This is a genomic window from Pseudomonas paeninsulae, assembly GCF_035621475.1.
GTDB lineage: Bacteria > Pseudomonadota > Gammaproteobacteria > Pseudomonadales > Pseudomonadaceae > Aquipseudomonas > Aquipseudomonas paeninsulae.
This window is the reverse complement of the sequence record NZ_CP141799.1, coordinates 280,001-395,343: the sequence shown is the minus strand read 5'-3', so window position 1 is coordinate 395,343 and position 115,343 is coordinate 280,001. Positions and strand designations below refer to the sequence as shown.

Genomic DNA, 115,343 nt, shown 5'->3' with positions numbered 1-115,343 from the left:
CAAGGCCGCCCTGTTCGAACCGCTGCGCCAACTCGATGTGGAAGAGCGGCGCCTGGCCCTGGCCAAGCAGAACGGTCGGGTGGTGGCGGCACTGAATGCCGCCAAGGAAATCATCCTGCACCGCGTCGGCGGTGCTCGGCCAGGCAGCAAGGTCAGTCGCTACCTCAAGCTGTACTTCCTCGCCCAGGACATCCACGAGCGCGCCAGTTCCTCGCATTACCCCTACAACGAACTGGCCGAAGCCTTCTTTCACAGCGATGTGCTGTTCCGTTGCCAGCGCCTGCTGCGCCTGCATGGCGAGGCCTGTCAGCGCCTGGCCCAGGCCATCGAACTGCGCCAGCCGTTCGAGTACAGCGAGCAGTGCAGTCAGGCGCTGGACGACCTGCATGCCTCATTGCAGCACCTGGGACTGCAGAGCAACCCGGCCTGGCGCCAGCTGCTGCGCTCGCTAGCCGCCCTGGCCGGCAACCTCGCCGCCCTCGACCAACTGCTCGGCCACGCCAGCAACCCCGATGCCCTGGCCGAGCAACAGGACAGCAGCCTGCTGGATCGCGAGCCGCACTCGCTCAAGGAGGTCGCGGATCGTTTGCGCCAGCAACTGACCCCGACCTCGCTGCTGTTTCGCCACGCCCTGCGCCTGGCCATCGCCCTGGCCGCCGGCTATGGCGTGCTGCACTGGATTCACCCAACCCAGGGTTACTGGATCCTGCTGACCACGGTGTTCGTCTGCCAGCCAAACTACGGCGCCACCCGGCGCAAACTGGTGCAAAGGATCGCCGGCACGGTACTCGGCCTGGTGCTCGGCTGGGCGTTGTTCGACCTGTTCCCCAACCCACTGATTCAAGCCTTCTTCGCCGTGGCCGCCGGGGTGGCCTTCTTCGCCACCCGCAGCAACCGCTACACCCTGGCCACCGCGGCAATCACCCTGCTGGTGCTGTTCTGTTTCAACCAGGTCGGCGACGGTTACGGTTTGATCCTGCCGCGCCTGTTCGACACCCTGATCGGCAGCCTGATCGCCGGGCTGGCGGTGTTCCTGATCCTGCCGGACTGGCAGGGGCGCCGGCTCAACCGCATGCTGGCCAACACCCTCAGCTGCAACAGCACCTACCTGCGCCAGATCATCCAGCAGTATGTCAGCGGCAAGCGCGACGACCTGGCCTACCGCCTGGCCCGGCGTAATGCGCACAACGCCGAAGCCGCGCTGTCCACCACCCTCGGCAACATGCTCATGGAACCCGGGCATTTTCGTAAGGAGGCGGACACCGGCTTTCGCTTCCTGGTGCTGTCGCACACCCTGCTCAGCTACCTATCAGGCCTCGGCGCGCATCGCGGCGAAATTGTCCTCGGCGACCAGCAGAGTCCGCTGCCGGCGAGCGCCGCACGCCTGGCCGCCAGCCTCGAGGAAATCGCCAAGAGCCTTGCCGAGGAACATGCGGTGGCGATTCAGAGCGATGCCGAAGAGCAACTGGCCGCCGAACTGGAGCAGCACGCGGATGCACAGGACGACCAGCAGCGACTGGTGCAGACCCAGCTGGCGCTGATCTGCCGGCAACTGGGGCCATTGCGCACCCTCGCCGCGCACCTGCTCAAGGACCGCAGCAAGCCCTAGGCGGCGCGGCCCGCGGCGAATGCTGCCCGCAGGGCAGGTTGTAGTGTCGGTGCAGGACCCACCGAGGCCGGCGAATTTGAGTTAACCCGCTAACCGTAGAGGCCACTAGCCAAGCGCTATGCAGCGGGCTGTCGAGCCGTTAGCGCAGCACTGCGGCCATCTCATGGATTACGTCCCAATGCTGGCTGACCAGAGCCAGGCTGCCGTCCGCCGCCACTTCATTGTGTAAGCTATCGAGCTTGGCGTAGGCGGCCAGACTGATCAGCGCCGGCAACTGCGCTTCGCCGTTGGTGTCATGCATGGTGTGGAACAGGCTCAGGTTGACCAGATCGAGCAACTCGATCTGCCGCTGGCGCTGCAGCGTCCAGTTGCCCGCCTCGCGCACGATGTCCACGTAGGCCTCATCCACTGCCCATTTTTTCAGCAGCATCACCCCCAGCGATTTGCTGTAGACCTGGCACAGGCTGTGGTAACGCGCCGGTGTCGGCACCAGATCAGCGCTCTTGAATGCCGAGAGCACCGCGAGCGAGCCCACCTCGCTGAGCAGGCTGGCGAGCACCGCATGATCGGCCTGCACCTTGCCCACCTTGCGCGCGAGAAAGCCGCAGATGCTCGCCTTCAGGGTCAGCCGCTGCCAGGCGCCCATGAACAGCAATTTATGGCTGGGGCTGTGCAGAACGAACAGGCTCTTGACGCTGTGCAGCATCACCACCCGATCCACCTGCTGTATGCCGAGCACGCGCAACACGTCCTGTAGGGTTTTCGGTGCCAAGCGGGTGCGCAGCAAGGCGCTGGAGGCGTACTTCATCAGCAACGCACTGAGCGCCGGATCCTTGCTGATCAGGCTGATCAGCAGGGTCATGCTGACCTCAGGCCTGGCCAGCGCCCGGCGGATTTCCAGGGTCAACATCGGCAGGCTGGGCAGTTGCTCCTGGTCATTCATCAGTTGAGTGACTACCTGCCGATAAATCGAGTAGTCCGACTGTGTCGTCTCCATCATGGCCTCCCGCCGCAGATGGAGCGCAGTGTAGCCAAGGCCGTGATCTATTGCGCCAATTTGATGGCAGACTGCCGTCCGAGCAATCAGGCGATGCTCGCCTGGCTGGCCTGAGCGCGACGACGAATGGTCAGATCGACCTTGAGGCAGATCGCCGCCAGCAGCATGAAGCCGGCTCCGAGGTTGCCCCGGCTGATTTGCACACCGAACAGCCCGCTCAACCATTCGGCAATCGGCCCCGGGTAGTTGGCCAGCAAGGCGCCCAGCGGCACCAGCAGAAACAGGAAGAAAAACCCCATCGACCGCATCATGTTCATTCCCACACCCTCACTTTTAGTAGCAACCCGTGCACAATGCCGCCTTCGGTAGCCATGGCGACACTAGACTTTGGTGCATAGACCGAGATTTTTCCTGCCGACCCTGCGAGTGACCGTTGAACAAAGCTCTGCTCCAGCAACTGATTCTCGACAAGCTGCACACCGACCTGGCACTGGCCCGGCAAGCGGCGTTGACTGCCTATGAAACGGCCACCCATGAAGAGAATATTGCCGAGAACAAGTACGACACCCTGGGCCTGGAGGCCTCTTATCTGGCCGCCGGGCAGGCGCGCCGGGTCGAGGAGATTCGCCAGGCCCTGAGCGCCTGGGAAAAACTTCGGCTGCGGCCCTTCGATGCGCAACTGGGCATTCAGCTCAGCGCCTTGGTGTGGCTGGCCGATGTCCAGGGCGCTGAGCAGTGCCTGTTCCTCGGCCCGGACGGTGCCGGCCTGAAGCTGCTGCTGGAAGGTCAGGAGGTACGGGTGATCAGCCCACGGGCACCGCTTGGACAACGCCTGATCGGCTGCGGTGCAGGCGATCGGGTGGAGTTGCGCATGGGCAGCAGCAGCCAGCGATTCGAGGTGCTGCGGGTCTGCTGAACGCCCGCACTCAGCGGGTTTCAGCCCACCAGCATTAAATTGAGCCGTTGCTGGCCGGCCCCACGCTCACCCTCAGAAAATAATTGCTACATAGCCTTCTCATGGAATATCTACCTGCCACTGGGCCGCCAGCCGGGCTAGTTGCCCACGCTCGACCAACTGCCGAAAGCCCTCGTCGAAATCCTCGCGCAGACGTGCATGGCTGCGCTGCAGAGGGAAGGCGAAGTAACCGTCCTGGAGATCGATAGGGGGTTCGAGCTGGCTGATTTCATCACCCAAGCCCAGCGCCTGCAACACCGGCTGGGTGTTGCGCTGATTGCTGACGAGCAACTCGAGGCGTCCGACGCTGAGCATTTTCAGGCCGTTGTCGACCCCCTCCACGGTGACCAGGTCTAGCCCCTCGCGTACGGTATCGAAACGCTCCCCGTAGGCCCAGGCACGCACCACGCCAATGCGCTGACCGGCCAGTTGGCGGAAATCGCCGAACCAATCAAACGGCTTGTCGCTGCGGCGATAAAAGACGATCCGGTCGCGATAGAAAGCCGGCCCGACAAACGCGAAACGCGCCTCGCGCGCAGGACTGCGATAGGGGCCGATAAGGATGTCGGCTTGACCCAACTCGACCATGCGCTGCGCGCGGGCCCAGGGGTAAGACGCGAAGCGCAGGCTGTAGCCACGCGGTTCAAGCACCTGGCGCAGGGCGTCAGGGCCGAGCCCCCGGTATTCGCCCGCCGCCGTGCGCTCGAAAACCCGCGAAAAATCGCTGCCGACCGCCAACAACTCGCGCGCCAGCGCCAACGGAGGAAGCAGCAGCGCAAGGCTGGCCACCACCGCGAACAACCTGCGCGAAAACCCTGAAGGCATGCTGCCACCTCGAGCCCCTGAAAAACCTGCCTGCATGCAGGCCTTGGCGGTCTGCATCCTGCGGCCGGTATTTGTCGATATACGCTAGGCTGTATGGGCGAGTCCACTCTCCAGAGGAGCACATCATGGAAAGCCCTACCCACGGTCTCTCGGCGCTGTTTAAGCAGCTCGGTTTGCCTGCCGAACAAGCCAGCATCGAGCGCTTCATCACCACCCATTCGCCGCTGCCGGAAACCTGCAAACTGGCTGATGCGCCCTTCTGGAGCGCCGCCCAGGCCAGCTTTCTGCGCGAGGAGATCCTCGAGGACGCCGACTGGGCGGAAGTCGTCGATCAGCTCAATCTGCTGCTGCGCGGCTGACAAACAACTCGGTGACTGACCCCCGAGCATTGATTGCCGCCCGCGAACTCAGGCCGGGCTACGCCCCTGCAGCTCGCGCCAGGTCAGGTACACACGCAGATCGAACTCCACCTGATGATAGTCGGGCAGCATGTATTCGCAGAGTTTGTAGAACGCCTTGTTGTGCTCGGCCTCTTTCAGGTGGGCCAGTTCGTGTACCACGATCATCTGCAGAAACTCCGGCGCGGCCTCCTTGAACAGTGCGGCCACGCGAATCTCCTTCTTCGCCTTGAGCTTGCCACCCTGCACCCGGGAAATCGCAGTGTGCAGGCCGAGGGCGCGATGGGTCAGGTCGAGGCGGTTGTCGAACAGCACCTTGTCGATCGCCGGCGCATTGCGCAAATGCTCCTGTTTCAACGCCACGATGTAGGCGTACAGCGCCTTGTCGCTCTGCACGCCGTGCTTGCCGCTGTAGCGCTGGGCCAGGTAGTCGCCCAGGCGCTGCTCGGCGATCAGCTGGCGGATCTGCTCTTGCAGCTGGAGCGGGTAGCCCTGGAGGAATTTCAGTGGGGTCATGGACAGTACCGGGCGATTCTCGTGGGCCTGGGTTGCGCAGTATGCCGCAACCCGGCGATCGGGCAACCTGCTGCCGCCAGTCTGTGGAAGCTCGGGGGGTCTGTCCCCAGCCGCAGGAAAACCCGGCGCTAGCCCCGGCGGCGCACCAGACCAGCGCCCCTCGCCGGCAATCCCCTCAGGACCAATATCGCCATCTGGAGCATCCAGACATCGCGCTCGGCTGCCACGCGGAGCAGATACGGCGCAGGGCCTGCTCAATCAATATCTTGACGTCAATAAATAGACTAACTGCCATCATCTTTCCGAGCCGCCTGCCGCTATAACGACGACCGCATCCCGCGGCCAATGGCAGCCCCTGCCCCAACCTCCTCCAGTTCGCGTGTGTCACCCGCAGGAATGCCAAGTAAGCCGTTACTGACTCAAGGATGAGATGTGCCCCTCGACTGCAGTCATTTCTCTTCTAGGAGAATCAGTCATGATCGATCTTGCCACCTGGAATCTGAGCATTCCCGTCGGTATCCCCGCCACCACCATCGACACCCCCCTGCTAGCCGGCGGCTATCAGGATCACTACTTCCAGTCGAAAGACGGCGCGATCTTCTTCTGGGCCCCGGTCAACGGCAGCACCACCAAGAATGCCAAGTACCCGCGCAGCGAGCTGCGTGAAACCGCCGCCGACGGTAAGCGGCACAACTGGACCTACCCCAGCGCCGACAATTTCCTGCGCGCCGCCCTGAAAATCAGCCAGGTGCCCTCGACCGGCAAGCTGGTGATCGGCCAGATCCACGCCCACCAGAGCAGCGCACCGCTGCTCAAGCTGGAGTACCAATACAAGGAGTATTTGGCCGGCGGCAATATCGTGGCCAAGGTGCGCCTCAAGCCCGACGCCCCGATTCAGGTCATCACTATCGCCAGCCACATCGAACTGAATCAGCGCTTCACCTACAGCATCCACCTGACCCCGAACGGCACGCTGTCGATCAACCTCAATAACAACAACTGGAATACCCGGCTCGATTCGGCTTGGGCGGCGAAATCCTTGTACTTCAAGGCCGGGGCCTACCCCCAGGACAACCGTGGCTACGAGACCGAAGCCGGCGCCGCGGTCTTCTTCAAGCTGGATATCGAGCATCGGCCGCTGATCAGCTCTACGCCATAACGCAAAAAAGCGCTCGAGGCAGGCGGTGTGAAAACGTAGCGAGCAAAGGTCAGGCAAGGCAAAAACAGGCGAGAAAGCGCAGTTCACGAGCTGTAAATGAGCATTTTGTCGGGGACGCTAGTCGGGGCTCGCATACGCGCCTGTTTTTACCGCAGCATGCTGCCGAACGGCTTCAGCTCAATAACCCCTCGAGGCGTGCATGACCTCGCAGCGGGTCGACGAACCAGCCCCCACAGGGAGTGGTCTAACCAAACGCAGGGATCGTAACCGTGAGCGGAACAATGCTGTTTAGGTGCAGGTATGTTCAATCGCTCCCTGATGGTGCGAGCCCATGCCAGGGCAAGGCCTCTGGTTCGCCGCAAGCGCCTTGGCGGCTTCGCTTTTGCGTCTGCTTCGAAGCAACCGATCTCGTATCGCCTTCCTTGCGCTGCACTCAACATCATGAGGAGATTAACCGATGGTTACTCACTACAAGGTCGCGGGTCATCTCGCCTGCGGCAGCCACGGCAGCAGCCTTGCCTCCAGCAGCAAACTTAATCAGGTGAAATGCCATAACTGTCGCAATACGGACGTGTACAAGGAGGCTCGGAAGGCCGAACGAAATGCGGCGCGCAGAGCAGCGCGAAGATCCAAGGCCGCTCATGTGTCGAGTGACTGGCGCGCCGCGTGGCGGGAGAAACTCTCCGACATGCCGGGGCGGCAGCGACTCCCGAGAGGGTTTGGTGGCCAACCCTACGTCTAACGCTGAGCGAATAGCCGGCTATTCAGACGATATATCGGCGATTGCAGCCACTCGCGTTGAGCCTGTGCGCAAGAGCCGTCTCATCATGCTGGAGTGTCTGGGTAAAAAACCGGCGGGCGGAGAGCCTGCCGGTTAAGCCGTTCGCGATTCGATCAAAGCGCGCGTTTCAGCTCAAGCTCCGGGAAGCGCTCACGGAACAGTCGCTCACTGTCCTGAATAAGCTTTTGGCCATCGGCAATTTTGCCGTTGCCTTGAGTAACTTGTGCACGCCCACCTTCTAGATCGCTTTCGGCGGCCTTCAGATCCGTTTCCGCAGCACTAATCTTCTTTTCGCCTTTTTTTACCTGCTTCTCGCCGGCGCGAATCAAAGCGGAACCGAGATCCCAATCATCGGCGAAGTGCTGGCGAAGATCAGCTCTGGCCTGGGCCTGCTTAGCATGAACCCGCATCATGTCAGCCGTGCTTGGCTCGCCACTGGCACAGCCTACAAGGGTGGTTACAGCCATTCCAACAGCGATATACAGAGCTAATTTTTTCATTGATAACCTCGAGTCATGTCGAACAGCCAGTTGCGCACTTTGTAAGGTATTACCCGAACCAACCATCCTCTAGACTCATGTATCCATGAAAATCGCGGCATCAAATGCCGCTCTCCTGGCCATGCTGTCGAGCAGTCTAATCAGCACTGCAAATAGACGACATAAGCAAAAGAAAATCACATCGCCATCAGCTCTAAAGCTAACGCGCACAAACTGAGCCCTGTGTAGCGCAAGAATCCTGCGCTGTGCGCGCGCATGCCTGCCCCCGCACTGCGCCCGGTCATTTCACGACCTGCAGCAAAACACAGGAAGTGGCCAGCCGAACAGGCGCTACAGTCGACAAAAAGCCCGCTAATTAGCGGGCTTTTTCGTTGCAGCCGAGGCTTAGTTGACCTTGGCGGCCAGCTCACCCTTGGCATACCGCTGGAACATGGCTTCCAGGTTCATCGGCTTGATCTTCGAGGCATTACCGGCAGTGCCGAAGGCTTCGTAGCGGGCGATGCAGATGTCGCGCATCGCAGTTACGGTGGCACCGAAGAATTTACGCGGGTCGAACTCACTCGGGTTCTCAGCCATCAAGCGGCGCATAGCACCCGTAGAGGCCAGGCGCAGGTCGGTATCGATGTTGACCTTGCGCACGCCGTACTTGATGCCTTCAACAATTTCTTCGACTGGCACGCCGTAGGTTTCTTTGATGTCACCGCCGTACTGGTTGATGATCGCCAGCCACTCTTGTGGCACCGAAGAAGAACCGTGCATCACCAGGTGGGTGTTGGGGATGCGCGCGTGGATTGCCTTGATCCGGTCGATGGCGAGGATGTCACCGGTCGGCGGCTTGGTGAACTTGTAGGCGCCGTGGCTGGTGCCGATGGCAATGGCCAGGGCATCGACCTGGGTGCGCTTAACGAAGTCGGCGGCTTCTTCCGGGTCGGTGAGCATCTGACTGTGGTCGAGCACGCCTTCGGCGCCAACGCCGTCTTCTTCGCCGGCCATGCCGGTTTCCAGGCTGCCCAGGCAACCCAGCTCACCTTCCACCGACACGCCACAGGCGTGGGCGAAGGCGACGGTTTGCTGGGTCACGGCGACGTTGTAGTCGTAGTCGGCCGGAGTCTTGCCGTCTTCTTTCAGCGAGCCGTCCATCATCACCGAGCTGAAGCCCAGCTGGATCGAGCGCTGGCACACGTCCGGGCTGGTGCCGTGGTCCTGGTGCATGCACACCGGGATATGCGGGAATTCTTCGATTGCCGCCAGGATCAGGTGCCGCAGGAACGGCGCACCGGCATATTTGCGCGCACCGGCGGAGGCCTGGACGATCACCGGGGAATCGGTCTTGTCGGCCGCTTCCATGATCGCGCGCATCTGCTCGAGATTGTTGACGTTGAAAGCCGGCACGCCGTAGCCGAATTCGGCGGCGTGGTCGAGCATCTGGCGCATGCTGATAAGTGCCATGGTGTTCTTTCTCCCGGAGGGACTCGTTAATCGTGCAAGCCTGCCGCAGGGGCAGGCGCTATTCAAGTATTCAGGGACAAGGGGTCAGCTCGTCCGCCCCTGGCGCACCAGAGGATGAAATTCGTCGCCCGGAGTGCATCCCGACGATTCAGCCAAGGTGGCCGGGCAAATCATCGGTGCCGGCCCAATAGACCAGCCCTTCTTCGCCCTTGCGCTGGAAGGATAGCCGGCCCACGCCGCGAGCATGGTAATCGACAACCCACAGGGAGCCTGGTTCAACCTCGCGGCGGCCTTCCCGACCAACAAGGGCTAGCCCTTGGCGCGCTGCTCCAGCACTTTCACGGCCGGCAGCACCTTGCCCTCGACGAACTCGAGGAAGGCGCCGCCGCCGGTGGAGATATAGGAAATCTTGTCCGCCACGGCGTATTTGTCGATGGCCGCCAGGGTGTCGCCACCACCGGCAATCGAGAACGCCGGGCTGGCGGCGATGGCTTCGGCCAGCACCTTGGTACCGTTGCCGAACTGGTCGAACTCGAACACCCCGACCGGACCGTTCCACAGAATGGTCTGCGACGACTGCAGCAGCTCGGCGAATTGCCGCGCGGTCTGCGGGCCGATATCGAGGATCATGTCGTCATCGGCCACATCGGCGACCAGCTTGACGGTGGCGGTGGCGGATTCGGCGAACTCCTTGGCCACCACCACGTCCACCGGCAGCGGCACGCTGACCTTGGCGGCGATGGCTTTGGCGGTATCCAGCAGATCGGCCTCGTACAGCGACTTGCCGACCGGAAAACCGGCGGCAGCGAGGAAGGTGTTGGCAATCCCGCCGCCGACGATCAGCTGGTCGCAGATCTGGCTCAGGCTGGTCAGGACATCGAGCTTGGTCGACACCTTGGAGCCGGCGACGATGGCCGCCATCGGTTTGGCCGGATTGCCCAGCGCCTTGCCCAGGGCATCCAGCTCAGCCGCCAGCAGCGGGCCGGCGCAGGCCACCTTGGCAAACTTGGCCACACCATGGGTCGAGCCCTGGGCGCGGTGGGCGGTGCCGAAGGCGTCCATGACGAACACGTCACAGAGCGCGGCATATTGCCGGGCCAGTTCGTCGCTGTTGTTCTTCTCGCCCGGATTGAAGCGGACGTTTTCCAGCAACAGCAGTTGGCCGGGCTGGATGTCGAGGCCGTCGAGGTAATCGCGCACCAGCGACACTTCACGGCCGAGCGCCTGGCTCAGGTAATCGGCGACCGGCTTGAGGCTGTTTTCTGCGGAGTATTCACCTTCGTTCGGGCGACCCAGGTGCGAGCAGACCATGACCGCCGCACCCTTTTCCAGGGCCAGCTTGATGGTCGGCAGCGCGGCGAGGATGCGCGCGGCGCTCGTCACCGCGCCGTCTTTTACCGGCACGTTGAGGTCTTCGCGGATCAACACGCGTTTACCTTGGAGGTCGAGGTCGGTCATCTTCAGAACGGTCATGGAATCAGTCCTTCACGGGGGCTGGTTGAATGGGAACAGGAGACACGGCGAGAAAGTGTTCGGCCACGTCGAGCATGCGATTGGCAAACCCCCACTCGTTGTCGAACCAGGCCAGCAGATTGACCAGGCGCGGCCCGGAAACCCGGGTCTGACTGCCATCGACGATGGCCGAGTGCGGATCGTGGTTGAAATCGCAACTGGCATGGGGCAACTCGGTGTAGGCGATCAACCCCTGCAGCGGGCCACTTTCGGCGGCCTGACGCAGCACCTGATTGATTTCTTCCGCGCTGGTGTCACGCGCGGTCTGCAAGGTGATGTCCAGGCAGGACACGTTTACCGTCGGCACGCGTATGGCTTTGGCCTGAATCCGCCCGCTTAGTTCCGGTAGCAGCCGTTCGATACCCCGCGCCAGGCCGGTGGACACCGGAATCACCGACTGAAAGGCCGAGCGCGTGCGGCGCAGGTCTTCATGGTGGTAGGCATCGATCACCGGCTGATCGTTCATCGCCGAGTGGATGGTGGTGATGGAGACGTACTCCAGGCCCACCGCCTCGTTGAGCAACTTGAGCAGCGGCACCCCGCAATTGGTGGTGCAGGAAGCGTTGGACACCAGGCGTTCGTCACCGGTCAGACAGTGTTGATTGACCCCGAAGACGATGGTGGCATCGATATCCGTTTCGCTGGCCATCGGCTGGGAGAACAGCACCCGCGGCGCACCGGCCGCGAGGAAACGCTGGCCGTCGGCGCGAGTGTGATAAGCGCCGGAGCACTCCAGCAACAGGTCGATATCCAGCGCCGCCCAGTCGATGTCTTCCGGCGTCGCCTGGCGCAGCACCTGCACGCAGTCGCCATTGATATGCAGGCAGTCGCCATCGACCTTCACCTCGCCGGGAAAGCGCCCGTGGGTGGAGTCGAAACGGGTCAGGTATTCGATGCTGGCCTGGTCGGCCAAATCATTCAGCGCGACTATTTCCAGGCGCGCCCCGGCACCGCGCTCATGCAGCGCGCGCAGCACGCAGCGACCGATGCGGCCGTAGCCGTTGAGGGCGATTCTGTAGGGGCGATTGGACATAGGGACTCGAACGTAGGTTGGGTTGAGGAGCGCAGCGACGATACCCAACAACCTGGGCAGCGCCACTGCAAAAACGATGGGTATCGCTTCGCTCAACCTGCGCGGCTCGACCCATCCTACGGTTCTCCTGACCTCAGTCTTCCAGCAGTTCGGCGGCGGTTTCCAGCAGGTTCTCGACGGTGAAGCCGAAGTGCTCGAACAGCGCCGGAGCGGGGGCGGACTCACCGAAGGTGGTCATGCCGATGACGCGACCTTCCAGACCGACATACTTGTACCAGTAGTCGGCGTGGGACGCCTCGATGGCAATCCGCGCGCCAACCTGCAGCGGCAATACCGCCTGCTTGTAGCCGGCATCCTGCGCATCGAACACGCTGGTCGACGGCATGGACACCACGCGCACCTTGCGGCCCTGCTCGCTCAACTGCTCGTAAGCGGCGACAGCCAGGCCGATTTCCGAGCCGGTGGCGATCAGGATCAGCTCAGGCTCGCCGGCGCAGTCTTTCAGCACGTAGCCGCCGCGAGCGATGTCGGCCAACTGCTGGGCATCGCGGCCCTGGTGCGGCAGGTTCTGCCGGCTGAAGATCAGGGCGCTGGGGCCATCGTTGCGCTCGATCGCGTACTTCCAGGCCACCGCCGATTCCACCGCATCGCAGGGACGCCAGGTGTCGAGGTTGGGCGTGCAGCGCAGGCTGGCCAACTGCTCGATCGGCTGGTGGGTCGGACCGTCTTCGCCGAGACCGATGGAGTCGTGGGTGAACACGTAGAGCACGCGCTTTTTCATCAGCGCCGACATGCGCACGGCATTGCGCGCGTATTCCATGAATATCAGGAAGGTCGCGCCGTACGGCACGAAGCCGCCATGCAAGGCGACGCCGTTCATGATCGCGCTCATGCCGAACTCGCGCACACCGTAGAACATATAGTTGCCGGAAGCGTCTTCAGCCGAGACGCCCTGGCAGCCTTTCCACAGGGTCAGGTTGGAGCCGGCCAGGTCGGCCGAGCCGCCGAGAAATTCCGGCAGCAGCGGGCCAAAGGCGTTCAGCGCGTTCTGGCTGGCCTTGCGGCTGGCGATGGTTTCGCCTTTTAGCGCGACTTCCTGGATATAGGCGGCAGCCTTCTCGGCGAAATCGGCCGGCAGTTCGCCACTGATGCGACGCTTGAACTCGGCGGCCAGTTCCGGGTAGGCGGCGGTGTAGGCGGCGAAGCGCTGATCCCACTCGGCTTCGGCGACGGCACCGGCCTCTTTGGCGTCCCACTCGGCGTAGATGTCGGCCGGGATCTCGAACGGACCGTGGTTCCAGCCCAGGGCGGCGCGGGTCAGGGCGATCTCGTCAACGCCCAGCGGTGCGCCGTGGCAGTCTTCCTTGCCCTGCTTGTTCGGCGAACCGAAGCCGATGGTGGTCTTGCAGCAGATCAGGGTCGGCTGCTCGCTCTTGCGCGCGGTGTCGATGGCGATCTTGATTTCTTCGGCGTCATGGCCGTCGACATTGCGGATCACCTGCCAGCCGTAGGCCTCGAAGCGCTTCGGCGTATCGTCGGTGAACCAGCCTTCGACTTCGCCGTCGATGGAAATGCCGTTGTCGTCGTAGAAGGCGATCAGTTTGCCCAGGCCCAGGGTACCGGCCAGCGAGCTGACCTCATGGCTGATGCCTTCCATCATGCAACCGTCGCCGAGGAAGGCGTAGGTGAAGTGGTCGACGATCTGGTGGCCATCGCGGTTGAACTGGGCGCCCAGCACCTTCTCGGCGAGGGCGAAACCCACGGCATTGGCCAGGCCCTGGCCGAGCGGGCCGGTGGTGGTCTCGACGCCCGGGGTGTAGCCGTATTCCGGGTGACCGGGGGTACGGCTGCCCATCTGGCGGAATTGCTTGAGGTCTTCGATGCCCAGGTCGTAGCCGGTCAGGTGCAGCAGCGAATAGACCAGCATCGAGCCATGGCCGTTGGACAGCACGAAGCGGTCGCGGTCGGCGAACTCCGGGTTGCTCGGGTTGTGCTTGAGGTAGTCGCGCCAGAGGACTTCGGCGATGTCCGCCATGCCCATAGGGGCACCGGGGTGGCCGCTGTTGGCTTTCTGCACGGCATCCATGCTCAGGGCACGAATGGCATTGGCACGCTCACGACGGCTGGGCATCACTGAATCTCCTGCGAGGGCTGCTTTACAACAGCGGGTCGAAAAAAGGGGGCCATTTTCGCCCAGCGGAGCCCACCGGGGCAATGACAGATAGTCGCAGAGCCAATGTTTTCTGGCTTCTTCGCCAGCAATACCAATATCAAAACTTTTTGATATTGGTATTGCTGGATGAAAAATGACCGACTAAACTGCTCGACCTATGAATATGCGCGCCTCACTTCTGGCCTTCCAACCCGTCGACGCCCTCGCTGCCCTGTGCAAGGCCAGCGGTGATCCGTTGCGCCTGAACGTGCTGCGCGCCCTGACCAACGACTCCTTCGGCGTACTGGAACTGGCGCAGATCTTCGCCATTGGCCAGTCGGGCATCAGCCACCACTTGAAGGTACTGGCCCAGGCCGGCCTGGTGGCCACCCGCCGCGAAGGCAACGCGATCTTCTACCGGCGCGCCCTGGCCCATGGCGAACAGCTGGGCGGCACCCTGCACGCGGCGCTGCTCGATGAAGTGGATAGCCTGCAGTTGCCCGCCGAAGTGCAGGGTCGAATTGCCGAGGTCCACAGCCAGCGCGCCGCCGCCAGCCAGGATTTTTTCGCCCGTACCGCGGCCAGCTTCCAGGCCCAGCAGGATCTGATCGCCGGCTTGCCGCAATACCGCGACAGCCTGCTGGCGCTGCTCGATGCCCTGGGTTTTACCGGCGCGGCGACGGCCCTGGAAATCGGCCCCGGCGACGGTGCTTTTTTGCCCGAACTGGCGCGCCGCTTCAGGCAGGTCACGGCGCTGGACAACAGCCCGGCGATGCTCGAACTGGCCCGCACGCGCTGTACAGCAGAAGGCTTGGGCAACGTCGAGCTGCAACTCGCCGATGCCCTGAACGATGACTACCCGGCCGCCGACTGCGTGGTGCTGAACATGGTCCTGCACCATTTCGCCGCACCCGCCGAGGCGCTGAAACAGCTGGCCCGGCAGGTGAACAGCGGCGGCAGCCTGCTGATCACCGAGCTGTGCAGCCACAACCAGAGTTGGGCCAGGCAGGCCTGCGGCGATCTCTGGCTGGGCTTTGAACAGGATGACCTGGCCCGCTGGGCAGTCGCCGCCGGACTCACACCGGGCGAAAGCCTGTACGTGGGTTTGCGCAATGGTTTCCAGATTCAGCTGCGGCATTTTGCCAAGCCAGATCAACACAACGGCCCAAGCGCGGGCTCACGCACATGAACGGGCTCACGAGGCCCCTCTCACCCACCGGTAAACAATAGGAAAACCGATCGATGAGCGAATACTCCCTCTTCACCTCCGAGTCCGTCTCCGAAGGCCATCCAGACAAGATCGCCGACCAGATCTCCGATGCGGTGCTCGACGCCATCATCGCCCAGGACAAACACGCCCGCGTGGCCTGTGAAACCCTGGTCAAGACCGGTGTGGCTATCGTCGCCGGTGAAGTCACCACCAGCGCCTGGGTCGACCTCGAGCAGATCGTCCGCGACGTCATCTGCGACATCGGCTACACCAGCTCCGACGTCGGTTTCGACGGCGCCACCTGCGGCGTGCTCAACATCATTGGCAAGCAATCCCCGGACATCAACCAGGGTGTCGACCGGGTCAAGCCGGAAGACCAGGGCGCCGGCGACCAGGGCCTGATGTTCGGCTACGCCAGCAACGAAACCGACGTACTGATGCCCGCGCCTATCGTGTTCAGCCACCGCCTGGTCGAGCGCCAGGCCGAAGCGCGCAAGTCCGGCCTGCTGCCGTGGTTGCGCCCGGACGCCAAATCCCAGGTCACCTGCCGCTATGAAGACGGCAAGGTGGTCGGCATCGACGCGGTGGTGCTGTCGACCCAGCACAACCCGGAAATCAGCCAGGCCGACCTGCAGGAAGCGGTCATGGAACTGATCGTCAAGCACTCCCTGCCAGCCGAATTGCTGCACAAGGGCACCCAGTACCATATCAACCCGACCGGCAAGTTCGTCATCGGCGGCCCGGTGGGCGACTGCGGCCTGACCGGACGCAAAATCATCGTCGACACCTACGGCGGCATGGCCCGTCACGGCGGCGGCGCCTTCTCCGGTAAGGATCCATCCAAGGTCGACCGTTCGGCGGCTTACGCCGGTCGTTACGTGGCGAAGAACATCGTCGCCGCGGGCCTCGCCGAGCGTTGCGAGATCCAGGTGTCCTACGCCATCGGCGTAGCCCAACCGACCTCGATTTCGCTCAACACCTTCGGCAGCGGCAAGATCAGCGACGACAAGATCATCCAGCTGGTGCGCGAGCACTTCGACCTGCGCCCGTACGCGATCACCAAGATGCTCGACCTGCTGCACCCGATGTACCAGGCGACCGCGGCCTACGGCCACTTCGGTCGTACCCCGGTCGAGATGACTGTTGGCGACGATAGCTTCACCACCTTCACCTGGGAAAAAACCGACAAGGCCGCCGAGCTGCGCGCGGCCGGCGGCTTGTAAGCCCCTCGGGAAAAACCTAAAGCCCCGCCTGGTGCGGGGCTTTTTGTTGTGCGGAGAAAACCGACTAGGCTGTAAAGCCTAGTCTCCGAGCAAGGATGCTCATGATGAAAACCCGCCTCGCGCCTCTACTCATCACTCTTCTCGCCCTCGATGCCTGGGCCGGCCCTTGCCCCGATTGGCCTATAGCGCAGGCCGAGCGTGAAGTCAGCGCACTCGGCGAGCAGATCGCCACCTGGGACGATGCCTACCACCGCCAGGGCGTGTCCCTGGTGGCCGACGAACTCTACGATCAGGCGCGCGCCCAGCTGGAACAGTGGCACCGTTGCTTTACCGAGATCGGCACCGCGCCGCCCGACCCGTTGGCCGGCAGCGCCGGGCGTATTACCCATCCGGTGGCGCACACCGGGTTGCGCAAGCTGGCGGATAACGCGGCGGTGCGCGACTGGATCGCGAGCCGCGAAGACCTGTGGATCCAGCCCAAGGTCGATGGCGTGGCGATCACCCTGGTCTACCGTGGCGGGCATTTGCAGCAGGCCATCAGCCGGGGTGACGGCCACAGCGGCCAGGATTGGACGGCCCAAGCGCAGCGCCTGCCGGCGATTCCGCAACGCCTGCCGACGCCGCGTGACCTGACCCTGCAGGGCGAACTCTATTGGCGCCTGCCCCGGCATGTGCAAGCCAACGCCGGTGGCCGCGGTGCGCGCGGCCGGATCGCCGGACTGCTGGCGCGACAGAGCCTCGACGATGAAGACGCCGCCGGCATCGGCTTGTTCGTCTGGGACTGGCCGGACGGCCCGAGCGAGATGCGCGAACGTCTGCAGCGCCTCGACGCCATGGGCTTTGCCGACAGCCGGCGCCTCAGTCAGCCGATCGTCGACTTCAACCAGGCCAGCCACTGGCGCGAGCACTGGTACCGCAGCACGCTGCCTTTTGCCAGCGACGGCGTGGTGCTGCGCCAGGGCACCCGACCGCCAGCGCAGCGCTGGCAAGCCGAACCACCGCATTGGGCGGCGGCCTGGAAATACCCGCTGAGTCAGGCGCTCGCGGTGGTGCAGGCGGTGGATTTCCGGATTGGTCGCAGCGGACGCATCACCCCGGTGCTGCGTTTGCAGCCGATCAAACTGGACGAGCGCAAGATCGAATATGTCAGCCTCGGTTCGTTACAGCGCTGGCAAACCCTGGACATAGGTCCAGGCGATCAAGTCGCGATCCAGCTGGCCGGGCTGACCATTCCCAAACTGGACAGCGTGGTCTGGCGCAGCCAGCAACGTCCCGGGGTCAAGGCTCCGCAACCCGGCGACTACCATCCGCTGAGCTGCTGGCGGGCGACGCCGGCCTGCACCAGCCAATTCCGCGCACGCCTGGCCTGGCTCAGTGGCAAACAGGGTTTGGCGCTACCTGGGGTCGGCCCCGGCACCTGGGACAAGCTGCTGCAGACGCAGCAACTCGACGGTCTGCTCGACTGGCTGACCCTCTCCGCCGCGCAATTGGCCAAAGTCCCCGGTCTAGGCCCGCGCAGCGCCAGCAAGCTCGAACAGAGTTTTACCCTGGCCCGGCAACGCCCCTTTGCCGATTGGCTGCACGCGCTCGGCCTGCCGCCCAGCGGCGCGGCGCCGCTGGCGGACGACTGGGATGAACTGGCGCAACGCAGCCGCGCGCAGTGGCAGCGCCAGCCGGGCATCGGCCCGACCCGCGCGGCGCAGCTGCAGGCCTTCTTTCAACATCCTGAAGTGCGCGTATTGCGCGAACAACTGCGTGCAGCGCGGGTCGAGGGCTTTTAAGCGGGCACGCTGACCAGCGCAATCAGGCTGCGCCGCGCGCACCTCGTAAATACCGCGACCTGATCTGCCGTTATGCCGCGAGACAACCGGCTAGCAGGCCGTTGAAAAATGTAGGCGAGGCCGCCGAGACAAGGCAAAAACAGGCGAGGAAGCGGAGTTTACGAGCTGTAAATGAGCATTCCGAGCCTGTTTTTAACGCCGTATCGGCAACGTAGGTAGTTTTTCAACGGCCTGCTAGAACGCGCGAAACTCCTCATGGCAGGCCTTGCAGCTGTCCTCGACGCGTTGCACGGGCGCGCCCAGATCGGCACTTTTCAGCGGCAGGGCTGCGCTCGCGACAACCAGCGCGGCCGTGCTTGCTTCCAATTCGCGCGCCAGTTGCTGAAAACGCTCCTGGCGTTGCCATACGTCATCCTTGGCGCGGGTCTCACCGCCCTCTTCCTTGACCTGGGGAAAGTGCTGCCAAGGCGTACGGACCAGCTGATCGAGTTCGGCCGCACCGCTGACGAAACGCTGCTCCTTGAAGGCAATCCGCCCACGCAACATACCGCCGAGGTCTTCACTGACCTTGAGCATCTGTTTGAAGATGCCCTGGCGCAGGCCCTGCGGTGAATTCGGATCGACACCCCCACAAGCAGTCAGGGTCAGGGCAAGCACAACGAGGAACAGGCTTTTCAACTTCATAACACCTTCACGACAAACAGCTTGGGCTAAAGGAACGGCCGACAGTATCGCCATCCATTGCCAGCGGGCCAAGCGTGGTGTTTTGCCGCAGCGATCAACGGCTCACGCCGAGACCACAAACAGGCTGATGATCAGACCCATACCGACGAACCACACCAGCGAGCGAACAGGCGCCCAATCGGCCAGGTAGCAGAGCCAATACAGCACACGACTGACCACAAAGGCGATGGCCAACTGATCGAGCAAGCCCTGCTCGGCGCCGCCGGCCAGGTGGGCGATGATCACTGCCGCGGCGAACGCCGGGGTGACCTCGAAGCTGTTGAGTTGGGCATTGTTGGCGCGGCGGCCGAGGCCTTCGAGACTGGCGAGCAAGGCGCGCGGGTCATGGTTGTGCCTGGGACTGAAGCCACCGCCGACGATCTTGGCTGTAACAGTGGATAGGTAAGGCAGAAACAGCGCGACCAGCACGCACCAGTAGGCAGTTGTCATGGGCACTCCATAGCTTGGGGACAGCGGGCCCCAAGCTTGGACTGCCGACCGGCGGTCGTCCATGACCCAACCGTCGCTCTTCGATGGCGAATCGGCCAATCAGTCCGCCAGTTTGCCTGTGCCGATGGCCGCCGACGCGGCCAGCATCGCGCGCAGCAGCACCGCGCAACCTGCGGCCAGATCGGTCGGGGCGGCGTTCTCGATCTCGTTGTGGCTGATGCCACCCTCGCAGGGCACGAAGATCATCCCGGCCGGGCCCAGTTCGGCGAGGAAGATTGCGTCATGCCCGGCGCCACTGACGATATCCATATGGGTCAGCCCCAGACTCTGCGCCGCGCCGCGAACCGCCTCGACACAGTTTTGGTCGAAATACAGCGGCGGGAAGTCGGCGGTGGGGGTCAGCTCGAAACTCAAGCCATGCTTGGCACAGGTCGCGTCGATCACGCCGCGCACCTCTTTGATCATCGAATCCAGGCGCGCCGGCTCAAGGTGACGAAAATCCAGGGTCATGCGCACCTCGCCGGGGATCACGTTGCGCGAACCGGGATAGGCCTGCAGGCAGCCGACCGTGCCGCAGGCGTGCGGCTGGTGCTCCAGGGCCACCCGATTGACTGCCGCTACGATTGCGGCGGCACCGACCAGGGCGTCCTTGCGCAGGTGCATCGGGGTCGGTCCGGCATGCGCCTCGACACCCTTGAGGTTGAGGTCGAACCACTTCTGCCCGAGCGCACCGAGCACCACGCCGATGGTCTTGTGTTGATCCTCGAGGATCGGTCCCTGCTCGATATGCGCCTCGAAATAGGCGCCCACCGCATGCCCGCTGACCTCACGGCTGCCGGCATAGCCGATGGCATTCAACGCCTCGCCCACCGTGACGCCCTCGGCATCGCGCTTGGCCAGGGTTTCAGCCAGGGTGAATTTCTCGGCGAACACCCCGGAGCCCATCATGCACGGGGCGAAGCGCGAACCTTCCTCGTTGGTCCAGACCACCACCTCCAGCGGCGCCTCGGTCTGTAAGCCCAGGTCATTCAGGGTGCGCAGCACCTCGACCCCGGCCAGCACGCCAAAGCAGCCGTCGAACTTGCCGCCGGTGGGCTGGGTGTCGATATGGCTACCGGTCATCACCGGCGGCAGCGCGGGGTTACGCCCGGGGCGGCGCGCGAAGATATTGCCCAGCGCATCGACCGTCACGCTGCAGCCGGCCTCTTCGCACCAGCGTACGAACAGGTCGCGGGCCTGGCGATCGAGGTCGGTCAGGGCCAGACGGCAGACCCCGCCCTTGGCCGTGGCGCCGAGCTGGGCCAACTCCATGAGCGACTGCCACAGGCGTTCGCTGTTGATATGCGGCTGGCTGGACTGCAGAACGTCGACGGCAGCATTCATGATGATCTCCTCGGGCTTTCTGGTTGTCTGAGCGAACCCGTCCCGTGGGGCGCAGGGTTCGCGGTAGGTCTGTTGGATCGCCTCATAGCGGCGCCTTGGCCACCAGCGGTTGTGCGTTGCGCAGGCTACACAAGCCAAAATAGATCAGCCCACCGAGGAACGAACCGGTGAACCAGCCATAGTCGTAGAACCAACTAAAGGCACTGCTGCCCAGCGACAGCAGAGTCAGCGCCACCGGTACGCCAAAGGCGACAAAGCCGATCCAGTTCCACGCCGGGTAGACGTCGTCGCGGTACAGCCCGGCCAGGTCGAGTTGCTGTTTCTTGATCAGGAAGTAGTCCACCACCATGATCCCGGCGATCGGCCCGAGCAGGCTCGAATAGCCCAGCAGCCAGTTGGAATAGACGCTTTCCAGGCTCAGGTCCGAGACCAGCAGGCCGAGCTTCTTCAGCAGTTCGTGGGCCATCAGGCCGAGACCGACGAAACCGGTGAGCCATACCGCCTTGGTCCGGTTGATCAGCTTGGGCGCGATGTTCTGGAAGTCGTTGGTTGGCGAGACGATGTTCGCCGCGGTGTTGGTCGACAGGGTCGCGACTATGATCAACGCCATGGCCAGGGCGACCCAGCCGGGGCTCTGGATGTGGCCGATCAGACTGACCGGGTCGGACACGGTTTCACCGACCAGCGAGGCGGATGCTGCGGTCAGCACCACCCCGAGGGAGGCGAACAGGAACATGGTCAGCGGCAGACCGATGATCTGCCCGATGATCTGATCCTTCTGGCTCTTGGCGTAGCGGCTGAAGTCCGGGATGTTCAGCGACAGGGTGGCCCAGAAGCCGACCATGGCGGTCAGGCCGGCAAAAAAGTAGCCCGTCACGCTGGCGCCTTCCGGCCGAGTAGGCGGCTGCGCCAGCAATTCGCTCATCGACACGTTGGGCATCGCCCACACCAACAGGCCGGCGCCGACCAGCACCAGCAGCGGTGCGGAGAGGGTTTCCAGCCACTTGATCGACTCGGCGCCACGCAGCACCACCCACAGGTTGAGGGTCCAGAAGATCATGAAGCCGATCACCTCACCGGTGCCACCAAGCTCCTTCCAGCCCTCGAAGATCGAGCCGAGAAACAGGTGGATGGCCAGGCCGCCGAACATGGTCTGGATGCCGAACCAGCCACAGGCCACCACCGCCCGGATCAGGCAGGGCACGTTGGAGCCGATCACGCCGAAGGAGGAACGCAGCAGCACCGGGAAGGGAATGCCGTACTTGGTGCCGGGAAAGGCATTCAGGGTCAGCGGCACCAGCACCAGGATATTGGCCAGCAGGATCGCCAGCAGCGCCTCGCCGACCGACAGGCCGAAGTAGGCGGTCAGCACCCCGCCGAGGGTGTAGGTCGGCACGCAAATCGACATGCCGACCCAGAGCGCGGTGATGTGCCACTTGTTCCAGGTGCGCTCATGCACCTTGGTCGGGGCGATGTCGTGGTTGTAGCGCGGGCTGTCGAGTACGTCGGGGCCAGCGGCCAGTTCGTACAAGCCATCGCGCTCGGTCACTTGCGATCTGCTCTGTTGCATGGGGCCTCTCCAGGAATTGTTCTGATTGTTCGCTCATCGGGATGAGCCGATGGCCGGAGTATTTTTGTGCCTCAGCGCCGGCCAACTCGGTAGCGGCAACACTCAATAAGCGTGCCGAAACTCTCACCAGCCTTGCTGAAACTAGCTAACCATATGATCTGTAAAACCCTTACCGAACTGTTTGCACTCCTCGCGGGGTTATTCCCCGTTCCTCGGCAGCCATCCACGCATGCCTGTCCACATAGTCAGGATTCAAACTGGTGCAGGCAAACTTTTTTGCACCGTCGCGTACCAGTCACGAACCCGACTCAAACGCTTGAATTTCCACTGCAAATCTCGACCATATTTCAATCTTGTCAAGCTCGTCAAAATGCTTAGTCATCTCCACATTTTGCTGATTTATATATTTAATCGTTATATTTCAATAACTTAATTAATAAATTAATAGCTGTAAAAATAATCTTGCTCAATCGCAAGGCTAGTACTAGATTAATTCCTGTCACACCTGACAGGAATAATGCTTCCGTCAGGCTGACACGCCATAACATCAAGAACCGGCACACACCGGTCAGCCTGTGAGGAACTCGGCATGTCTCTGTTGATCCGCGGCGCCACCCTGGTCACCCATGAAGAAAGTTACTGCGCCGACCTACTCTGCGCAGACGGCCTGATCCAGGCCATCGGTCATAACCTGGATGCGCCGGCCGGCTGCGAGCTGCTCGACGGCAGCGGCCAGTACCTGATGCCCGGCGGCATCGACCCGCACACCCACATGCAACTGCCCTTCATGGGCACGGTGGCCAGCGAGGACTTCTTCAGCGGCACCGCCGCGGGCCTGGCCGGTGGCACCACCTCGATCATCGACTTCGTCATCCCCAACCCGCAGCAGTCGCTGCTCGAAGCCTTCCACACCTGGCGCGGCTGGGCGGAGAAATCCGCAGCCGACTATGGCTTCCACGTCGCCATCACCTGGTGGAGCGAGCAGGTCGCCGCCGAAATGGGCGAGTTGGTGGCTAAGTTCGGCGTCAACAGCTTCAAGCACTTCATGGCCTACAAGAACGCCATCATGGCTGCCGACGACACCCTGGTGGCCAGCTTCGAGCGCTGCCTGCAACTGGGCGCGGTGCCCACGGTGCATGCGGAAAACGGCGAGTTGGTCTATCACCTGCAGAACAAACTGCTCGCCCAGGGCATGACCGGACCCGAGGCGCATCCGCTGTCGCGCCCCTCCCAGGTCGAGGGCGAGGCCGCCAGCCGCGCCATTCGCATCGCCGAAACCTTGGGTACGCCGCTGTACCTGGTGCACGTCTCGACCCAGGAAGCCCTGGATGAGATCACCTACGCCCGGGCCAAGGGCCAGCCGGTGTACGGCGAGGTGCTGGCCGGCCACCTGCTGCTCGACGACAGCGTCTACCGCCACCCGGACTGGCAGACCGCCGCCGGTTATGTAATGAGCCCGCCGTTCCGCCCGCGCGGCCATCAGGACGCACTCTGGCGCGGCCTGCAGTCGGGCAACCTGCACACCACCGCCACCGACCACTGTTGCTTTTGCGCCGACCAGAAAGCCGCCGGCCGCGACGACTTCAGCAAGATCCCCAACGGCACCGCCGGCATCGAAGACCGCATGGCCGTGCTCTGGGACGAAGGGGTCAACAGCGGCCGCCTGTCGATGAATGACTTCGTCGCCCTGACCAGCACCAACGCCGCGAAGATCTTCAACCTGTTCCCGCGCAAGGGTGCACTGCGCGTCGGCGCCGATGCCGACCTGGTGCTCTGGGACCCGCAGGGCACCCGGACGATCTCGGCCAAGACCCACCACCAGCAGGTCGACTTCAACATCTTCGAGGGCAAGACCGTGCGCGGCGTGCCCAGCCACACCATCAGCCAAGGCAAGCTGGTCTGGGTCGACGGCGAGCTGCGCGCCGAGCGCGGGGCCGGGCGCTACGTCGAGCGCCCCGCCTACCCGGCGGTGTTCGACCTGCTGAGCAAACGCGCCGAGCTGAACCGGCCGACGCCGGTAAACCGCTAACCCACAACCCTTTGCCAGAACCGGCCCACAGAGGCCGGACGGCCGCTTATTCGCTGTTCACTGCCCAATAAAAGCCACAAAACCGGGAGGCAACAACCGTGATAGACACCCTCAGCCACCTGCCGCGGCCGAATGCCGGCGCGGCCGAATTGGCCGATCGCTTCGCCGATCTGGCCCCGCCGCTCACCGACCGCCAGGCCGCCCTGGAAAGCGCGCGCTGCCTGTATTGCTACGATGCGCCCTGCGTCAACGCCTGCCCGAGCGAGATCGACATCCCCTCGTTCATCCGCAATATCAGCCACGAAAACGTCCAGGGCGCGGCCGAGAAAATTCTCTCGGCGAATATCCTCGGCGGCAGTTGCGCCCGCGTCTGCCCCACCGAAATCCTCTGCCAGCAGGCCTGCGTGCGCAACAACGCGCAGGAATGCGCGCCGGTACTGATCGGCCTGTTGCAGCGCTACGCCATCGATAACGCCCAGTTCAGTGAACACCCGTTCCAGCGCGCCCCAGACAGCGGCAAACGCATCGCGGTGGTCGGCGCCGGCCCGGCGGGCCTGTCCTGTGCCCATCGGCTGGCCATGCACGGTCACGAGGTGGTGATCTTCGAGGCCCGCGAGAAAGCCGGCGGCCTCAACGAATACGGCATCGCCAAGTACAAGCTGGTGGACGACTTCGCCCAGCGCGAACTGGAGTTCCTCCTGCAGATCGGCGGCATCGAGATCCGCAACGGTCACACGCTGGGCGACGACCTCAGCCTGGCCGAACTGCACCAGCAGTTCGATGCGGTATTTCTCGGCATCGGCCTGGCTGCCAGCAAGCGCCTCGGCCTGGCCGACGACGCCGCGCCGGGCCTGCTCGCCGCCACCGACTACATCCGTGAACTGCGCCAGACCGACGATCTCAGCCAATTGCCGCTGGCCAAGCGCTGCATCGTCCTCGGCGCCGGCAACACCGCCATCGATATGGCGGTGCAGATGAGCAAGCTCGGCGCCGACGACGTTAACCTGGTGTACCGCCGCGGCCTCAGCGAGATGGGCGCCACCGAGCACGAGCAGGCCATCGCCAAGGACAACCAGGTACGCCTGCTGACCTGGGCACAACCCGAGCAGGTGCTGCTCGACGCTCAGGGTCAGGTGCGCGGCATGCGCTTCGCCCGCACCCGCCTGGACAACGGCCGCCTGCAGTCCACCGGCGAGACCTTCGAACTGGCCGCCGACGCCATTTTCAGCGCCATCGGCCAGGCCTTCGACGGTGAAGCCCTGGCCGATCCGCTGGCCCATGAACTGAAGCGCGAGGGCGAACGCATCTGGGTCGACGCGCAGCTGCAAACCAGCCTCCCCGGCATCTATGCCGGCGGCGACTGCACGGCGCTGGGCCAGGACCTCACCGTCCAGGCCGTACAGCACGGCAAGCTGGCCGCCGAGGCCATCCACTCCCACCTCATGCTCACCGTGGAGGCCGCATAAATGGCTGATCTATCCATCGAATTCGCCGGCATCAAAGCACCCAACCCGTTCTGGCTGGCCAGCGCGCCGCCCACCGACAAGGCCTACAACGTGGTCCGCGCCTTCGAGGCCGGCTGGGGCGGGGTGGTCTGGAAGACCCTCGGCGAAGACCCGGCGGCGGTCAACGTGTCGTCGCGCTATTCGGCGCACTACGGCGCCAACCGCGAGGTGCTCGGCTTCAACAATATCGAGCTGATCACCGACCGCTCTCTGGAGATCAACCTGCGCGAAATCACCCAGGTGAAGAAGGACTGGCCGGACCGCGCAATGATCGTCTCGCTGATGGTGCCCTGCGTCGAGCAATCCTGGAAGGCTATCCTGCCGCTGGTGGAGGCTACCGGCTGCGACGGCATCGAACTGAACTTCGGCTGCCCCCACGGCATGCCCGAGCGCGGTATGGGCGCGGCGGTCGGCCAGGTACCGGAATATGTCGAACGGGTCACCCGCTGGTGCAAGACCTACTGCTCACTGCCGGTGATCGTCAAACTCACGCCGAACATCACCGACGTGCGCCTGGCCGCCCGCGCCGCCTATCGCGCCGGCGCCGATGCGGTGTCGCTGATTAACACCATCAACTCGATCACCAGCGTCGACCTGGAGCGCATGGTTGCCAACCCCATCGTCGGCAGCCAGAGCACCCACGGCGGCTACTGTGGTTCGGCGGTCAAGCCAATCGCCCTGAACATGGTCGCCGAGATCGCCCGCGACCCCGAGACCCGCGGCCTGCCGATCTGCGGCATTGGCGGCATCGGCAGCTGGCGTGACGCGGCCGAGTTCGTGGCGCTCGGCTGCGGCGCGGTACAGGTGTGCACCGCCGCCATGCTGCATGGCTTTCGCATCGTCGAGGAGATGCAGGACGGCCTGTCGCGCTGGATGGACAGCCAGGGCTATGCCAGCCTCAAGGATTTCTCCGGCCGCGCGGTCGGCAACACCACCGACTGGAAGTACCTGGACATCAACTACCAGGTGATCGCCAAGATCGACCAGGACGCCTGCATCGGCTGCGGCCGCTGCCACATCGCCTGCGAAGACACCGCGCACCAGGCCATCGCCAGCCTCAAGCAGGCCGACGGCACTCACAAATACGAGGTGATCGACGACGAATGCGTGGGCTGCAATCTGTGTCAGATCACCTGCCCGGTCGAGGACTGCATCGAGATGGTGGCGCAGGACACCGGCAAGCCATTCCTCGACTGGCTGCACGATCCGCGCAATCCGTATCGCGAGGCCTCGTAGCCGTCGTGCAGAGGGCGAGGATTTTATCCGCATGCGGCTATAATTCGCGCCTTCGAACTCCACGCAGGCGCAGAGACCGTGATGAACCAGGATCAACTCAAGCAAGCAGTCGCCCAGGCTGCCGTCGACTTCATCCTCCCCAAGCTCGACGCCAAGAGCGTCGTCGGGATCGGCACTGGCTCCACGGCCAACTGCTTTATCGATGCATTGGCCCAACACAAGGCCGAGTTCGACGGCGCCGTGGCCAGCTCCGAAGCCACCGCTGCACGCCTGAAAGGCCATGGCATTCCGGTCTATGAACTGAATGTCGTTAGCGATCTGGAGTTCTATGTCGATGGCGCCGATGAAAGCGACGAGCACCTCAACCTGATCAAGGGCGGCGGCGCCGCCCTGACCCGCGAGAAAATTGTCGCCGCCGTGGCCAAGACCTTTATCTGCATCGCCGACGCCAGCAAGCTGGTGCCGGTACTGGGCGCCTTCCCACTGCCGGTGGAAGTGATTCCGATGGCGCGCAGCCATGTCGCCCGCGAGCTGGTCAAACTCGGTGGCGACCCGGTGTATCGCGAGGGCGTGAGTACCGACAATGGCAACCAGATCCTCGACGTCTACAACCTGTCCATCGTCAACCCGCGCGAGCTGGAAGCGCAGATCAACAACATCGTCGGCGTGGTCACCAATGGCCTGTTCGCCGCCCGTCCGGCGGACTTGTTGCTACTGGGCACGGCCGACGGGGTGCAAACCCTGACCCGCTGAACACTCGGCGATCTGGCCGGATACGTAAGGGGAGCTAGATTTGCGCCGCACCGATCAACCTCGGTGCACTGCCTGCGGCGAGTGCACCCTACGGATTGCGGGTTGCTCGAAATCCGGCGATACGTCCGGGGACCGTAGGGCGGCTTCGGAGCGCAGCGACAACCCGCCAGGATTTGCGCCGCACCGATCAACCTCGGTGCACTGCCTGCGGCGAGTACACCCTACGGATTGCGGATTGTTCGAAGGCGTCGGAACGCTTAATCGATCTGCCTGGGCAGCACCACCGGCGCGTCCTTGCTGAACACATAGAGCAGGTTGGGTTCGCCGACGATGTAGATATTGCCCGCCGCATCCATGGTCACCCCTTCGGCCTGCTTGATGCTCTGGTGCAGACCGTTGAGACCGCCGATCAGGCTGATGAAGCTGACTGGCTGGCCATGGCTATCCAGCTCCAGCAGCAGACGCGACTCGTCGGAAAGCACCAAGGTGTGACCGCTGCGCGCATCGAAACTCAACGAAGAAATATCGCGCACGAACGCGCGCTTCGAGGGCAACGCCTGCAGCGTCCCGGCGGCACCGTCTTCGCCGGCTAACGACAAGCTGAACACTCCCAGCGGACCGCGCTCCTTGCCGAGCAGCACGCGCTGATTGAGCGAGTCCCAGGCAATCCCCTCGAAGCCCTTGTTGCCGGCATCGGCAAAGCCCAGGTCGAACGATGGATAATCCCCGGCATCGAGGCTTAGCGTGTCGTCGTCGAGAGTGAACGCCGTCATGCTGCGCCGGCGCTCATCGATGATTGCCAAGCGGCCACCGGAGATGACCTCGACACCTTCGGGGTCGGAAAAACCGCTGAGCGGGATACGCCGCAGCACCTCGCCGTCCAGCGACAATTCGACCAGTTGCGGGTGCTTGCCGGTCACGGTAAACAGCGTGTCGCTGGCGGGGTTGTAGGTCAGCCCTGAGGTTTCATCCCGTTCCAGGCCGGCCAGCGACTTGCCCTGCACGACGGCCCGATAGCCCGGCAGCCAGATGCTCGCCTGCTGCTCGGCAACACTCAGGCGGCCTTCCTCGAGCCAGAACCAGGCGCGCTCATCCAGCCGCAGGAAATTGATCAGCCACGCCGTGACGACAACCAGCAACAGCAGCAGCAACCGGCGCGGGCGCATGAAACGAAAGAACGGGGCAGGCATTGGGCACGACTCGAGATAAGCATGACCATCAGACTAGCGAGCAAGGCTTGAGGTTCGATTACCATAGGGGCGCCTCCAGGCGCCCCTTATATACATAGTCCGTTACAGCACGCGACTGGCAAAGCGCGCGTGACCGACCAGCTCGAGCACCAGCTCGTCGCCCTTGTGCAACGGGCCGACTCCGACCGGCGTACCGGTGAGGATCACGTCGCCCGGCTGCAGGCTGAAGTGACCGGCGATGTGCTGGATCATCGGCAGAATCGGGTTGAGCATATCGCGACTGTTGCCGTCCTGACGCACTTCGCCGTTGATGCTCAGGCGGATACCGATGTCGCTCAGGTCTTCCACGGCATCGCCCGGCACGAAGGGCGCCAGCACGCAGGCACCGTCGAAGGATTTGGCGATTTCCCAGGGGTAGCCCTGCTCCTTGAGCTTGGCCTGCAAGTCGCGCAGGGTCAGGTCGAGGGCCGGGGCGAAGCCGGATATGGCGTCCAGCACTTCTTCGGCATTCGGCGTGCGCGACAACGGCTTGCCGATCAGCACGGCAATTTCCGCCTCGTAATGCACCGCGCCGCGCTCGTCGGCAATGACAAATCCCTCATCCAGCGGCACCACGCAGCTGCCGGCCTTGATGAACAGCAAGGGCTCGCTCGGCAGCGGGTTGTTCAGTTCCTTGGCGTGTTCGGCGTAGTTGCGGCCGATGCACACCACCTTGCCCATGGGGAAATGGATATGGGTGCCGTCGACGTACTGGTGCTGGTAACTCATGGGCGACTCCTTATGGGAATGCGGTGCGCGGCTCTTTGTGGGAGCGTGCGTGTAGGGCGGGTGCAACCCGCCCTACGCTCGTGTCCGTTTAAGCGCGGCGGTGTATCCGGAAAACAGCAGAGCTGGCTGCTGCCAATGAGCATTTTTCCGGGCACGCCAACGCGGCATGGCCAAGCGCAGTAACGGTCAGACCGGGAAGATCTTGCCAGGATTCATGATGCCGTTGGGATCGAATACCGCCTTGATCGCCTTCATGTAACCGATCTCCGCCTCGGAGCGGCTGTAGTGCAGGTAGTCGCGCTTGGTCATGCCGACGCCGTGTTCGGCGCTGATCGAGCCGTTGTACTTCTGCACGGTCTCGAACACCCACTTGTTCACCGTCGCACACTTGGCGAAGAACTCGTCCTTGGACAGATTCTCCGGTTTGAGGATATTCAGGTGCAGATTGCCGTCGCCGATGTGGCCGAACCAGACGATCTCAAAGTCCGGGTAGTGCTCAGCGACGATGGCATCGATCTCATGCAGGAAGGCCGGCACTTTCGACACGGTGACCGAGATGTCGTTCTTGTACGGGGTCCAGTGGCTGATGGTCTCGGAGATGTATTCGCGCAGCTTCCACAGGTTTTGCAGTTGCTGCTCACTCTGGCTCATCACCCCGTCGAGCACCCAGCCCTGCTCGACGCAATGCTCGAAGGTGGCGAGAGCGGCATCGGCCACTTCCTCGCTGCTGGCTTCGAACTCCAGCAGCGCATAGAACGGACAGTCGGTCTCGAACGGCACCGGCACATCGCCGCGGCCCATGACCTTGGCCAGGGCCTTGTCGGAGAAGAACTCGAAGGCGGTCAGGTCCAGTTTGTTCTGGAAGGCGTGCAGCACCGGCATGATCGAGTCGAAGTCGGCCGCGCCGAAGACCATGGCGGTGAGGTTCTGCGGCGTACGATCGAGGCGCATGGTGGCCTCGACCACGAAGCCCAGGGTGCCTTCGGCGCCGATAAACAGCTGGCGCAGGTCGTAGCCAGTGGCGTTCTTGATCAGGTCCTTGTTCAGCTCCAGCAGCTCGCCGGTACCGGTGACCACCTTCAGGCCGGCCACCCAGTTGCGGGTCATGCCGTAGCGAATTACCTTGATCCCACCGGCATTGGTGCCGATATTGCCGCCCAGCTGGCTCGAACCGCTGGAGGCGAAATCGACCGGGTAGTACAGCCCCTGCTCTTCGGCGAACAGCTGCAACTGCTTGGTCACCACGCCCGGCTGACAGACCACGCTGCGGTCGAATTCGTTGAAAGCGAGAATCTGGTTCATATAGTCGAAGGCCACCACCACTTCGCCGTTGGCCGCGACGGCAGCGGCCGACAGCCCGGTGCGGCCACCCGACGGCACCAGAGCGACCTTGTGCTGGTTGGCCCAACGGACGATGGCCTGCACCTGCTCGATGCTCTTGGGAAATACGATGGCACAGGGAGCCGGGGCGAAGTGCTTGGTCCAATCCTTGCCGTAGGCGTTGAGGGAATCGGCGTCGGTCAGCACCTTGCCAGGCTCAACCAGGGTCTTCAGCTCTTCGATCAGCGCAGGGTTGGTCATCTACGGAACTCTCAAACGATTCATGGTCACCCTGAGCACGCTTCATCTGCCAGGGGTGGGTGTTTCGCGGGGCTCGTATGCTAGCATACGCCCCCCGTGAATCGTGCTCCTGCGCCGATCTACGAGCTGCGACCGGCTGCGCCCGGCCTCTTTCCCTGACACCATTATGTGGGACAACAGGTACTCCGATGAGCAAGACCTCTCTCGACAAGAGCAAGATCAAGTTCCTTCTTCTCGAAGGCGTCCACCAGAATGCGGTGGATACCCTGAAGGCTGCCGGCTACACCAACATCGAGTACCACAAGGGCGCACTGTCAGACGACGAGCTGAAAGAAAAGATCGCCGACGCGCACTTCATCGGCATTCGCTCGCGCACCCAGCTGACCGCCGATGTCTTCGATTGCGCCAGTCGCCTGGTGGCTGTTGGCTGCTTCTGCATCGGCACCAACCAGGTCAATCTCGACGCCGCCCGTGAACGCGGTATCGCGGTATTCAACGCGCCCTACTCGAACACCCGTTCGGTGGCCGAACTGGTGTTGGCCCAGGCCATCCTGCTGCTGCGCGGCATCCCGGAAAAGAACGCCTCCTGCCACCGTGGCGGCTGGATCAAATCGGCAGCCAACTCCTTCGAGATCCGCGGCAAGAAGCTCGGCATCGTCGGCTACGGCTCGATCGGCACCCAGCTCTCGGTCCTGGCCGAAGCCCTCGGCATGCAGGTGTTCTTCTACGACACCGTGACCAAGCTGCCGCTGGGCAACGCCACCCAGATTGCCAAGCTGCACGACCTGCTGGGCATGTGCGACATCATTTCCCTGCACGTGCCGGAGCTGCCATCTACTCAGTGGATGATCGGCGAGCGGGAAATCCGCGCCATGAAGAAGGGCGGCATCCTGATCAACGCCGCTCGCGGCACCGTGGTTAAGCTGGATCACCTGGCCGCCGCGATCCGGGACGAGCACCTGATCGGCGCCGCCATCGACGTGTTCCCGGTCGAGCCGAAATCCAACGACGAAGAGTTCGAGAGCCCGCTGCGCGGCCTCGATCGGGTGATCCTGACCCCGCACATCGGCGGCTCCACCGCCGAGGCCCAGGCCAACATCGGCCTGGAAGTGGCGGAGAAACTGGTCAAGTACAGTGACAACGGTACCTCGGTGTCCTCGGTCAACTTCCCCGAAGTCGCCCTGCCGGCGCATCCGGGCAAGCACCGTCTGCTGCACATTCACCAGAACGTGCCGGGCGTGATGAGCGAGATCAACAAGGTGTTCGCCGAAAACGGCATCAACATCTCCGGTCAGTTCCTGCAGACCAACGCCAAGGTTGGCTATGTGGTGATCGACGTCGACGCCGACTACTCCGACCTGGCGCTGGAGAAGCTGCAACACGTCAACGGCACCATCCGTAGCCGCGTGTTGTTCTAAGCGCCGCCGGGTAACGAAAAAGGGAGGCCATTTGGCCTCCCTTTTTCATGCTCGCGATGCTACTGCACGGTCACCGTGATTTTCTTCGAGATCACCGGCGGGACCAGCGGCACATGGTTGTTGTCGCCCACCAGCAATTGCAAGGTGTGTGTCCCTGGCGGCAGGCTGAGTTCGGTCTCGGTCTGGCCCTTGCCAAAATGACGCAGGCTGTCGGTCATCGCCAGCGGCTGGTTCATCGCCGGGGCGTCCTCCAGGTCGATCAGCAGGTGATGGTGCCCAGTGGCCGGCGCGTCAATACCTGCCGGCGCCACACCCATGCCCTTGAGGCCGAACTTGACGGTGAATGTTTGGCCGACCGTAGCGCCGTCGGCAAGCTCGATAAAGTACACCGCCGCTCCGCTGGGCGCCGCAGTATGTGGCACGGCCGCCAGGGCTAAGCCCGAGGCGCTTAGCAGCGCCGCGGCAAGTCCGAAACCAGTGCGTAATGTTTTCATAGTAGATCCCTCAGGTAACAAGTCCCTGAAGTCGACCCTAGCCTGACTCGATCGTTCCACTGTCAGTATCTTCCAGCCTCGCCAGGGCCAACGCCGCTGCGGGCAACTGCTCCTCGCTGAACACCTGCACGCCCGAACGCTTGAGCAGGGCCGCCGTGACGCCTTCGCCTGCAACCTTGCGGCCGCTGAAACTGCCGTCGTAGTTTTCCAGGTTGCCGCACGACGGGCTGCGCGCCTTGAGCAACGCCAGGCGGATGCCGTGCTGCTGGACCAGCGCCAGCGCCTGTTCGGCGCCGGCGACAAAGGCCGCCGTGACGTTCCCGCCATCGATGGTCAGTACCGGCAGCAGGCCGTCGAGCACCTGCGCGCCTTGGCCTGAGGGGATTTCCGCCGCGGGTCGAGGCGTCGGCAAACCGCCGGCGACCTCCGGGCAGAGCGCGACCACCCGGCCCTCGGCCTGCCAGCGCTGGAGCAGATCGAAGGGGCCGTGGGCGCCACCGTCATAACGCACGCGGTGGCCAAGCAGACAGCGACTGACCAGAATCTTCTGCATACATCCTCCCGGGGGCGGTGCTTGAAAGGCGCAAGCCAGCCATCACTGGAGCTACAGCGGGTCGTCGCCGCGGCGACGGAACCAGCCGGTCAGCGACAAGCGCTCGCGGGTCGCCGGCAACACTTCATGGGGCATGTCGGCGGAAAGGAACACCAGCAGACTGCCGGCCTCTGGCGGCACATCGCGCGTCGTCGCATCAGGTAGGTACAGCCGCAAGGCACCTCCCTGCTCGGGCTGCCAATCCGGGTTGAGATAGAACACCGCCGACACCGCACGGCGGTCGTCACTGCGGAAGCGATCGAGATGTTTCTGATAGAAGGCGCCAGGCGGGTACGAGGCGAAGTGGCACTCGTAATCTTCCAGGCCCAGATATAGCTCACGGTTGAGCGCCTGACGCAGTCCGTCCATCAGTGCCAGATAATGGTCGCAAGCCGACGACAAGCCGGCATCCAGCCATTGAATACGATCGCCGCGCACCCCTTCGCGTATCTCCTGGCCAGTGCCACGGCCAATGCTGGCGGGGGTCAAATCACCCCGTGCAGCACGTTTGCGGCACTCATCGGCCAGTTCAAGGGTCAGAGACTGAGGAGCGAAAATGGGTTGTAACGACCAGCCTTGTTCGGCCAGATCGTCAACGATGCGCGCTAACAGCGCAGAATGAGTTGAAATAGACATGCCGGCGAGTCTATCAGTCTGCCGGCTATGCCTCGACAAGCACCGCCAAGCCATCGAAAATAGCTGCCCGCTAGACAGGAGTCTGTATGCGCGTCCTATCCATAGTTTTACTGTTGTTCCTCAGCCTCCCCAGCCTGGCAGATGCGCAAGTTCAGCTCTACCAGGCAGCCGGCTGGCCGCAGCAACGCGTGCATTTCAACGATGCCCTGAGTGCCGCGCAGGCGCGCTATCGCAGCAGCCTGCCGCCGGCGGTCTATGAGGCACTGGTGAACAACAGCAATCAGCGCTTTGCCCCGCTGGCGATCGATCAACGTGCGCAGCAGAGCCTGGGGCAAAACCTCGCCGATCCGCTGCCTGCCCTGCGGTTTTTCCAGTCGGAACTGGGTCGCAAGGTGGTCGCCGCCGAACAACTCGCCACCCGCCGTGACCAGCTGGCACTGTATGCCGAGGGTTTGCCGCGCATTGAGGCCAGCGCCACCCGGCGCCTGCTGATCCGCCACCTGGCCCAGGCGCTGCCGGCCAAGGAGGCTGGCGCCGAAGTCAGCCTGGCCCTGGCCGGGGTCGCGGCCGACAGCCTCAGCCAGATGCTCCCCGGCCTGTTCGGCGGCGATAGTGCACAGTCCTTGCTCAACACCCAGCGCCAGCGCCTGATGGAACAGATTGGCGCGGATCTGGACAACACCCTGTTGCACGTCTATAGCGAACTGTCCGATCCGGAGCTGGAAGAATTCGTCAGCTTCGCCCAATCGACAGAAGGCCAGGCGTACTACCAGGCTGCCTTGGCGGCAATCCGCGCCGGCCTGGCGGTAGGCCAGAGCAGCTCCAACCTGGCACCGCCGCCGCAGGGGATCTGACGAAGGGCGCGGCTGATGAGCTTGCGTTGGGTTACGCGACGTTCACTAGCTGCGGCGCCTGCCAAACAGATGCATGCGCCGCTAACCCAACCTACGGTGCTCCGCCCTGCCGATCAGACCAGCCGCTCACGCAGAAAATTGAAATAGTGCTGACGCAGAGCCACTGATTCGTTGGCCAGGTGATGGCGCGCCTCGGCCAGGCGCAAAATCTCCGGCGCGGCGAACTTGTCCTGCAATAGCTTCAGGTTGTGCTGCCAGTCCACGGTCCTGTCCGCTTCGCCCTGGATGATCAGCGGACTGCGCGTGCTGCGTGGCGCCCCCTCGATCCGTGGCACCCATTGGCTCAAGGCGCCGACCCAGGCGGTTGGCAGGCTGCGCGGCTGCAACGGATCGCGGTTGTGCACGAAGTCGATAAACTCGGGGTCGCTCGAGTTGTCGCTGAAGCGCCGTGGAATCTCGCGGATGAAGGGCTTCAGCAGGCGATAGCTCAACTGCGACCAGGCCCAGGCCCGCGGCCGCACCAGCGGCGCCAGCAGAATCGTTTCGCCCACCTCTGGCCTGGGTTTGCCGGTCAACAGATAGTCGATCAGGATCGCGCCGCCGGTACTTTGCCCGCACAGGTGCCAGGGCTGCGGCAGGTCAAGGGCGGCGGCCTGCTCCAGCGCACCCTGCAGCACCAGCTGATACTCGGCGAAGTCGCCGATGCTGGCGCGCGCACCGCTGGACAGGCCGTGCCCCGGCAGGTCGATCGCCAGCACGGCAAAGCCCAGGCCAAGCGCCCACTCGATCACATGGCGATACAGACCGCTGTGATCGTAATAGCCATGGATTAACAGCAAGGTGGCGCGCGGAGCCTGCGGCAACCAGACCTGAGCGGCAATCCGGTAGGCGCCGACCTGAAAATAGCCGAGCAGGCTGCCTTCGGTCGGTAACTGCTCGAAACCGTAGAAACGCCGGTACGCCTGCTCATGCGGCAAAGCCATGGTCGCGGCGGCCAAGGGGCGCAAATTGGCGACCAGGTCTGCGGGCTGAAAACGTTCTGGCATAAAGCTTTCCATCAAATCAGGCGGTCTAGCCGCGGGACATATGCAGCAGGCTGTGGGAAAACGCGGGGTTCGCGTAGGCCGTACTCGCGAAGCGGTACGCCGTCTTCCAGCAAGCGGCAGACTGTTAAAGATACTCTGCTGCCCGGCAGGCCATGGCAAGCTATGCGTCCTTTCACCTGCCGATCGTGCCATGTCCCGCCCCAGCCGCAAGACCCTGCTCGCCAGCCTCATCGCACTGCTCTGGATAGCCGCCATGCTTGCCGCATTCTGGTGGTTCGAGGCGCGCTATGTGCGTCCGTTCGACCAGCAGACCGCACTGTTCGCCGGCGCCGAACTGCGCCTGCCCGCGGAACTGGCCGGCCCCGGGCCGATTCGCCTGGTGCACTTCTGGGACCCGGCCTGCCCGTGCAATGTCGGCAACCAGCAACACTTGGGCGAACTGATCGAGCACTTCGGCCCCCTGGGCGTGAGCTTCCATGCCGTGCAAAAGCCTGGCAGCAAGGGCCAGTTACCGGCCACCTTGAGCGCAATGCAAGCCCTTGCCCCGCTCCCCGGCAGCGCCGGCATACCGGCCAGCCCGGCGGTGGCGATCTGGGACAAGCAGGGCCAGCTGGCCTATTTCGGCCCCTACAGCGAAGGCCTCACCTGCAATTCGAGCAACAGCTTTATCGAGCCGATCCTCGAGGCCCTGGCCGCCGGCCGTCCGGTCAACGCCAGCAACACCATGGCGGTCGGTTGCTTCTGCCAGTGGCCGACGGAAACCGTCGACTGACTCAAAGCCGCGCAGCAACGACTTGGCGCCACCCGCTCTGCAGTGGTCAAGGGGCAACGCCTCAGTGGGGTTTAAGATCAAAGGCAACCGATTCAAAGCAACACGGCCTGGATGTACCAGCGCAAAGACGCGGCCCAAGTTGAACTGCGGGGTAGTGCAGGCTTTAATCGAACTGAAGTCGGGGTTGCCAGCAGGAACACTATTACGGCCTGTCCCGAGTATTTCGTATTCCGAGCAGGGCCGCCGCGCCAGCAAGGAGCATCCATGCACGACCTCAAGTGGTCCGCAGCCGAGAAGAAACTCGCGCACCGCGTGTTCGAGGCGGCGCTCACTGCCGAGTTGGCCGAAATCATGGCTGACTTCAAAGCAAGAGCCATCGCCGTAACGGTGCCGCACGAGATGTGGCCGATCGAGGAGTACCTGGCGCGCAAACGCCGCGAGATCGACCGCAAATACGACTATCGCTACTCGCAGTTGCTCCTGGTGTTCGCTCGACTGCTGCGCGAAGGACGCATCCAGGAGGCCCAGCTGACGGGCCTGTCGGAAGAGAAGCTGGCGCACATTCGGCGCAGCGCATCGCGCTGAGGAGAAGGCAATGCACGCGTTCTCACAGCCTGAATTAAGCCGCGCCGCAAAGCGACGGCGGCTTGACTTGTTAGGCCGGCGTAGCCATTTTCAGGCCAATAATGCCTGCAAGAATGAGCGCGAGACTCACTAGCCGGCCTGCGTTCGCGGGCTCGCCAAGCAAGACAATCCCCAGTAGCGCTGTGCCGACCGCACCGACGCCAACCCATATTGCATAGGCGGTGCCCACGGGGAGCGACTTCATGGCAATACCTAGTAGCCCAAGGCTAATCACCATCGCGAGTACGGTGCCAACCGTTGGCCAAAGGCGCGTAAAGCCATCGGTGTATTTAAGTCCTATAGCCCAACCGATTTCAAACAACCCAGCAAGAATAAGAATGAGCCAGTTCATGGCGATACCTTATCGAAGTACGGGTCGTCCCGGAGGTGAAATACGAAATGAGGTCGTCCTCAGATCGCAAGAGGCCTAACTGTAATTAGACGGACTTCCGTATTCTCGCATATTAATGAATTCTAGGTAACGCCACTCCAACGGCTTTGTAACTTCTAAAAAACCAACAAAATCAACAGCTTTCTAGCACCTCCATCACCCCGCCCGGTAATCGCGGGCCTGCTCAATTTGGCTCAACCTGCGGGACGTCGAAAGACAATAGGGAACAAACCATGGCTGGTGTTTTGAACAGCGACTTCAATTAGTTGTGGCCTGTTCGCCGCGGCCTATTACCCGCTCACTCCCGCCCAACCGGCTTGCCACCCCGCTTACTCCCTACCGTCGCCTTGCGCTTGCCGGTCTTGCGTTTGCCCTTCCAGGGCGTAGCAGCAGCCGGGCTGGCGGGGCCGCTGATGGTCAGGCGCAGGCCGGCGCAGCGTTGCACCTGCTTGCTCATCCAGGCCGACTGTTTGGCGACGAATTCGTCCAGGCTCATCTCGCCGCTCTGCACCATGTCCAGCGCCTGCTCCCAGATTGCCGTGGTGCCGGGGTCGGCGATGGCGCGGGGCACGGCGTCGATCAGGCTGAAGGCGGCCGGGGTAGCGGCCAGGGCCTTGCCCTGTTTGAGCAGGTAGCCGCGATCGAGCAGGCCCTGGATGATGCCGGCGCGGGTCGCTTCGGTGCCGATGCCGGTGGTGTCCTTGAGTTTTTGTTTGAGCCGTGGGTCGTCGACCAGTTTGGCGACGTTTTTCATCGCCTTGATCAGATCGCCCTCGGTGAAGGGCTTCGGCGGCTGGGTCCAGAGGTCCTTGAGGGTCACGTCCACCACCGCGCAGTCCTGCCCTTCGCGCAGGGCCGGCAGTGCTTGTGCGGGGGGCGCTTCGCGGCCCTTGGCCGGCGTCAGGGCTTCGGGCAATGCACGGCGCCAGCCGGACTCGACGATCACCTTGCCGACCGCGCGCAGGGCTTGGCCGGCGCAGTCGAAATCGGCCTGGGTGCGATCGTATTCGTGGTTGGGCAGGAACTGCGCCAGGTAGCGCGCGCGAATCAGGGTATAGACCGCCCGTTGCTTGCCGGCCAGGCGTTCCAGGTTCTGCGCGGCGGCGGTCGGGATGATGCCGTGGTGGGCGCTGACCTTGGCGTCGTTCCAGGCCCGCGAGCGGCGCTGCGGGTCCAAGTGTGCGAGCAGGCCGGCCAGACCTGGATCGGCCCGGCCCAGCGCGACGAGGATAGCCGACGCCTCGGCGTGCTGGCTGAGCGGCAGGTAGCCGCAATCGCTGCGCGGGTAAGTGATGAGCTTGTGGGTTTCGTAGAGCGCCTGGGCGATATCCAGGGTTTCCTGAGCGCCGAGGCCGAGCTTCTTGGAGCAGACTTCCTGCAGGGTGCCCAGATCGAACAGCAGCGGCGGCGCTTCGCGATTGCGCTCGGTGCGCAGTTTCACCACCCGCGCGCTGCCAGCATTACCCATGGCGATCGCCGCCTCCTGCGCCAGCACCTGATTGAGGCAACGGCCCTGCTCGTCGCAGACATCCGCCGCGGCGCGCCACTGGGCGCTGAACGCGGTGCCGTCGGCCAGCAGCGGCACCTCGATAGCCCAGTACGGTAGCGGCACGAAAGCGCCGATGCTGCGGTCGCGATCGACCACCAGGCGCAGGGTCGGGGTCTGCACCCGGCCCACCGGCAGCACGCCCTGATAACCGGACTGCTGGCCGAGCAGGGTGAACAGCCGGCTCATGTTCATGCCGATCAGCCAGTCGGCGCGCGAGCGGCCCAGCGCCGAATGGTAGAGGCTGAAGGTCTCGGCGCCGGGCTTGAGCGCGGCCAGGGCCTTGCGGATCGAGGCATCGTCCAGGGCCGACAGCCACAGGCGCTGGATCGGCCCACGATAGCGGCAATGTTCGACCAGCTCGCGGGCGATCATCTCGCCCTCGCGGTCGGCGTCGGTGGCGATCACCAGCTCGTCGGCTTCGCCGAGCAGGCGCTTGACCGCCTTGAACTGGCCGGCAGTCTTGGGCTTTACCAGCATCTTCCAGCGCTCGGGGATGATCGGCAGGTCACTCAGCACCCAGCGTTTGTAGCGTGCGTCGTAGGCGTCCGGTGGCGCGGTTTCCAGCAGGTGGCCAATGCACCAGGTCACCGTCAGGTTGCTGCCCAGCCAGCAGCCATCGCCACGCCGGGTGGCCCCGAGCACCTTGGCGATGTCTTTGGCCTGGGAAGGTTTTTCACAGAGGAAGAGCCGCATGGCCGCCATCATTGATTCCTTGTCGCGATGACGCACAGCATGCGCAGTGGCGCGGGTTCAGGCAACCTTAATCTGTATGGATGTACAGTTAATGTCGTTGCACGCCGAACACAGTGTCGCCAGGGCGAAATCGGCGAGGTACACATAGGCCGCTACTCGCCGCAGGCAGTGCGCCGAGGTTGGGCGGTGCGGCGCAACCTGGCGGCCTGGCGCTGCGCTCCGAACGGATCGCCGCCCGAGCCGCCCGACACCCGGGTCGTCCGGACAATCCCCTACAAACAAGGGTCACCGCAGTGACCCTTGTTTGTTTACCCATACAACTGCCTAGGCGGGCGCTTGCACCTGCGACGGATCGCGGCGGCTGTCCGGGCCCTGCTGCTCGCGGATGCCCGTGGTTTCGTCCATGGCTTGCTGTACGGCCTTCTTGCGCCTGACCTCGGCCCGGCGGGCGAAGAACCAGATAATGAAAGTCATCAGCGACACCGACAACAGGATCAGGCTGGCGATCGCGTTGATCTCCGGCTTCACGCCCAGTCGCACGGCGGAGAACACCTCCATCGGCAGGGTGGTGGAACCGGGACCGGAAACGAAGCTGGCCAGCACCAGGTCGTCCAGCGACAGGGCGAAGGACATCATGCCGCCGGCCGCCAAGGACGGCGCGATCATCGGAATGGTGATCAGGAAGAACACCTTAAACGGCTTGGCGCCCAGGTCCATGGCCGCCTCCTCGATGGACAGGTCCAGTTCACGCAGACGCGAGGACACCACCACCGACACGTAGGCGGTGCAAAAGGTGGTGTGGGCGATCCAGATGGTCAGGATGCCGCGCTCGGCCGGCCAGCCGATCAACTGGGCCATGGCCACGAACAGCAGCAACAGCGACAGACCGGTGATCACTTCCGGCATCACCAACGGCGCCGTGACCAGCCCGCCGAACACGGTGCGACCCTTGAAGCGGGTCACCCGGGTCAGGACGAAGGCGGCCATGGTGCCGAGGATAACCGCGGCAATCGCGGTGTAGCAGGCGATTTCCAGGGAGCGCATTACCGCGTTCATCAGCTGGGTGTTGTCGAGCAGGCCGACGTACCACTTGATCGACCAACCGCCCCAGACCGTGACCAGACGGGAGCTGTTGAACGAGTAGATCACCAGGATCAGCATCGGCAGGTAGATGAACGCGAAGCCCGCCCACAACATGAAGCGGGAGAAACTGAAACCTTTCATGCGCGGCCCTCCATTTCCTTAGCCAGCTGTTGCTTATGCAGAGGGGTGAACAGAATGGTCGGCACAAGCCGAGGGAACGTCATCATGCTCTGCCCTCCATTTCTTTGGCCTGGCTACGGTTGAACAGAATGATCGGGATGATCAGCACCGCCAGCATCACCACCGCCAAGGCGGAAGCCACCGGCCAGTCACGATTATTGAAGAACTCTTGCCAGAGTATCTTGCCGATCATCAGCGTCTCCGGGCCACCGAGCAGTTCAGGAATCACAAACTCGCCGACCACCGGAATGAACACCAGCATGCAGCCGGCGATGATGCCGTTCTTCGACAGCGGCACGGTGATTTTCCAGAAGCTGTTGTAGGTGCTCGAGCCCAGGTCCGAAGCGGCCTCCAGCAGGCTCTGATCGTGCTTGACCAGGTTGGCGTAGAGCGGCAACACCATAAACGGCAGGTACGAATAGACGATACCGATATACACCGCGATGTTGGTGTTGAGGATGCGGATCGGATCGTCGATCAGACCCAGGCTCAGCAGCAGGCTGTTGAGCAGGCCGTTGCTGCTGAGGATGCCCATCCAGGCATACACGCGGATCAGGATCGCCGTCCAGGTCGGCATCATGATCAGCAGCAGGAACACCATCTGCATGTCCTTATCGGCACGGGCAATGGCATAGGCCATCGGATAACCGATCAGCACACACAGCAGGGTGCTGAAGAAGGCCATCTGCAACGAGCCGAGGTAGGCGGCCAGATACAGGTCGTCTTCGCTGAGGAAGATGTAGTTGCTCAGGTTGATGACAATCGACAGCTGCTGTTCCGCCCAGGCGTAGATCTCGGTATAGGGTGGAATGGCCACGTCGGCTTCGGCAAAGCTGATCTTCAACACGATGATGAAGGGCAGCAGGAAGAACATGAACAGCCAAAGGAACGGCACACCGATGACGAAGTGCCGGCCTTTGGGCATCCGGCGACTGATGCTTCGGGAAATGTTCATGAGCGCAATGCCACCCCGCTGTCATCCTCCCACCAGACATAGACTTCATCATCCCAGGTCGGCCGCGCGCCGCGGCGTTCGGCATTGGCGACGAAGGACTGGACAATTTTGCCGCTCGGCAACTCGACATGGAACACCGAGTGACCACCCAGGTAGGCAATGTCGTGCACGGTGCCGCGCGACCAGTTGTACTCACAGTCGGGCTTTTGCGTGGTGACCAGCAACTTCTCCGGGCGAATCGCGTAGGTGATGCTCTTGTCCTGCACCGAGGTGCTGACGCCGTGACCGACGAAGATATTGCGCTCCAGGTCCGGGCTGTCGATCAGCGCGTGACCTTCGGCGTCTTCCACCACCTGGCCTTCGAACAGGTTGACGTTGCCGACGAACTCGCAGACCAGGCGGCTGGTCGGGGTCTCGTAGATATCCACCGGGCTGCCGATCTGGGCGATCCAGCCCTGATGCATGATGGCCACGCGCTGGGCCATGGTCATGGCCTCTTCCTGATCGTGGGTCACCATCACGCAGGTCACACCAACTCGCTCGATGATCTCCACCAGTTCCAACTGCATCTGCGAGCGCAGCTTCTTGTCCAGCGCCCCCATCGGCTCGTCGAGCAGCAGCAGTTTCGGGCTCTTGGCCAGCGAACGGGCCAGGGCCACGCGCTGACGCTGGCCACCGGACAGCTGGTGCGGTTTGCGCCTGGCGTACTCGCTCATCTGTACCAGCTTGAGCATTTCCTCGACCCGGGCATCGATCTCGGCCCTGGACTTTTTGTCCTGCTTGAGGCCGAAGGCGATGTTGTCGGCCACGCTCATATGCGGGAACAGCGCATAGGACTGGAACATCATGTTGATCGGCCGCTCGTACGGCGGCATATCGGTGATGTCTTCGCCATCGAGGTAGATGCGCCCGTCGGTCGGCCGCTCGAAGCCGGCGAGCATGCGCAGCAGGGTGGATTTACCCGAGCCAGAGCCGCCGAGCAGGGCGAAAATTTCGCCTTTGTTGATGGTCAGAGAAACATCATCGACGGCGACCGCCTCGTCGAACTTCTTCGTCACACGATCGATTTTGACCAACACCTCTTTGGGTTGCTGATCGCCCTCGAGAACCTTTTTATAGGCACTAGAAGCAACTGCCATTACCAAAACTCCTGGAAAAATTGCGCCCGACCCCGGCGGTCAGACGTTTTAAATTACCGGCCTGATTTGACCTTGGTCCAACTGCGGGTCATCCGCCGCTGCACTTTTTTCGGCAACTCCGCCGAGATGTATAACTTGTCCAAAACTGCTTGCGGCGGGTACACCGCCTCGTCGTTGCGCACGTCCTGATCCATCAACTCACCGGCCTTGGGGTTGGGATTGGCATAGCCGACGTAATCGCTGATCCCGGCGATTACTGCCGGTTCCAGCAGGTAGTTGATGAAGGCGTGGGCCTCCTTGACGTTCGCCGCATCGACCGGAATGGCCAGCATGTCGAACCACAGGTTGGCGCCCTCTTGAGGAATCGCATAAGCGATCTCGATGCCCTTGCCAGCCTCTTCGGCGCGGCCGGCGGCCTGCAGCATGTCGCCGGAGAAGCCAACGGCTACGCAGATATTGCCGTTGGCCAGGTCGCCGATGTACTTGGAGGAGTGGAAGTAGGTGACATAGGGTCGCACGGCCAGCAACTTGGCTTCGGCCTGCTTGTAGTCATCCGGGTTGCGGCTGTTGGGATCGAGGCCCAGGTAGTTGAGCACCGCCGGGATCATCTCGTCGGCCGAGTCGAGGAAGCTCACGCCACAGCTGGCAAGCTTCTGCATATTTTCCGGCTCGAAGACCGTAGCCCAGGAGTCGATCTTGTCGACCCCGAGCGCAGCCTTGACCTTCTCGGCGTTGTAGCCGATGCCATTGGTGCCCCACAGGTAAGGCACCGAATACTGGTTGCCCGGATCGTTAGCCTGCAGCTGCTTGAGCAGCGCCGGATCAAGGTTCTGCCAATTCGGCAGCTGGCCGCGGTCAAGCTTCTGAAAGGCACCGGCCTTGATCTGTTTGCCGAGGAAATGGTTGGAAGGTACCACCACGTCATAGCCGGAACGCCCGGCGAGCAGTTTGCCTTCAAGGGTTTCGTTGGAGTCGAAGACGTCGTAGAGCGGTTTGATGCCCGTCGCCTGCTGGAATTCGGTGAGGGTGTTTTCACCGATGTAATCGCTCCAGTTGTAAATATGTACGGTCGACTCAGCCTGGGCAGTGGCCGCCAAACCAAGCGCCAGGGCGCTGGCTGTCAGGGTTGTCGCGAAGGGAGTACGCATGCGGGAATCCTCTTTTATCGGGCAGCCCCGGAGGGCCAGCTCTCTATCGGAAAAGTCTTTTTCTGCTCAGCGTGCCGCTACCGGCCACCCTGGGCGGCACGGCAGGCCCGCGCTCCGCAGCCATAGTGCAGATGGTCGTGACTCGCGAAGAGGCACGCACGCGGAGGCGGCCAGAAAAGGTGTGAAACGCATGCAAGCTTCCTTCTTATTGTTAGGGTTTCTGGCGGGCATCCCGCCAGAAACTGGGTGCTACCTATGGCTTAACGTCCCGATTTCACCTTGGTCCAGCTACGCGTCATCGCGCGCTGCACTTTCGGGCTCAGTAGGCTGAAGGCATACAGCTTCTTCATCACGTCTTCGGACGGGTAAATACCCGGGTTGTTGCGAATGTCCTCCGACACCAACGGTTTGGCGGCGCTGTTGGCGTTGGGGTAGGCCACGTAGTCGGAGATCGGGGCGATCACTTCCGGGGTGAGGATGTAGTTGAGGAAGGTATAGGCCTCCTCGGAGTTCTTGGCATCGGCCGGAATGGCCATCATGTCGAAGAAGGTGGCGGCGCCTTCTTTCGGAATCGCATAGGCCACCGGTACGCCGTTCTTCGCTTCCTCGGCGCGGGCCTGGGCCTGGAACACGTCGCCGGACCAGCCAACCGCCACGCAGGTGTTGCCGTTGGCCAGGTCGGAGATGTACTTGGAGGAATGGAAGTAGGTGATGTACGGACGGACTGTCAGCAGCAATTCTTCAGCCGCCTTCACATCTGCCGGGCTTTTCGCGATCGGATCCTTGCCCAGGTAGTGCAGCGCGGCGGCGTAAATCTCCTCCGGCGCATCAAGCATGGAGACGCCACACTCCTTGAGCTTCGCCATGTTCTCCGGTTTGAACACCGCGTCCCAGGAGTCGATCTTGTCGACACCCAGTGCAGCCTTGACCTTGGCCGGGTTGTAACCGATGCCGGTGGTGCCCCACAAATAGGGGAAAGCGTACTGGTTACCCGGGTCAGACTTTTGCAGAGCGTTTAGCAGGTCCGGGTTGAGGTTTTTCCAGTTCGGCAACTTGGACCTGTCGAGCTTCTGGAACACGCCAGCCTTGATCTGCTTGGCGAGGAACTGGTTGGACGGCACCACCACGTCGTAGCCCGAGCGGCCGGAAAGCAGCTTGGCTTCCAGGGTTTCGTTGCTGTCGAAGACGTCGTAGACCACCTTGATGCCGGTTTCCTTCTCGAAGTTGGCGATGGTGTCTTCGGCGATGTAATCCGACCAGTTGTAGACGTGCAGTACTTTGTCCTCGGCCTGCGCGGCACCCGCCACCGCCCCGGCGAGGGACAACGCGAGAAGGGTTTTGCCGAATATATTCATGCGTACAGCTCCTGTTGTTGTAAAAATTTTCCGGAACATGCGCAGCCTGGCTGCACCACCTTCCGGTGAGCCGAACCAACGCACTAGCCCAGTCTGGCAAGGTCGCGACCCGCTTTACAACGTTCAGCGTAGCCCGCTGAACGTGATAAAGAGCGACGTGTTTCAGCCCGCAAGTTGCGCGGCGGTCAAGTCGAGACACTGACGCGCCTTGTCTACCAGTTCGTCGATCTCGGCCTTGCTGATGACCAGCGGTGGCGACATGATCATGGTGTCGCCCACGGCACGCATGATCAGCCCGCTGTCGAAGCAGTGACCGCGACAGATCATCCCTGCCCCCAGCTCGCTCGGATAGCGCTCACGGGTGACCTTGTTCTTCACCAGTTCGATCGCCCCGAGCATGCCGACACCGCGCACTTCACCCACCAACGGATGGTTGGCCAGTTCACGTAGACGCTTTTGCAAATAGGGTGCCGTTTCTGCCTTGACCCGCTCGATGATTTTTTCTTCGCGCAGGATGCGGATGTTTTCCAGCGCCACCGCCGCCGCCACCGGATGCCCGGAGTAGGTGAAACCGTGGTTGAAATCGCCGCCCTGGTTGAGCACTTCGACGATTTCGTCGCGCACGATCAGGCCGCCCATGGGGATGTAACCGGAGGTCAGGCCCTTGGCGATGGTCATCATGTCCGGCTTGAGGCCGTAGAAGTCGCTGCCGAACCATTCGCCGGTGCGACCGAACCCGCAGATCACCTCGTCGGCGACGAACAGAATGTCGTACTTGGCGAGAATCTCGCGGATGCGCGGCCAGTAGCTGTCCGGCGGGATGATCACCCCGCCAGCGCCCTGGATTGGCTCGGCGATAAAGGCGGCGACATTGTCCTCGCCGACTTCGAGAATCTTCTTCTCCAGTTGGTCGGCAGCCCAGATACCGAACTCGTCCGGACTCATATCGCCGCCTTCGCCGAACCAGTAGGGCTGGGCAATGTGCTCAATACCCGGAATCGGCAGGTCGCCCTGCTCATGCATGAACTTCATGCCGCCGAGGCTGGCGCCGGCCACGGTCGAGCCGTGATAGCCGTTGATGCGGCTGATGATCACCTTCTTCGCCGGCTGGCCCTTGATCGCCCAGTAATGGCGCACCATGCGCAGCATGGTGTCGTTGCCTTCGGAACCGGAGCCGGTGAAGAACACATGGTTCATGCCGGCGGGGGCGATCTCGGCGAGGGTCTTGGCCAACTCCAGCACTGGCGGGTGAGCGGTCTGGAAGAACAGGTTATAGAAGGGCAGCTCTTTCATCTGCTTGCTGGCGGCATCGGCCAGCTCGTCACGGCCATAACCGATGGCCACGCACCAGAGACCGGCCATGCCGTCGAGGATCTTGTTGCCTTCGCTGTCCCACAGGTAGACGCCATCGGCCTTGGTGATGATGCGCGGGCCGCTCTCCGCCAGCTGCTTGAAGTCGCTGAACGGCGCCAGGTGGTGGTCACGGCTCATGGCCTGCCACTCAAGGGTTTGCGGGTTGCTTGCTTGCTTCGTCATATCCACCTCAAAAATGTATGCCATCAGCGGGTGCCGCGGGCCTCGCGCCCTGGCCCCCGTTCGCTCAAACCGAGAGCAGCAGGAACTCGCGCTCCCAGGAACTGATCACTCGCTTGAAGTTTTCGTGCTCGGCACGCTTGACCGCCACGTAACCACGGATGAATTTTTCGCCCAGGTATTCTTCCGCCGCCTTGCAGGCCTCCATCCGCTCCAGTGCGTGCTCGATGGTGATCGGCAGGCGCAGATTGCGCCGCTCGTAACCCCGGCCCTGGACCGGCGCACCCGGTTCAAGCTGTTCCACCATGCCCATGTAACCGCACAGCAGCGAGGCGGCCAGCACCAGATAGGGGTTGGCATCGGCGCCGGCCAGACGGTTTTCCACTCGCCGGTTCTGCGGCGTGGCTTCCGGTACGCGCAGGCCGACCGTGCGGTTCTCTTCGCCCCACTCGACGTTCACCGGCGCCGAGGTATCCGGCAGGAAGCGGCGGAAGGAATTGACGTTGGGGGCGAACAGCGGCAGCAGTTCGGGGATGTATTTCTGCAAGCCGCCAATGTGCTGCATAAACAGTTCGCTCATGCTGCCATCGGCATTGGAAAACAGGTTTTGCCCGGTTTTGATATCCACCACACTCTGGTGAATATGCATGGCGCTGCCCGGCTGGTCGGTGATCGGCTTGGCCATGAAGGTCGCCGCCACGTCATGCTTGAGCGCCGCCTCGCGCATGGTGCGCTTGAACACGGTGATCTGGTCGGCCAGGTGCAAGGCCTCGCCATGGCGGAAGTTGATTTCCATCTGCGCCGGGCCGTCTTCGTGGATCAGGGTATCGAGATCCAGCCCCTGGATTTCACACCAGTCATAAACATCTTCAAACAGCGGGTCGAATTCGTTGGCCGCATCGATGGAGAACGACTGGCGACCGACTTCCGGACGACCGGAGCGGCCCATCGGCGCTTCCAGCGGGAAGTCCGGGTCGCTGCAACGCTTGGTCAGGTAGAACTCCATCTCCGGCGCAACGATGGGCTTCCAGCCTTGGTCGGCATACAGCTTGAGCACATTCTTGAGAATGTTGCGCGGCGACAACTCGATCGGATTGCCCTGCTTGTCGAACGTATCGTGGATCACCATGGCGGTCGGCTCGATGGCCCACGGCACCAGAAACACGGCATCGGCATCGGGACGGCAGAACATGTCGATGTCCGCTTCGTCGAGCAGGTCGTAATAGATGTCGTCCTCGACGTAGTCGCCGGTGACGGTCTGCAGCAGCACACTCTCTGGGAGGCGCATGCCCTTCTCGTCGAGGAACTTGTTGGTCGGCGAAATCTTGCCCCGGGCAATGCCGGTGAGATCGCTGATCATGCATTCAACTTCGGTGATTTTGCGTTCTTTAAGCCAGCTCGAAAGCTGGTCCAATTTGCTGCTCATAGAGACCTCGGGGTTGGTTAGAGCCGGCTTATATATAGTCGGCTCAGCACAGTCCCGCCCTCTTCCTGCAAGCCTCACCAAAGGCCTGGAAGATGGCGAGATAATTCGGGTTGGATTGCACCTGCCACTCGGGATGCCATTGCACCCCCAAGGCGAAGCTTGGCGAACCTTCGACGGAGAAGGACTCGATCAACCCGTCAGGCGCCAGTGCTTCGACTCGAAGGCCCGGCGCCAGACGCTCAACGCCCTGACCATGAATGGAGTTGACGGCAATTTCGCTCGGCAAGCCAAGCCCCGCGAGAATGCCACCCGGCTGCACCCGCAACAGGTGGCGTGGGGTATATTGCACATCGAGGGGCTCATCTGGCAGCTCGCGGTGATCGAGCATGCCTGCCACTTCATGCACCTTTTGCTGCAAGGTGCCGCCGAAGGCTACGTTCATCTCCTGAAAGCCGCGACAGATGCCGAGCACAGGGACGCCTGCCTCGATGGCCTTGCGAATCAGTGGCAACGTGGTGCGGTCGCGTTCGGGATCGTGCGCAGTACCGGCCTCGCTGGCCGAGCCGCTATAATGATGCGGCTCGATATTCGACGGTGAGCCGGTGAACAGCAGACCGTGCAGATTTTCCAGCAGGGTCGGCTGATCAATCAGTTCGCCCAGCGCCGGAATAATCAGCGGCAAGCCGCCAGCTCCGATCGCTATGGCACGAACGTATTTGTCACCTGTTATATGGTGAAGATGCAGACCCACCTGCTTGGAGCAGGCGGTAACGCCGATCAACGGCAGGCGCGACATGAGACACCCGTTTTATTGCTGTTAGTGGGTTGAAACGGAGCTTAGCCTTGTTCATTTTTTTACACAATAGCCATGTAAAAAATTGTACACACCCCAATGAGCACCGCGCCAGCCATGGCTCCGAGGGAGGTGACACTGCCCTGAAACGCCCTAAAAACGGCCTCAATGCGCTTTTTTAGAGCAAAACAAACCACCCTTGACAGAGCTCTAGGTTTAAGATTGACTCAGCTCATCGCAGTTCAATGATTGATATTTTTAACAATAAAGGTGTTGCATCATGTCGGTACCCCCGCGTGCCGTTCAGCTTAACGAAGCGAACGCGTTCCTTAAGAAACATCCTGAGGTCCTGTTCGTCGACCTTCTCATTGCAGATATGAATGGAGTGGTGCGCGGCAAGCGCATCGAGCGTGCGAGCCTGCACAAGGTTTACGAACGCGGCATCAACCTCCCGGCGTCTTTGTTCGCTCTGGATATCAATGGCTCGACAGTGGAAAGCACTGGCCTGGGCCTGGATATCGGCGATGCCGACCGTGTCTGCTACCCCATCCCCAACACCCTGTGCAATGAACCCTGGCAGAAGCGCCCTACCGCGCAACTGTTGATGACCATGCACGAAATGGAAGGCGAGCCGTTCTTTGCCGACCCACGGGAAGTGTTGCGTCAGGTGGTTGCGAAGTTCGACGAACTGGGCCTCACTATTTGTGCCGCTTTCGAACTTGAGTTCTACCTGATCGATCAGGCCAATGTGAACGGTCGACCGCAGCCGCCGCTCTCGCCGCTGTCAGGCAAGCGGCCGCACTCGACCCAGGTCTACCTGATCGACGACCTCGACGAATACGCCGAATGCCTGCAAGACATTCTCGAAGGCGCTAAAGAGCAAGGCATCCCGGCCGACGCCATCGTCAAGGAAAGTGCCCCGGCGCAGTTCGAGGTCAACCTGCACCACGTCGCCGACCCGATCAAGGCCTGCGACTATGCGCTGCTGCTCAAGCGCCTGGTGAAGAACATCGCCTACGACCATGAGATGGACACCACCTTCATGGCCAAGCCGTACCCGAACCAGGCGGGTAACGGTCTGCATGTGCACATCTCGATTCTCGACAAGGACGGCAAGAATATTTTTGCCTGCGAAGAGCCCGAACAGAACGATGCACTGCGTCACGCCATTGGCGGCGTGCTGGAAACCATGCCGGCTTCGATGGCCTTCCTCTGCCCGAACGTCAACTCGTACCGCCGTTTCGGCGCTCAGTACTACGTGCCCAACTCGCCATGCTGGGGTATCGATAACCGCACCGTCGCCCTGCGCGTGCCGAATGACACCGCCGATGCCGTGCGCATTGAACACCGGGTCGCGGGCGCGGATGCCAACCCCTACCTGCTGCTGGCGGCAGTACTGGCGGGTGTGCACCACGGCCTGACCAACAAGGTCGAGCCAACGGCGCCGGTGGAAGGCAACTCCTACGAGCAGAACGAGCAAAGCCTGCCGAACAACCTGCGTGATGCCCTGCGCGAGCTGGACGACAGCGAGATCCTGGCGCGTTATATCGACCCGAAATACATCGATATCTTCGTCGCCTGCAAGGAAAGCGAGCTGGCCGAGTTCGAGAACTCGATCTCCGACCTCGAGTACAACTGGTACCTGCACACCGTGTAAGCACTACCCGACGCCGGCCTTGAGCCGGCGTCGTTTTATCCAGCTGTAACTGCCAACGACCCTATCATCCGCGCGTGCAAGCCTGCGGCGGGATAGTGCTGCGCAGAATTCAGCTGAGGACGCTCGCCGCACTCATCCAACGGCCGCGCCAGCTGGCGTGGACGCACCGTCAAGGAGAAACCCATGCTGCGCCTCTATACTGCGCTACTGCTCGCCCTACTGCCGATACTGGCCCACTCCGCGCCAGCGGACCCGCTGGAGAAGGCCGAGGACAGCCTGCGCGTATACAACTGGAACGACTACATCGCCCCGCAAGTGCTGAAAGACTTCGAGGCCAAAACCGCTATCCACGTCGAATACCACACCTTCAGCAGTGCCGAGGAAATGCATGCGGCGCTCAATGGGAGCGAGGCCATCGACATCATCGTGCCCTCGCACAATGACCTGCCACGCCTGATCAAGGGCGGCCAACTGCAACCCCTGGATTTCAGCCTGCTGCCCAACCGTAAGCACCTGGACAAACAACTGCTGAGCAAGCTCGCGGCGGTCGACCCGGGCAATCGTTACGCGGTGCCTTACTTGTGGGGCGCAGTTGGCCTGGCCATCAACACCCCGCAGGCCGAAGCCGCGTTCGGCGGCCCGCTACCCGATAGCTGGAGCCTGTTGTTCGACGCCGAACAGAGCACGCGCCTGGCCAGTTGTGGCATCAGCGTGCTGGATGCGCCGGACGAAACCCTGTCGTTGTTACTCAACTATCAAGGTCGCCGCCTGACTCGCAGCGCACCGAGCCGCATCGAGCGCGCCAGCCGTGTGCTCGACGGCCTGCGCCCCAACCTGCGTTACGTCGACAGCGAGCGTTATATCGATGACCTCAACAATGGTCGCCTGTGCGTTGCCATGGCCTGGGTCGGCGACGCTCTGGCTGCCGCCGATACCGGCCAGCCGGTGCGTTTTCTGGTCCCGGATGAGGGTTCGGTACTGTTCATCGACAACCTGGTGATCCCGCGCAACGCCCGCCGCGCCGACCTGGCCCATCGTTTCATCGACTACCTGATGCAGCCTGAGGTCGCTGCGCTGATCACCACGGAAACCCTCTACCCCAGTGGCAACGCCGACTCCAAGGCGTTCCTCGACGTGGCGCTGCGCACCCAGCCCGGTCTCTACCCGAATGCCGAGACCAAGCGCCGCCTGCATGCCCAGGAGGCGTTACCAAAAAAGCACAGGCAGGCCCGCGATCGGGTGTGGCCGCGCTTTCGCGACGGCGCCCCGTCGCTGTAGGGCCGGCCGGCGCATCGCTGCAGCCCACCGCGGGAAGTGCTGGGCTGAAGCGGAACGCCGCCCGGCCCAGCCTACGCGGCGGCCGTATGCGACGCAGCCGACTTGCCTGCACACCACCGGCTGGCGTCCAATAGCGCGTTCCTTGCCGAGATGATCGCCATGCAGCGTAGCGCCACCGCCCGCAAACCCCGCGCCAGCAGCCAGGCACGAATTACCGTGATCCTCGCCGCCGCCCGCGCGCTGCTCGCCGAGCAGGGCGCGGCCAATCTGTCGATCTACAGCGTGGCCGAGCGCGCGGCCATTCCCGCGTCCTCGGTCTACCATTTCTTCGCCAGTGTGCCGGCGCTGCTCGAAGGCCTGACCGCCGACATCCACGCCGCCTTTCGCGCCAGCCTGCAGGCACCCATCGCGCATGCAGAACTGCGCGACTGGCGCGATCTGTCACGCATCGTCGAGCAGCGCATGCTGGCGATCTACGCCGCCGATCCCGCGGCGCGGCAACTGATCCTCGCCCAGCACGGCCTGAGCGAGGTGACTCAGGCCGACCGCCAGCACGACATCGAACTGGGCCGGTTGATGCAAGTGCTGTTCGAACGGCACTTCGCCCTGCCCACCCTGCCCGACGATGTCGATGTGTTCGCCCTGGCCATGGAACTGGGCGACCGCGTCTATGCCCGCTCGGTGCAACTGCACGGCAGCATCACCCCGCGCCTGGCCGAAGAAGGCATGCGCGTGTTCGACGCCTACCTGGGCCTGTACCTGCCGCCTTATCTGCCGAAACGCGGGGCAGCGTTGTAGCCGAAGCCTATTAGCCGATATTTATCCGCTATATAATCGATACAAATCACCAAAAACACAAAATACACTTTTAAAACGGATTTTTATCGATTATAAAGTCACTCAATCGCCCACCGACACGGCGTCGTCATCGGTCGTCTGCTAGCGTGTAACGACCACCGTTCATTGCCCCTACGAGGTGTTTCCATGTCCCGCATCGTCACCGTCGCCGCGACCCAGATGGCTTGTTCCTGGGATCGCGCCGCCAACATCGCCAACGCCGAGAAGCTGGTGCGCCAAGCCGCCGCCCAAGGCGCGCAGATCATCCTGATCCAGGAACTGTTCGAAACTCCGTACTTCTGCCAGAAGCCCAACCCGGACTACCTGCAACTGGCGACCACGGTGGCAGCCAACGAAGCCATTGCCCACTTCCAGAAGATCGCCAAGGAACTGCAGGTGGTGCTGCCGATCAGCTTCTTCGAGCTGGCCGGGCGCGCGCGGTTCAACAGCATCGTGATCATCGACGCCGATGGCAGCAACCTGGGGACTTATCGCAAAAGCCACATCCCGGATGGCCCTGGCTACCACGAGAAGTACTACTTCAACCCGGGCGACACCGGCTTCAAGGTGTGGAACACCCGCTACGCCAAGATCGGCGTGGGCATCTGCTGGGACCAGTGGTTCCCCGAGTGCGCGCGCAGCATGGCTTTGCTCGGCGCCGAGATTCTGTTCTACCCGACCGCTATCGGCACCGAGCCGCATGACCCGACCATCACCTCGCGCGAGCACTGGCAGCGCGTGCAGCAGGGCCATGCCGGCGCCAACCTGATGCCGCTGGTGGCGAGCAACCGCATCGGCCGCGAAGACCAGGGCGATTACCACATCAACTTCTATGGCTCCTCGTTCATCGCCGACCAGTTCGGTGCCAAGGTCGAAGAGCTGAACCAGACCGAGGAAGGTGTGCTGGTGCACAGCTTCGACCTCGATCAACTGGAGCACACACGCAGCGCCTGGGGCAGCTTCCGCGACCGCCGGCCGAACCTCTATGGGTCGATCAAGACCCTGGACGGCGACATGCCGTCGGCATAATTTGCTGCCGCGTAGGATGGGTTGAGGCGCGTAGCGCCGATACCCATCGATGGGTATCGCTACGCTCATCCCATCCTACGGCCTGTGCGTAGCCCGGATGCAATCCGGGAGTCCTCTGGAACGATCACCCCGGATTGCATCCGGGCTACAGGTGAATCATGACCATCCTCAACAGCACCCCGCGCGCCGACGGCTTCCGCATGCCGGCCGAGTGGGAAGCCCACAGCCAGACCTGGATGGTCTGGCCCGAGCGTTCGGACAACTGGCGCCTCGGCGGCAAGCCGGCGCAGACCGCCTTTACCGCAGTGGCCAAGGCCATCGCCGAGTTCGAGCCGGTGACCATCTGCGTCTCGGCGGGGCAGTACGAAAACGCCCGCGCCCGCCTCGACCACGGCAACATTCGCGTGCTGGAAGTCAGCAGCGACGATGCCTGGGTGCGCGACACCGGGCCGACCTTCGTCACCGACCAGCAGGGTGAAATCCGCGGCGTCGACTGGAGTTTCAATGCCTGGGGCGGTTTCGATGGCGGCCTGTACGCGCCATGGCAGCGCGACGACCAGGTGGCCAGCAAGATCCTCGAGATCGAGCGCTGCGCGCGCTACCGCACCGAAGGCTTCGTCCTCGAGGGCGGTTCGATCCACGTCGACGGCGAAGGCACCCTGATCACCACCGAGGAATGCCTGCTCAACCGCAACCGCAACCCGCACCTGGATCGCGCACAGATCGAAGCGGTGCTGCGCGAACACCTGAGCATCGACACGGTGATCTGGCTGCCGGACGGCTTGTTCAACGACGAGACCGACGGCCACGTCGACAACTTCTGCTGCTACGTGCGCCCCGGCGAAGTGCTGCTGGCCTGGACCGACGACGCCAGCGACCCCAACTACCCGCGCTGCCAGGCCGCCATGCGCGTGCTGGAACAGGCGCGTGATGCCAAGGGCCGCCAACTGATCGTGCACAAGATGCCGATCCCCGGCCCGCTGCATGCCACGGCCGCAGAGTGCGCCGGGGTCGATCTGGTCGCCGGCAGCCAGGAGCGCAGCCCCGCCGTGCGACTGGCCGGCTCCTACGTCAATTTCCTGATCGTCAACGGCGGCATCGTCGCGCCCAGCTTCGACGACAGCAAGGACGAGCAAGCCCGCGCCATTCTCGAACGGCTGTTCCCCGAGCACCGGGTGGTGCTGGTGCCGGGCCGCGAGATCCTGCTCGGCGGCGGCAACATCCACTGCATCACCCAGCAGCAGCCGGCGCCGCAACGCGCTTGAGCGAATCCGGGCAGGCGAGGGCTCCCCGCCCTCGCCTGCCCGGGCACCAGCCGAGGATTTGCCATCCGGCAGTCCTGGCTCCGGTGTTACTCTGGCGGCCATGAATCCGAACAAGCCGGCTCCACATCTCAGTGACGAGAACCACACGCTGACTGACAGCGAACATATAATTCAGGCCCTCAGCGCCGGAAGAAACAAACGTGCGCGGAAGTATCTCAGCCGCATGCATCCGGCCAAGATCGCCGCCATGCTTGAGAGGCTTGAAGCCGAGCAGCGCATGGCGCTGTGGCAACAGATCGATCCCGCACTCGAAGGGCGCATCCTGCCCCACCTGAGTATCGAGTTGATCAGCCAGCTGGTCGGCGACTCGACGGACACGACTCACGCCAGGCCAGAACAGGAACACGCACACGGCAGCGCCAACCACCTGGAAGCCGTGCGCGATGCGCTGAACCAGAAGAAGCTCAAGCGGGTCGGCAAGATTCTGCAGCGCATGCACCCGGCCAAGATCGCCGGGCTACTCGAGTCGCTGCCGCCGGTAGAACGCCGTAGCGTATGGAGCATGGTCGACACCGACCGGGCCGGTAAAGTCCTGACCTTCCTGCACGATGAAATACTCGTCGCCCTGGCACTCGAGCTTGACCTTGAGGACCTGATCGCCTCGGCCGAGTACCTCGAACTCGATGACCGGGTCGACCTGATCCAAACCTTGCCTGGTGAGTTGGGCAATAAACTGTTGTACGCCAGCAGCGTCAGCCAGCGTAAGCAGCTTGAGTCGATGCTGTCCTATCCCGAGGACTCCGCCGGCGGCTTGATGAACGCCGACGCCATCCAGATCCGCGCCGATGTCCAAGTCAGCACGGTGCTGCGCTATCTGCGTCTGCTGGAAAAGCTGCCACCCCAGACCGACATGCTGATGGTGGTCGACCGCAAAGGCCATTACCAGGGTGGCCTGCGCCTGAGCAGCCTGGTCACAGCTGATCTGGAGCGCCCGGTAGCCGAGTTGATGAACCGCGATATCGGCGGTATCGCGGTGACCCGCAAAGGTAACGAAGTTGCCCAGCTGTTCCAGGACTTGGACCTGCTGTCCGCGCCGGTGGTCGATGAGCACAACCGGGTGCTCGGCCGGATCACCGTCGACGACGTGGTCGATTTGATTCGCGAAGATTCGGACCGTGCCTTGATGCAAATGGCAGGTCTCGATGACGAAGCCGACATGTTCGCACCGGTGCTGGTCAGTTCACGCCGGCGTGCAGTGTGGCTGGGCATCAACCTGGTCACCGCATTCAGCGCCGCCTGGGTGATCGGCCTGTTTCAGGCGACCCTGGAGCAACTGGTGGCGCTCGCCGTACTGATGCCCATAGTGGCGAGCATGGGCGGTATCGCCGGTAGCCAGACCCTAACTCTGGTGATTCGTGGCCTGGCCCTTGGCCAACTGCAGAAAGGCAATATTCGCATCCTGCTCAATCGCGAGCTGGGCATCTCCATCCTCAACGGCCTGCTCTGGTCGGTGGTGATCGCCCTGCTCGCGGTGTTGTGGTTCGGCGACTGGGGAATAGGCGCCGTGCTCGGCGTCGCCATCTTGGTCAACCTGCTGTGCGCGGCACTGGCTGGCTGGGGCATCCCGCTGATTCTCGAGCGCATGGGCATCGACCCGGCGCTGGCCGGCAGCGTGATTCTGACCACGGTGACCGATGTCGTCGGCTTTTTCGCCTTCCTCGGCCTGGCCACGCTGTTTTTGCTGTAACTGACTGAGCGCAGAGCTTGCGCAACGTCACAGCAGGCGCTTTTGCTGGCGGGCTGTCGCTGCGCTCCGAGGCCGCCCTACCCGCAGGCGGTGCATCGTGATTTATCGCCGCGGCACCAATCTTGGCGGCTTGTCGCTGCGCTCCAAACTGAACGCCGCCCGAGCCGCCCTGCGAGTTTGAGGCGGCAGCAGCAGGCGAGCGCTTTTTCACAAGCGCTCAGCGCTACCCTCGCGTCAGGGCGCGCCGTGTGCTCAGCGGATCGAGTGCGCACAGTGCCTGGTACTGGCTGACGAACACCTGCCCACCGAAGCGCTCGAGGAAATCCGAGCGGCGTAGCTGATCCATCACCGGCCCCTTCACTTCCGACAGGTGCAGCTGCACCCCAGCCGCATGCAGCCGTTCGACGCTGGCTTCCAGGCTTTCCAAGGCGCTGGCATCGATCAGGTTGACCCCCGGGCACATCAGCACCAGATGGCGGACCTGCGGGCGCGCCGCGATCAGCTCGCCGATGCGCTCTTCGAGAAAGCGGGCGTTGGGAAAATACAGGCTCTCATCGACCCGCAGCGACAGTACGCTGGGGCTCTGCACCACGTCGAAACGCTCGATATTGCGAAAGTGCTCGCTGCCCGGCAGTTGACCAACCACCGCCACATGCGGACGGCTGGTGCGCCAGAGGAACAGCAGCAGCGACAAGCCGACGCCCATCAGGATGCCCGTCTCCACGCCGAGCAGCAGCACCCCGCCGAGAGTCACCGCATGCGCCGCGCCGTCCTGGCGGGAATAGCGCCAGGTGCGGGTCAGCGCCTTGAGGTCGACCAGGCTGAGCACCGCGACGATGATGGTCGCGGCCAGCACCGCCTGCGGCAGGTTGTGCAACAGTGGGGTCAACAGCAGCACGCTGAGGGCGATACCGCCAGCGGTCAGCACGCCGGCCATGGGCGTCTGCGCCCCGGCATCGAAGTTGACCACCGAGCGGGAAAAACCGCCGGTGACCGGGAAGCCACCGCTGAAGGCCGCCGCCAGGTTGGCGCCGCCCAGGCCGAGCAGCTCGCTGTCCGGATCGATGCGCTGACGGCGTTTAGCCGCCAGGGTCTGCGCCACCGACACCGACTCGACGAAGCCGACCAGGCTGATCAACAGCGCCGCCGGCAACAACTGCAGGGCCAGGCGGTAGTCCAGGGTCGGCAGGGTCAGCCCGGCCAAGCCCTGCGGCACTGCGCCGACGACCTTGACTCCGGCCTGCTCCAACTGCAACAGGCCGACCACCAGGATCGATACGATGATTGCCAGCACCGGACCGGTCTTGGCCAGGTTACCGGCCAGGTTCGCCCCCAGGCCCAGGCGCATCAGGAGAGGCTTGAGCTGGCCGCGCACCCACCAGAGAAACAGCAGGCTGCAGACACCGACCAACAGGGTCGGCCCGTGCACCGCCGACAGGTTGTGCAGCAGCGCTGGCAGCAGCTGCTGGAGGGTCTCGCCGGCGGCGGAAATACCGAGGATATGCTTGAGCTGGCCGACCGCGATGAGAATCCCGGAGGCGCTGATAAAGCCGGAAATCACTGGATGACTAAGGAAGTTGGCGACGAAGCCCAGACGCAGCAGGGCCATGCCGGCGAGCAACAGTCCAGACAGCAGCGCCAGCAGCATGGCGGCGCCGACATACTCGGCGCCGCCGGCGGGGAATAACGGCCCCAGGGCGGCAGCGGTCATCAGCGACACCACCGCCACCGGGCCGACCGCCAGGGTGCGGCTGGAACCGAACAGGGCATAGGCCAGCAGCGGCAGGATGCTGGCATACAACCCGGTCACCGGCGGCAGGCCGGCGAGCATGGCGTAGGCCAGGCTCTGCGGAATCAGCATCAGGGTGACGATCAGCGCCGCCAGGCCATCCTGCGCGGCGGTGGCGCGGTTGTAACGCCGCCCCCAGTCGAGGCAGGGCAGCCAGCGACGCAGGCTCATCTGGCTGGCTCCCGGTCGATACAGCCTGCGCTCGGCGCATTCATGGCCAAAGGATCGCGCGACAGGCCAGCTGGCGAGACCAGCCGCATCGCCTCAAAGCACATCAAGAGGAATTTTCAGGTAGCGGGTGCCATTGTCCTCAGGCGGCGGTAGCTGCCCGGCCCGCATGTTCACCTGCACCGCCGGCAGAATCAGGGCCGGCATGCCCAGGGTCGCGTCACGCGCGCGGCGCATGGCGACGAACTCATCCTCGCTGACCCCCTCGCGTACATGCACATTGTGCGCACGCTGCTCGGCCAGCGTGGTTTCGTTGAGGAACTCCTCGCGCCCTGGCGCCTTGTAGTCATGGCACATGAACAAACGGGTCTGCTTCGGCAAGTCGAACAGCTTGCGAATCGAGCGGAACAGCACCCGGGCGTCGCCACCGGGGAAATCGCAGCGAGCGGTGCCGTAATCGGGCATGAACAGGGTATCGCCGACGAAGGCCGCATCGCCGACCACATAGGTCAGGCAGGCGGGGGTATGCCCGGGCGTATGGATGACCCGCGCGGCGAGGCTGCCAATCTGGAAGCACTCACCGTCGCTGAACAGGCGGTCGAACTGACGGCCATCGGTGGCGAACTCGCTGCCGGCATTGAACAGCTTGCCGAAGGTGTCCTGCACCACGGTGATCTGCGCGCCGATGGCCAGCTGGCCGCCCAGCTCACGCTTGAGGTAAAGCGCGGCAGACAGGTGGTCGGCATGCACATGGGTTTCCAGCAACCAGTCGACGCTCAACCCCTGTTTGCGTACATAGGCAATCAGGCGGTCGGCATTCTCGAACGAGGTGCGCCCGGCCGCCGGGTCATAGTCGAGCACCGAGTCGACGATGGCGCAGCGCCGGGTCGCAGGATCGCTGACCACGTAGCTGTAGGTGAAGCTGGCAGGATCAAAAAAAGCTTCGATGTGCGCTTGCATACTGACGGCCCTCCTTCGCATACCTCAGGGGTGTTGAGTTGGGCGCCGCAAAGCGCCCGGCATGACCGCATCGGCCAACAGGCTCAGGAACGTTTGCAGGTTTTGATGCCCAGCAACGAATACGCCGGGCATGTACGCAGCAGGCCGGTAGCCAGTGGCACGACGCCGATCCAGCCCCACAGGCCGATAGCGCCACTCACGCTCAGGCCGATCAGTATCAAGCCGGCGGCGATGCGCAGGCTGCGGTCGATGGTGCCAACATTGGTGTTCATGATGAGCTCCAGAGTTAAAGGCCGCGCCGGCGTTGCAGCGCGGTGAACAACAACATCCCGGCCAGCATGGCCGGAACGAAAACGATGATTTGCCAATGGCCGCTGAACAAAATGGCCAGCGCCGGTCCCGGACAGATCCCGGCAATCCCCCAACCGATGCCGAACAGCAGACTGCCGCCGATCAGGCGCGGATCCAGCTCGCGCTTGGACGGTATTTGCATCGGCGCGCCCAGCAACGATTGCGCACGCCCCTTGGCCCAGGCCAGCGGCCCCGCGGCGACCGCGATGGCGCCAATCATCACCAGCGCCAACGATGGATCCCAGGCACCGGCCAGATCGAGAAAGCCCAGCACCTTGGCCGGATTGGCCATGCCGGCCAGCAGCAGGCCAATCCCGAACAGCACACCGGCCAGCAACGCACTCAGCTTGCGCATGTTCAACCTCCCAACAGATGACGTAGGACAAAGACTGTGGCGAACCCGGCGGCCATGAAGCCGAGCGTCGCCACCAGCGAACGCGGCGATAGCCGGGAAACGCCACAGACGCCATGACCGCTGGTACAACCGGAGCCGTAGCGGGTACCCACACCGACCAGCAGGCCGGCCACCAACAAGCTTAGCCAACCACTCTGAAACTCGATCGTCGGCAGCACGCTGAACAGGCCCCAGAGCAGCGGCGCCAGCAGCAGGCCGAGGAGGAACATACCCTTCTCCGCCCGACCCTCGCCCCCTTCCAGCACCGAGCCCAGCAAACCGCTGATACCCGCGATGCGGCCGTTGCACAGGACAAACAAACTGGCTGCCAGGCCGATCAACGCACCGCCCGCGAGAGAGCTCCAGGGCGTGAAATTCAACCAGTCGATAGTGAGCCCACCGACAGCGATGCCATCGATACTCATGCGGTTTCTCCTGCGCAGAACAACTGATACAGCGTATTGATCACCGCCAAGGCGGCCGGGCTGCTGATCCGGTAGTGGATCTGCTTACCTTCGCGACGGGTTTCCACCAACCCTTCACGCCGCAATACCGCCAACTGCTGCGACAGCGTCGGCTGCTGGATACCGAGCAGGCTTTCCAGCTCGCTGACATTGCGCTCGCCTTGCGATAGCTGGCAAAGCAGCAGCAGGCGATCTGGATTGGCCAGAGCCTTGAGCAACTGCCCCGCCGCCGCGGCATTGGCGCGCAACTGCTGGACATCGAGTGTCTGTTCGGGAGCGTTCATGGCCGGCCTCAATTAAACTAAAAACAATATGTTCTTTTATATATTATTCTGCAAGCAGTAATCCACAACACCTCTCTCCGGGCGAGATCTGACTTGGCGATGGCACCCGCAGAAAGCGCCCCGGATTGCACACCCGCTCTCGTAGGATGAGCGCAGCGATACCCATCGACGATCAATCGCCGCTACGTAGCCGGATAAACCCGGGCGCAATCCAGGGCCCACGGTATTAAACGTTATCGGCTACACAGCCACGAAAAAGCCCGGAACAGAGTCCGGGCTTATTTGTGTTTCACCGCTGAACAGGATGCAACTGCTCAGCCGCGCTCGGCAGCCCCTCTAATCAAGGGGCAGCGGTCAGAACAACGGCAGGGTGTAGCTGACGATCAGGCGGTTTTCGTCGATGTCGTTGGTGAAGTTGGAACGCACCATCGCATTGCGCCAGCGCACGCCCAGATTCTTCAGCGCGCCTTCCTGGAAGACGTACATCAGCTCGGTGTCGCGCTCCCATTCCTTGCCGTCGCCGGCAGCGCCCAGGTCGACATTGTCGCCGGTCAGGTAGCGGGTCATGAAGGTCAGGCCGGGGATGCCGACGCTGCCAAAGTTGAAGTCGTAGCGCGCCTGCCAGGACGTCTCGTCCTTGTTGGCGAAGTCACTGATCTGCACATAGTTGACCAGGAACGGGTCGGTGCTGGTGGCCAGGTAGGCAAAACCGGTGTCGCCGCTCATCTTCTGATAGCCGAGGCCGACGCTGTGCCCTGCCAGGCCATAGGTGAGCATCGCCCCCAGCGCCTTGTTGTCGACGTTGCTGCGGCCATCATCGGTGGAGCGTGCGTAACGCAGATCGGCCTTCAGGCTCTGAGCTTCGCCCAGCGGCAGTACATGCACCAGGTTGAAAGAGTTCTGCTTGTACAGGTCTTCCAGGTTCGAGTAGTAGTACGCGGCCGTCAGGTCCTTGGTGACCTTGTAGTTGCCGCCGAGGAACTGGAAAGAATCAGTAGTCTTGTCGCCGGTAACAGTGATGCCGCGACGACCGCCAGTGGTCATCGACAGGTCTTCGAAGTCCCCCGAGTTGCGGTTGTTGACCTCGGTGATATAACCGCCATCCAGGGTCAGGCCTTCGATTTCCTGGGACAGCAACTGGCCACCCTTGAATACCTGCGGGGTCAGGCGGCTGTCGCTGGAGGCGATGGCCATGTTCTTGAACTGCATGCTGCCGACACGCAGGGTGGTCTTGGACAGCCTGGCCTTGCCGGCCACCGCCAGGTCGGACGAGTAGTCCTGCGAACCACCCGAACGATCCGGCACCAACAGACCACTGCCGGCGGTACCACCACCGGAGTCCAGTTTGAAACCGAGCATGCCGATGGTGTCGATACCGAAACCTACGGTGCCCTCGGTATAGCCGGAGTCCATGCGCAGAATGAAGCCTTGCGCCCATTCTTCCTGCTTAGCCTGGCTGGGGGTCGGATCGCCTGCCTGACGGAAGTCACGGTTGAAGTAGAAGTTGCGGGCTTCGAGGCTGGCCTTGCTGTCCTTGATGAATTCAGCGTTGGCGACTTGGCTCAGGGACAAGCCCAGGGTGCCGGCAGCAATGGCCAGCGCCAGGGAGGTCTTTCTCATTATGGTTTTCTCCAGTGTTTTAAGGGTGACACTTCGGCACGGGCGCAGGCTTCGACCACGAAGAGGCAGGCACGCACCGAATTCGTTGATTCCCCCCCAGCGGGCCTCGCCAGCTAGGCAGCCGAACAGGCGCCAGAGCAAGCGGGCCAACGCTGGGGCGAACAAAAATCAGGGGTGTACGGTGCCGCGCAGAGCAAATGTCAAAGGAGCAGGCGGATCGTCAGCCAAACGGAAGAATGTCATCGGCGGTCTCTTCATTTTTATTGTGTGCCGGCCCTGCAGGCCGATCAGTGCGTCGAAGAGCCTAAGGCAGTTACTGTGCCAGTCTCCGGCCGCCGAGCAGCAACACCTCTAGCGCGGGACTTTGGCTGGAGCACACGGACTCCATTGCAGAGTCGCGGGAAGAACAAACAGGCGGATTATCGCCGACCACAAGCGCGCTAACGGCGGATTTTCGCCAAGCGCGCCATGCCCAATCAGTCGAGCACGATCTGATTCTTGCCTTGGCGCTTGGCCTGATACATCGCCGCATCGGCGCGCGCAAATAGCATATCCAGGCTCGAGTCGTCCCCACGCAAGCTGGTCAACCCCTGGCTCACCGTGATGCCGAACGCCGTCTGCTGGTGACTGAAGCGCAAACGCTGCACCTCTCGCTGCAAGCGCTCGGCGACCTGCTCGGCCAGCGCTGGCTCGCAGCCCGCAAACAACGCGGCGAATTCTTCACCGCCGATGCGGCCGAACAGATCACCACTGCGCACCACCAACGCGCCGCAACTGGCCAGGCGTTGCAATACCTGGTCGCCCATCTGATGACCGTAGCGGTCGTTGATCTGCTTGAAGTCGTCGATGTCGAGCAACAGGAAGGCCAATGGACTGCCAAACTGGCGGGCGTGCTCGAACTCACGCTGGGCACACTCGAAGAAGTGCCGACGGTTGCTGCTCTGGGTCAGCACATCGGTGGTCGCCAGGCGATGCAGCTCGCCTTCCAGTTGTTTCTTGTCGGTGATGTCTTCGGCGATGCCGACGATGATCTGCGCCTGCTCGGCCTCACTCGAGCGACTGAAGAAGCATTTGTCGCTGAGCCAGCGCAACTGCCCGTCGGCCCGAATGATGCGGTACTCGCGGACTTCCACCGCCCCGGTTTCCAGGACCTTGGCCAGGCTCTCGGCGGCGTATTCCAGGTCGTCCGGGTAGATGCTGTTGCGCCATTCGCCATAATCGGCCAACAACAACGCGGCAGAACGGCCAAAAATACGCTCGTAGGCCGGGCTGACGTAGATCACCCGCTGCGCCTGCCAGTCGAACGCCCAGAGCACCGCGTTGACGCTACCAAGCAGGGTGCTGAAGAGCCGCTCGCGCTCACGCAGGCGCGTGACTTCGGCACGACTGTGCAGCAGCGCCAGGGTCAAGTCTTCCAATTGCTGCGTTGAGTTGCTGCGTTCGTCCATAACAACCGCCAGCCTGGTGAGTGTTGGAGCTATCAGCGCAGCATAGTGGGTGGCGGCCGCGGAAAACAAAAAGCCCGCCGAACGGCGGGCTTTGCCAGGCAATCAGCCGCGGTCAGGCGACGGCGACCGGGCGCAGCGAATAGGTCTTCAGCTGCTCGGCAAAATCACGCAGCGACTGGATACCGCTGGCCTCGGCTTCATGGATCCACTGCTTGATCGCTTCGAGCATGTCATGCCCATTGGTGCTGGTCTTGAGCCATATTTGCTGCAGCGCCAGGCGCTTCTCATAGATCACCTTGAGCGCCTGACTCTGCGCCAGCATGGCGTCGATACGCGCCTGCTGCTGGTCGTGCAACAGGCTCGGCTCGCGGCCCAGCAGGCGCTTGGCGCGGTGGAACTGATGGCGCACAGAGGCATCGGCCTTGGCCAGCTCCTGCTTGACCAGCGGACCGATCACCAGCTTGCGGTACTGCGCCATGATCTGGAAACGGTTGTTGAGGATCGCCATGGCGGTGTCCATGTCCAGATGGCGTTTGCCCTCGATGCGATGGGCGATCGGCGCCACGCGCTGCACCTTGGCCAGCCCGAACAAGCTGAACAGCTGGATCCAGGCCCAGCCCATGTCGAACTCCCACTTGCGCACCGACAGCTTGGCCGAGTTGGGATAGGTATGGTGATTGTTGTGCAGTTCTTCACCGCCGATCAGGATGCCCCAGGGCAGCAAATTGGTGGCGGCGTCGCGGCATTCGAAGTTGCGATAGCCGATGGCATGACCGAGACCGTTGACCACCCCGGCCGCCCAGACGGGAATCCACATCATCTGGATCGCCCAGACGCTGATGCCGATCACGCCGAACAGCGCCAGGTCGATGAGCGCCATCAGGATCACGCCGCCAAAGGTATAGCGCGAATAGAGGTTGCGCTCGACCCAGTCGTCCGGGCAGTTCTTGCCGTAGATGCGCAGGGTATCCGGGTTCTTCGCCTCTTGCTGATAGAGCTCGGCGCCGGTGCGCAATACCGTGCCCAGGCCCTTGATCACCGGGCTGTGCGGATCGTCGACGGTTTCGCACTTGGCGTGGTGCTTACGGTGGATGGCGGTCCATTCGCGGGTGTTCTGCCCCGTGGTCAACCACAGCCAGAAACGAAAGAAGTGTTTCAGCGCGGGATGCAGTTCCAACGCGCGATGGGCCGAATAGCGGTGCAGGTACACCGTGACGCCGACAATGGTGATGTGCGTCATCACCAGAACGACCGCGATCAACTGCCAGACCGACAGGTCAAGAAAACCGTTGTACCACATGAGCCGGGTGCCTCTTGAAAGGAAAACATGGCGTGCCCGAGAGACTCAGGCCACAGTGCATTATCCCTGACACGGATCAGAAAACCAGTTGGTCTTTTAGATAACAATGCCGAGCCGCTGCCTGCACTACTATCACAGTGCCCAACTAAAAGAGCCGATCGACACCTTATGAACCTACCCCAAGGAGCGGTTCGCCTGACCCTGACCTACCTGCTGGCTGCCGGACTGTGGGTCCTCTTCAGTGATGCCCTCCTGGCCAGCCTGGAACTGCCTGCCGAACGTGCCAAACAGGTGCACCTGCTCATGGGGCTGTGCTTCGTCCTGCTCAGCAGCGCCCTGCTGTATCTGATCCTGTGCTCCCACCTGCGTCTGCAGGCACGCCTGCGCAGAACCCTGCGCGCCAGCGAAGAGCGCCTGAACCTGGCCCTGAAATCAGCCAAGGAGGGTTTGTGGGACTGGGATCTATGCAGCAACGGGGTATTTTTCTCGTCGGGCTATGCCACCCTGCTCGGCCTGCAACCCGAAGCACTGGGCAACACCCGGGGCCGCTGGTTGCAGCAACTGCACCCCGACGACCTCGCCCAGCATGAGAAAACCATCGCCACTATCCTGGACAACGCCAGCCAGGAGGCGTTCGAGGTGACCTTGCGCATGCGCCACCAGAATGGCGACTACCGCTGGATCCAGTCACGCGGGCAGTTGCAACTCGACGCTCAGGGCCGACCGGAGCGCTTTATCGGCACCGCCAGCGATATCAGCCAACGCCGCGCCAATGAACACAGCCTGCGCCAGGCCGCCGCCGTGTTCGATGCGACCCAGGACGGGGTGCTGGTCACCGACTGCAACCAGCAAATCGTCCACGTCAACCCGGCCTTTACCCGCATCACCGGCTACAGCCCCGAGGAAATTATCGGTCGTCAGCCCAGCGTCCTGAGCTCGGGTCGGCATGACCAGGCGTTCTACCAACGCCTGTGGCACGCGCTGGCTGGCCGGGGCAATTGGAGCGGAGAAATCTGGAACCGCCGCAAGAACGGCGAAATTTACCCACAGTGGCAGCGCATCCGCGCCATTCACGACGAGCAAGGCGAGCTTAGCCACTACGTCGCGGTGTTCTCCGACATCAGCGCGTTGAAGCGCTCGCAGGGCGAACTGGACCACCTGGCCCACCATGACCCGCTGAGCGGTCTGCCCAACCGCCTGCTGTTCACCGAGCGGGTCGAAAACGCCATCAAACGCGCCAAATCCGCACAACAAGGTGCGGTGCTGCTGATCGACCTCGATCACTTCAAACACATCAATGAAAGCCTGGGCCACAACATCGGTGACCTGCTGCTCAAGGCGGTCGGCGAGCGGCTGGCCGCACAACTGGGCGAAGGCATGACCCTGGCGCGCCTCGGCGGTGACGAGTTCGGCCTGCTCTGCGAGCACTGCCTGGATGCCTCCCAGGCTGCCAGCCTGGCCCAGCAACTGCTGAACAGCCTGGGGGCGCCTTTCAACCTCGACCAACAGGAGTTCTACATCAGCGCCAGCATCGGCATCAGCCTGTTTCCCGGCGATGCCGAAAACCTCGAGCAGGTCCTGCGCAATGCCGACTCGGCGCTGTCCAAGGCCAAGAGCAGCGGGCGCGAAGGCTACGCCTTCTACACCCTGGAGCTGACCGAGTTCGCCCGCCACCGCGTCGAGCTAGTCAGCGCCCTGCACCACGCGCTGGATAACCAGGAACTGCGCGTCTACTACCAACCTTTGCATGATCTGGCCAGCGGCGAGCTGATCGGTGCCGAGGCGCTGGTACGCTGGCAGCATCCGCAACGCGGCCTGGTAGCCCCCGGGGAGTTCATCCCGGTCGCCGAAGACAGCGGCCTGATCGGCGCCATCGACGCCTGGGTCCTGCAACAAGCCTGCCGGCAGATGGTCCGCTGGCAACATCAAGCCCAGGCGCCACGGTTCGTCGCCGTCAACGTCTCCAGCCGGCTGTTCAGCCGCGGCGGGCTGGATCTGCAGGTGGCCCAGGTGCTGGCCGACACCGGCCTGGACCCCGCCTACCTGGAGCTGGAAGTCACCGAAAGTACGGTGATGGACAACCCGGATGCTGCCTTGGCGTTGCTCGAGCGCCTGCGGGCCCTGGGGATCCGCCTGGCCATCGACGACTTCGGCACCGGTTACAGCTCCCTGGCCCGGCTCAAGCGCCTACCCGTGCACAAACTCAAGCTCGACATAAGTTTCGTCCGCGGCCTGCCCCACGACAACGACGATGCCGCGATTACCCGCGCGGTGGTGGCCTTGGGCCACAGCCTGGACCTCAAGGTTCTGGCCGAGGGTATCGAACGGCCGGAGCAGATGGAGTTTCTCCGCCAGATCGGCTGCGACTATGGTCAAGGTTATCTGTTCGGCCGGCCACAACCGGTCGAACCTGCCCCGGAACCAGCCGTAGCGGCGCTCTGATCAATCAAGCATCATGGCCAGCAGAACCAGGGAAGAACTGAGACCTATGCGGGTATTGATTCTCGAAGACGATCACTGGATCGCCGATCTGCTCAAACAGATCGTACTGAGCCTGCGCCCGAGCGCCGAGATCGTCTGCCTGGGCAGCGTGGCCGAGGCGCTGGCGGACTGGCAACAACAGCCCAGCGACCTGGTAATCGTCGACTGGAACCTGCCGGATGGCGAAGGCACTCGACTGCTCAAACAGGTGCACCAGCACAACCGCGAAGTACCGCTGGTGATGATCACCGGCCGCACCGACCGCAGCAGCGTGGTAGAAGTCCGCGCACTGGGCGTCAGCGCCTTCATCAGCAAACCCTTCCGGGCCTCGCACGTAGCCGCCAGCCTGGACGAGTTGCTGCCTGTGGCTGCGGCAGAGAATCACGCGCCCCGCGCCGTCAGCGACGAAGACTTCCTGACTTACCTGCAACGACTGCCGGCCGACGAGCTGGATATGCCCCTGAGCAAGGGCATCCGCGATCGCCTCCTGCAAAGTTTCAAGGGCGAGCAACTGAGCCTGCGCGAGCTGGCCGAAGACTGGCGCCACGACCCGGCCCTGAATGCCAGGCTGCTGACCGTGGCCAACAGCAGCGCCTACAACGGTGCAGGCCGCCCCTGCATCAGCCCGCTAGAAGCGCTGCAGAAACTCGGCGCGGCGACCAGCCTCAATCTAGCCATGGCCATGGCACTGCGCCAGTCCAGCGCCCTGGATAACCCGCTGTTGCGCAGGCTTGCCGAGGGCCATCTGGATGCCTGCGAACGCCTGGCTGAAACCAGCATCGCCCTGGCCCGCCAGTGCAACCTAGATCCGGCGCCGTTTCATTGCGCGGCACTGCTGCACCGCATGGGCGAGCTCGGCGTGCTCTACCTGGCCCAGGCCTGGGAAAATCGCGGCCATAGCCTCAGCGAGGAGCCGCTATTGCTGGCCCTTGGCCAATTCAGTGCACCCTTCGCCATTGCCATGAAAGTACGCTGGCAGCTGCCCATGGCCCTGCGCGAACTGATTGGCGCCTGCTATGCCCTGCCCAACATCAGTGTCAAGCGCGAGGTAGTACTCATGCGTCTGGCCGCCTGTGAACAGGATCCCACTGCCGACAGCAAGGACCAGGCCCGTCTGCGCCGCCTTGCCGGGCTGGCCTGAATGCAGCCAGTTCGCTCAGGATGTTGCGCATGAACACCAGGAAAGTATCCGCCGCGATCCGCTGGATAGTCGGCCTCGGCAGCCTCGCCCTGGCGCTGTTCTTTGCCGCTCTGGGCTGGCTCGCCCTGAACGATCGGGAAACCTTCTGGCAACTGCAGATGACCAAGCAGGCCGATTTTCAGCGCCAGGCCCTGCACAGCTCCCAGCGGCGCCAGCGCGATCAGGCGCAGCTGCTGGCCGAGAGCATTGCCGCCGACTCCTGGGTCATCGAACTGGTGCGCCAGGCCTATGCCCTGCACAACGGCAACAACCCGGACCAGGCCGCTGCGAAGGCCATCCGCAACCAGCTCTACACCCGCCTGGCTCCACGCTGGCGCCACCTGCAGACCAGTCATCCATTCAAGCTCTACATCCACCTCGCGCCCACGGCAGAAGTGCTACTGCGCGTGCATCAACCCACGCAGTTTGGTGACCAGCGCAACGGCCATCCTTCGATGCTCAGCGACGCCCTGCGTGACCAGCAAAACAAGGCCGGCCTGGATCTTGGCGCCGACAGCCTGGTGATGGGTGCGATAACCCTGCTGCAGGTGGAAGGCACACGCAATGCCGTAACCGTCGGCGCCGTGGAAGTCACCCAGAGCCTGCACAGCGATTTGCAGCAGCTGGATCAGGAACTGGATTCCGGCATCGCCTTGCTGGTCAAGCGCGCCGCGCAAGCGCCAGCGCTCAGCGCTGAAGGACTGCCTAGCCTGGCCGAGGACGCCGACGACTGGACCCTTGAAGGCTTCTCGCGCGGCCAGGTGCAGCGTTGGCAAACCCAACAGGTGTTGCCCGCACCTGCCGCCGGCAACACGATCAAACTGCTCGAAGATCAGGGTCGTACCTACCTGCTCAATCAAGTGCTACTGCCCGACTATTTGTCAGCCGTCACACCCAGTCAAAGCACCTCAGCCATCGCCCTGACCTGGCGCGATATCAGCGCACAGCTCGCGCGCCACCAGAGCGACCAGCACTGGCTGATCGGCAAATGGCTGCTGGCCTGGTTCGGCGCAGAAGCCCTGCTTCTGTTGCTGCTGCTGAGCACCCGTCACGCTAGCCAGGTATTGACCCGCCGCCACCGCGACGAGCTGCAGCACAAGCACCGGCAAAGCGAGCAGTCGCGTCAGTTGCTGGCGGTGATCGCTCAGGCCCAGGCGGCCTATATCACCGCACAAAACCAGCACGAATCCTTCAATGCGCTGCTTGAGCGCATCCTCGAACTGACCGCCAGCCAGTTCGGCTTCATCGGCGAAGTGCTTGAGGATGAACAGGGCGCGCCCTACCTGCACACCTACAGCATCAGCAATATTGCCTGGGACAGCGCCAGTGCCGCGTTCTATGCCGAACGCTCGGCGCAGGGCATGGAGTTCCGCAATCTCGACACGCTGTTCGGCCAGGTGATGCGCAGCGGCGAGGCGCTGATCAGCAATCAGCCTGCGCAGCATCCACATAGCGGCGGTTTACCTGCCGGGCATCCGCCGCTGCTGGCATTTGCCGGCCTGCCCATTCATGCCCATGGTCGGCTGGTGGGTATGCTCGGCCTGGCCAACTGCGCCGATGGTTATCAGGACGCCCTGGCCGAGCAGCTGCAACCCTTGCTCGCCACCCTGGGTCAGTTGATCGAGGCGCTGCGCCGCGACGTGCAACGCGAACAGGCGCAGCAGCATCTGCAGCGCCAGCAAGCGGCCCTGCGCGCACTCAACGAGATTGCCGCCCTGCCCACCCTGAGCAGTCAAGAACAACTGCGCCAGGCTCTGCAACTGGGCGCCAGCTTCTACCAGGTGCCACTGGCCATCATCAGCCAGATCGAGGCCGATGATTACCAGGTGCGGGTTCAAGTATCACCAGCGGGCGCCCTGAGTGACGGCCAGCACTTTCCCCTGGGCGACACCTACTGCAGCCTCACCCTGCACAGCGATGCAGTGCTGGCCATCGACTGCATGGGCCAATCGGCTCACGCCACTCACCCCTGCTACCCGCTGTTTGCCCTGGAAACCTATATCGGCACCGCCATCTGGGTCGCGGGCCAGCGTTTCGGCACGCTGTGCTTCGCCTCACCCGAGGTGCGCAGCCAGCCATTCGATGAGGCCGACCGCGAGTTCCTTCGTCTGTTCGCTCGCTGGGTCGGCGCCACCCTCGACCGCCAGCAGCAGGAGCAGACCCGGCAGACCCTGCTGGAGCGCCTGAAGGAGGCCCAGCAGATCGCCCGCCTGGGCCACTGGCAAGCCAATCTGCAGACTGGCGAGCTGGACTGGTCGGACACCATCTTCGCCATCTTCGGTTACGACCCTCAGGGTTTTACCCCGAACACCGAGGCTTTCAAGCGCTCTGTGCACCCCGAGGATCGGGCCCTGGTCGAGGCCAGCGAACAACGGGCGCTGGCAGGCGGCTTACACGACGTGGTGCATCGCATCCTGCGCCCCGATGGCGAGGTCCGCTGGGTGCATGAACTGGCCCGCCTGCAACCCGACGAACAGGGCCGCATGACCCGCCTGGCCGGCACCGTGCAGGACGTCAGCGAGCTCAAGCAGCGCGAAGCTCAGGTGCAAGAGGCCCGCGCCTTCCTCCAGGCCGTGCTCGACTCGGCTACCGGGGTCTCCATCATCGCCACCGATGCCAGCGGGGTGATCAGTCTGTTCAATCCTGGCGCCGAACTGCTCCTCGGCTATCGGGCCGCAGAGGTGGTTGGCCAGCACTCACCGATGCTGTTTCACCAGCCCGAAGAGGTGCGTGCCCGCGGCCGCGAACTGAGCCACGAGCTTGGCCGCGAGATCCAGGGTTTCGAGGTGTTCGTCGCCAATATCCAGGGCGGCCATGCGAAAACCCAGCAGTGGACCTATATCCGCAAAGACGGCGAACAACGCATCGTCAACCTGACGATCAACGCCATCCGCAACGAGCAAGACAGTATTCACGGCTACCTCGGCATTGCCACCGATCTCAGTGCCTTGCAGCAGGCTACCCGCGCCCTGCAAAAAAGCGAAAGTCGCTTCCGCGGCATGGTCGCCAACCTGCCCGGGGTGGTCTACCGCTGCCGCCACGATGGCGACTGGACCATGCGCTTCATGGGCGATGAAATCGAGCAACTGAGCGGCTACCCGGTCAGCGACTTTATCGACAACCGGGTACGCAGCTATGCCAGCGTGGTTCACCCGCACGACCGCGCCAGCACCTACGACATCCAGGCGCAAATCTTGCGTCAGGACGTCTTCGAGCTGACCTATCGCTTGCAGCACGCCGATGGTCACAACGTCTGGGTACGGGAAAAGGGCCGCGGCGAATACGACAATCAGGGCAACCTGCTGTGGCTGAACGGATTCATCTGGGACATCAGCGAACGCAAGCAGATCGAAGACGAACTCAAGCTCAGCCAGCAACTGTTCAGCAGTGCCTTCAACACCGCGCCCCAGGGCATGGCCCTGGTCAGTCCCGAGGGGCGCTGGCTGGAAGTCAACGACGAGCTCTGCCGCATGCTCGGCTACAGTCGCGCGCAATTGCTGGCCAGCGACTTCCAGCAGATCACCCACCCCGACGACCTGACCACCGACCTGGAGAATGTCGAGGCGCTGCTGGCCGGACGGAGCAATGGCTATCAGATGGAAAAGCGTTACCTGGATCGCCAGGGCCGGACCATCTGGGTACTGCTCAGCGTCTCGCTGGTGCGCGATGACGATGGCCGACCGGTGCACTTCATCTCACAGATTCAGGACTTCAGCGAACGGGTCGCCGCCGAGCGCGCCGTCCGCGAACGCGAGCACTACCTGCACACCCTGCTCGACAACGTCTTGGACGCCATCATCACCATCGATGAACAGGGCAACATCGATACCTTCAACCGCGCCGCGGAACAGCTGTTCGGCTACGGCCTGGCCCAGGTGGCAGGCCGCAACGTCAGCCTGCTGATGCCCGAACCGGAGCGCTCGGCCCACGATGGTTACCTGGCGCGTTACCAGCAAACCGGCGAGACCCGGCTGATCGGCACGGTGCGCGAGTTTAAGGGCCTGCGCCGCAATGGCGAGCAGTTCGCCATGGAGCTGGCCGTGTCGCAGATCAGCCACCAGGGCCAGCGGCGCTTCATCGCGGTAATCCGCGATATCAGTGAACGCAAGCGCATCGAACAGATGAAAAGCGAGTTCGTCTCCACCGTCAGCCACGAACTGCGCACCCCGCTGACCGCCATCGCCGGCTCCCTCGGCCTGATCAACGGTGGCGTGCTCGGCGCGGTGCCGGCGGCCATGCAGCAGATGCTGACGATTGCCCAGGACAACAGCCAGCACCTCAGCCAGCTGATCAACGACCTGCTGGACATGGACAAACTGGTGGCCGGCAAGATGCCGATCGAGCTGAACGAGCAGCCCCTGCAGCCATTGCTCGCACAGGCCATCGCGCAGAACCAGCCGTATGCCAGCCAGTATCGGGTGCAGCTGCAGCTGCTCGATACCCTGCCGGCCACCCAAGTACGGGTCGACAGCCAGCGCCTGGCCCAGGTACTGGCCAACCTGCTGTCCAATGCGGCCAAGTTCTCGCCCGCCGGACAGCCTGTCGAGGTTGCCGTGCAACAACGCGGTGACCAGGTGCGGGTCAGCGTGCGCGACCACGGCCAAGGTATTCCCGAGGCATTCAAGGCGAGCATCTTCGCCAAGTTCTCCCAGGCCGATGCCAGCAATACCCGGCAGAAAGGCGGCACCGGCCTGGGTCTGGCGATCAGCAAGGAGCTGATCGAACGCATGGGCGGGCAGATCGGCTTCGACTCGCTCGCAGGCCAGGGCGCGACCTTCTGGTTCGAACTCCCCGATGCGAGGCTGGCATGAGCAGTGTCACCCAACAAACGGCCCGCTCGCAGCGCCGCCAAACGCTGAACTGGGCTATCAGCCTGGGCCTGCTGCTGGTGCTGGTGCTGGGCGTCGAACTGTTACTGCAGCAATATGCCTTGCGTCAGCTGCAAGCCAACCAGCAAGCGCTCGCAGCCCATACCGGCGAAGTGCGTGTGGTGCTGCTCGCCGAACTGAATGCCACCTTGCACCTCGCCAGTGGCCTGGCCGCCTATATCCCGGCCAAGCAGGGCCAGATAGATCCACAGGAACTCAAACCCTGGCTGGAGGGGCTGCTCCAGCAAGGTCGACACATTCGCAATATCGGCCTGGCGCCAGACAATCGCGTCGCCTTGGTCTACCCGCTGGCCGGCAACGAAGCCGCGCTCGGCCTTTATTATCCCGATCAGGCCGAGCAATGGCCCGCGGTGGAGCGCATCATCGCCAGTCGCACCGCCAATCTCGACGGCCCGCTGCAATTGGTTCAGGGCGGGACAGGCCTGATCTATCGAGTGCCGGTATTTCTCGATGACCAGCGCTACTGGGGCATGATCAGCACGGTCATCGACTTCGACCAGCTGTATGCCCAGGTTGAGGAGATTGCCCGCCAGCAAGGCATTGCGATCAGCCTCCAGCCACTTGCCGAGCCGGCCAGCGCCAGCCTGGCGCAGACCGCAACCGAGCCTGACGCCGTCCACGTCAAGCTACCGATTGTGCTTGCCGGCGCCAACTGGCAACTTGAGGCCCACTACCTGATCGCGCCCAAACCTCTGCCTGCCTGGCTACGTCTGCTGGGCTGGAGTCTGGCGCTGATCTGCACCGCCCTGGTCAGCCTGGCGCTGCACGGCCAGCACCGCCAGGCCAGCCTGCTGCTGGCGCTCAATCAGAGCCAGCAACAGTTTCTCGATGCCTTTGACATGACGCCGATGGGCTTGGCCCTGCTCGATCAACACGGCTGTCTGCTGGCCGCCAACCAGGCCCTTTGCCAGCTGCTGCAACGCAGCCCCGCCACGCTGCGCCACCAGCACCTACGACAATTCTGCGCGGCGTCCTGTCACCCGCAGTTGAACGCAGAATTGGCGGCAACAACGCCAGGGCACAACCGCAGCTGGCAACAAAACCTACTCGATGCCCGGGGCGAGCCCGTCGCCGTGATGCTCAGTGCCGCGGTCCTGAGTGGCGGCCTGGAGACTGACGCAACCCGCATTCTGCATATCCAGGACATTCGCGAGAGCAAACGCCTGCTGCACCTGCAAAACGAATTCATCTCCACCGTCAGCCATGAGCTGCGCACTCCGCTGACCGCCATCATCGGCCCGCTGGAGCTGATCAATGCCGGCGCGCTGGGCGAGGTGCCGGAGGCTTTGCAGCCCATGCTGCAGATCGCCCAGCACAATAGTCAGCGCCTGGTCACGCTGATCAACGACCTGCTGGACATCGGCAAGCTGGCGGCTGGCAAGATGCGGTTCGATGTCCAACCACTGACCCTGCAGCCACTGATCGAGCAGGCCCTGCACAGCAACCAGGCGTATGCCGAGAACTATGGGGTCCATCTGCGTCAGCTCGCCAACTGCGCGGACCGGGTCAGGGTCGACGCTCACCGCCTGCAGCAGGTGCTGGCCAACCTGCTGTCCAACGCCGCCAAATTTTCCCCGCGCGGCGGCGCCGTCGATCTTTATACCGAACGCCGCGGCCAGCATCTGCGCCTCAATGTGCGTGATCGCGGCCCGGGGGTTCCGGCAGCGTTTCAAGAGCAGATTTTTCAAAAATTCGCCCAAGCCGACGCTTCCGACACCCGCCAGAAGGGCGGCACCGGGCTAGGCCTGGCGATCAGCAAAGAGCTGATCGAGCGCATGGGCGGGCGCATTGGCTTCGATTCGCTGCCGGGCCAAGGCGCTACCTTCTGGCTCGAGCTGCCACTGGCCGAATCGGCCACAACGGATCTACCGGCATGAGCTGCGCCCTACTGGAACGCCCAAGCAAGCGCTTATCGGCATGCCGGGAAACCGCACACCACGTCGCACCGCTGCGCCAGCGCGCTAAGGACAAGCCATGCACACCCCCCTGAACCTGGCGAACGCCGCCTTCTGCGATGAGGGCCGCAAGTTGCTGGAGGAGACACAGGGCATTGCCTGGCTGGAAAAACCGTTCGACGAGGCGCAACTGTTGGCGAGCCTGGAGCAATCCATCACGGCCGCAGCCAAGCGTCACAGCCCGGAGGGCAGCAACCATGACTCGACGCAGTAGGCAGTACCGGCCACGGCGCCAGCCCTCCTGGCCGGCACACTCACCCCGCGCAAGGACCTGCAGATGAACCGAACCCCCACGGGGCCGACCTTGCCCTTCGACGAAGCCGCGCGGCTCGCCGAGCTCCAGCTGTACCAGTTGCTCGACACGCCCGCCGAGGAGGCCTTCGACGACCTCTCCCAGCTCGCCGCGCAACTCTGCGACGCGCCCATCGCCCTGGTCTCGCTGCTCGACGAGCAACGCCAGTGGTTCAAGAGCAAAGTCGGCCTGGACGTCTGCGAGACGCCCCGCGAGCAGGCTTTCTGCGCCCATGCGATCCTCGCCCAGCAGTTGTTCGAAATCCCCGACGCCCTGGAAGACCCGCGCTTCGCCAACAACCCGCTGGTCACCGGGGCGCCACATATTCGCTTCTACGCCGGCATCCCGCTGACCACCAGTCGCGGACACAACCTCGGCACCCTCTGCGTGATCGACCGCCAGCCGCGTCAATTGACCACCCCGCAGCGCGACGGTCTGCGCCGCCTCGGCCGCCAGGTCGTGCGCCTGTGCGAGCTGCGCCTGAACCTGCACCAGCATGCCGAGCAGGCGGCGCTGCAGCGCGCCATCCTCGCCAGCGCCGGCAGTGCGATCATTGCCACCACGCCCACGGGCGAGATCAGCAGCGTCAACCCGGCCGCCGAACACTTGCTCGGCTACGCCCAGCAGCACCTGCTCGGCCGCCCCTTTGCCACCGCCCTGCTCGACCCCAAGCAACTGGCGGGCCGCACCGAGGCGCTCGGCCAGGAATGCGAGCAGACCATCGGCGCGGACTTCTCTGTGCTGGCCGCACATGCCGCGCGCGGCCAGGACCAGCCGCGCGAATGGTCCTTCGTTCGCCAGGACGGCCGCCAGCTGCCGGCCTTGCTAACAGTCTCCGCGGTACGCGACGAGGGCGGAGTCCTGCTCGGTTACGTCGCCATCGCCCAGGACCTGAGCCAGCGCGAACAAGCCCTGCAGCGCCTGCGGCAGATCGCCGCGCAGTTACCCGGCATGGTGTTCCAGGCGCTGTTGTCCGAGCGGGGCACGGTGCGCTTCCCCTACGCCAGCGAGGGCATAGTCGACATCTACGGGCTGACCCCGGCCGATGTCCGCGAGCATAGCAAGGCCGTGTTCGCGGCCATCCATGAGGACGATCGCGCCAGCGTTGCCGACGCCATACGCGACTCGGCCAGAACGCTGAGCCAATGGCACCAGGAATACCGCGTGCGCCATCCCAGCAAGGGCCTGATCTGGGTCGAAGGCAAAGCCACTCCCCTGCGCCAGGCCGATGGCTCGGTGATCTGGCATGGGGTGATCAGCGACATCAGCGCGCGCAAACACCAGGAGCAGGAACTGGAACAGCAGCAGGAAATGAACCGGCGCCTGCTCGAGGCGCTCGCCGAGGGGGTGATCGCCTGCGATGCCCAGGGCCAATTAACCCTGTTCAACGATACCGCCCGACAATGGCATGGCACCGATGTCAGCCTGCTCGCACCCGAGCAATGGGGCGACTATTACGACCTGTTCGAGGCCGACGGCCAGACTCCGCTGGCCAGCACCAAGATCCCCCTGCTGCGGGCGCTGCAGGGCGAGCGGGTGCGCGACGCGGAAATCAGCATAGTGGTCAAGGGCCAGGCGCCCCGCTTCGTCACCACCAACGCCGACCCACTGTATGCCCCCGATGGCCGCCAGCTCGGCGCCGTCGCGGTGCTGCATGACATCACCGAGCGCAAGCGCAGCGAACGCATGCAGCGCGAGTTCGTCTCCACGGTCAGCCATGAGCTGCGCACACCGCTGACCTCGATCTCCGGCTCGCTCGGCCTGATCCAGGGCGGTGCGCTCGGCGAACTGCCGGAGAGCATGCGGCAGATGCTCGATATCGCCCATCACAACAGCCTGCGCCTGAGTCATTTGATCAACGACCTGCTGGACATGGACAAGCTGGTGGCCGGAAAGATGAATTTCCAGCTGCGTAGCCTGCAGCTGGACGCCCAGCTCGACGAGAGCCTGGCGAACAACCAGGCCTATGCCGACCAGCATGGCGTGCAGCTGGTGCAGGAGCGGGGCCCATCCCTCAAGGTGCGGGCCGATGCCATGCGCGTGCAGCAGGTGCTGGCCAACTTCCTCTCCAATGCCATCAAGTTTTCTCCGCCCGGCGCCCAGGTACGCCTGAACAGTGAACTGCGCGAGCAACGCCTACGGGTCAGCGTCAGCGACCAGGGCCCCGGTATTCCGACTGAATTCCGCGAGCGGATGTTTCAGAAATTTTCCCAAGCCGACGCCACCGACAGCCGGCAGAAAGGCGGCACCGGGCTGGGCCTGGCGATCAGCAAGGAGCTGATCGAACGCATGGGCGGGCGCATCGGCTTCGACTCGATCGAGGGCCAGGGGGCGACCTTCTGGTTCGAGTTGCCGCTGCTGGAGGCCACGAACCTGGCGAGCAACGCCGAAGAGGCTGAGCGACCCAGCTTGCTGGTGATCGAAGATGAAGCCGATATCGCCCAGCTGCTGCGCCAGTTCCTGAGCCACGCCGGCTACCGGGTGATGTTGGCCGCCAGCCTGGAGCAGGCCCGGACACTGCTGGCCGAGCACCGCTTCGCCGCCGTCACCCTGGACCTGCGCCTACCGGACGGCAATGGCCTGCAGTTGATCCGCGAGTTGCGCAACGATCCCGCCACCGAGGAGCTGCCGGTGCTGGTGATTTCCGCCGCCTGCGACGAGGGCCGGCTGAGTCTGAACGGCAGCTTCCAGGCCATCGACTGGCTGGACAAGCCGATAGACCGCCACAGCCTGCTGGCCCGCCTGCGTCAGGCCCTGCACGGGCTACCGGAAAGACCCCGGGTGCTGCATATCGAGGACGATCCCGACTTGCGTCAGGTGATTGCCGAACAGGGCCGCACGCTGGCCGATTTCGTCTCAGCCAGCAGCCTCACCGAGGCCCGCCAACTGCTCAGCCAAGGCAGCTACGACCTGATTTTGCTGGATCTCAGCCTGCCCGACGGCAACGGCCTGGAACTGCTCGAAGAAATCCACCAGCACCATCCTGGAGTACCCGTGGTGGTACTCTCCGCCCAGGACCTGCCGGCCGAGCGCCTCGGCCAGGTCGAGGCCACCCTAGCCAAATCGCGCACCAGTGCGCGACACTTCCTGCACTTGCTCGCCCGCCTACTACCCGCCATGGAGAATCGGCATGCCTGAACTGACCCGCATCCTGCACGTGGAAGACGACCCTTCAATCCAGGCCGTGGCCAAAGTCGCGCTGGAGGCCGTCGGCGGCTTTCGGGTACTCAGTTGCTCGTCCGGCCAGGAAGCGCTGGATCAGATCCAGGGTTTCGCGCCGGATTTCATCCTGCTGGATGTGATGATGCCCGGCATGGATGGTCCGCAAACCCTGATTAAACTCAGCGAGCTGGTGGACATCGGGCTGATCCCGGTGGCCTTCATGACGGCCAAGGTGCAGCCGGCGGAGATCGAGCACTACCGCAGCCTGGGTGCCCTCGACGTGATCATCAAGCCCTTCGACCCTATGCAACTGGCCGCCCAGGTCCGGCAAATTTGGAGCCGTGCACATGGCTGAACAACCCAGCCCGACCAGCGAACTGCAGCACCAGCTGCAACGGCTCAGCGAAAAATTCGCCGAGCGCCTGGTCCAGGAACTGCCCGAACTGGCCAGCAAGGCCAAACTGCTGCAAGCCGCCGACCACGAGACGCAACTGCAGCAACTGCGCAGCCTGCGCGATCAGCTGCACAAGCTGGCGGGCGCGGCCGGTACCTTCGGCTTCGCCAGCATCGGCCAACGTGCCCGTGAGCTCGAACAACAGGCCATGCACTGGCTGGAAAGCCTGCGCCTGAAGGATCAGGATCTGCAGGAATTCATCCACCAGTTGCAGCAGTTCGCCGCGCAAAGCGTGCAGAGCGAGGCGGCGGCGAAAAGCCCTGCCCGCCCGCAAAAACCGCTGAAAGCCGAGACGGACGTGCACTGTATCTACATCCTCGAGGACGAGGTCAGCATCGGCGAGAACATGCGCCTGACCCTGGGCAATTTCGGCTACCACGCCGAGCACTTCAGCCGTATCGCCGATTTCGACGCGGCGCTGCAACGGCGCCTGCCGGATGCGCTGATCATCGATGTCAACCTGGGCGATTCCGAGCAAACCGGCCTGGTGTATGCCGCTGCCCTGCAACAGCGCCTGGAGCAACCACTGCCGCTGCTGGTGATTACCACCGAGGACGACTTCGCCACCCACCTGGAGGCGGTACGGGTCGGCGCCATGGGTTACTTCACCAAACCGGTGGACATTCCCCAGCTGGAAAACCGTCTGGACCGCTGTTTCGCCCAACAGCAGGGCGAGCCCTACCGGGTGCTGATCGTCGATGACGACCACGACCTGGCCAGCCGCTACAGCCTGATCCTGCGCGGCGCCAACATGCTGGTGGAAGTGCTCGAAACCCCGGCGGGCATCTTCGAAGCCATGAGCCGTTTCAATCCGGAGGTGGTGCTGCTCGACGTCAACATGCCGGACTGCACCGGTCCGGAACTGGCGCAGATCATCCGCTTCAACGACGACTGGCTGCGGGTACCGATCATCTACCTGTCGGCAGAGACCGATATCACCCGGCAAATGAATGCCTTGATCAAAGCCGGCGACGACTTCATCACCAAACCCATCGGTGACAACGCCCTGGTCACCACCGTGTTCTCCCGGGCCCAGCGCGCCCGCCTGCTGAGCATCGCCCTGTCACGCGACAGCCTGACCGGCCTGCTCAAGCATGCCGACATCAAGGAGCAAGTCGGCATTGAGCTGGAACGCGCGCAACGCAGCGGCAAACCGGCCAGCGTGGCGATGCTCGATATCGACTTCTTCAAGAAGGTCAACGACAGCTACGGCCACGTCGCCGGTGACAACGTGATTCGCGCCCTGGCCAACCTGCTGCGCCAGCGCCTGCGCCGGGTCGATAGCCTGGGCCGCTATGGCGGCGAAGAGTTTCTCGTGGTGCTGCCCGATTGCACGGCCGATCAGGCTCTGCAGGTTCTCGATGAAATTCGCCAACGCTTTGCCGATCTGCAGTTCATCGCTGGCGACAGCGAGTTCTCGGTCACCCTGAGCGCCGGAATCGCCTCGACCGAGCAAGCAGCACAGGCTGCCGGTGAACTGCTGGAGCGGGCCGACCGCGCCCTTTATGTGGCCAAGCACGGCGGCCGCAATCAGGTCAGTCAATCCTGACCGAGCATCACTGATAGCAGGCGCAGCGCCTGGGCCGGGGCGGCTACATACTCGTTGGCCCGGCCAATTACACGCATCGACTAGCCGTTAGCGGCGGGTAGCTGACCCGTACGCGGGGTTATCGCTTGGCCTTATGAATTAAATAGTGTATTTTTTCATGAAATTTAATTATTTTAATTTCATGAGGCGCGCCATGTTCAAACAGTCCGCCCAGCATGTCGCCAGTTACTACGCACGCACCTTTCCCGCCCCGCTTGCCTTGCGGCCAATCCTGCAGGAGCGCCTGAACTGCGACGTCCTGATCATCGGCGCCGGCTTCAGCGGGCTGCACACGGCGCTGCGCCTGGCCCGGGCCGGCAAGCGGGTGATCCTGCTGGAAGCCAGCCGGGTGGCCTGGGCCGCTTCCGGGCGCAATGGTGGCCAGGCATTGCTCGGCTGGTCCTGCGACATGCCGCCGCTGGAGCAGGCACTTGGCCAGGAACGCACCCGCCGCCTGTGGGACAGCATGCGCTGGGCCGCCGCGGAGCTGCGCGAACTGCCACAACGGCACGGCTTCGACGTCGATTACCGGGTCGGCAGCCTGTGGGCCGCCGTGCAACAGCGACGCATCGCGCAACTGCGCGAAGCCCAGCGCGAAGCAGTGGAGAAGTGGGGCTACCCACACCTGCGTTTTATCGAGGGCGAGGAACTGCCCGAGTGGATCGCCAGTCCGCGCTACCTGGCCGCACTCTATGACCCCGAGGCCGCCCACCTCAACCCGCTGAAACTGGCCCAGGGCCTGGCCAGCGCCATCGAGCAGGCCGGCGGGCAGATCTTCGAACAGAGCCAGGTGCTGGATTACCACGCAACCAGCGCAGGCTTTGTCGCACGCACCGAACAGGGCGAAGTAGCCAGCGATGTGCTGGTGCTGGCCTGCAACGCCTATATCGATGGGCTGGATCGCCAGCTGGCCAATCGGTTGCTGCCAGTGGGCTCCTATCAGGTCGCCACGGCGCCGCTCGATCCCGAACTGGCACGCTCGCTGCTGCCACGCAACAGCTGCGTGATCGACAACCAGTTCGTCCCCGATTATTTCCGCCTGACCCCGGACCACCGCCTGCTGTTCGGTGGCGGCTGCACCTACCTGGGCGGTATCCCCAAGGACGTCGCCGGCGCCACCCGGCCCTACCTGGAGCGGGTATTCCCGCAACTGCGTGGGGTCGAACTGGAGTTCGCCTGGGGCGGGCATATCGACGTCAGCATGAAACGCACCCCGGATATCGGCCGCCAGGGCCAGCGCTACTGGCTGCAGGGTTTCTCCGGCCACGGCGTGCTGCCGACCCTGGCCGGCGCCCGCGCGGTGAGCGATGCGATCCTCGGCGACGACCAACTGCTGGCGCTGTACCAGGCCATTAACAACCCACGCTTTCCCGGCGGCGCGCTGCTCGCCGCGCCGCTGGAGGCGGTGGGCAAGGCCTGGTACCGGCTACGCGACGTCGTCTGAATTCGTAGGCCGGAAAACCGCCAAGGGTTTCCGGCCTAAAGCCGGTGGATGAAACAAGCGCCATGCACCCGACCACAGCCTCACAGGAACTCAACATGGACATGCAAGATGAAGTCGAAGGTCTGGCGATCCTGATTCGCGACCTGCGCAAGCACAAGAACCTCACCCTCGGCGAGCTGGCCGAGCGCATCGACCGTTCGGTGGGCTTCCTCTCCCAGGTCGAGCGCGGTCTGTCGCGCCCCACCGTGGCTGACCTCACCGCGATCAGCGAAACCCTGGGGGTGCCGACCACCTACTTCTACAGCCTGAGCAAGCCGCGCGCGCTGCGCTGGGTGACCCGCCCCGGCGAGCGGCGCACCCTGTATTACGCCGGCGGCATCACCGACGTGCTGGTGTCGCCGAGCATGTCGGCGGGCTTCTCCATGCTCGAAAGCCACCTCGCGCCAGGCGCCAGCAGTGGCGCAGGGCACCTGGACGACAGCTCCGAACAGGGTGGCTTCGTCCTCGAAGGCGAGTTGAGCATCTGGCTCGGCGACGACCCGCAAGCCGTGACGCTCGGCCCCAACGACAGCTTCCAGCTACCGCCGCATAGCCAGTTTCGCTACGCCAACCTTACCGACCAACCCACTCGAGTGCTTTGGGTTTTCAAATAACCCCGGCTCGCAGGATCCTCGCCATGACAACAACAAATAGCTTCCCCGACCTGCTCAGCGAAGTGCGCGCCTTCCGCGCCCAGCACCCCGACGTACGTTACGTCGACCTGATCAGCCTGGACATTCCCGGGCATTTCTATGGCAAGCGCTACCCCGTCGAGATGCTGGAAAAGGTCGCCGCCGGTAGCCCGCTGAAGATCCCGCAGAACTGCGTGTTGCTTGGCGCCCAGGGCGGCCTGCACCCGATCGGCGACTACTGCTTCAACGACGGCGACCCGGATGCGCCGCGCCGGCTGATCCCCGGTACGCTCAAGCCGGTACGCTGGGAAAAGCAGCCGCTGGGGCAGATGCTGATCAGCTCCGATGGCACCGCGGCACCGATCGAATTCGAGCCGCGCGAGGTGCTGGCGCAAGTGCTTGGGCGCCTGGCCAAGCGCGGCATCCGCCCGGTAGTGGCCTTCGAGCTGGAGTTCTACCTGTTCGACCGCGCACTCAAGGATGGCCTGCCGCAGTTCCCGCGCGACCCGCTGTGCGGCGATGCCGACGACCAGCCGAACATGCACATCGAACGCCTGTCGCGCTTCTCCGACGTGCTGCATGAGATCGTCGAAGCGGCCAATGAGCAGGGCGTGGACGCCAACGTGATCACCGCCGAACTCGGCCCCGGCCAGTTCGAGATCAACTTCGGTCACTGCGACGACGGCCTGCGCGCCGCCGACTGGGCCGCCCTGTTCTGCCGCAGCACCCGTGGCGTGGCACTCAAGCACGGCCATCGCGCCAGTTTCATGAGCAAGCCCTACCTGCAGGCGCCGGGCAGCGGCATGCATGTGCATGTCAGCCTGTACGACGCCGCCGGCAATAACCTGCTGGCGGCAGACGAACAACGCCCGCTGCGGCATGCCGTGGCCGGCTGCCTGGAGCTGCTGCCGCACTGCATGCCGATCTTCGCCGCCAACCACAACGCCTATCGCCGCTACGGCGCCATGGTCAACGCCGCCAGCCGCGCCAGCTGGGGTTATGAAGACCGCGACGCGTGCATCCGTATTCCCGAGTCAGACGGTAAGAATTTGCGCATCGAACACCGCCTGGCTGGCGCCGACGCCAACCCCTACCTGGTGCTGGCGGCGATCCTCAGCGGCATGGAGCACGGCCTGGATGCCCAGCGCGAACCCATCGCCCCGCTCAACGAGAATCGCCAGAGCGGCATCGACTTCCCCCAGGACATGCTCAGCGCTGTGGCGGCGATGCAGGGCCATCCGCAGGTCAACCAGGGCCTGGGCAGCGAGTTCGTCATGGTCTACTGCGAGAACAAGCGCCAGGATCATCTGGCCTTCATGCATGAACTGAGCGCACGGGAGTACCGCTGGTTTCTCTGATGCGCTAGCCAGCAGCCGGCTAAATTGGCAGGCTCTGGGTGGGCTGGCCGGCGGCGTGCCAGCCCGCATAGCCATCGATCAGGTAGCGCGCATCCAGCCCCATGACCTGCAGCATGGCGGCGATGCCCTGACTGATTTCATGACCCTTGGCGCAGAACAGGATGACTGGGCGATCCCGAGAAATCTGCTCTTTCCAGCTCAACACGGCCTCCGGTTCGAACCACTGCGCACCGGCAATGGTCGCGGCATCCACCAGCCGTGCAGATGCGCGCCGCACATCCAGCAAGGTGAATTGCCGACCGGCCGCTTGCCACTCCGTCAGTTCACAAAGCGAAATTCGGTTCATCGCAGACCTCCCTCTCAGTGGTTGTGAAAATATCGCCGTAGGCGAGCGTTTTTTCACAAGCTCTCAATTCAGCAACATATGCACCAGCAAACCCGCCAGCGCGCAGGCACCGATCACCTCGATCACCCCGCGCTTGTACGTGAACAGCGCCACCGCCGCCGCCAGTGCAATCAGCGCCGAGGGCCAGTCGAAGCTAGCGCCGAAGCCCTCAGGCCAGAGTACGTGGTAACCGAAGAACAGCGCCAGGTTGAGGATCACCCCGACCACGGCGGCGGTGATGCCGGTCAGCGGCGCGGTGAACTTCAGCTCGCCGTGGGTCGATTCCACCAGCGGCCCGCCGGCGAGAATGAACAGGAACGAGGGCAGGAAGGTGAACCAGGTGACCAGGGTCGCCGCCAGAGCACCGGCGATAAACACCTGCTCGGGACCGAACACCTGCTGCACATAGGCGCCGACGAAGGCAACGAAGGCCACCACCATGATCAGCGGTCCCGGCGTGGTCTCGCCCAGCGCCAGGCCGTCGATCATCTGCGTCGGCGTCAGCCAGCCGTAGTGATCGATGGCGCCCTGGTAGACGTAGGGCAGCACCGCATAGGCGCCGCCGAAGGTGAGCAACGCGGCCTTGGTGAAGAACCAGCCCATCTGGGTCAGGGTGCCGTCCCAGCCGTACAGCCAGATCAGCAGGCCCATCGGCAGCAACCAGAGCACGCCACCGGCAGCCACGATCAGGGCCAGCCGCGAGGCGCGAAAGCGCGCATGGGCCGGTGTCGGGGTGTGGTCATCGATCAGCGCCGGGCCGAAGGAGTTATCCGTAGCCGCATGGCCACCGCCGATACTGAATTGGTCCGGCAACAGGCGTCCGCCGACATAACCCAGCAACGCCGCGCCGAGCACGATCAGCGGAAACGGCACATGCAGGGCAAAAATGGCGACGAAGGACGCCGCAGCGATGCCCCACAACCAGTTGTTCTTCAACGCCCGCGAGCCGATGCGCCAGGCCGCCTGCATGACGATGGCGGTCACCGCCGGCTTGATCCCGTAGAAGATCCCCGCCACCAGCGGCACGTCGCCGAAGGCGATATACAGCCAGGACAGGCCAATCAGGATAAACAGCGACGGCAGCACGAACAGCACCCCGGCAATCACCCCGCCCCAGGTGCGGTGCATCAGCCAGCCGATATAGGTGGCCAGCTGCTGCGCTTCCGGCCCGGGCAGCAGCATGCAGTAATTCAGCGCATGCAGAAACCGCCGCTCCGACAGCCAGCGGCGCTTCTCGACCAACTCCTGGTGCATGATCGCAATCTGCCCGGCCGGGCCACCGAAACTGATCAGGCCGAGCTTGAGCCAGAACAGCAAGGCCTCGACCAGGCTGACGGCTTGCGGGGTGTCATGCTCGGCTGGCGGCGTAGGCATCGGCGGCGTATCCACTCGGGTTAAACGGCTGCAGCACTATAACGCGCAGCGCTGACGGACTGATATTGCACAGCACCACAGCACCAACAGCGTGCTGATTTACCCGGTCAGAGCCGTACCGATGCGCGCCCTCAGGCGGTGTTGCCTGCTCGCGACCCTCATCAACCGGCGTTTGCGGCACACGCCGAGCCAGCGAACCGGTAGATAGGTTTTAATAGCGTTCTGCTCTTGTCCAAGGTTTACCCCGATGCCCCTGACTGCCGACGAACTTGCCCGGATCAGCGCCCTCACCCTGCAGCATTATCAGCAGGGCGCCGAAGCGTTCCGCGAGGGCACCCGCGATCACGATGTCAGCCAGAACATCGCCGCCCTGCTCGGCCATATCCAGGCCGAGCCGCCCTACCGGATCCTCGATTTCGGCTGCGGTCCGGGTCGCGACCTGCGCACCTTCAGCGCCCTCGGTCACACGGCCATCGGCCTGGACGGCTGCCCGCGTTTCGTCGAGATGGCCCGCGCCGACAGCGGCTGTGAGGTCTGGCTGCAGGACTTTCTCGCCCTCGACCTGCCCGCCGCGCAGTTCGACGGCATCTTCGCCAACGCCGTGCTGTTCCATATCCCCAGCCAGGCGCTGCCGCGGGTGTTGGGTCAGCTGTACGCCGCGCTGAAACCGGGCGGAGTGCTGCTCAGCTCCAACCCGCGCGGGGACAACCAGGAAGGCTGGAACGGCGACCGCTACGGCGCCTACTACGACCTGGCCAACTGGCGAGTCTTGCTCGGCATCGCCGGTTTCGTCGAGCTGCAACACTACTACCGCCCGCCCGGTTTGCCGCGCGCGCAACAGCCCTGGCTGGCCAGCGTCTGGCGTCGCGGCTGAATCGCGCTTAGGTTCGGTGCTCACGTCAGGTCTCTGACGGGCGAGTTCGAGTCGCCTTCGCTCAAGCCAGCGCCGCGGCCGAACAGTCGCGGCGCGGGCAACGACACAGCAAAGCTTGCTCCTCCTCCGACCTACTTGCGCCTAGCGCTATATTTCTCTGTATATAGCGCTAGACGCACGCTAAAGTGCCCAGGCGTTGCCCGCAAACCAAGGTTCAAAGAGCCATCTGATGACTAATCGTGCCCCCAAAACATGCCTGGCGCTGTTCGCCGGCCTGACCTTCAGCGCCAGCGCGCTGGCCGAGGAAGTGCAAGTGGCCGTGGCCGCCAACTTCACCGCGCCGATCCAGGCGATTGCCCCCGCGTTTGCCAAAGCGACCGGCCACACTCTGGTTGCGGCGTTTGGGGCCACCGGCCAGCTGTATGCGCAGATTCAAAATGGCGCGCCTTTCGAGGTGTTCCTCGCCGCCGACGCCAGCACGCCGGCCAAGCTGGAAAGCGCAGGACTTGGGGTTGCCGGCTCGCGCTTCACCTATGCGATTGGCAGCCTGGTGCTGTGGTCGGCCAAGGCTGACTACATCGACGGCAGCGCCGCGGTGCTCAAGGCCAACCAATTCAAGCACCTGGCCATTGCCAACCCGAAAGCCGCGCCTTACGGCCTGGCTGCGCGCCAGGTGCTGGATAAACTCGGCTTGAGCGCAGCGCTGCAGAGCAAGCTGGTCGAGGGCCAGAGCATTACCCAGACGCTGCAGTTCGTATCGACCGGCAATGCCGAATTGGGCTTCGTCGCCCTGTCGCAGGTGTACCAGGACGGCCAGCTCGGCAGCGGCTCGGCCTGGGCAGTGCCTGATGAGCTGTACGAGCCGATCAAGCAGGACGCGTTGCTGCTCAAGAAGGGCGAGCATAACCCCGCGGCCAGCGCCCTGATCGAGTACCTCAAGGGCCCGCAAGCGGCGGCCATCATCAAGTCCTTCGGCTATAAACTCTAAGGGTTCGCCGCGATGCCCCTCACCCAAGCCGACCTCAACGCCGTCCTGCTGAGCCTGCAGCTGGCCTCGCTGACCACCGTGCTGCTGTTGCTGATCGGCACACCCATCGCCTGGTGGCTGGCGCAGACCGACTCCTGGCTGAAGAAGCCACTCGGCGCCATCGTCGCCCTGCCGCTGGTGCTGCCGCCGACGGTGATCGGTTTCTACCTGCTGGTGAGCATGGGTCCGCACGGCGTGATCGGCCAGCTGACCCAGAGTCTCGGTCTCGGCACCCTGACCTTCACCTTCACCGGGCTGGTGATCGGCTCGGTGTTCTATTCGCTGCCCTTCGTCGTGCAACCGCTGCAGAACGCCTTCGAGGCCATCGGCCGCGCACCGCTGGAGGCGGCGGCGACGCTGCGCGCCAATCCCTGGGATACCTTCTTCACGGTGGTCCTGCCACTGGCCAAGCCCGGTTTCATGACCGCGGCCATCCTCGGTTTCGCCCACACCGTGGGCGAGTTCGGCGTGGTGCTGATGATCGGCGGCAATATCCCCGGCAAGACCCAGGTGGCCTCGGTGCAGATCTACAACCATGTGGAAACCATGGAGTACGCCCAGGCCCACTGGCTGGCCGGCGGCATGCTGGCGTTCTCCTTCATCGTATTGCTGGCGCTCTACTCGGGCCGCCGCGGCAGGCAGGGCTGGTAATGACCGACACACTGTTCAGCGGCAAGCCGCTGGCGCCGAGCCAGGCGGTGCAGAACCTGATCCGCGCCCGCTTCAAGATCGAGCGTCCCGGCTTTGTCCTGGATGTCGACCTGAGCCTGCCCGGCCGCGGCATCAGCGCGCTATTCGGCCACTCGGGTTCGGGCAAAACCAGTTGCCTGCGCTGCTTCGCCGGCCTGGATCAGGCGCCCGACGGTTACCTGCAGGTCAATGGCGAGCTGTGGCAGGACAGTGCCCGCGGCCAGTTCGTCGCGCCGCACCAGCGCGCGCTGGGTTATGTGTTCCAGGACGCCAACCTGTTCGCCCACCTGTCGGTGCGGCGCAACCTGGAGTTCGGCCTTAAACGCATCCCCGCCCACAGTCGACGGGTGCCGCTGCAACAGGCGGTCGAACTACTCGGCATCGGCCATCTGCTGCAGCGCATGCCGGATAACCTCTCCGGCGGCGAACGCCAGCGGGTGGCCATCGCCCGCGCCCTGCTGACCAGCCCGCGCCTGCTGCTGCTGGATGAACCACTGGCCTCGCTCGACCTCAAGCGCAAGCTGGAGGTGCTGCCCTACCTGGAACGCCTGCACGAAGAACTGGACATCCCGATCCTCTACGTCAGTCATTCGCCCGACGAAGTGGCGCGCCTGGCCGATCACCTGGTGGTGCTCGAAGAAGGCCGGGTGCAAGCCAGCGGGCCGCTGAAGGAAACCCTGCTGAGGAGCGATCTGCCCTTCCTGTTCGAGGAGGATGCCGAGGCCGTGGTCGATGGCACTGTCAGCCACTACGAGCCGGACTATCGACTGCTGAGCATCCGCCTGAGTGGCACCGACGCCGTGTTGCAGTTGACCCATGCACCCCTCGCCACGGGCAAGCCGGTGCGGGTCAAGGTCAAGGCGCGGGATGTCAGCCTGAGCCTGCATAAGGCCCAGGACACCAGCCTGCTCAACCTGCTGCCGGCCAGGGTCGAACACTGGCTAACGCTGGCGAATCAGGCGCAGATACTGGTCAGCCTGCGGGTCGGCGATGAGCGGATGATCGCCCGCATCACCCGCTACTCCTTCGACAAACTGGCCATCCATGCGCAGCAGGCGCTGTGGGTGCAGGTCAAATCCGTCTCGCTGCTGGCATCCGATTGAGCGCAGCGGCGCAAGCGATCAGTCGCATGAGCCTGTCCACCCAGCCGAACGCCACCGCTCAAGCCAGGCGGCACAATGTGCCGTCGACTGGCGCTAATTCTTGACGGCAAATTTCCGACGAAATCACTCTTTCGAGGCATGTTTGCAAGCCGAAGGCGCAGTACCCTCTTGCGGTTGATAGATATGTCCCTCTGTCTCCGCATTGCTCAAAAAAATAACAAGGAGCACCCCGGAATGCGCAACACGCCGTTATTTCGTCATGTTTTTCTCTGCCTGCTCGGCCCCCTCGCCTATCTCGCACCGCTGGCTTTCGCCGAGGCGGCCAGCCAGCAGGAACAGGTCCAGGTTCAGGCCAGCCGGGCGACCAGCAGCCTGATGCTGTTACGCGGCGAAGGTTTCCAAAAGAAACACCTGAACACCCTAGAAACCGACCTGCAAGCACTGGCCGGCGCGGTGCAAAGCCTGCCGCAAGGCAGCGATGCCCTGCGCAACGCACACCAGGAGCTGGTGCTGCAGATCCGTCGTGGCGTGGCCTTTGGCCCGAACGAAGCAGACATGCCCTGGCGCTACCCGGAAGAGCTGAGCAAGGCGCTGCTGGGCGCGCTGCACGAAGCCCGTCAGCTGTCGCCTGAGGGCGACAGCGAGCTGGCCGCCAAGCTCGAATACCTCGCCGTGCAGTACCTGAGCCGTTCCTATCTGGGCAACTTCGAAATCGCCCGTGAGCAGACCGATACCTACCTCGGCCAGGACGAGCGCAAGTTGGTGCCCTCCATCGTTGGCGAACTGGCCACGCTGGATGCCTCCGACCTGAGCAAGCTGAAGGCCCGCTGGGAATACCTGAAAGCCGCGCTAAACGACCTGAACAGCCAGAGCAGCGCCCTGCAAAGCGTCTCCGGCCGAGCCTTTGCGCCCATGACCGTGTATCGCCATACCCGCGCGCTGAGCGCGCAGTGGATGGCGATGTAGTCGATCGACTGCAGCGCCAGCAACGCGCCCGCCCACAGGCAAAGCCACAGCAGCGCGGCCATCAGCAAACCGAAACGCAGACCGTGGCGCAGATTCTGCCGCGCCTGTGCCAGGCGGCCGCCCCATAGGGTGGCCGGGCAGGCGGCGGACAAGCGGCGCGTTATCCAGCCTACCCAAACACCAAGCGATCAGCGCAGCGTCTCCAGCATCCGGTAGTACCACATGCCGGCGGCCAGCATCGGGTTGCCGAACAGATCACCCAGCGGCACCTTGATCTGCTTGCAGGCGGCGAAAGTGTCGAACTGGCCGAGCGTGCCGGTCAGGGCGTTGGCCATGATCTCGCCCATGATGTGGCTGGTGGCGATGCCGTGGCCGGAGTAGCCCTGGCAGTACCAGACATTGTCCGAGAGCTTGCCCAGCTGGGGAATGCGGTTGATCACGATGCCCATGGCGCAGCTCCACTGGAAGTCGATCGCCACCCCCTTGAGCTGTGGAAAGGTGCGCTCGATGCCCGGGCGCAGTTCGGCGGCGATGTCTCGCGAGTCGCGCCCCGAGTAGTTGCAGCCACCACCGAACAGCAGGCGCTTGTCGGCGGTCAGGCGGTAGTAGTCGAGGACGAAACGGCAGTCGTAGACGGCCAGGTCCTGGGGGTTGATCTGCTCGGCCAGCTCGCCCAGCGGCGCGGTGGTGACGATGCCGCCCATGGCCGGGAAGATCAGGCCCTTGAGCTGTTTCGCCTCCAGCTTGTGGTACACATCGCCGGCCAGCAGCACCTGTTTGGCGTTGACCCGCCCCCCTGCAGTGACCACCGCCGGGTTGGCGCCATGGACAATCTGCAGCACCTCGGAATGTTCGAAGATCAGCGCGCCCAGGCTCGCTGCTGCCTTGGCCTCACCAATACACAGGTTCAGTGGGTGCAGGTGCAGGTTGCGGGTGTTCTTCAGCGCGCCGCAATAGAGGTCGCTGGCCAGATGGTTCTGCGCGCCGGCGCGATCGAGCAGGGTTACGTCGCTGGCCATGCCATGGCGCACGGCTTCGGCGTGAGCGGCCTCCAGCTCCTGCATATGCACCGGCTTCATCGCCGCATGCAGGTGGCCGTGTTTGAGATCGCACTGGATAGCGTACTTCTCCACCCGGTGCTTGATGATGGCGTGCCCACGCCAGCGCAGGTGCCAGATAAAGTCATCGACCTCCTCGCCGAGCTTGTTGCGCATCTGCTTGCGCATGGCCGCGTCGCCCGACAGGCTGCCGGTGACCTGGCCGCCATTGCGCCCGGTGGCGCCCCAGCCAATCTTGTAGGCCTCGACGATGGCCACCTTGAGGCCGCGCTCGGCCAGTTCGACGGCGCTGGCGACCCCGGTAAAACCACCCCCGATGATCACCACATCGACATGCACCTCGCCCCTGAGCGGCGGGTAGTCGGTTTCCTGGTTGAGGCTGGCGCTGTAGTAAGACGGGCAGCGCTCGGCTGCGGGGATCACGGCATTGATAGCGGCGGTCATGGGGGAAATTCCTTGTGTGCAGGGTGGAAACCGCGCAGCGTTTCCCACCCCCGAAATTCGGTGAGTCTCAGGCCTGGCCCGAATGCGATCCGGTAAAAGTCCGCACGGCTGCCTGCTCGATTGCTTCGCGGCTAAAGCCCCACCCACAGATGGCGGATCGTGGGAGGGGCTTTAACCGCGAAGCGTGAAGGGATCGGATCAGGCGTTGCTCAGGTACCAGCGCCAGTCTTGTTCGCCGACCTCGGCCATGAACTGACGGTACTCGGCGCGCTTGATTGCCAGGTACACGCCAAGAAACTCGTGGCCCAACGCTTCATGTGCCCAGGTTGACTGCTCCAGGGCCTGGATCGAGATCAGCCAGTCGGTGGGCAGCAACTCCTTGGCCTGGGCATAGCCGTTGCCCTCGATCGGTGCGCCCGGATCGAGCTGCTCGCGGATGCCCCGATGAATACCGGCGAGAATTGCCGCCGCTGCCAGGTAAGGATTGGCATCGGCGCCACAGATGCGGTGCTCGATATGCCGGGTAATGGCCGGCCCGCCAGGCACGCGCAGGCTCACGGTGCGGTTGTCCACGCCCCAGGTCGGTGCCAGCGGCGCGTAGCTGTTGGCCTGGAAGCGCCGGTAGGAGTTGGCGTTAGGGCAGAACAGCAACAACGAGTCGAGCAGGGTCGCCAGCATCCCCGCGACCGCCTGGCCCAGCAGCGGCGTGCCGGCAGGCTGCTCGCTGGCGAACAGGTTGCGACCCTGCTCGTCGGCCAGGCTGACATGCATGTGCATGCCGGTGCCGGCCAGGTGATCGAACGGCTTGGCCATGAAGCAGGCCTGCATCCCGTGCTTGTGTGCCACGCCCTTGACCAGGCGCTTGTAGCGTACGGCCTGGTCCATGGCCTCGAGTGCGTCGCCGTGTTCCAGGGTGATCTCCACCTGACCCGGCGCGTATTCGGAAATCGCCGTGCGTGCCGGGATGCCCTGCAGCTTGCAGGCTGCGTAGAGGTCTTTGAGAAACGGTTCGATCTGTTCCAGCTCGCGCAGGCCATAGACCTGGGTACTGCGCGGACGGCCGCCGTCACGGTCGAGCGCCGGCTGCGGACGCCCCTGGCTGTCGCGCTGCTGGTCGAGCAGATAGAACTCCAGCTCGCAGGCCATCACCGGGTGGTAGCCCTCGGCCTTGAGTCCATCGATCACCCGCGACAGTAGGTGCCGTGGGTCAGCGACTGTGGCCGGCATGCCTTCGCTGGGGTGCATGCTGACCTGCACCGCGGCGGTGGGAATCTGCCGCCAGGGCATGCGGGTCAGGCTGCCGGCCAGTGGGTAGGCGCGGCAGTCGATGTCGCCAACCTCCCAGACCAGGCCAGTGTCCTCGACGTCATCGCCGTTGATGCTCAGGCCGAGGATGGTGCTCGGCAACGGCCGGCCAGTGGCATACACGGCAAGCAGCTCGTCGCGGTGCAGCAATTTGCCACGCGGCACGCCATTGGCGTCGAGGATGAATAGCTCGAACAGTTCGATATCGGGGTGTTGCGCCAGGAATTCCTGGGCATCTTGCACGGAGGCGAATGGCATGGGGCTCTCGTTAGCGCCAAGGGGCGCACGTCCGGTCGATGGCGGCCGGACACAATCATCGGAAGGGCTGCACACGGGTGCAGTCGACTTATTCAGACTAGAACGACAGCGCTATCCGGTGGGCGGGCATGACGGCAATGCCATAACGCCCAGAACGCGAGGATTTCAGGCAGCAACGGACTGAGCCGATCGGCGCCGAAGAACAGTCGTTCCCGTCGAGACGGAAAGAACAGGGGCCGAAACAGACAACTCAGGGGGGAACTCATGACTGAAGAGGCTCGCACAGAGCCAAGTGACAGTTAAATCCGACTTTTCACATGTTCAGTTGTGGCAGCGCTAAACATTCGACTCGACTGCAGGTTAGCTGCCTGCACGCAAAGCGCCTGTGGCCAAGCGGTTGCTCTGGTGCAAGGGCCGCGCCCGTGGCTGACGGCTTGCGGCATGTCCCATCGCCCGCCCTCGCGGCGATGCAGGCCGCAGGAAGGGCCGCGGGAAGGCGCTAAGCGCCTAGGGCTCCGGCTTGTAACCCAGGCGCAAGCCGCCCCAATGGCGGCCCTGCACCTGAATCGGCACGGACAGGTCGTGCATCAGCTCGCCGGTGTCGCGCATGTAGGTCTGCAGCAGCAGGGGTTTCTGGTGACTGCCGCAACGGATGCCGGTACGGTCGTTGAACAGGCGCTTGCTGCGGCTCTTCGCCGTATCGCGTACGCGATCGCCACTGGGCGGGTGGTTGAAGGCATTGTTGTGGGTCGGCACGTAGCCTTCCGGGGTGCTGACGATGGCAAACACCAGACCTTCGTGGCGCGCCAGCAGCGGTTCCTGCAGCGCCGGCAAGACTTGATCGGCGTAGCGGTCGAAGCGGGTCTGGTACTTGGCCGGAAAGCTGCCCGGAACCGGCTGGTAGTGACGGTCGAAGAGGTCGTCGAGGCCAACCCGGCCGCCCAGGATGTCGGCCTCGAACTGGGCGGCGATGCTCGCGGCTCCTTCGCAGGCAAGGTCATAGATGCGTTGGTGATAATCGTCCAGCCCCACCGCGGCGAGCTGCTCGCTGACGGTCTCGGCCTGGCCGACCAGGCGCCCGGCGGCATCTCCCAGCTGACGGGTCTGCGCCTCGCTGGCATGCACGTCGCCGCGCAATTGCTCGACGGCGACGAACAGGCTGGCCAGACGCTCGTGATTGCTCGCGGCGCCGGCGCTGATCTGCGCCACCTGGTTTTCCACATCCACGGCCAGCTCGGCGATACCGTGCAACTGCCCGCCAGTCTCCTCGACCTGCTGCGCGGTCTGATCCAGTTCACTGGCCTGTTCCTGAATATGCGCCACTACCGCCGTACTCTGCTGGCGGATATCGCTGACCATCTGGCCGACTTCCTCGGTGGCCGTGGCGGTGCGCGCGGCGAGATTGCGCACCTCATCGGCGACCACCGCGAAACCACGGCCCTGCTCGCCGGCGCGCGCCGCTTCGATGGCGGCATTGAGCGCCAGCAGGTTGGTCTGGCTGGCAATCGACTGGATCACCTGAGTAACCTTCTCGATCTGTTCGGTGCGGCTGCTCAGGCCGTCGATCAACTCGCGGCTGGCCGCCGTCTGCGCGCTCAAGCGCTGCATCCGGGCAATCGCCTGGAGCAACGCCTGCTGACCGTCGGCACTGCTCTGACGCACGGTCTGCGCTGACTTCAGGGTCTGTTCGGCACGCCGGGCACTGTCCTGTTCGGTGTGGGTGATCGCGTCGGCACCCTGGCTGATCTGCTCGACCGCGAGCAACTGCGACTTGAGTTTATCGGCCAGTTGCTGCACCGCATGCGCCACCTGGGCGGCGGACAAGGCGTTATGGCAGGTGTGCTGCGACAGGTTTTGGCTCAGCTTGGCGAAATCCGTGCTCGCCGCGCTATTTGCCGACGCCGCAGCGTCGCCACGCCGCCAGGGGCCGAACCAGGGCCACAGGGCCAGCAGCAGGAACAAGCCAATGCTCAGGTAGCCAGGCAGCTGGAATTGCTGGTAGGTCATGATCACGGCGACCAGCCCGAGTATGTGCATGACGCAGGCGGTGGGAGAGCGGGTAACGGCAGTGCTCATGACGGACCTCATCGTTTTTATTCTGGCGAAACCGGGGCCAACTGCAGCCTTACTCGCGCAGCTGCCGCTCAAGTGCCTGAGCCGTACGCGCACTGCGGGCGAATCACTCGCCTACTCACTGAATCGGCAGGTGCGGGACTATCTGTAGACGACCAGCAGCCGGTCTCGGCAACCCCGCGCAGCGGAGGTTGATTCGATCACTCTTAGCCACGCCAGACCATGACACTTTGGTCGCACACGGCTAACCGGAAAGGCGATGGCGCTGGATAAACCCGCGGTCGAGGTAATCCTTCCAGCGCCCGAACAGTTGCCCATCGGCGCTGTAGCCACGCCAACTGAGCAAGGCGCCGCCATCGCCAGTGGCAAGCAGCGCCAGACTCTGCCGCTGCGCGTGATAGTCGCGCAGCGGCAAGCCACGCAGCGCCGCGTTGAGGTTGGCCGCCAGCACAGGCGCCTGACGCACCGAATACACGCCGCTCTTGCGCGCACCAGGCAGGCTGGCGCAATCGCCGACGGCAAAAATGTGCGGATGGGAGTGGCTTTGCAGGGTCGCTGCGATCTGCACGAAGCCGCCTGCATCGCAGTCCAAGCCGCTCTGCGTCAGCCAGGGCAAGGCCTGTGCGCCACTGGCCAGGAGCAGGCGCGGGCCACGCCAGACCGGCGCCATCCCGCTGGTCAGGCAGTCGCCGTCGATGCGGCTGATCGGGCAGTCTTCGCGCACCCGCACGCGGCGCTGGCGCAAATGGCCGAGGGCGCGCATGCGCAGGCCCGCCGAGTGTCCGTCCAGCAATGGACCGCGGCAGAACAGGGCCAGCTGCGGCACCTGATCGGCCAAGGCCAGGGCCAACTCGACCCCGGCCGCGCCACCACCGAGAATCGCCACTGGCTGCGGATCCGCCTGCCAGTTCTGCCAACCGCTGAGAAAGTCGGCGAAGGGTTTGACCGCCAGCACCTGCATGCCAGCACTCTGTTGCGGCGGGCAGGCGACTTGACCGCCCACATTCAACGACAGCCAATCGGCATTCAGGCTGCGGCCATCGGCTAGTTGCACCTGTTGCTGCACGGCAGTCAGTGTTTCGGCTGCGCCGACAATCAGCTCGACCTTGGCCGCCCGGCACAGTGGCGCCAGTTCGATCTGGCAATCCGCGGCGACGTGCCGCCCGGCCAGCAAGCCCGGCAGCATGCCCGAGTACCAGGCCTCATGCCCGGCGCTGAGCAGGGCAATGCGCCCAGGCGGCCGCTCGACCCGCGCCCAACGGCGCAATACGCCGAGGTGGGCGTGGCCGGCACCGATCAATAGCAAGTAGTGGTTCATCGAACCGAGGATTCCATTGATTTACGGCTGAAACAGTGCTGCATGGTAAAGGCTAAGCACCTCGTCTGTCGTCAGGCGATAGATGCGCTCAACAGTTGTGAAAATATCGAGCGCAACACAGCAGCGGGTGTTTTTGCCGATCCGGAGGGTGTATCGCCGTAGGCAGTGCACCGTGGTTCAGCGGCGCGGCATAAAGCTGGCGGGTTGTCGCTGCGCTCCGAACGGAACGCCGCCCGGGCTGCCCTTCGCACGGACGGGCTGCCAAATTTGCAGCGGCCGCAGTCAGCGAGAGTTTTTTCACCCGCTCTCAGGGTTTGACACGCAATTGCGGCTCGGCAAAATAACTCTCGACCGACTCGCCGGTGTTGTCGCTGTCGGCGGCGAAGACCACCCCGAGAATACGCCGCGGCGCGCTGCCGAAGGCGGCGATGGCGTCGGCGCGCAGATCGCGGCTCTCCGTCAGCCACTGCCCGAGCGGCGCTTCTGGACCACGCAGTGCGAGCATTTCGACCTGTTCGGTGTAGGCGCTGCGCGCATGGGTACCGGGGGCCACGCGGTTGTCCCAGACGTAGCTGAGGGTCGCCGCCGGCAAGCTGGAGTCGTAGAAGGTGCGCGCCAGACGCAGCTTCTGTCGGGTCAGGAACGGCAGGCTGGCCAGCGGGTAATCCAGCAACACATAGACCCGCGCGGCATAGTCGTCACCCTCACGGGTGGCGAAGCGTGCCTTGGCCAAGTGCCGCTCGCTGCGCCATTGCCAGCTCAGCTGCCAGGGCTGGTCGCCGGGCAGATCGAGCGGATGCAGCAAGCCGCCGGCTGCCGCGTCGGCCTGGATGCGCAAGACGGCGCGCCCGTCCTGCTCGACCAGGCTGCGCGCCGAAGGCTTGAGTTTAGGGATATCCGCCAGGCGCCAGGGCGCCGACCACTCGTCATGCGGCGGCCCGGCGGTCCAGGCCGTCAGCGCGTTCTGCGCCTGAGCCAGCGGTGCCAGCAGCGCCAGACCGAGCAGCAGTGCACGCATCAGTTTCGTCTCCAGGCATGGAAACGCTCGACCCAGCGCAATAGCCCTTGCGGTGCATGGCCGCGCTTCCATTCGCCGGCCGCGTACTTGTTGGCCTCGGCCATGGTCGGGTAACTGTGGATGGTGCCGAGAATCTTGTTCAACCCAAGGTTGTGCTTCATCGCCAGCACGTATTCGGCGAGCAGCTCGCCGGCATGCTCGCCGGCGATGGTCACACCGAGAATCTTGTCCTTGCCCGGTACGGTGAGCACCTTCACATAGCCATGGGCGGCCTCGTCGGCAATCGCCCGGTCGAGGTCGTCGAGGCCGTAGCGGGTCACTTCATAGGCAATATTCTGCGCCTTGGCTTCGCCTTCGCTGAGGCCGACCCGCGCCACTTCCGGGTCGGTGAAGGTGCAATAGGGAATCACCCGGTAGTCCGCCTTGAAGCGCTTGAAGCCACTGAACAGCGCATTGACCGCGGCGTACCAGGCCTGGTGCGCGGCGACATGGGTGAACTGATAAGGCCCGGTGACATCACCCACCGCATAGATGTTGGGCAGGCGCGTGGCCAGGTACTCGTCGGTTTCCAGGGTACCGTTGGGGCGCACCACCAGGCCCAGCTCCTCGACCCCGTAGCCGCTGACATTGGCCACCCGGCCGAGGGCCAGCAGCAGGCAGTCGAAGGCGATGGTCACTTCCTCGCCGGTGTCGAGCCGGCGGGCAATCATGCGCTGCTCGCCATCGACCAGTTCGAAGCGCTCGGCACGGTGCTGCAGGCGTACATCCACGCCGTCGGCCTGCAGGCTGGCGAGGACCAGTTCGCTGGCATCGGCATCCTCGCGCGGCAACAGGCGCTCGGCCAGTTCGACCTGGATCACCTGGCTGCCGAGGCGCTGAAAGGCCTGGGCCAGCTCGCAGCCGATCGGCCCGCCGCCCAGCACCAACAGCCAGCGCGGTTGCTCGCGCAGGTTCCAGATGGTATCCGAGGTGTAGCCCTGCACCAGCTCGACACCAGGGATCTTCGGCACCAGCGGGCGCGCGCCGGCAGCGATAATGATGCTGCGACTACTCAGGGTCTGGCCGCCCACCTCCACGGTCCAGGGCGAGGTGAGCTTGGCTTCGCCCTGGATCACCTCGACGCCTAACCCGCTGTAGCGCTCGACCGAATCGTGCGGTGCGATGTCGGCAATCACCCGCTGAATACGCTGCATCACCGCGGGAAAATCCACGCTGCCGCGCACGCCGCTGAAGCCCAGCGCCTCGCCTTGCTTCAGCTCATGGGCCAGCCTGGCCGAACGCAGCAGCGCCTTGGACGGCACGCAGCCGGTGTTCAGGCAGTCGCCGCCCATCTGGTGCTTTTCGATCAGGCTGACCTTGGCCTTCACCGCCGCGGCGATGTAGGCACTGACCAGGCCTCCGGCACCGGCGCCAATCACCAGCAGATTACGGTCGAAGGAATCGGGCTTGAGCCAGCCGGCATACACCCGCCGGGCCTGCACCAGGCCGAGCAGCTTGCGCGCAATCAGGGGGAACAGGCCGAGCAGGATGAATGCCCCGAGCAACCCCGGCGAGAGAATTCCGCCCAGCGACTCCAGCTGACCCAGTTCGCGACCGGCGTTCACATAGACCAGCGTGCCCGGCAGCATGCCCAGCTGGCTGACCCACCAGTAGGTGCGCGCGGGCAGCCGGGTCAGGCCCATGGCCAGGTTGATCAGGAAGAACGGGAACACCGGCACCAGGCGCAGGGCGAACAGGTAGAAGGCGCCTTCGCGCTCGACCCCGGCATCGATCCCGGCCAGGCGTTGACCGAAGCGCTCACGCACCCAGTCGCGCAGCAGAAAGCGACTGCTGAGCATGGCCAGGGTCGCGCCCATCGTGGAGGCGAAGGACACCAGTACCAAGCCTTCGAGCAAACCAAACAGCGCCCCACCGAGCAGGGTCATCAACGCCGCGCCGGGCAGCGACAAGGCCGTGACGGCGACATAGGCGAGGAAGAACAGCCCGGCCGCCTGCCAGGGATTGCTCGCGACCTGGGCGTTAAGCGCCGCCTGCTGCGCCTTGAGCGTGTCCAGGTTGAGGTACTGACCGAGGTCAAAGACAAAGAAGCTGCCGAGCAAAGCCAGGATCAGCCCCATCAAGGCCAGTTTGCGACTATTCATAGATCAAGCGCCTCCAGTGCGCAGAGGCTTTGGCACAGGCTGAAGCCGGCCAGCAGAGCCTGCTGCGGTTGCTCCGCGCAGGCCCCAAGAATTCGGGAGCGATAAGACCGCGCCGCCGGGCTGCCGGCTGGCCACTGGCGGTCGAAGTCGGCAAGAAATGCGTCGTGAGCGTAGTTCAACGGCAGTGCCTCGATAAACAGACCATCGCGCTGGCAGCGATACAGCGCTGCCGGGTGCGGCGAGGTGGCGATACGGCTGACCAGCCCATAGCGGCCGCCAGCAAAATTCGGCAACCCGGCCGCGCCGTTATTGATCAACGCAGCCTGGGGTAAGTTCAACGCCACGGCCGTGCAGGTGTGACTGGTGGCCAGCACCCGGAGCCGATTACTCGCCAGCCACTGATCCAGTTGCTGCTGACGCTCAGGCTCGGCCAGCGCTTCGCGGGCGCAATTCCAGCCGGCCAGGGACTGTTCGTCACCGTGACTGATCGCCACCCGCTGGCCGCCGACGCTGACCAGCGCAGTCGCCGGGCGCGCGGCCAGTCGCGCGGTCATGCCCGGCAAGTGGCGCACGGTCTGGTTCAGCTCGGCCTGGATGGCATTGGAACGCTGCACCAGCGCGTCGTCTACCGTGAGCGGGTAGGCGCAGCCGCAACCGGCGCCGCTGTCATGCGCACGCCCGAGTTCGGTTTCGACATTGCCGCGCAAGGCCAGGTGCCCGCTCAAGCCCTGCTCGATGGCCTGGAAAATAACCGGGTCGCGGTCGAACCAGTGGGCATCGCCGTTGAACACCGCCCGCGCACCCGGCTCGTCGGCCAGCAGGGCTTCGAGCGCAACCAGCGCTTGCCGATTGCCATACAAACCACCGATCACATACAGGCTGTCGCAGTCGAACAGCGCCGGGCCAGCGAAGGCACCCGCCTCCAGGCGGTAATCCAACGGGCAATCACGGCCGGGGCGCAGGTTCATTCTCAGGCCTCTCCGCGCGCCGGGTAACCGTTCGTGATGATGTAGTCCACCGCGCCGAGGATCTCGTCGAAATGCGGACGGGCGAACGGCATGCTGTTGATTGACGACATGTACAGCGTGCCATCCGGGCGCACCAGGAACACGCCAGGCTCGGAGAAATGCTCCGGCTCTTCGGAGCCGGGCTTGGCCGCCGAGACGAACAAGCCCCAGCGCCGCGCGTCCTCGAGGCTCAGGCCATAGCCGAGGCGGACCTTGTCGATCGCCCAGTTGGCCTGGGTCTTCTGTGCGCGCTCAAGGCTGTCGCAGGACAGGGCAATCACCTCGACGCCCTGGTCGGCGAAGCGCTCGACCTGGCCATTGAGTTCCTGCAGGGATTTGCGGCAGATCGGACAATGCAGGCCGCGGTAGAACACCAGCAAGGTGAAGTTCTTCGGTTTATCTTGATTCAGTGTCCACTGCCCTTCGGGCATCAGCGCAGCGCTCAGGGCCGGAACAACGTGGCGAGGAGCCAGATGAGTCATGACCATCTCCTAGCGGGTTGCAGGTGAAGGGGTAAGCCCCGGTAGCAGGTAGCCGAGGATGCACAGCAGCAGACCATACAGGTTAGTCCCCAAAAGCAGGGCGTACTTGCCATCACCGATCGCCCAGCTGGACGGTATCCAGCCGACGGCCAGCGCCACGCCCAATAGCAGGCCGCACCAGAAGCTCAGGTGAAAGCCCAGCCGGGTCGGCCGCACCAGGCCATGCAGGATGAACACCGGCGCCAGGCCGATGACCATGGTGCCGCTGATGGTGGTGGCCTTGAGAATGTCGGTGCCGGCAATCATCGGCAGGTTGCCGACCAAGGCAAACAGCACCATCACCGCCATGCCCACGCCTATGGCCTTCTGCCCCAGATCACGGCCAGCCAGCTTCGGCAATTCGCGCCCGGCCAGTTTGGCCAGGCTGGAAAAGGTCGAATCCAGGGTCGAACCGGCGGCCGAGACCATCACCACCGTCATCACCATCAGCGCGCCGATACCCAGGGTCTTGGCCAGGGCCGCCGGCACGTTGTCCGAAGCGGCCAGGCCGGTCAGTTGGGCATGCACGCCGATTAGGCTGAAGGCCAGAATGGCGAAAAAGCCCAGCACCCCGGCGATCACAAAGGAGCGGCGCATGGTTTTCTCTTCGCTGATAAAGCCGCGGTCGGTCAGCACCGGGTCGTGAAAACCGTAGCTGAAGGCTTGCAGGCCGGCGACCAGGAGCAGATCGACACCGGCATTCAGCCCCCAGTGACTGGTGCTGACCAGCTCGGCAGGCGAATGTTGCGGCAGCACCAGGCCGAGCACCCAGATCAGCGCGACGATAAAGATCGCCGCCTGCGCGGCGTCGGTAAGGATCGAGCTGCGCAGCCCGCCGCGCAGGCTATAGGCCAGGGTCACGGCGGTAAACAGCAGCGCGGCGCCGATGAATTCAAGGCTGCCGGAGTCACCGTAATAGCCGCCGACCACCGCGGTATTGCTCCACACCTCATTGAACAGGCGGATCAGGATGGCCGCGGAAAACGCCAGGGCGGCGCCACGGCCGTAATGGCTGCTGAGAAAGCTCACCAGCCCGGTGGCGGCGAAGCGGCGGCGCAGGCGGTAGATGACGAAGCCGGTAAGCGGAATCGACAGCCAGTACATGGCGTAGGCCAGGCCGCCGACCAGGCCGTAACTGGCGCCCAGGTTGGCGGCATTGGTTACCGACTTGGCGAAGATCCAGCTGATGAAGATGCTCGATGTGAGCAACCAGGGCGCGGCACTACGGCCCTGGCTATCCTCGCCATTGAAGAAGCCGCCGAGGGTCACGGCGCGGGGCGCCAGCGCCAGCATCAATACGCCGTAGGCCAGCAGAAAACCCCAGAAAAACAGCCCGGTGATGCTGGTGGGTTGCATAGATTAATCCTTATTGAGCAGAGCGCTGCCGGGGTTTCAGGCGTCCTGGGAATCCAGGGCACCGCTGCAACTGGAGCCCTGCCCGGCGGTGCAGGCAAAACAGTGATCGCGGGTGACGATGGGGTTGCCATCCAGGTTGGCGCCAAGCAGGTCGCGCAGGTGCGGACGTTGACGGCCGATCAAGCGGCCCTGCAGCTCAAGTGGCAAATCGAGCATCTGGTTGAAGTCGCAGTCGTACAGGTAACCCTGCCAGTCGACACTGACCAGACTGCGGCACATCAGCGCTTCGATATTTTCCGGGCGGTAGCTGTCGCGCAGTAACTGCATGTAAGTATTGAACTGCCCCTTGCTGACCAGCGTGCTGCCGAAACGTGCGATCGGCTGGTTGGTGATGCACAGCAGGTGGTTGAACTGAATACCGAAGTCTTCGGCCAGGTGGCGTTTGTAATCGGCCTCCAGCGCGGCTTGCGGCGGCGGCAGGTTCGCACCTTGCGGGTTGTACACCAGATTGAGCAGCAAGCCGCTGCCGGGCTGGCCATAGCCCAGGGCATTAAGCTGTTGCAGGCCCTTGATGCTGGCATCGAAAACGCCATCGCCGCGCTGCTTGTCGACGTTATCGCGCGAGTAGCAGGGCAAGGAGGCGCTGACCTCGACGCCCTGTTCGGCGAGAAAGACGGCCAGGTCTTCATAGCCCGGCTCGCTGAGAATGGTCAGGTTGCAGCGGTCGATCACCCGCAGCCCCTCGCGTCGCGCATGCCGAACGATCTCGCGGAAGCGTGGATGCATCTCCGGGGCGCCGCCGGTCAGATCCAGGGTGTGCACCGGATGGGCATCGATCACCTGGTGCAGCAGCGCCAGGCTCTCGTCGGTCATCGCCTCGGTGCGGGTCGGCCCGGCGTTGACGTGGCAATGCAGGCAACGCTGGTTGCAGCGATAAGTCAGGTTGATCTGCAAGGCTTCCAAGTGGCCGCGGCGAAGCGCCGGAAAAGCCAGTTGGTCGAGCAGAGGCAGCATGGCGTGCACAGCGAGTCTCCTTGGATGAATGCCGGTGGCGTGGTTCTGCTTGATTAGAGTGCCGAGCGAAGCCGGCGTTACAAGGCGCGGTGCGGAAGGACCCACTATAGTACCCGGCGCGGCCCTTGCCAGCCGTGCTTATGCACGGACATTCGCTAGGCGGCTGAGACTCACCACTACGGCAGCGTGACGCCTATAGTCGCGTTCCACTACTCACAGGAGAAGACGTCCATGCAACGCTGGGTATTCGCCTTTATCGCCGGTTTTCTCGCGGTGATCTGTTTTCATCAACCGCTGCTCGGCCTGCTGCACGCCTACGGCGTGGTGCCCTTCGCGCCCTTCTCCATCGCGGCCACCGCGCCGCTGCAGGTGCCCGCCTGGCTGTCGGCGTGCTTCTGGGGTGGTCTCTGGGGAGTGCTGATGGTCGCCGCATTGCGCTGGCAGGAGGGTAACCCGGTGCCCTGGTTCAAGGGCCTGCTGTTCGGCGGCATCGCCCTGACCACGGTGGCGTTGCTGGTGGTGTTCCCACTCAAGGGCATGGGCTTTGATCCGGCGCAATTGCCGGGGCGCTTTCTGATCGGTTTCCTGCTCAATGGCGCCTGGGGCGTCGGCACCCTGATCTTCATCCGCACCCTCCAGGGCCATTAACGACGCGGCACCGCAGGCAGGCAGGCGCCAGCGTGCGGTGCTTCATGCCGAGCGCCGACCAAGATCGCCGGACCGCCGGACCGCAACCAGCTGGCTCCGAGGTTGGAGGCAATCACACCCGTCCGCTAGCCCGACGAAAAAATCCCAAAAAAAGACCCGCCAAAGCGGGTCTTGTTTATAACGCTAACGCTCGATCAAGCCAGTTCGTCGAAGCACTCGCTGATGATCGCCAGGCCCTTGTCCAGCAGGGCGTCTTCGGCGGTCAGCGGCACCAGCACCCGCAGCACGTTGCCGTAGGTGCCGCAGGACAGCAGAATCAGTCCCTTGTCGCGGGCCTTGGCAACAATCTGGCTGGTCAGGGTGGCATTTGGCTTGTGCAAATCGCCGTCCTCGCACAACTCCATGGCAATCATCGCGCCCAGGGCGCGCACCTCGCCAATGCTCTTGTGCTTGGCGGCGATGGCTTTAAGACCGCTGACCAGACGTTCGCCGACTGCCTGGCAGCGCTCCAGCAGCTGCTCTTCCTCGAACACCTGCATCACCGCCAGTGCCGCGGCGCAGGCAATCGGGCTGCCGGCGTAAGTGCCACCCAGGCCACCCGGGGCGATGGCATCCATGTATTCGGCCTTGCCGCATACGCCCGCCACCGGGAAACCGCCGGCGATGGACTTGGCGAAGGTGGTCAGGTCGGCGGCCACGCCCATCTGTTCCATGGCGAAGAAGGTGCCGGTACGCCCGGCGCCGGTCTGCACTTCGTCGGCGATCAGCAGGATGCCGTGCTGGTCGCAGAGGGCGCGCAGGCGCTGCATGAATTCTTTCGGCGCAATATAGAAGCCGCCCTCGCCCTGCACCGGCTCGATGATGATCGCGGCGATATCGCGCGGTTCGGCGTCGTTCTTGAAGATGCGCTCGATGCTGGCGATGGCGTCGTCGACGCTGACCCCGTGCAGCTCGCAGGGGTACTGGGCGCGGAACACGCCGCCGGGCATCAGGCCCATGCCGGCCGAGTAAGGCGCAACCTTGCCGGTCAGCGAGAGGGTCATCATGGTGCGGCCGTGGTAAGCGCCGGTGAAGGCGATCACCCCGGCACGACCGGTGGCGGCGCGGGCGATCTTCACCGCGTTCTCCACCGCTTCGGAGCCGGTGGTGACCAGCAGGGTCTTCTTGGCAAAGTCGCCCGGCACCTTGGCGTTGATCTTCTCGCACAGTTCGACGTAGGGCTCGTAGGCCAGCACCTGGAAGCAGGTGTGGGTCAGCTTGGTCAGCTGCTGCTGCACGGCGGCGATGACTTTCGGGTGCAGGTGGCCGGTGTTGAGCACCGCGATGCCGCCGGCGAAGTCGATAAACTCGCGGCCTTCGACGTCGATGACCGTGGCGTTTTCTGCGCGGTCGGCGAAGATCGGGTGGATCTGGCCCACGCCGCGGGGGACGGCGGCGGTGCGGCGTTGCATCAGGGATTCGTTGGTCTTGCTCATAATGTCCTCATTCGCCGCTCATCGGTCGGCGTGGTTCAAGGATGAAATGACCGGGTAAGCGCGGCAGCAGCATACGATGATCGACTGCTACAGCCCTCCCGGCCACGGGGAAATAATTCGTTTGCCTGACCGATACATCACTCTCACGGAGCGTAGCGAGCGCAGGTCAGGCGAGGCCGGGAAAAAGCACAGCTGGCTTTTGCCAATGAGCATTTTTCCCGGCCTCGCCAACGCAGCATCACCGAAGCGCAGTAGCGACTGACTAGATGCCCAGGCAGAGGTATTTGATTTCCAGGTAGTCCTCAATGCCGTACTTCGAGCCCTCGCGGCCGAGGCCGGACGCCTTGATGCCACCGAACGGTGCCACTTCATTGGAGATCAACCCGGTATTGACCCCGACCATGCCGTATTCCAGGGCTTCGGCCACGCGGAACACGCGACTCATGTCGCGGGCATAGAAGTAGGAGGCCAGACCGAATTCGGTGTCGTTGGCCATGGCGATCACCTCGGCCTCGTCCTTGAAGCGGAACAGCGGTGCCAGTGGACCGAAGGTCTCTTCCCTGGCCACTGCGGCGTTGCTCGGTACGTCGGTGAGGATGGTCGGTTCGAAGAAGCTGCCACCCAGGGCGTGCGGCTTGCCACCGGTGAGCAGCTTGGCCCCCTTGCTGATGGCGTCGGCGATGTGTTCCTGGACCTTGGCCACCGCCTTGTCGTCGATCAGCGGGCCGGTGGTGGTGCCTTCGTCCAGACCGTTACCGATCTGCAACTTGGCCACCGCGACTTTCAGCTTCTCGGCGAAGGCATCGTATACGCCGTCCTGGATATACAGGCGATTGGCGCATACACAGGTCTGGCCGTTGTTGCGGTATTTGGAGATCAGCGCGCCTTCGACCGCCTTATCCAGATCGGCATCGTCGAACACGATAAACGGTGCGTTGCCGCCCAGCTCCAGCGACACCTTCTTGATGTCCTTGGCGCATTCGGCCATCAGCTGACGACCGATCTCGGTCGAGCCGGTGAAGCTCAGCTTGCGCACGATCGGGTTGCTGGTCAGCTCGCCACCGATGTCGCCGGCGCTGCCGGTGACCACACTCAAGACGCCTTTCGGAATACCGGCGCGCTCGGCCAGGACCACCAGGGCCAAGGCGGAGAACGGCGTCTGCGAAGCCGGTTTGATCACCATGGTGCAACCGGCGGCCAGGGCCGGGCCGGCTTTACGGGTGATCATCGCCGCAGGGAAGTTCCACGGGGTGATGGCCGCAGTCACGCCGATCGGCTGCTTGAGCACGATCAGGCGCTTGTCCGGCTGGTGGCCCGGAATCACATCGCCATAGATGCGCTTGGCTTCTTCGGCGAACCACTCGATAAAGGACGCGGCGTAGACGATTTCGCCCTTGGCTTCGGCCAGCGGCTTGCCCTGCTCCAGGGTCATCAGGCGGCCGAGGTCGTCCTGGTTCTCGATCAGCAGTTCGAACCAGCGGCGCAGTTTGTTCGAACGCTCCTTGGCGGTCAGTGCGCTCCAGGCCGGCAGGGCACGGTTGGCGGCTTCGATGGCACGGCGGGTTTCCGCGGCGCCCATCTTCGGCACGCTACCGATGACTTCGTTGGTGGCCGGGTTGGTGACCTTGATGGTCTGGCCGCTGTCGGCGTCCAGCCAGGTGCCGTCGATATACGCCTGTTGGCGGAACAGCTGGGTGTCTTTCAATTGCATGACGTTCTCCTTCATCGCGACACCCAGGCGTCGGACGGTTGTTGTTGGCACGACGGGCAGGCGGCCATATAAAGATGTTTTGACGGGCACGATGCTGTGCTCTATCAATTTTCGACAATCTGTCTGCATAAGATTGGTCAGGACTGCACAGAGTTCCGAACGGTTTCAGCAAGATCGTTTGAAATCTCAAACGAATCCTAGGGTCATGAGGGGTAAAGGGCAATAGTCTGTTCGAAAAAATTAACGATCCATCCGATCAAGGGCTGTTCTGGCGATCACTCACGACAAATCCGCTGTGTTCGTGCGCAATCACACACAAACCACCAGCATGGACGCCCGCGCGCGAGATGCGTATGATTGCGCCCGCGCTGCACCAGTAGCTCAGCTGGATAGAGTACTGCCCTCCGAAGGCAGTGGTCGTGGGTTCGAATCCCGCCTGGTGCACCATATAAACGAAAAGGCCCTAGGTGAAAACCTGGGGCCTTTTCGTTTATATGGTGCTGCTATCCGCTCACCTGACTACATTTGGTCGCCCTTGAGCAGACTCAGCAGCGCATCGGCATCCAGTTTGCCGCTGACCTCGCCGCCGCCCAACAAACTGTCGGCGAGGTCGCGTTTTTGCCCGTGCAGGGCGACGATCTGCTCCTCGATGGTGTGCTCGGTGACCAGCCGGTAGATGGTCACCGGGCGCTGCTGGCCCATACGGTGGGCGCGGTCGCTGGCTTGATCCTCTACCGCGGGGTTCCACCAGGGGTCGAGGTGGATCACGTAGTCGGCAGCGGTCAGGTTGAGGCCGGTACCGCCGGCTTTCAGACTGATCAGGAAAATCTCGCCTATACCGGCCTGAAAGGCAGCTATGCGTGTCTGACGCTCTTTCGGCGGTGTCGAGCCATCCAGGTACTGATAGCTGATGCCCTGCTCATCGAGCCAGCCACGAATGATGCTCAGGTGGTCGACGAACTGGCTGAACACCAGCGCCTTGTGGCGGTTATCCAGCAACTCCTCGACGATTTCGGCAAAAGCGGCCAGCTTGCTGCCACTCAGACCGCAACCCGGCATGACCAGGCGCGGATGACAACAGAAGCGCCGCAGACGGGTGATCTCCGCCAGCACTTGCAGCGACTTGCCCGGCGCCGTGGTGCCCAGCGTATCTATAGCCTGCTGGCGTAGAGCCTCGTACAGCTGCCTCTCTTCGCTGGACAACGGCACCTTGTAGGTGATCTCGGTGCGCGGTGGCAGTTCGTCGAGCACCTGGCTTTTCAGTCGACGCAGAATGAATGGCTGGATCAGGGCCTTCAACGCCTTGCGCGCGCCCTGCTCGCCACGCTCGATCGGCGTGGAGAAGCGCTGGGCGAAACGTTCCTGGCTGCCGAGCAGGCCCGGGTTGATAAAGCGGAACAGGTTCCACAACTCACCCAGATGGTTTTCCACCGGGGTGCCACTGGCGATCAGCTTGAAGTCGGCCTGCAACGTCATCGCCGCTTGCGAGCGTTTGCTCTGGGAATTCTTGATCGCCTGGGCCTCATCCAGCACCACGCTGGTCCAGTGCTGGCTGGCGAACGCCTGGTTGTCCTGTTGCAACAGACCATAGCTGACGATCACCAGATCCCGCGGCCCCAGCCCGTCGAGGTGACGGTTCTGCTGATAGATGTGCAGCCTGAGCGTGGGTGCAAAGCGCGCAGTCTCCGCCTGCCAGTTGAGCGCCACCGAGGTCGGCGCCACCACCAGCTGCGGCCCCGCAGAAGCCCGGTGCAACAGCAGAGCGAGGGTCTGCACGGTTTTACCCAAGCCCATGTCATCGGCCAGGCAGGCGCCGACCCCCCACTGGGCCAGGCGCGCCAGCCAGTCGAAACCTTCGCGTTGATAATCGCGCAGCTCGGCCTGCAGGGTGTTCGGCACCTGCGGCTGGTAGTGCTTGAGCGATTCGAGCTTGTCCAGGTGCGCTTGCCAGCCGGCATCGGCCTGAAACTCGCCGGCTTCTTGCGCCAACCCGGCCAACAGCGGCGTGGTCAACAGATTCAGACGCAGACCGTCATCGCCGACCTGATCGGCCAGATGGGCCAACTCGTCCAGACGCTTGCGCAGACTGTCGCTCAGGGCCAGCCAATCCTGTTCGCCAAGTTTGAGGAAGCGCCCGGTGCTGGACTTGAGCAATTCCAGAAGCTGGCGCAGGTGCAGCACGCGGCCATCGTCCAGCTGCACTTCACCGCTGAGCACGAACCAGTCGCCCTGCTGCTTGAGCCCGAGCTTGAGCTGGCTCATGCCCGGCCGCGCCTTGATCCGCATGCGCTCGCCTTCCGGCCAGACGCATTGCAGCCAGTCGCCCTCAAGCGCCTGCAACTCACTCAATACTTGCAGGGCATCCTGTGGCTCGGCCAGTTGCCACTCCTGACCATCGGTATCGGCCAGCGCCAGCGCCGGGCAGGCCTGCAACACGCGTTGTAACGCGGCGGTTTCTGCCTGCAGGTCACGACTGGCCTGCAGCGCTTTACCGTCGAGTTCACCGAGTACGTTTTCCAATCCATGGCCGGGTTTGAACCAGCTGCTGCTGGCCAGCGGTCGCACCAGCAATTGCAGGCGCAGGCCTGCCTCCAGCGGCAACAGGTGGGCATACAAGGTACTGTCGGCGGCGACGCTGTCGAGATGGCCAGCCAACTCGGGCAGGTCCGAGTGGATCGGCAGTAGCGGTGCTATCGCACCGATGGCCTCGACCAATTGCGCCTTGGCGGCCTGCGGCACACTCAGGCCGTCACCGACTATATCGGCGATCTGGCGTAGCTCACGGCTGATCGGGTAAACCAGCAGGCGCGTCGGCGTCTCCTTGCGCAGCAGCACGTCAGGGTTGCCTTGCACACCATTTGGCTCGAGTTTGAGGTGAATCTGCGTGCCTTGCGACTTGAGCTGCAGACTCACTTGGCCGAGCAGCAGATCGATTCGCACATCCGGCGCATCGGCCCAGAACAAGGCCGGATGCCCGACCAATCGGGGCAAGGCGTGCTCGGCAGACAACTCATGGCGCGCCCCGCCATAGTAGTAATCGGTGCCAGGCTGAATCATGCGAATCGTCTGCCGGTCCTGCTCCAGGAGGAAGTCCAGACTGTCGGCATCCTCAAACAGGCGTTTAAGGGCGACGGCGCGCCCTTTGCTCCACTGTCCCTTGGCGCTGAGCTTCTGCTCACGTGGCTCGACACTCAGCTGATGAGGACTGAAGGTGACGAACCAGGCCAATCGCGCCGACTTCTGGAGCTGCGTAAGACCCGAATCCGTCTTGCCCGGCTTGAGCAGGGACAGTGCGGTCAAGGCATGCTGCCAGGCTTCCTGGCGCTGATAGAGGCTGACTAGCGGTACCAGAGCGGCCTTCTGATGCCAGTCCGGCTGGCGCCGCGGCTGGGCAAACTGCTGCGCCAGCAGGGCATCCAGTTCCTCACCAAGCCAGTGGTAGCCCGCCGCCGCAAGGTTGTCGCGAACGCCACTGAGCTGCTCCTGCCAAACCGGCTCGCGCACAACCTCGGCATCCGCCCAGTACAGCCCCAGGGCCAGCAGCAGGCCATCGAAACCATTGAACGACAACGGCCCGTTAAACTCAGGATCAAGCCGCCGCACACTCGCCTGCTGCTGTTCGACCAGCATCTGCAGAGCCGGGTAAGCCCGGCCGTAGTACTCTTTCAGGCCCAGGCTGACCGCCTTCTTGAGCTCCGGGTACAGCTGTTTGTCAGCGCAAGCCAACAACAGCAGACAATAAAAGCCATTGAGTATCGGCGGTAGGTCAACTTTGCGCTTCTTGCTTTGCCGCTTGATCGCCAGCGTCCACTCCTGCATGGCCAGCAAGGCTTGCGGATACTGGCCACGCAACACCTGAAGGATGAACTGCTGCATGAACGCCAGACCACCCTGCCCCAGCGCTTCAAATTGCAGCCAGTCGCCACGCCATAAGGCCTGCAACATCAGCTGCAACGACAACTCCACACTGGCCGAGGAATCCGCGACCAAGGCCAACCCCTGCCGATAAGCCTCATCTGCCGGCTGCAATTGCCAGTTCACCTGACCCAGATAATCCTCCAGCAACAGGCTTTTGACCTCATGCTTGAGTGTGGCAAACACCTCCCTGCCCGGCTCGTCAGCCAGCAGTTGCTGGCAAGGCGACTCGCCCGTCAGGGTATGGCGCAGCGAACTCGATTGCAGCAAAGCCAGCCCCTGCCGCACGTCACCTGCCTGTCCACCTAGGATGGCCAGCCACAGGTTCAGCCGCTGACTCGCCTGGCTAGGTATATCCCAGGCGCTGCGCGGCGTTGCGATGCTGCTGCGCAGCGCCAGCAACCAGCTGTCTTTGCTGACGTCGCTATTGAGCTGCTGCAGCACTAGATTGCGCCGCTCCAGCGGCAAGCAATAGGGCTGGCCGCCACCGCCGAGACTGACCCAGTCGAGGCGGTGCAGCATCGTCAGTATCTCGCTAAGCGCCGGGCCGTCCATCGCCCGGGTTGAGGAGCTGCGCACCCCCATCTCGCGCAACTGCTCGAGCAAAGCGGTTTTATGCTTGCCCGGGAAAGACAGAGCCAGCACATAGAGCACCGCCTTGTAGGCATCCGGCAGGGCGGCAAGCCCGAAAGGGGTCACAGGGGCGGACATTGGCAAACTCCAGCCTCAGAAGGAAAAATAGAACGCGAGATATTAACAAACCATAGGGTTGAGCGAGCGCAAGGCTACCGCGATTGATTTCTTGCGTGCAAAGACAAACCCCCCATCCGTTTTCACGGGTGGGGGGTTTGGAATACAAGCTTGACGATGACCTACTCTCACATGGGGAAACCCCACACTACCATCGGCGATGCATCGTTTCACTACTGAGTTCGGGATGGGATCAGGTGGTTCCAATGCTCTATGGTCGTCAAGCAATTCGGGTGGAACATCGTGCTTCTTTTATCAAGAAGGACGCGGCTCCAAATTGGGTATGTGATAAAGGGTAGTGCGTGGTCTTGCAAACTTTCGGTGTGTTGTCGACTTCGATCGTCTAGCACACAAACAGCAAATTGTTTGGGTGTTATATGGTCAAGCCTCACGGGCAATTAGTATTGGTTAGCTCAACGCCTCACAGCGCTTACACACCCAACCTATCAACGTCGTAGTCTTCGACGGCCCTTTAGGGAACTCAAGGTTCCAGTGAGATCTCATCTCGAGGCAAGTTTCCCGCTTAGATGCTTTCAGCGGTTATCTTTCCCGAACGTAGCTACCCGGCAATGCCACTGGCGTGACAACCGGAACACCAGAGGTTCGTCCACTCCGGTCCTCTCGTACTAGGAGCAGCCCCTCTCAAATCTCAAACGTCCACGGCAGATAGGGACCGAACTGTCTCACGACGTTCTAAACCCAGCTCGCGTACCACTTTAAATGGCGAACAGCCATACCCTTGGGACCGGCTTCAGCCCCAGGATGTGATGAGCCGACATCGAGGTGCCAAACACCGCCGTCGATATGAACTCTTGGGCGGTATCAGCCTGTTATCCCCGGAGTACCTTTTATCCGTTGAGCGATGGCCCTTCCATACA

The 115,343-nt window shown here is 63.4% G+C and carries 93 protein-coding genes, 1 tRNA gene and 2 rRNA genes (2 of these 96 running past the window's edge); 40 read left to right on the top strand and 56 right to left on the bottom strand.

The window, feature by feature from the left end:
• Positions 1–1,609 carry the 3' portion of a YccS family putative transporter gene (gene yccS / locus VCJ09_RS01700; RefSeq protein ID WP_324732898.1) on the top strand. 569 nt of this gene lie to the left of the window's left edge, so 1,609 of the gene's 2,178 nt are visible here — the last part of the coding sequence; its start codon lies beyond the left edge, outside the window; the stop codon is at positions 1,607–1,609.
• 139 nt (positions 1,610–1,748) lie between these two features.
• Here the strand turns inward: yccS and VCJ09_RS01695 are convergent, their stop codons facing one another.
• Positions 1,749–2,606 carry an HDOD domain-containing protein gene (locus tag VCJ09_RS01695; protein WP_324732897.1) on the bottom strand — a complete coding sequence of 286 codons (858 nt, stop codon included), beginning with the start codon at positions 2,604–2,606 and terminating at the stop codon, positions 1,749–1,751.
• A gap of 86 nt (positions 2,607–2,692) precedes the next feature.
• Positions 2,693–2,923, bottom strand: a complete 231-nt coding sequence (locus VCJ09_RS01690) for a hypothetical protein (RefSeq protein ID WP_324732896.1) — start codon at positions 2,921–2,923, stop codon at positions 2,693–2,695.
• A gap of 116 nt (positions 2,924–3,039) precedes the next feature.
• Between VCJ09_RS01690 and VCJ09_RS01685 the strand changes: the two genes are divergently transcribed.
• Positions 3,040–3,522, top strand: coding sequence for a GreA/GreB family elongation factor (locus tag VCJ09_RS01685; RefSeq protein WP_324732895.1), 483 nt, complete (start codon positions 3,040–3,042; stop codon positions 3,520–3,522).
• Between the two features lie 99 nt (positions 3,523–3,621).
• Here the strand turns inward: VCJ09_RS01685 and VCJ09_RS01680 are convergent, their stop codons facing one another.
• On the bottom strand, positions 3,622–4,386 hold the full coding sequence (locus VCJ09_RS01680; RefSeq protein ID WP_324732894.1) for a substrate-binding periplasmic protein: 765 nt from the start codon (positions 4,384–4,386) through the stop codon (positions 3,622–3,624).
• Between the two features lie 125 nt (positions 4,387–4,511).
• On the opposite strand from VCJ09_RS01680, the gene VCJ09_RS01675 reads away from it, so the two are divergent.
• Positions 4,512–4,745: a DUF2789 domain-containing protein gene (locus VCJ09_RS01675; RefSeq protein WP_079204374.1), complete on the top strand. Its 234-nt coding sequence runs from the start codon at positions 4,512–4,514 to the stop codon at positions 4,743–4,745.
• Between the two features lie 48 nt (positions 4,746–4,793).
• Here VCJ09_RS01675 and VCJ09_RS01670 read toward each other — a convergent pair whose 3' ends face one another.
• Positions 4,794–5,300, bottom strand: coding sequence for a M48 metallopeptidase family protein (locus tag VCJ09_RS01670; RefSeq protein ID WP_324732893.1), 507 nt, complete (start codon positions 5,298–5,300; stop codon positions 4,794–4,796).
• Between the two features lie 475 nt (positions 5,301–5,775).
• Between VCJ09_RS01670 and VCJ09_RS01665 the strand changes: the two genes are divergently transcribed.
• Together VCJ09_RS01665 and VCJ09_RS01660 are read left to right on the top strand one after the other, a co-directional pair.
• Positions 5,776–6,459 carry a polysaccharide lyase family 7 protein gene (locus VCJ09_RS01665; RefSeq protein WP_324732892.1) on the top strand — a complete coding sequence of 228 codons (684 nt, stop codon included), beginning with the start codon at positions 5,776–5,778 and terminating at the stop codon, positions 6,457–6,459.
• A 457-nt stretch (positions 6,460–6,916) separates the two neighbouring features.
• On the top strand, positions 6,917–7,201 hold the full coding sequence (locus VCJ09_RS01660) for a hypothetical protein (protein ID WP_324732891.1): 285 nt from the start codon (positions 6,917–6,919) through the stop codon (positions 7,199–7,201).
• 152 nt (positions 7,202–7,353) lie between these two features.
• Here VCJ09_RS01660 and VCJ09_RS01655 read toward each other — a convergent pair whose 3' ends face one another.
• The 5 genes from VCJ09_RS01655 to tkt form a co-directional block, all read right to left on the bottom strand.
• Positions 7,354–7,740 carry a hypothetical protein gene (locus VCJ09_RS01655; protein ID WP_324732890.1) on the bottom strand — a complete coding sequence of 129 codons (387 nt, stop codon included), beginning with the start codon at positions 7,738–7,740 and terminating at the stop codon, positions 7,354–7,356.
• 384 nt (positions 7,741–8,124) lie between these two features.
• Positions 8,125–9,189, bottom strand: coding sequence for a class II fructose-bisphosphate aldolase (fba, locus tag VCJ09_RS01650; RefSeq protein ID WP_324732889.1), 1,065 nt, complete (start codon positions 9,187–9,189; stop codon positions 8,125–8,127).
• 309 nt (positions 9,190–9,498) lie between these two features.
• Positions 9,499–10,662, bottom strand: coding sequence for a phosphoglycerate kinase (locus tag VCJ09_RS01645; RefSeq protein WP_324732888.1), 1,164 nt, complete (start codon positions 10,660–10,662; stop codon positions 9,499–9,501).
• A gap of 4 nt (positions 10,663–10,666) precedes the next feature.
• Entirely contained in the window at positions 10,667–11,734 is a 1,068-nt protein-coding gene (epd, locus tag VCJ09_RS01640) for an erythrose-4-phosphate dehydrogenase (RefSeq protein ID WP_324732887.1), read from the bottom strand.
• A 133-nt stretch (positions 11,735–11,867) separates the two neighbouring features.
• Positions 11,868–13,865 (bottom strand): transketolase, encoded by a 1,998-nt coding sequence (gene tkt, locus VCJ09_RS01635; protein ID WP_324732886.1) that lies wholly within the window; start codon positions 13,863–13,865, stop codon positions 11,868–11,870.
• Between the two features lie 199 nt (positions 13,866–14,064).
• Here tkt and VCJ09_RS01630 point away from each other — a divergent pair, with 199 nt between their 5' ends.
• The 3 genes from VCJ09_RS01630 to ligB all read left to right on the top strand — a co-directional run bounded on the left by VCJ09_RS01630 (position 14,065) and on the right by ligB (position 18,100).
• The gene (locus VCJ09_RS01630) at positions 14,065–15,075 is read left to right on the top strand and encodes an ArsR/SmtB family transcription factor (protein WP_324732885.1); all 1,011 of its coding nucleotides are present in this window, start codon (positions 14,065–14,067) and stop codon (positions 15,073–15,075) included.
• A gap of 53 nt (positions 15,076–15,128) precedes the next feature.
• Complete coding sequence (gene metK / locus VCJ09_RS01625; protein ID WP_324732884.1) at positions 15,129–16,319, top strand: methionine adenosyltransferase; 1,191 nt, start codon at positions 15,129–15,131, stop codon at positions 16,317–16,319.
• A gap of 104 nt (positions 16,320–16,423) precedes the next feature.
• Positions 16,424–18,100 carry an NAD-dependent DNA ligase LigB gene (gene ligB / locus VCJ09_RS01620; protein WP_324732883.1) on the top strand — a complete coding sequence of 559 codons (1,677 nt, stop codon included), beginning with the start codon at positions 16,424–16,426 and terminating at the stop codon, positions 18,098–18,100.
• Between the two features lie 234 nt (positions 18,101–18,334).
• Here ligB and VCJ09_RS01615 read toward each other — a convergent pair whose 3' ends face one another.
• The 4 genes from VCJ09_RS01615 to VCJ09_RS01600 form a co-directional block, all read right to left on the bottom strand.
• The gene (locus VCJ09_RS01615; protein WP_324732882.1) at positions 18,335–18,784 is read right to left on the bottom strand and encodes a c-type cytochrome; all 450 of its coding nucleotides are present in this window, start codon (positions 18,782–18,784) and stop codon (positions 18,335–18,337) included.
• A gap of 102 nt (positions 18,785–18,886) precedes the next feature.
• Positions 18,887–19,273 carry an MAPEG family protein gene (locus tag VCJ09_RS01610; protein ID WP_324732881.1) on the bottom strand — a complete coding sequence of 129 codons (387 nt, stop codon included), beginning with the start codon at positions 19,271–19,273 and terminating at the stop codon, positions 18,887–18,889.
• A 99-nt stretch (positions 19,274–19,372) separates the two neighbouring features.
• Entirely contained in the window at positions 19,373–20,656 is a 1,284-nt protein-coding gene (locus VCJ09_RS01605) for a Zn-dependent hydrolase (RefSeq protein WP_324732879.1), read from the bottom strand.
• Positions 20,657–20,738: 82 nt separating this feature from the next.
• Complete coding sequence (locus VCJ09_RS01600) at positions 20,739–22,226, bottom strand: NCS1 family nucleobase:cation symporter-1 (RefSeq protein WP_324732878.1); 1,488 nt, start codon at positions 22,224–22,226, stop codon at positions 20,739–20,741.
• A 589-nt stretch (positions 22,227–22,815) separates the two neighbouring features.
• Between VCJ09_RS01600 and hydA the strand changes: the two genes are divergently transcribed.
• The 4 genes from hydA (at position 22,816) to rpiA (ending at position 27,749) form a co-directional block, all read left to right on the top strand.
• A complete protein-coding gene (hydA, locus tag VCJ09_RS01595) occupies positions 22,816–24,255 on the top strand; it encodes a dihydropyrimidinase (protein WP_324732877.1) in 1,440 nt (479 codons plus the stop codon).
• Between the two features lie 98 nt (positions 24,256–24,353).
• Positions 24,354–25,721 carry an NAD(P)-dependent oxidoreductase gene (locus VCJ09_RS01590; RefSeq protein WP_324732876.1) on the top strand — a complete coding sequence of 456 codons (1,368 nt, stop codon included), beginning with the start codon at positions 24,354–24,356 and terminating at the stop codon, positions 25,719–25,721.
• Entirely contained in the window at positions 25,722–26,996 is a 1,275-nt protein-coding gene (gene preA / locus VCJ09_RS01585) for an NAD-dependent dihydropyrimidine dehydrogenase subunit PreA (RefSeq protein WP_324732875.1), read from the top strand.
• Between the two features lie 81 nt (positions 26,997–27,077).
• Positions 27,078–27,749, top strand: coding sequence for a ribose-5-phosphate isomerase RpiA (gene rpiA, locus VCJ09_RS01580; protein ID WP_324732874.1), 672 nt, complete (start codon positions 27,078–27,080; stop codon positions 27,747–27,749).
• Positions 27,750–28,006: 257 nt separating this feature from the next.
• Here rpiA and VCJ09_RS01575 read toward each other — a convergent pair whose 3' ends face one another.
• The 3 genes from VCJ09_RS01575 to VCJ09_RS01565 form a co-directional block, all read right to left on the bottom strand.
• Complete coding sequence (locus VCJ09_RS01575) at positions 28,007–28,939, bottom strand: SdiA-regulated domain-containing protein (RefSeq protein WP_324732873.1); 933 nt, start codon at positions 28,937–28,939, stop codon at positions 28,007–28,009.
• Between the two features lie 102 nt (positions 28,940–29,041).
• Complete coding sequence (locus VCJ09_RS01570; RefSeq protein WP_079204356.1) at positions 29,042–29,707, bottom strand: fumarylacetoacetate hydrolase family protein; 666 nt, start codon at positions 29,705–29,707, stop codon at positions 29,042–29,044.
• Positions 29,708–29,893: 186 nt separating this feature from the next.
• On the bottom strand, positions 29,894–31,288 hold the full coding sequence (locus VCJ09_RS01565; protein WP_324732872.1) for an FAD-binding oxidoreductase: 1,395 nt from the start codon (positions 31,286–31,288) through the stop codon (positions 29,894–29,896).
• 188 nt (positions 31,289–31,476) lie between these two features.
• On the opposite strand from VCJ09_RS01565, the gene serA reads away from it, so the two are divergent.
• The gene (gene serA / locus VCJ09_RS01560) at positions 31,477–32,706 is read left to right on the top strand and encodes a phosphoglycerate dehydrogenase (protein ID WP_079204354.1); all 1,230 of its coding nucleotides are present in this window, start codon (positions 31,477–31,479) and stop codon (positions 32,704–32,706) included.
• A gap of 59 nt (positions 32,707–32,765) precedes the next feature.
• Here serA and VCJ09_RS01555 read toward each other — a convergent pair whose 3' ends face one another.
• From VCJ09_RS01555 to VCJ09_RS01545, 3 genes are read right to left on the bottom strand one after another with little or no spacing between them, the layout of a single operon-like run.
• Positions 32,766–33,200, bottom strand: a complete 435-nt coding sequence (locus tag VCJ09_RS01555; RefSeq protein WP_324732870.1) for a DUF4399 domain-containing protein — start codon at positions 33,198–33,200, stop codon at positions 32,766–32,768.
• 37 nt (positions 33,201–33,237) lie between these two features.
• Positions 33,238–33,753, bottom strand: a complete 516-nt coding sequence (locus VCJ09_RS01550; RefSeq protein WP_324732869.1) for a DUF523 domain-containing protein — start codon at positions 33,751–33,753, stop codon at positions 33,238–33,240.
• Between the two features lie 51 nt (positions 33,754–33,804).
• Complete coding sequence (locus tag VCJ09_RS01545; protein ID WP_079204351.1) at positions 33,805–34,428, bottom strand: 2OG-Fe(II) oxygenase; 624 nt, start codon at positions 34,426–34,428, stop codon at positions 33,805–33,807.
• Positions 34,429–34,514: 86 nt separating this feature from the next.
• On the opposite strand from VCJ09_RS01545, the gene VCJ09_RS01540 reads away from it, so the two are divergent.
• Positions 34,515–35,282, top strand: a complete 768-nt coding sequence (locus tag VCJ09_RS01540; RefSeq protein ID WP_324732868.1) for a hypothetical protein — start codon at positions 34,515–34,517, stop codon at positions 35,280–35,282.
• Positions 35,283–35,395: 113 nt separating this feature from the next.
• Here the strand turns inward: VCJ09_RS01540 and VCJ09_RS01535 are convergent, their stop codons facing one another.
• Positions 35,396–36,328 carry a phospholipase BipL gene (locus VCJ09_RS01535; protein ID WP_324732867.1) on the bottom strand — a complete coding sequence of 311 codons (933 nt, stop codon included), beginning with the start codon at positions 36,326–36,328 and terminating at the stop codon, positions 35,396–35,398.
• A 190-nt stretch (positions 36,329–36,518) separates the two neighbouring features.
• On the opposite strand from VCJ09_RS01535, the gene VCJ09_RS01530 reads away from it, so the two are divergent.
• Both VCJ09_RS01530 and VCJ09_RS01525 read left to right on the top strand, forming a co-directional pair.
• On the top strand, positions 36,519–37,100 hold the full coding sequence (locus tag VCJ09_RS01530; protein ID WP_079204348.1) for a DUF6436 domain-containing protein: 582 nt from the start codon (positions 36,519–36,521) through the stop codon (positions 37,098–37,100).
• A 264-nt stretch (positions 37,101–37,364) separates the two neighbouring features.
• Complete coding sequence (locus VCJ09_RS01525) at positions 37,365–37,685, top strand: hypothetical protein (RefSeq protein ID WP_324732866.1); 321 nt, start codon at positions 37,365–37,367, stop codon at positions 37,683–37,685.
• A gap of 70 nt (positions 37,686–37,755) precedes the next feature.
• Here the strand turns inward: VCJ09_RS01525 and sugE are convergent, their stop codons facing one another.
• From sugE to VCJ09_RS01475, 10 genes are all read right to left on the bottom strand, one after another.
• Complete coding sequence (sugE, locus tag VCJ09_RS01520; RefSeq protein WP_079204346.1) at positions 37,756–38,076, bottom strand: quaternary ammonium compound efflux SMR transporter SugE; 321 nt, start codon at positions 38,074–38,076, stop codon at positions 37,756–37,758.
• Between the two features lie 337 nt (positions 38,077–38,413).
• The gene (locus VCJ09_RS01515; protein WP_324732865.1) at positions 38,414–40,357 is read right to left on the bottom strand and encodes a DNA topoisomerase III; all 1,944 of its coding nucleotides are present in this window, start codon (positions 40,355–40,357) and stop codon (positions 38,414–38,416) included.
• A 324-nt stretch (positions 40,358–40,681) separates the two neighbouring features.
• Positions 40,682–41,581, bottom strand: a complete 900-nt coding sequence (locus tag VCJ09_RS01510) for an ABC transporter permease subunit (RefSeq protein ID WP_324732864.1) — start codon at positions 41,579–41,581, stop codon at positions 40,682–40,684.
• A gap of 82 nt (positions 41,582–41,663) precedes the next feature.
• The gene (locus tag VCJ09_RS01505; protein WP_177345294.1) at positions 41,664–42,545 is read right to left on the bottom strand and encodes an ABC transporter permease subunit; all 882 of its coding nucleotides are present in this window, start codon (positions 42,543–42,545) and stop codon (positions 41,664–41,666) included.
• 26 nt (positions 42,546–42,571) lie between these two features.
• Positions 42,572–43,714 (bottom strand): ABC transporter ATP-binding protein, encoded by a 1,143-nt coding sequence (locus VCJ09_RS01500; RefSeq protein ID WP_324732863.1) that lies wholly within the window; start codon positions 43,712–43,714, stop codon positions 42,572–42,574.
• Positions 43,715–43,767: 53 nt separating this feature from the next.
• A complete protein-coding gene (locus VCJ09_RS01495) occupies positions 43,768–44,862 on the bottom strand; it encodes a polyamine ABC transporter substrate-binding protein (RefSeq protein WP_324732862.1) in 1,095 nt (364 codons plus the stop codon).
• 260 nt (positions 44,863–45,122) lie between these two features.
• A complete protein-coding gene (locus VCJ09_RS01490) occupies positions 45,123–46,217 on the bottom strand; it encodes an extracellular solute-binding protein (protein WP_324732861.1) in 1,095 nt (364 codons plus the stop codon).
• A 162-nt stretch (positions 46,218–46,379) separates the two neighbouring features.
• The gene (locus tag VCJ09_RS01485) at positions 46,380–47,753 is read right to left on the bottom strand and encodes an aspartate aminotransferase family protein (protein WP_324732860.1); all 1,374 of its coding nucleotides are present in this window, start codon (positions 47,751–47,753) and stop codon (positions 46,380–46,382) included.
• 64 nt (positions 47,754–47,817) lie between these two features.
• Positions 47,818–49,176 carry a glutamine synthetase family protein gene (locus VCJ09_RS01480; protein WP_324732859.1) on the bottom strand — a complete coding sequence of 453 codons (1,359 nt, stop codon included), beginning with the start codon at positions 49,174–49,176 and terminating at the stop codon, positions 47,818–47,820.
• 43 nt (positions 49,177–49,219) lie between these two features.
• Positions 49,220–49,972: a gamma-glutamyl-gamma-aminobutyrate hydrolase family protein gene (locus VCJ09_RS01475; RefSeq protein WP_324732857.1), complete on the bottom strand. Its 753-nt coding sequence runs from the start codon at positions 49,970–49,972 to the stop codon at positions 49,220–49,222.
• A gap of 277 nt (positions 49,973–50,249) precedes the next feature.
• On the opposite strand from VCJ09_RS01475, the gene VCJ09_RS01470 reads away from it, so the two are divergent.
• From VCJ09_RS01470 to mgtE, 6 genes are all read left to right on the top strand, one after another.
• Entirely contained in the window at positions 50,250–51,626 is a 1,377-nt protein-coding gene (locus VCJ09_RS01470) for a glutamine synthetase family protein (RefSeq protein WP_324732856.1), read from the top strand.
• A 183-nt stretch (positions 51,627–51,809) separates the two neighbouring features.
• Positions 51,810–52,904, top strand: coding sequence for a polyamine ABC transporter substrate-binding protein (locus VCJ09_RS01465; protein WP_324732855.1), 1,095 nt, complete (start codon positions 51,810–51,812; stop codon positions 52,902–52,904).
• Between the two features lie 159 nt (positions 52,905–53,063).
• Positions 53,064–53,702, top strand: a complete 639-nt coding sequence (locus VCJ09_RS01460; protein ID WP_324734572.1) for a TetR/AcrR family transcriptional regulator — start codon at positions 53,064–53,066, stop codon at positions 53,700–53,702.
• A gap of 186 nt (positions 53,703–53,888) precedes the next feature.
• Complete coding sequence (gene aguB, locus VCJ09_RS01455) at positions 53,889–54,770, top strand: N-carbamoylputrescine amidase (protein ID WP_324732854.1); 882 nt, start codon at positions 53,889–53,891, stop codon at positions 54,768–54,770.
• 158 nt (positions 54,771–54,928) lie between these two features.
• On the top strand, positions 54,929–56,035 hold the full coding sequence (gene aguA / locus VCJ09_RS01450) for an agmatine deiminase (RefSeq protein ID WP_324732853.1): 1,107 nt from the start codon (positions 54,929–54,931) through the stop codon (positions 56,033–56,035).
• A gap of 100 nt (positions 56,036–56,135) precedes the next feature.
• On the top strand, positions 56,136–57,782 hold the full coding sequence (gene mgtE / locus VCJ09_RS01445) for a magnesium transporter (RefSeq protein WP_324732852.1): 1,647 nt from the start codon (positions 56,136–56,138) through the stop codon (positions 57,780–57,782).
• A gap of 223 nt (positions 57,783–58,005) precedes the next feature.
• Here mgtE and VCJ09_RS01440 read toward each other — a convergent pair whose 3' ends face one another.
• The 9 genes from VCJ09_RS01440 to desA form a co-directional block, all read right to left on the bottom strand.
• Positions 58,006–59,742 carry a SulP family inorganic anion transporter gene (locus tag VCJ09_RS01440; RefSeq protein ID WP_324732851.1) on the bottom strand — a complete coding sequence of 579 codons (1,737 nt, stop codon included), beginning with the start codon at positions 59,740–59,742 and terminating at the stop codon, positions 58,006–58,008.
• Between the two features lie 93 nt (positions 59,743–59,835).
• Entirely contained in the window at positions 59,836–60,699 is an 864-nt protein-coding gene (locus VCJ09_RS01435) for an MBL fold metallo-hydrolase (RefSeq protein WP_324732850.1), read from the bottom strand.
• 83 nt (positions 60,700–60,782) lie between these two features.
• Complete coding sequence (locus tag VCJ09_RS01430) at positions 60,783–60,971, bottom strand: YgaP family membrane protein (protein WP_324732849.1); 189 nt, start codon at positions 60,969–60,971, stop codon at positions 60,783–60,785.
• Positions 60,972–60,985: 14 nt separating this feature from the next.
• Positions 60,986–61,405 (bottom strand): DUF6691 family protein, encoded by a 420-nt coding sequence (locus VCJ09_RS01425; RefSeq protein WP_324732848.1) that lies wholly within the window; start codon positions 61,403–61,405, stop codon positions 60,986–60,988.
• Positions 61,406–61,407: 2 nt separating this feature from the next.
• Positions 61,408–61,869: a YeeE/YedE family protein gene (locus VCJ09_RS01420; RefSeq protein ID WP_324732847.1), complete on the bottom strand. Its 462-nt coding sequence runs from the start codon at positions 61,867–61,869 to the stop codon at positions 61,408–61,410.
• On the bottom strand, positions 61,866–62,192 hold the full coding sequence (locus VCJ09_RS01415; protein ID WP_324732846.1) for an ArsR/SmtB family transcription factor: 327 nt from the start codon (positions 62,190–62,192) through the stop codon (positions 61,866–61,868). Before VCJ09_RS01415 ends, VCJ09_RS01420 begins: the two co-directional genes overlap by 4 nt.
• Positions 62,193–62,546: 354 nt before the next feature.
• Complete coding sequence (locus VCJ09_RS01410; RefSeq protein WP_324732845.1) at positions 62,547–63,812, bottom strand: OprD family porin; 1,266 nt, start codon at positions 63,810–63,812, stop codon at positions 62,547–62,549.
• Positions 63,813–64,288: 476 nt separating this feature from the next.
• Positions 64,289–65,260: a GGDEF domain-containing protein gene (locus tag VCJ09_RS01405; RefSeq protein ID WP_324732844.1), complete on the bottom strand. Its 972-nt coding sequence runs from the start codon at positions 65,258–65,260 to the stop codon at positions 64,289–64,291.
• Positions 65,261–65,372: 112 nt separating this feature from the next.
• Positions 65,373–66,560 carry a delta-9 fatty acid desaturase DesA gene (desA, locus tag VCJ09_RS01400; RefSeq protein WP_324732843.1) on the bottom strand — a complete coding sequence of 396 codons (1,188 nt, stop codon included), beginning with the start codon at positions 66,558–66,560 and terminating at the stop codon, positions 65,373–65,375.
• Positions 66,561–66,728: 168 nt separating this feature from the next.
• Here desA and VCJ09_RS01395 point away from each other — a divergent pair, with 168 nt between their 5' ends.
• The 11 genes from VCJ09_RS01395 (at position 66,729) to VCJ09_RS01345 (ending at position 86,034) form a co-directional block, all read left to right on the top strand.
• Positions 66,729–69,002: a putative bifunctional diguanylate cyclase/phosphodiesterase gene (locus tag VCJ09_RS01395; protein ID WP_324732842.1), complete on the top strand. Its 2,274-nt coding sequence runs from the start codon at positions 66,729–66,731 to the stop codon at positions 69,000–69,002.
• Between the two features lie 46 nt (positions 69,003–69,048).
• On the top strand, positions 69,049–70,182 hold the full coding sequence (locus VCJ09_RS01390) for an HDOD domain-containing protein (protein WP_324732841.1): 1,134 nt from the start codon (positions 69,049–69,051) through the stop codon (positions 70,180–70,182).
• Between the two features lie 29 nt (positions 70,183–70,211).
• Positions 70,212–75,032, top strand: coding sequence for a PAS domain S-box protein (locus VCJ09_RS01385; RefSeq protein WP_324732840.1), 4,821 nt, complete (start codon positions 70,212–70,214; stop codon positions 75,030–75,032).
• The gene (locus tag VCJ09_RS01380; RefSeq protein ID WP_324732839.1) at positions 75,029–76,987 is read left to right on the top strand and encodes an ATP-binding protein; all 1,959 of its coding nucleotides are present in this window, start codon (positions 75,029–75,031) and stop codon (positions 76,985–76,987) included. The genes VCJ09_RS01385 and VCJ09_RS01380 overlap by 4 nt, the downstream gene beginning before the upstream one ends.
• Positions 76,988–77,084: 97 nt before the next feature.
• Positions 77,085–77,279, top strand: coding sequence for a hypothetical protein (locus VCJ09_RS01375; RefSeq protein ID WP_324732838.1), 195 nt, complete (start codon positions 77,085–77,087; stop codon positions 77,277–77,279).
• A 63-nt stretch (positions 77,280–77,342) separates the two neighbouring features.
• Positions 77,343–80,495: a response regulator gene (locus VCJ09_RS01370; protein WP_324732837.1), complete on the top strand. Its 3,153-nt coding sequence runs from the start codon at positions 77,343–77,345 to the stop codon at positions 80,493–80,495.
• Entirely contained in the window at positions 80,488–80,874 is a 387-nt protein-coding gene (locus tag VCJ09_RS01365; protein ID WP_324732836.1) for a response regulator, read from the top strand. The genes VCJ09_RS01370 and VCJ09_RS01365 overlap by 8 nt, the downstream gene beginning before the upstream one ends.
• A complete protein-coding gene (locus tag VCJ09_RS01360; protein WP_324732834.1) occupies positions 80,867–82,522 on the top strand; it encodes a diguanylate cyclase in 1,656 nt (551 codons plus the stop codon). Before VCJ09_RS01365 ends, VCJ09_RS01360 begins: the two co-directional genes overlap by 8 nt.
• A 193-nt stretch (positions 82,523–82,715) precedes the next feature.
• Positions 82,716–84,005 (top strand): NAD(P)/FAD-dependent oxidoreductase, encoded by a 1,290-nt coding sequence (locus VCJ09_RS01355; RefSeq protein ID WP_324732833.1) that lies wholly within the window; start codon positions 82,716–82,718, stop codon positions 84,003–84,005.
• 95 nt (positions 84,006–84,100) lie between these two features.
• Positions 84,101–84,658, top strand: a complete 558-nt coding sequence (locus VCJ09_RS01350; protein WP_324732832.1) for a helix-turn-helix domain-containing protein — start codon at positions 84,101–84,103, stop codon at positions 84,656–84,658.
• A 23-nt stretch (positions 84,659–84,681) separates the two neighbouring features.
• Complete coding sequence (locus tag VCJ09_RS01345; protein ID WP_324732831.1) at positions 84,682–86,034, top strand: glutamine synthetase family protein; 1,353 nt, start codon at positions 84,682–84,684, stop codon at positions 86,032–86,034.
• A gap of 19 nt (positions 86,035–86,053) precedes the next feature.
• Here the strand turns inward: VCJ09_RS01345 and VCJ09_RS01340 are convergent, their stop codons facing one another.
• Together VCJ09_RS01340 and chrA are read right to left on the bottom strand one after the other, a co-directional pair.
• Complete coding sequence (locus VCJ09_RS01340) at positions 86,054–86,380, bottom strand: rhodanese-like domain-containing protein (protein WP_324732830.1); 327 nt, start codon at positions 86,378–86,380, stop codon at positions 86,054–86,056.
• Positions 86,381–86,443: 63 nt separating this feature from the next.
• A complete protein-coding gene (chrA, locus tag VCJ09_RS01335) occupies positions 86,444–87,793 on the bottom strand; it encodes a chromate efflux transporter (RefSeq protein ID WP_324732829.1) in 1,350 nt (449 codons plus the stop codon).
• 247 nt (positions 87,794–88,040) lie between these two features.
• Between chrA and VCJ09_RS01330 the strand changes: the two genes are divergently transcribed.
• The 5 genes from VCJ09_RS01330 (at position 88,041) to VCJ09_RS01310 (ending at position 92,453) form a co-directional block, all read left to right on the top strand.
• Positions 88,041–88,667, top strand: coding sequence for a class I SAM-dependent methyltransferase (locus VCJ09_RS01330; protein WP_324732828.1), 627 nt, complete (start codon positions 88,041–88,043; stop codon positions 88,665–88,667).
• A 229-nt stretch (positions 88,668–88,896) separates the two neighbouring features.
• On the top strand, positions 88,897–89,655 hold the full coding sequence (gene modA, locus VCJ09_RS01325; RefSeq protein ID WP_324732827.1) for a molybdate ABC transporter substrate-binding protein: 759 nt from the start codon (positions 88,897–88,899) through the stop codon (positions 89,653–89,655).
• A 12-nt stretch (positions 89,656–89,667) separates the two neighbouring features.
• Positions 89,668–90,345, top strand: coding sequence for a molybdate ABC transporter permease subunit (modB, locus tag VCJ09_RS01320; protein WP_324732826.1), 678 nt, complete (start codon positions 89,668–89,670; stop codon positions 90,343–90,345).
• Entirely contained in the window at positions 90,345–91,487 is a 1,143-nt protein-coding gene (gene modC, locus VCJ09_RS01315) for a molybdenum ABC transporter ATP-binding protein (protein WP_324732825.1), read from the top strand. The genes modB and modC overlap by 1 nt, the downstream gene beginning before the upstream one ends.
• 234 nt (positions 91,488–91,721) lie before the next feature.
• On the top strand, positions 91,722–92,453 hold the full coding sequence (locus tag VCJ09_RS01310; RefSeq protein ID WP_324732824.1) for a hypothetical protein: 732 nt from the start codon (positions 91,722–91,724) through the stop codon (positions 92,451–92,453).
• Between the two features lie 188 nt (positions 92,454–92,641).
• Here the strand turns inward: VCJ09_RS01310 and VCJ09_RS01305 are convergent, their stop codons facing one another.
• From VCJ09_RS01305 to arsS, 10 genes are all read right to left on the bottom strand, one after another.
• On the bottom strand, positions 92,642–93,943 hold the full coding sequence (locus VCJ09_RS01305; RefSeq protein WP_407693030.1) for an NAD(P)/FAD-dependent oxidoreductase: 1,302 nt from the start codon (positions 93,941–93,943) through the stop codon (positions 92,642–92,644).
• A gap of 210 nt (positions 93,944–94,153) precedes the next feature.
• A complete protein-coding gene (locus VCJ09_RS01300) occupies positions 94,154–95,518 on the bottom strand; it encodes a glutamine synthetase family protein (RefSeq protein WP_324732822.1) in 1,365 nt (454 codons plus the stop codon).
• A 507-nt stretch (positions 95,519–96,025) separates the two neighbouring features.
• Positions 96,026–97,525 (bottom strand): methyl-accepting chemotaxis protein, encoded by a 1,500-nt coding sequence (locus VCJ09_RS01295; protein ID WP_407693029.1) that lies wholly within the window; start codon positions 97,523–97,525, stop codon positions 96,026–96,028.
• A 310-nt stretch (positions 97,526–97,835) separates the two neighbouring features.
• Positions 97,836–98,909 carry an FAD-dependent oxidoreductase gene (locus tag VCJ09_RS01290; protein ID WP_324732820.1) on the bottom strand — a complete coding sequence of 358 codons (1,074 nt, stop codon included), beginning with the start codon at positions 98,907–98,909 and terminating at the stop codon, positions 97,836–97,838.
• 307 nt (positions 98,910–99,216) lie between these two features.
• On the bottom strand, positions 99,217–99,927 hold the full coding sequence (locus VCJ09_RS01285; protein WP_324732819.1) for a DUF3047 domain-containing protein: 711 nt from the start codon (positions 99,925–99,927) through the stop codon (positions 99,217–99,219).
• On the bottom strand, positions 99,927–102,068 hold the full coding sequence (locus tag VCJ09_RS01280) for an FAD-dependent oxidoreductase (RefSeq protein WP_324732817.1): 2,142 nt from the start codon (positions 102,066–102,068) through the stop codon (positions 99,927–99,929). The genes VCJ09_RS01285 and VCJ09_RS01280 overlap by 1 nt, the downstream gene beginning before the upstream one ends.
• Complete coding sequence (locus tag VCJ09_RS01275) at positions 102,065–103,036, bottom strand: hypothetical protein (protein WP_324732816.1); 972 nt, start codon at positions 103,034–103,036, stop codon at positions 102,065–102,067. Before VCJ09_RS01275 ends, VCJ09_RS01280 begins: the two co-directional genes overlap by 4 nt.
• A gap of 2 nt (positions 103,037–103,038) precedes the next feature.
• Positions 103,039–103,557 carry a redoxin domain-containing protein gene (locus VCJ09_RS01270; RefSeq protein WP_324732815.1) on the bottom strand — a complete coding sequence of 173 codons (519 nt, stop codon included), beginning with the start codon at positions 103,555–103,557 and terminating at the stop codon, positions 103,039–103,041.
• A 9-nt stretch (positions 103,558–103,566) separates the two neighbouring features.
• Positions 103,567–104,952, bottom strand: coding sequence for a sodium:solute symporter family transporter (locus VCJ09_RS01265; RefSeq protein ID WP_324732814.1), 1,386 nt, complete (start codon positions 104,950–104,952; stop codon positions 103,567–103,569).
• 36 nt (positions 104,953–104,988) lie between these two features.
• A complete protein-coding gene (gene arsS / locus VCJ09_RS01260; RefSeq protein ID WP_324734571.1) occupies positions 104,989–105,966 on the bottom strand; it encodes an arsenosugar biosynthesis radical SAM (seleno)protein ArsS in 978 nt (325 codons plus the stop codon).
• A gap of 231 nt (positions 105,967–106,197) precedes the next feature.
• On the opposite strand from arsS, the gene VCJ09_RS01255 reads away from it, so the two are divergent.
• Positions 106,198–106,614 (top strand): hypothetical protein, encoded by a 417-nt coding sequence (locus VCJ09_RS01255; protein WP_324732813.1) that lies wholly within the window; start codon positions 106,198–106,200, stop codon positions 106,612–106,614.
• A gap of 194 nt (positions 106,615–106,808) precedes the next feature.
• Here the strand turns inward: VCJ09_RS01255 and gabT are convergent, their stop codons facing one another.
• Positions 106,809–108,089, bottom strand: a complete 1,281-nt coding sequence (gabT, locus tag VCJ09_RS01250; protein WP_324732812.1) for a 4-aminobutyrate--2-oxoglutarate transaminase — start codon at positions 108,087–108,089, stop codon at positions 106,809–106,811.
• A gap of 262 nt (positions 108,090–108,351) precedes the next feature.
• On the bottom strand, positions 108,352–109,800 hold the full coding sequence (gene gabD, locus VCJ09_RS01245; RefSeq protein ID WP_079204287.1) for an NADP-dependent succinate-semialdehyde dehydrogenase: 1,449 nt from the start codon (positions 109,798–109,800) through the stop codon (positions 108,352–108,354).
• Between the two features lie 370 nt (positions 109,801–110,170).
• Here gabD and VCJ09_RS01240 point away from each other — a divergent pair.
• Positions 110,171–110,247, top strand: a tRNA-Arg gene (locus tag VCJ09_RS01240).
• Between the two features lie 72 nt (positions 110,248–110,319).
• Here VCJ09_RS01240 and VCJ09_RS01235 read toward each other — a convergent pair.
• From VCJ09_RS01235 to VCJ09_RS01225, 3 genes are all read right to left on the bottom strand, one after another.
• Positions 110,320–114,426, bottom strand: coding sequence for a DEAD/DEAH box helicase (locus VCJ09_RS01235; RefSeq protein ID WP_324732811.1), 4,107 nt, complete (start codon positions 114,424–114,426; stop codon positions 110,320–110,322).
• Between the two features lie 148 nt (positions 114,427–114,574).
• Positions 114,575–114,690 (bottom strand): 5S ribosomal RNA (gene rrf / locus VCJ09_RS01230).
• A gap of 152 nt (positions 114,691–114,842) precedes the next feature.
• Positions 114,843–115,343 (bottom strand): 23S ribosomal RNA (locus VCJ09_RS01225); it runs 2,390 nt beyond the window's last position.

Bases quoted from the DNA above. Each gene is read 5' to 3' on its own strand.
- VCJ09_RS01265 (WP_324732814.1), bottom strand. From the start codon at position 104,952: ATGCAACCCACCAGCATCACCGGGCTGTTTTTCTGGGGTTTTCTGCTG.
- VCJ09_RS01530 (WP_079204348.1), top strand. From the start codon at position 36,519: ATGTCCCGCCCCAGCCGCAAGACCCTGCTCGCCAGCCTCATCGCACTG.
- VCJ09_RS01395 (WP_324732842.1), top strand. From the start codon at position 66,729: ATGAACCTACCCCAAGGAGCGGTTCGCCTGACCCTGACCTACCTGCTG.
- VCJ09_RS01270 (WP_324732815.1), bottom strand. From the start codon at position 103,557: ATGACTCATCTGGCTCCTCGCCACGTTGTTCCGGCCCTGAGCGCTGCG.
- VCJ09_RS01350 (WP_324732832.1), top strand. From the start codon at position 84,101: ATGGACATGCAAGATGAAGTCGAAGGTCTGGCGATCCTGATTCGCGAC.
- VCJ09_RS01370 (WP_324732837.1), top strand. From the start codon at position 77,343: ATGAACCGAACCCCCACGGGGCCGACCTTGCCCTTCGACGAAGCCGCG.
- VCJ09_RS01575 (WP_324732873.1), bottom strand. From the start codon at position 28,939: ATGCCTGCCCCGTTCTTTCGTTTCATGCGCCCGCGCCGGTTGCTGCTG.
- VCJ09_RS01490 (WP_324732861.1), bottom strand. From the start codon at position 46,217: ATGAATATATTCGGCAAAACCCTTCTCGCGTTGTCCCTCGCCGGGGCG.
- tkt (WP_324732886.1), bottom strand. From the start codon at position 13,865: ATGCCCAGCCGTCGTGAGCGTGCCAATGCCATTCGTGCCCTGAGCATG.
- VCJ09_RS01665 (WP_324732892.1), top strand. From the start codon at position 5,776: ATGATCGATCTTGCCACCTGGAATCTGAGCATTCCCGTCGGTATCCCC.
- VCJ09_RS01460 (WP_324734572.1), top strand. From the start codon at position 53,064: ATGCAGCGTAGCGCCACCGCCCGCAAACCCCGCGCCAGCAGCCAGGCA.
- VCJ09_RS01290 (WP_324732820.1), bottom strand. From the start codon at position 98,909: ATGAACCACTACTTGCTATTGATCGGTGCCGGCCACGCCCACCTCGGC.
- VCJ09_RS01390 (WP_324732841.1), top strand. From the start codon at position 69,049: ATGCGGGTATTGATTCTCGAAGACGATCACTGGATCGCCGATCTGCTC.
- sugE (WP_079204346.1), bottom strand. From the start codon at position 38,076: ATGAACTGGCTCATTCTTATTCTTGCTGGGTTGTTTGAAATCGGTTGG.
- VCJ09_RS01510 (WP_324732864.1), bottom strand. From the start codon at position 41,581: ATGAAAGGTTTCAGTTTCTCCCGCTTCATGTTGTGGGCGGGCTTCGCG.
- mgtE (WP_324732852.1), top strand. From the start codon at position 56,136: ATGAATCCGAACAAGCCGGCTCCACATCTCAGTGACGAGAACCACACG.
- modB (WP_324732826.1), top strand. From the start codon at position 89,668: ATGCCCCTCACCCAAGCCGACCTCAACGCCGTCCTGCTGAGCCTGCAG.
- VCJ09_RS01430 (WP_324732849.1), bottom strand. From the start codon at position 60,971: ATGAACACCAATGTTGGCACCATCGACCGCAGCCTGCGCATCGCCGCC.
- VCJ09_RS01280 (WP_324732817.1), bottom strand. From the start codon at position 102,068: ATGAATAGTCGCAAACTGGCCTTGATGGGGCTGATCCTGGCTTTGCTC.
- VCJ09_RS01255 (WP_324732813.1), top strand. From the start codon at position 106,198: ATGCAACGCTGGGTATTCGCCTTTATCGCCGGTTTTCTCGCGGTGATC.
- VCJ09_RS01505 (WP_177345294.1), bottom strand. From the start codon at position 42,545: ATGCCCAAAGGCCGGCACTTCGTCATCGGTGTGCCGTTCCTTTGGCTG.
- aguA (WP_324732853.1), top strand. From the start codon at position 54,929: ATGACCATCCTCAACAGCACCCCGCGCGCCGACGGCTTCCGCATGCCG.
- VCJ09_RS01610 (WP_324732881.1), bottom strand. From the start codon at position 19,273: ATGACAACTGCCTACTGGTGCGTGCTGGTCGCGCTGTTTCTGCCTTAC.
- VCJ09_RS01470 (WP_324732856.1), top strand. From the start codon at position 50,250: ATGTCGGTACCCCCGCGTGCCGTTCAGCTTAACGAAGCGAACGCGTTC.
- VCJ09_RS01545 (WP_079204351.1), bottom strand. From the start codon at position 34,428: ATGTCTATTTCAACTCATTCTGCGCTGTTAGCGCGCATCGTTGACGAT.
- VCJ09_RS01500 (WP_324732863.1), bottom strand. From the start codon at position 43,714: ATGGCAGTTGCTTCTAGTGCCTATAAAAAGGTTCTCGAGGGCGATCAG.
- VCJ09_RS01690 (WP_324732896.1), bottom strand. From the start codon at position 2,923: ATGAACATGATGCGGTCGATGGGGTTTTTCTTCCTGTTTCTGCTGGTG.
- desA (WP_324732843.1), bottom strand. From the start codon at position 66,560: ATGTGGTACAACGGTTTTCTTGACCTGTCGGTCTGGCAGTTGATCGCG.
- VCJ09_RS01365 (WP_324732836.1), top strand. From the start codon at position 80,488: ATGCCTGAACTGACCCGCATCCTGCACGTGGAAGACGACCCTTCAATC.
- VCJ09_RS01415 (WP_324732846.1), bottom strand. From the start codon at position 62,192: ATGAACGCTCCCGAACAGACACTCGATGTCCAGCAGTTGCGCGCCAAT.
- VCJ09_RS01410 (WP_324732845.1), bottom strand. From the start codon at position 63,812: ATGAGAAAGACCTCCCTGGCGCTGGCCATTGCTGCCGGCACCCTGGGC.
- VCJ09_RS01495 (WP_324732862.1), bottom strand. From the start codon at position 44,862: ATGCGTACTCCCTTCGCGACAACCCTGACAGCCAGCGCCCTGGCGCTT.
- VCJ09_RS01630 (WP_324732885.1), top strand. From the start codon at position 14,065: ATGAATATGCGCGCCTCACTTCTGGCCTTCCAACCCGTCGACGCCCTC.
- VCJ09_RS01440 (WP_324732851.1), bottom strand. From the start codon at position 59,742: ATGAGCCTGCGTCGCTGGCTGCCCTGCCTCGACTGGGGGCGGCGTTAC.
- ligB (WP_324732883.1), top strand. From the start codon at position 16,424: ATGAAAACCCGCCTCGCGCCTCTACTCATCACTCTTCTCGCCCTCGAT.
- VCJ09_RS01680 (WP_324732894.1), bottom strand. From the start codon at position 4,386: ATGCCTTCAGGGTTTTCGCGCAGGTTGTTCGCGGTGGTGGCCAGCCTT.
- VCJ09_RS01615 (WP_324732882.1), bottom strand. From the start codon at position 18,784: ATGAAGTTGAAAAGCCTGTTCCTCGTTGTGCTTGCCCTGACCCTGACT.
- VCJ09_RS01675 (WP_079204374.1), top strand. From the start codon at position 4,512: ATGGAAAGCCCTACCCACGGTCTCTCGGCGCTGTTTAAGCAGCTCGGT.
- gabD (WP_079204287.1), bottom strand. From the start codon at position 109,800: ATGCAATTGAAAGACACCCAGCTGTTCCGCCAACAGGCGTATATCGAC.
- VCJ09_RS01550 (WP_324732869.1), bottom strand. From the start codon at position 33,753: ATGCAGAAGATTCTGGTCAGTCGCTGTCTGCTTGGCCACCGCGTGCGT.
- fba (WP_324732889.1), bottom strand. From the start codon at position 9,189: ATGGCACTTATCAGCATGCGCCAGATGCTCGACCACGCCGCCGAATTC.
- VCJ09_RS01475 (WP_324732857.1), bottom strand. From the start codon at position 49,972: ATGTCGCGCCTGCCGTTGATCGGCGTTACCGCCTGCTCCAAGCAGGTG.
- VCJ09_RS01695 (WP_324732897.1), bottom strand. From the start codon at position 2,606: ATGGAGACGACACAGTCGGACTACTCGATTTATCGGCAGGTAGTCACT.
- VCJ09_RS01435 (WP_324732850.1), bottom strand. From the start codon at position 60,699: ATGCAAGCGCACATCGAAGCTTTTTTTGATCCTGCCAGCTTCACCTAC.
- VCJ09_RS01655 (WP_324732890.1), bottom strand. From the start codon at position 7,740: ATGAAAAAATTAGCTCTGTATATCGCTGTTGGAATGGCTGTAACCACC.
- VCJ09_RS01340 (WP_324732830.1), bottom strand. From the start codon at position 86,380: ATGAACCGAATTTCGCTTTGTGAACTGACGGAGTGGCAAGCGGCCGGT.
- VCJ09_RS01525 (WP_324732866.1), top strand. From the start codon at position 37,365: ATGCACGACCTCAAGTGGTCCGCAGCCGAGAAGAAACTCGCGCACCGC.
- preA (WP_324732875.1), top strand. From the start codon at position 25,722: ATGGCTGATCTATCCATCGAATTCGCCGGCATCAAAGCACCCAACCCG.
- modC (WP_324732825.1), top strand. From the start codon at position 90,345: ATGACCGACACACTGTTCAGCGGCAAGCCGCTGGCGCCGAGCCAGGCG.
- VCJ09_RS01645 (WP_324732888.1), bottom strand. From the start codon at position 10,662: ATGACCGTTCTGAAGATGACCGACCTCGACCTCCAAGGTAAACGCGTG.
- hydA (WP_324732877.1), top strand. From the start codon at position 22,816: ATGTCTCTGTTGATCCGCGGCGCCACCCTGGTCACCCATGAAGAAAGT.
- VCJ09_RS01355 (WP_324732833.1), top strand. From the start codon at position 82,716: ATGTTCAAACAGTCCGCCCAGCATGTCGCCAGTTACTACGCACGCACC.
- aguB (WP_324732854.1), top strand. From the start codon at position 53,889: ATGTCCCGCATCGTCACCGTCGCCGCGACCCAGATGGCTTGTTCCTGG.
- arsS (WP_324734571.1), bottom strand. From the start codon at position 105,966: ATGCTGCCTCTGCTCGACCAACTGGCTTTTCCGGCGCTTCGCCGCGGC.
- epd (WP_324732887.1), bottom strand. From the start codon at position 11,734: ATGTCCAATCGCCCCTACAGAATCGCCCTCAACGGCTACGGCCGCATC.
- VCJ09_RS01385 (WP_324732840.1), top strand. From the start codon at position 70,212: ATGAACACCAGGAAAGTATCCGCCGCGATCCGCTGGATAGTCGGCCTC.
- VCJ09_RS01285 (WP_324732819.1), bottom strand. From the start codon at position 99,927: ATGCGTGCACTGCTGCTCGGTCTGGCGCTGCTGGCACCGCTGGCTCAG.
- VCJ09_RS01515 (WP_324732865.1), bottom strand. From the start codon at position 40,357: ATGCGGCTCTTCCTCTGTGAAAAACCTTCCCAGGCCAAAGACATCGCC.
- VCJ09_RS01480 (WP_324732859.1), bottom strand. From the start codon at position 49,176: ATGAGCAGCAAATTGGACCAGCTTTCGAGCTGGCTTAAAGAACGCAAA.
- metK (WP_324732884.1), top strand. From the start codon at position 15,129: ATGAGCGAATACTCCCTCTTCACCTCCGAGTCCGTCTCCGAAGGCCAT.
- VCJ09_RS01670 (WP_324732893.1), bottom strand. From the start codon at position 5,300: ATGACCCCACTGAAATTCCTCCAGGGCTACCCGCTCCAGCTGCAAGAG.
- rpiA (WP_324732874.1), top strand. From the start codon at position 27,078: ATGAACCAGGATCAACTCAAGCAAGCAGTCGCCCAGGCTGCCGTCGAC.
- VCJ09_RS01235 (WP_324732811.1), bottom strand. From the start codon at position 114,426: ATGTCCGCCCCTGTGACCCCTTTCGGGCTTGCCGCCCTGCCGGATGCC.
- VCJ09_RS01330 (WP_324732828.1), top strand. From the start codon at position 88,041: ATGCCCCTGACTGCCGACGAACTTGCCCGGATCAGCGCCCTCACCCTG.
- VCJ09_RS01360 (WP_324732834.1), top strand. From the start codon at position 80,867: ATGGCTGAACAACCCAGCCCGACCAGCGAACTGCAGCACCAGCTGCAA.
- VCJ09_RS01465 (WP_324732855.1), top strand. From the start codon at position 51,810: ATGCTGCGCCTCTATACTGCGCTACTGCTCGCCCTACTGCCGATACTG.
- gabT (WP_324732812.1), bottom strand. From the start codon at position 108,089: ATGAGCAAGACCAACGAATCCCTGATGCAACGCCGCACCGCCGCCGTC.
- VCJ09_RS01535 (WP_324732867.1), bottom strand. From the start codon at position 36,328: ATGCCAGAACGTTTTCAGCCCGCAGACCTGGTCGCCAATTTGCGCCCC.
- VCJ09_RS01660 (WP_324732891.1), top strand. From the start codon at position 6,917: ATGGTTACTCACTACAAGGTCGCGGGTCATCTCGCCTGCGGCAGCCAC.
- VCJ09_RS01540 (WP_324732868.1), top strand. From the start codon at position 34,515: ATGCGCGTCCTATCCATAGTTTTACTGTTGTTCCTCAGCCTCCCCAGC.
- VCJ09_RS01555 (WP_324732870.1), bottom strand. From the start codon at position 33,200: ATGAAAACATTACGCACTGGTTTCGGACTTGCCGCGGCGCTGCTAAGC.
- VCJ09_RS01565 (WP_324732872.1), bottom strand. From the start codon at position 31,288: ATGACCAACCCTGCGCTGATCGAAGAGCTGAAGACCCTGGTTGAGCCT.
- VCJ09_RS01345 (WP_324732831.1), top strand. From the start codon at position 84,682: ATGACAACAACAAATAGCTTCCCCGACCTGCTCAGCGAAGTGCGCGCC.
- VCJ09_RS01295 (WP_407693029.1), bottom strand. From the start codon at position 97,525: ATGACCTACCAGCAATTCCAGCTGCCTGGCTACCTGAGCATTGGCTTG.
- VCJ09_RS01405 (WP_324732844.1), bottom strand. From the start codon at position 65,260: ATGGACGAACGCAGCAACTCAACGCAGCAATTGGAAGACTTGACCCTG.
- VCJ09_RS01570 (WP_079204356.1), bottom strand. From the start codon at position 29,707: ATGAGTTACCAGCACCAGTACGTCGACGGCACCCATATCCATTTCCCC.
- VCJ09_RS01310 (WP_324732824.1), top strand. From the start codon at position 91,722: ATGCGCAACACGCCGTTATTTCGTCATGTTTTTCTCTGCCTGCTCGGC.
- serA (WP_079204354.1), top strand. From the start codon at position 31,477: ATGAGCAAGACCTCTCTCGACAAGAGCAAGATCAAGTTCCTTCTTCTC.
- modA (WP_324732827.1), top strand. From the start codon at position 88,897: ATGACTAATCGTGCCCCCAAAACATGCCTGGCGCTGTTCGCCGGCCTG.
- VCJ09_RS01600 (WP_324732878.1), bottom strand. From the start codon at position 22,226: ATGCAACAGAGCAGATCGCAAGTGACCGAGCGCGATGGCTTGTACGAA.
- VCJ09_RS01375 (WP_324732838.1), top strand. From the start codon at position 77,085: ATGCACACCCCCCTGAACCTGGCGAACGCCGCCTTCTGCGATGAGGGC.
- chrA (WP_324732829.1), bottom strand. From the start codon at position 87,793: ATGCCTACGCCGCCAGCCGAGCATGACACCCCGCAAGCCGTCAGCCTG.
- VCJ09_RS01425 (WP_324732848.1), bottom strand. From the start codon at position 61,405: ATGCGCAAGCTGAGTGCGTTGCTGGCCGGTGTGCTGTTCGGGATTGGC.
- VCJ09_RS01380 (WP_324732839.1), top strand. From the start codon at position 75,029: ATGAGCAGTGTCACCCAACAAACGGCCCGCTCGCAGCGCCGCCAAACG.
- VCJ09_RS01275 (WP_324732816.1), bottom strand. From the start codon at position 103,036: ATGAACCTGCGCCCCGGCCGTGATTGCCCGTTGGATTACCGCCTGGAG.
- VCJ09_RS01300 (WP_324732822.1), bottom strand. From the start codon at position 95,518: ATGCCATTCGCCTCCGTGCAAGATGCCCAGGAATTCCTGGCGCAACAC.
- VCJ09_RS01605 (WP_324732879.1), bottom strand. From the start codon at position 20,656: ATGAATGCTGCCGTCGACGTTCTGCAGTCCAGCCAGCCGCATATCAAC.
- VCJ09_RS01420 (WP_324732847.1), bottom strand. From the start codon at position 61,869: ATGAGTATCGATGGCATCGCTGTCGGTGGGCTCACTATCGACTGGTTG.
- VCJ09_RS01485 (WP_324732860.1), bottom strand. From the start codon at position 47,753: ATGACGAAGCAAGCAAGCAACCCGCAAACCCTTGAGTGGCAGGCCATG.